Origin of the sequence: Agromyces protaetiae, from assembly GCF_030866785.1 — a bacterium.
GTDB lineage: Bacteria > Actinomycetota > Actinomycetes > Actinomycetales > Microbacteriaceae > Agromyces > Agromyces silvae.
In genome coordinates, this window is the sequence record NZ_CP133018.1 from 1,879,389 (window position 1) to 1,994,731 (window position 115,343).

Sequence of the window (115,343 nt, forward strand, 5' to 3'; positions counted from 1 at the left end):
CCGAGACGGCGCTCGCTGAGACGGCGCACGCCGATGACCTGGTCCCCGGCCTCCCGACGCCGAGCACCGGACTCCCCGCCGGAGCGCCACATGATGCCGTGCCGTCGACCGGTGATCCGCGCCGCGCCGAGCGGCCGCGATCGACGCCTCCGGTCCGCAAGCTCGCGCGCGATCTCGGTGTGGTGCTGGAGGAGGTCGTCGGCACGGGAGAGCGGGGCCTGATCACGCGCGCCGACGTGGAGGCCGCCGCGGAGCGGCGGGGCGGTGCGCCGGTGGCCGGGCGGGACGACGGCACCGACCGGGCGCGGCAGAGTCCGCCGGGCGAGACCCGCATTCCCGTGAAGGGCGTGCGCAAAGCCACGGCCGCGGCCATGGTGCGGAGCGCGTTCACGGCGCCGCACGTGACCGAGTTCCTCACGATCGATGTGACCGCGACGATGGACCTCGTGCGGGGCATCCGTGACGATCGCGCGCTGCGCGTACACCGGGTGACGCCGCTCGCGGTCGTCGCGAAGGCGGTCTGCATCGCCGCGCGCCGCACGCCCGAGGTCAACTCGCGCTGGGACGAGGACGCCGGCGAGATCGTCCGCTACGAGGGGCTCAACCTCGGCATCGCGGTCGCGACCGAGCGCGGGCTCATGGTGCCGAACGTGCGGCGTGCCGACCGGATGACGTTGCTCGACCTCGCAGACGCGATCGGGTCGCTCGCCGAGACCGCACGCGAGGGCCGCACGGCTCCGGCGGACCTCCGCGGCGGAACGTTCTCGATCACGAACATCGGGGTGTTCGGCATCGACGCGGGAACGCCGATCCTGAACCCGGGGGAGGCCGCCATCCTCGCGACCGGCGCCGTCCGGCGTCAGCCGTGGGAGCACCGGGGTGAGATCGCGCTCCGCGAGCTCATGACGCTCTCGCTGTCGTTCGATCACCGGCTGGTCGACGGCGAGCAGGGCTCACGCTTCCTCGCCGACGTCGGCGCGATCCTGCGGGACCCGGGCCGGGCGCTGCTCATGAGCTGAGTGCATGCATCTCGCGACGGGCGGTGCGAGCGGCTCGTGGTCACGCGACGAGGCTCGACCACGCCATCTGCTCGAGCACCTGCCGCACGACGGCGTCGGCCGGGCGGGAGCCGTGGCTGCGGGCACTGTGCGGGGTCGAGTTGATGAGCCCGAAGGCGGCGTGCGCCCGGATCCGCACCTCGGCCGTGGCCAGATCCGGGTGCAGCCGGCCGAGGACGCCGACCCAGAACTCGACGTACTCGCGCTGCAGGCGGCGCACCCGGTGCGCGTCGGCTTCGGGGAGGCTCGTAAGGTCACGATCCTGCACGCGGATGACGTCGGCGTTGGCGATCGCGAAGTCGACGTGGAAGGCGATGAGGGCGCGGAGCGCGCCTTCGGGGTCGGCTGCCGCGCCCACGACATCCCTGCCGCCGTCGAGCAGGCCCTCGCTCGCTTCGAGCAGCAGCGCCGCGAGCACGGCCGGCTTGCCCGAGAAGTGGCGGTACACCGCCGGCCCCGACACGCCCACGGCGGCACCGAGCTCTTCGAGCGTGACGCCCGCGTAGCCGCGTTCGGCGAACAGCCGCGCGGCTGCCACGAGCAGCGCGTCGCGGCGATCGGCCTTCGCCTGCCCGCGCACGGTCATCGTCTCGGTCACGCTCACCCCGTTCGTGTTCTGTCGTTCCTGGTTGCCGACCCAGTTAATCATGACTAACATCGTATTCGGTTAATACCGATTCACTGACGGCTTCGACGGAGAGGCACGGATGTCGATCCTGACGACGACGCTCGACGAGACGAGCGACCGCGCTCAGGCGCACGCCGAGGCGCACGCCGCGCTCGTCGCCGAACTCCGCGACAAGCTCGCCGAGGCCGCACTCGGCGGGCCGGAGAGCTCCCGCGACCGGCACGTCGCCCGCGGCAAGCTGCTCCCGCGCGACCGGGTCGACCGCCTCCTCGACGAGGGCAGCGCATTCCTCGAGCTCGCCCCGCTCGCGGCCGACGGCATGTACGGCGGCGACTCGCCGGGCGCCGGCCTCATCGCGGGCGTCGGGCTCGTGCACGGACGCCCGGTGATGGTGGTCTGCAACGACGCGACCGTCAAGGGCGGCACCTACTACCCGATGACCGTGAAGAAGCACCTGCGCGCGCAGGAGATCGCGCTCGAACAGGCGCTCCCGTGCGTGTACCTCGTCGACTCGGGCGGCGCCTTCCTGCCGCTGCAAGACGAGGTGTTCCCCGATCGCGAGCACTTCGGGCGGATCTTCTTCAACCAAGCCGCCATGTCGGCGCGAGGCATCCCGCAGCTGGCCGCCGTGCTCGGCTCGTGCACCGCGGGCGGTGCGTACGTGCCCGCGATGAGCGACGAGAACATCATCGTGCGCGACCAGGGCACGATCTTCCTCGGCGGACCTCCGCTCGTGAAGGCCGCGATCGGCGAGGTCGTCACGCCTGAAGAGCTCGGCGGCGGGGAGCTGCACTCGCGCGTCTCCGGAGTGACCGACCACCTCGCCGAAGACGATGAGCACGCCCTCGAGCTCATGCGCGACCTGATCGCGACCCTGCCGTCGCCGCCTGCGCGGGCCTGGGCGGTCCGCGAGCCGCGGGCGCCCGCCGTCGACCCGGCGACGCTCACCTCGGTCGTCCCGGTCGACGTGCAGCAGCCGTATGACGTGCACGAGGTCATCGCGCGGCTCGTCGACGCGAGCGAGTTCACCGAGTTCAAACCCGAGTACGGCGACACGCTCGTCACGGGCTTCGCGCACCTCGACGGGCACCCCGTCGGCATCGTCGCCAACAACGGCGTGCTGTTCAGCGAGTCCGCCATGAAGGGCGCGCACTTCATCGAGCTGTGCGACCAGCGCGGGATCCCGCTGATCTTCCTGCAGAACATCTCGGGGTTCATGGTGGGCCGCGACGCCGAGGCCGGCGGCATCGCCAAGCACGGCGCGAAAATGGTGACCGCGGTGGCGACCACGCGGGTGCCGAAGTTCACGGTGGTGATCGGCGGATCGTTCGGCGCGGGCAACTACTCGATGTGCGGCCGCGCGTACTCGCCGAGATTCCTCTGGATGTGGCCGAACGCCCGCATCTCGGTCATGGGCGGCGAGCAGGCGGCGTCCGTGCTGGCCACGGTGAAGCGCGACCAGCTCGCGATCCGCGGCGAGACGTGGAGCGCGGACGACGAGCAGGCCTTCCGTGCTCCGATCCGCGACCAGTACGAGACCCAGGGCGACCCCTACCACTCGACGGCGCGGCTGTGGGACGACGGCGTCATCGACCCGGCCGACACCCGCACCGTGCTCGCGCTCGCCCTCGAGCTCGCCAGCCGCACCCCGCTCGCCGAGCCCCGCTTCGGCCTCTTCCGGATGTGATCATGCTCAGCACCCAGCGCCCCGCAGAGCCCGGCCCGTCAGAGCCCCGCCCGTTCGCTCGTGTCCTCGTCGCCAACCGCGGTGAGATCGCGGTGCGTGTGATCCGAACGCTCCGGCGGCTCGGCATCCACGCGATCGCCGTGTACTCCGACGCCGATGCCGACGCACCGCACGTGCAGCTCGCCGACACCGCCGTGCGCATCGGCCCGCCGCCCGCGGCCGAGAGCTACCTCGACCCCGCGCGCATCGTGGCGGCGGCGCTCGAGACCGGCGCGCAGGCCGTGCACCCCGGCTACGGCTTCCTGTCCGAGCACGCCGGCTTCGCGCGTTCCTGCGCCGACGCCGGCCTCGTGTTCATCGGGCCGGGGGAGCAGGCGCTCGAGGTCATGGGCGACAAGATCCGGGCGAAGCGGCACGTCGAGGCCTCGGGCGTGCCGGTCGTGCCGGGCGTCGCCGACCCCGAGCTCGACGACGCGCAGCTCGTCGAGGCCGCGCGCGCGGTCGGATTCCCCGTGCTGGTGAAACCATCGGCGGGTGGCGGCGGCAAGGGCATGCAGGTCGCCCGCGACCCGGCCGAGCTCGCCGAGGCGCTGCCGGCGGCCCGGCGCATCGCCCGCGCGGCGTTCGGCGACGACACGCTGCTCATCGAACGCTTCATCGAGCGGCCACGCCACATCGAGGTCCAGGTGCTCGCCGACGCGCACGGGCACGTCGTGCACCTCGGCGAACGCGAGTGCTCGCTGCAGCGGCGGCACCAAAAGGTGATCGAGGAGGCCCCGTCGCCCTTGCTCGACAGCGCGACGCGCGAGCGGATCGGCGCCGCGGCCTGCCGCGCCGCCGAGAGCGTCGGCTACCTGGGTGCCGGCACGGTCGAGTTCCTGGTGTCGGATGCCTCGCCCGGCGAGTTCTTCTTCATCGAGATGAACACCCGGCTGCAGGTCGAACACCCCGTGACCGAGCTGGTGACCGGCATCGACCTCGTCGAGCAGCAGCTCCGGGTCGCCGCGGGGGAGCCGCTCGCGTTCGCGCAGGACGACATCGACCTCGACGGTCACGCCATCGAGGCCCGGCTGTACGCGGAGAGCCCTGAGCGCGGCTTCCTGCCCGCGACGGGCGACGTGCTCGTCTGGCGACCCCCGCACGGCGAGGGGGTGCGCGTCGACGCCGGGCTCCGCGAAGGGCAGGCCGTCACGGCCCACTACGACCCCATGCTCGGCAAGGTGATCGCGTGGGCGCCGACCCGCGCAGCGGCGCTCGACCGACTCGATCGCGCGCTCGCGGACACGGTCGTCCTCGGCGTCGACACGAACACCGGGTTCCTGCGGCGGCTGCTGGCCGACCCGGCGGTCCGCCGAGGCGACCTGCACACCGGGCTGATCGACGGCCTGGGTGATGCGGGCGGCACCGACGCAGCTTCGACGGCGACCACGGCACCGGTCGCGGCCGTCGCGGCCGAGGCGCTCGTGTCGGCCGACGCGCCCGAGCCGGGCGCCCACGCGTGGCAGGCCGCGCGCGGCTGGAGCGTCAGCGGTCCGCGAGCCGTGCACGTGCGGCTCGTGCCCGTGGCCGGGCCCGTCACCGAGCCGGTCGACGTCGAGGTGCGGCCAGGCGCCGCCGAGGCATCCGGAACCGACCGTGCGCGGGACCTGCCGGAGCGACCCGGAGCGCGCGGCGCGTCCGTCACCGCCATCGCCTCCGACGGCATCGTCTGGGCGCACGCCGACGGCGTGACCGCCGCGTTCCGGCGCGTCGACCGCGCCGACGCGCTGCGGGCCAGGCTCGCGGTCCTCGAGCGCGGCACCGCCGCCGACCCCGACCACCGGGCGCCGATGCCCGGCACCGTGACCGCCGTGCTCGTCGAGGACGGCGGCCACGTGACGACCGGCACACCGCTCGTCGCCGTCGAGGCCATGAAGATGGAGCACCGCGTGCTCGCGACGCTCGACGGCGTCGTGCGCGTCACGGTCGACGTCGGCGACCAGGTCGGCCGCGACCAGACCCTCGCGCGCATCGTCCCACACGACGGGACGCCCGCGGAACCCACGACCGAACACCCGGCCCACGAGGCACCCCACCAGGCACCGCCCAACAGAGAAGTGAGCACCGCATCATGAACTACGAGCTCAGCGCCGAAGAGCAGGCCCTGTACGACCGGGTCTGCGACTTCGCCGACACCGTCGTCGCGCCCGCCGCGTACGAGTACGACACCAAACGTCGCCTGCCGCTGGAGATCATCGCGCAGATGGGCGAGATGGGGCTGTTCGGGCTGCCGTTCCCCGAGGAGGTCGGCGGGCAGGGCAAGACCTACTTCCAGCTCTGCCTCGCGGTCGAGGCGCTGGGGCGCGTCGACCAGTCCATCGGCGTCACGCTGGAAGCCGGCGTCGGCCTCGGCATCATGCCGATCTACCGGTACGGCACGGCCGCGCAGCGCGCCGAGTTCCTGCCCGACCTTCTCGCGGGGCGCGCGCTCGCGGGCTTCGGCCTCACCGAGGCGGCGGCGGGCTCCGATGCGGGCGCGACCCGCACGACCGCGGTGCTCGACGGCGACGAGTGGGTGATCAACGGATCGAAGCAGTTCATCACCAACTCGGGCACACCCATCACGAAGCTCGTCACCATCACGGCCGTGACGGGGGAGAAGACCGCGCCCGACGGCAGTGTGAAGAAGGAGCTCTCGTGCATCATCGTGCCGAACGGCACGCCGGGCTTCACCGTCGAGCCCGGGTACGACAAGGTCGGCTGGAACACGTCGGACACCCACCCGCTCACGCTCCGCGACGTGCGCGTGCCCGCCGCCAACCTGCTGGGCGAGCGCGGCCGCGGGTACGCGAACTTCCTGCAGTCGCTCGACGAGGGCCGCATCGCGTTCGCTGCGCTGGGCACCGGCGCCGCGCAGGGCTGCCTCGAGGAGGCGCTGCGCTACGCGAAGGAGCGCGTGGTGTTCGGCACGAACATCGGCGCCAACCAGCACATCGCCTTCAAGCTCGCGCGCATGCAGGCGCGCGTGCACCAGGCACGCCTCGCCTGGCAGGACGCGGCGCGCAAGATGGACGCGGGGCGGCCCTTCAAGATGGAGGCCTCGATCGCGAAGATGGTCTGCGGCGAGGCCGCGATGGACAATGCGCGCGACGCGACGCAGATCTTCGGGGGATACGGCTTCATGAACGAGAGCCGCGTCGCCCGGCACTACCGCGACTCGAAGATCCTCGAGATCGGCGAGGGCACCACCGAGGTGCAGCTCATGATCATCACGCGGGAGCTCGGCCTCGCGGCCTGAGGACGATCGGGAGGGAACGGCCATGACGGATGCATCGATGCGAGAGGTCGTGCAGCGCGGGCTGTGGTTCGACGAGTTCGAAGAGGGCGTGCGATACGTGCATCGCCCCGGGCGCACGGTGACCGAGGCGGACAACGTGCTGTTCACGACGCTCACCATGAACCCGCAGCCGCTGCATCTCGACGCGGCGTGGTCGGCGACGCAGCCCTTCGGTGAACCCCTCGTGAACTCGCTCTTCACGCTCTCGACGCTGGTCGGGCAGTCCGTCGGCCAGCTCACGCTGGGCACGCTCGTGGCGAACCTCGGCTTCGGCGAGGTCGTGTTCCCCGCACCCGTGTTCGTCGGCGACACGCTCTACGGCGAGAGCGTCGTGCGCTCGAAACGGCTCTCGGCGTCGCGGCCCGGGCAGGGCGTGCTCGAGCTCGGTCACACGGCGCGCAATCAGGACGGAGTGGTCGTCGCGACCGCGTCCCGCACCATGCTCGTCTGGACGCGCGAGGCCGGTGAGCGCGCTGCCGCGGGCGGGGGCCCGGGTGGGGGCGGCGCCGCGGGCGGGGGGCGGGTCGCACCATGACCCGGCCGGCGATCCCCTTCGGGCCGGCACTGCTCTTCTGCCCGGCCGACCGGCCCGACCGCTACGAGAAGGCGCTCGCGCGTGCCGACGCCGTGATCCTCGATCTCGAGGACGCCGTCGCCGAGGACCGCAAGGCCGCCGCGCGCGAGGCGCTCGTCGCCAGCCCGCTCGATCCCGAGCGGGTCATCGTACGGCTGAACCCCGCAGCGAGTGCACACCGCGACGCGGATCTCGAGGCGCTCGCGGCGACCCCGTACCGGGTCGTGATGCTCGCGAAGTGCGAGGGCACTGCCGACCTCGTCGATCTCGAGGACTACGTCGCCGTGCCGCTCTGCGAGACCGCCCGCGGCGTGCTCGCGGCGGCCGAGTTGGCGGCGTTGCCGAATGTCGGCGCGCTCATGTGGGGTGCGGAAGACCTCGTGGCCTCGCTCGGCGGCAGCTCGAGCCGGCACGCCGACGGCCGCTACCGCGACCCCGCCGTGCACGCCAGAGCGACCGTGCTGCTCGCGGCTGCGGCGCACGGCGCTCTCGCGATCGACGCTGTGCACCTCGACCTCGACGACGACGCGGGGCTCCGCGCCGAGGCCGAGGATGCGGCCGCGCTGGGATTCGCCGCGACGGCGTGCGTGCATCCCGCGCAGGTGCCGATCGTGCGCGCCGCGTACCGCCCCGACGGGCCGCGGCTCGAGTGGGCGCGCGCGGTGCTCGCCGCGGCCGAGAACGCCCCGGGGGTGTTCGCGTTCCGCGGCGCGATGGTCGACGGGCCCGTGCTGCGGCAGGCCGAAGCCATTGTCCGGTTGGCGAACGGCGCCTCGACCGCGCCCTGACCCCCGTTCGGGAGGCGCATCCGCGCGCTCTGCCAACGATTCGGTAACGGTTCACGCGTCGTTTCCTGTCCGGTGTCGGTGGCCCCGGATACGCTCGGGGCAATCCCTGGGGAGGAGGGCGGGTCGTGAGCGGTCGGCACGGTGTGAGTCAGCACCGCGGTGTGAATCACGCCCACGGTGTCAACCAGCACGCTGTTGATGACCGGAGCAGCGACATCGTCGCGACGCCGACGATCGAGCGGACCGTCGCGACCGACGTTCCGAGAACGGCCGCGCGACGCGAGACGAATGCGCTGTCCGGGCCGATCACGGTTCCGCAGCGCGTGCGACTCGCCGACACCGGGTTCGAGGCGCATCCACTCGCGCTGGGCGGCAGCGTGTTCGGCTGGACGCTCGGCGTCGACGACGCCGAGGCCGTGCTCGACCGGTTCGCGGCGCTCGGCGGCACCATCGTCGACACGGCCGACAGTTACGCCTCCGGGCGCAGCGAGAGCATCGTCGGTCGCTGGATGGCCTCCCGGCGGACGCGCGACCGCATGCTGCTCACGACGAAGGTCGGCCGGCTTCCCGAACGTCGGGGACTCGATCCCGAGACCCTGCGCGCGGCCGTCGACGACTCGCTCGCGCGGCTCCGCACCGACGTGATCGATGTGCTCTACCTGCACGGCGAAGACCGCGACGTCCCGCTCGAAGAGAGTCTCGGCGCGGTCGGCGCCCTGATCGAGGCGGGCAAGGTCCGCGTGCTCGGCGCCTCCGACTTCTCGCCCGAGCGCCTCATCGAGGCGCGCGTACTCGCAGCGAATGGCCTGCCGCGGGTGCAGCTCACGACCACGAGGTACAACCTCATGGACCGTCGGCCGTTCGAGGGCGCGCCCGAGCTTGTGGCGCACGCGCAGGGGCTCGGCGTGCTGCCGTACTTCGCGCTCGCGAACGGCTTCCTCGGCGGCCAGGTGCGACGTCGTGCCGAGGTTCGGCACGACGCTCGCGGGTCGCGGCTCGCCCAGCACCTCGGCCGCCGTGGCCACCGCGTGCTCGCCGCGATCGACGAGATCGCGTTCGCGCGCGACCTGCCGCCGGCCACGATCGCGATCGCGTGGCTGCTCTCCCGCCCCACGGTCGTCGCACCGGTCGCGGGCGTCAGCCGGCCCGTGCAGGTCGAGGCGCTTCTCGCGGCCGGGTCCGTCGAGCTGCACCGCTCCGAGCTCGTCGAACTCGACCGGGCCTCGGCCTGAGCCTGCGGGGTGCTGCCGCCACGGCCGGGGCCTCCCGCTGCCGGGTCGGAGGTGTGACGTAGGCTGGTCCGGATGAACGGCGCCGTCGACCTGCCCCTCGGAACTCCCGAGCTGACCTTCGAGGCATCCGGTGACGCCACGGTCCGTCGCACGGTCCTGCCCTCGGGCGTCCGAGTGCTCTCCGAGCGGGTCCCCGGCGCGCGCAGCGCGACGATCGGCTTCTGGGTTGCGGTCGGTTCGCGCGACGAGCATCCGGCCGGGGCCGGGCACCCCGCGACCTTCGGCTCGACCCACTTCCTCGAGCACCTGCTGTTCAAAGGCACGCGCGAGCGCACGGCGCTCGACATCGCGATCTCCTTCGACGCGGTCGGCGGCGAGCACAATGCGCTCACCGCCAAGGAGTACACCTGCTACTACGCCAAGGTCCAGGACCGCGACCTGCTCATGGCGGTCGACGTGCTCGCCGACATGTTCACCTCGTCGGTGCTCGACGCCGACGAGTTCGAGAACGAGCGCGGCGTCATCCTCGAAGAGCTCTCGATGGCGGGCGACGACCCGGCCGACGTCGCCAACGAGCGGTTCTTCGAGGCCGTGCTCGGCGACCACCCGCTCGGCCGGCCCATCGGCGGCAGCCCCGACACGATCCGAGAAGCGCGACGCGACGCCGTCTGGGCGCACTACCGCGCGAACTATCGCCCCCAAGACCTCGTGGTGACCGTCGCGGGTGCGCTCGACCACGACCGGGTCGTCGCCCGGCTCGCTCGGGCGCTCGAGACCGGGGGCTGGGACCTCGACGTGACCGGCGCACCCGAACCGCGTCGTTCGACGGTGCCCGTCGCCGTCGAGGGGCGCCGCCCGACGACCATCGTCGAGCGTCCGCTCGAACAGGTCAACCTGCTGCTCGGGGTTCCCGGTCTCATCGCGACCGACCCGCGGCGGCCAACGCTCAGCGTGCTCAACACGATCTTCGGCTCCGGCATGAGCTCCCGCCTGTTCCAAGAGGTGCGCGAGCGCCGCGGGCTCGCCTACTCGGTGTACTCGTTCGGAACCGGGTACTCCGACGCGGGCGTCTTCGGCATGTACGCCGGGTGCGCGCCCGCCAAGGCGCCGACCGTCGCCGGTCTCATGCGCTCCGAACTCGAGCGCATCGCCGAGCACGGGGTCACGGGCGACGAGCTCGCGCGGGCGGCCGGCCAGCTGAGCGGCGCCTCGGCGCTCGCGCTCGAAGACTCCGACACCCGGATGTCGCGGCTGGGGCGCGCCGAGCTCACGCTCGGCGAGTTCCAAGACCTCGACGAGGCTCTGCGGCGCATCGCGCTCGTCACCGACGACGATGTGCGTGCGCTCGCGGCCGACCTCGCCGCGAGGCCCTTCTCGCTCGTCGCGGTCGGTGCGACCGATGAGACCGCCTTCCAGGGTGTCGTCGACGACGTCCCGACCACGGGCGTCGCCTGAGCGGCACCCGCCATGCCACACAAGGAATGAACCTGACGTGACCCATCACCTCTATCTCGTCCGCCACGGGGAGCAGCTCGACGCCGAGCACGGTCTCCCCGACGGCCCGCTGTCGCCACGAGGCCGGCGGCAGGCCGAGGCGCTCGCCGAACGCCTCGGCGGCATCCCGTTCGACGCGGCCTGGCACTCGCCGCTGCAGCGCGCCTCCGAGACCGCGAAGATCATCGCGGCGAAGATGCCGGCGCTCGAGCCCGAGGCGTCGCCGTTGCTATTCGACTGCATCCCCTCCGGGCCGGCGCCTGAGACGCCGTCGGCGTACGATCCGTTCTTCGGTTCGGTCACCGACGAAGAGATCGACGCCGGTCGCGCACAGATGGCCGACGCGGTCGCGGAGTTCCTGCGGTCCTCGCGCGAAGACCGGCACGAGCTGCTCATCACCCACAACTTCGTCATCGGCTGGTTCGTGCGCGAGGTGCTCGGCGCCCCCGACTGGCGCTGGGTGTCGATCAATCAGGCCAATTGCGGGCTCACCGTGCTCACCCAGAAGCCGGGCCGGCCGTGGAGCCTCGTGACCCACAACGACCTCTCGCACCTGCCGCCCGAGCTGCGCACGGGGCTGCCCGAGCCGTACATGCTGTGATCAGACCCGCTTGCCGTACCAGTTCGTCGCGTTCGGGTTGTCGTTGTACGGCGCGATCGACGTGTAACCGCTCGCGCGATACAGGCCGCCGGCGGCCTCGAGACTCGCGTTCGTGTCGAGCACGAGCTCTTGGGCGCCGAAGGCGATCGCCCGACCTTCGAGCTCGCGAAGGAGCATCCGCCCGCCGCCCGAACCACGTGCCTCGGGTCGCAACCAGAGATGCTTGATCTCGAATCGGACGAGCCCGTCGGCCGACGGCGGGATGCGGCGCACACCGCCGCAGCCGAGCGGGGCGGCGCCGGAACCCGGTTCGGATGCCTCGACGACGAGGAACACCCCAGCCGGCGGCTCGAACTGCTCGGGCGACGGGAAGGTCGGGCGATACGAGCCCTGCTCAGGCGGGAAACTTTCCGCGCGCTCGTCGAAGTAGGCGGTGAGCAGGGCATGGGCGTCCGGATCGGTCACGGCCGCCTCGCGGTAGCGCAGCATGCCGCCAGCCTAGGCCTCGGCGGGGCCACCGGCCGCCGGTTGCTAGGCTCGAACCCGTGACGATTCGGGTCGCCGTGGCCGGGGCCACGGGAAAGATGGGCACGCTGGCGCGCAACCTCATCGAGGCCGCCGGCGATCTCGAGCTGCACGCGGCGCTCGACTCCCGCTCCTCGCTCGGTGAGCTCGACGGCGCCGACGTCGTACTCGACGTGACGCACCCGGCGGTGAGCGCCGACATCGTCAGGCACGCGGTCACCTCGGGCATCCCCATCGTCGTCGGCACCTCGGGCTGGTCGGCCGACCGCATCGCCGAGATCCACCGACTGCAGCGTGATCGTGAGGACGCACGGGGCGTGCTGTTCGTGCCGAACTTCTCGGTCGGCAGCGTGCTCGGCTCGGCGTTCGCGGCCATGGCCGCGAGATTCTTCGACTCGATCGAGATCGTCGAGGCGCACCACGCGGGCAAGGTCGACTCACCCTCCGGCACCGCCGTGCGGACCGCCGAGCTCATGGCCGAGGCGCGCGGGGCCGAAGGTCCGGTCGCGGCGCCGCACGCCGACCAGCGGGCGCGCGGGCAGCTCGTCGCGGGCATCCCCGTGCACAGCCTCCGCATGACCGGCCTGCTCGCCGAGCAGCGCGTCATCCTCGGCGGGACCGGCGAGACGCTCACGATCGCGCACTCCACGGGCTCGGCCGAGGCGTACGAGGCGGGCATTCTGCTCGCGCTGCGGCGTGCAACCGAGGCGACCGGGATCGTCGTCGGGCTCGATGCCCTGCTCGATCTCGGGATGCCAGGCGTCGACGCTCCGGCCGGCGCCGGCACGCCGGGCGCTCGATGAGGGGCCGCGCCGCCGCCGTGCTCATGGCGGCGCTGCTCGCGCTCTACCTCGGTCTCGTGGGCTGGCAGGCCGTCCAGTTCATCGCGACCGGAGAGGCCGTCGCGGTCGCCATCGGCATCGGGCTCATCGTGCTCGGGCTGCTCGGCGCGTGGGCGCTCTGGCGCGAGCTCGACTTCGGCGTGCGATCGCAGCGCATCGTGCGACGCCTCGACGAGGAGGGCGGCGCCGACCTCGACCTGCCGGCGTCGCCGAGCGGGCGCGTCGACCGTGCGACGGCGGATGCCGCGTTCGACGACTACCGCCGCGAGGCCGAAGAGGCACCCGACTCGTGGCGGGCGTGGCTGCGGCTCGGACTCGCGTATGACGCGGCCGGCGACCGGAGACGGGCGCGAGGCGCCGTCCGCCGCGCGATCAGCCTGGAGCGCGCGAACCGCTGATCATCGCCGCGATCGCGGACGCCACGGTCAGGTGCGCGAACCGGAACCCGGCATCGATGAGGCGCTGGGGGCGCACCTTCTGGCTCGCGAGCAGCAGCTCGTCGGCCGCGACGCCGAGCGCGAGCTCGAGCGCACGCTCGGGCACCGCGAAGGCGTGCGGGCGATGCAGCTGCTCGGCGAGCTCGGCGGTGATCTCGCCCGCCGTGGCGGGAGTCGGGCCCGCGAGGTTCACGGGCCCCGCGAGCTGCGAGTCGAGCAGGAACTCGATGGCACGCACTTCGTCTTCGAGCGCGATCCACGGCCAGTACTGTTCGCCGGTGCCGAGTCGTCCCGCGAGGCCGAGCTTCGTGAGCGTGGCGACGCGCTGCAGTGCGCCACCGCCGTCGCCGACGACGATGCCGCTCCGGAACATGACCGTGCGGGTCGCCTCGGGTGCGAGCGCGGCCTGCCCCTCCCACCGCTCCACGACCTCGGCGAGGAATCCGGTGCCGATCGCGGAGTGCTCGGTGAGCAGCTCGGCCGGCCGATCGCCGTAGATGCCGACCGCCGACGCGCTCAGGAACACTGCAGGCGGATGCTCGGCCGAGCGCATCGCCTCGGTCAGGGTTCGCGTCGCGTCCAACCGAGACTGCAGGATCTCGTCGCGATAGCGCTTCGTCCACGGCAGGTGCGCGAGCGACGCGCCTGACAGGCTGATGACCGCGTCGACCCGGTCCATCACCGTGGCGTCGATGGTCCCGTCGGCCGGAGCCCACGACACCTCGTCATCGGCCGTCGCGCGGCGTCGCACGAGGCGGACGATCTCGTGGCCCGCTCCGCGGAGACGCTCGACGAGCGCTGAGCCAATGAAACCGGACGCCCCGGCGACGAGCACCTGCACCGCTACGCGAGCTCCGCCTCGATGGTGATGGGCACGCCCGCGAGCGCTTTCGAGATCGGGCAGTTCTGCTTGGCATCCTCCGCGAACGACTCGAAGTCCGCCTCGCTGAGGCCCGGGACGCGGGCGCTCACGAGCAGGTGGCTGCCCGTCACGCCCTTGCCGGCTTCGAACGTCACGGCGGCCGTCGTCTGGATGGACTCGGGGGTGTGCCCCGCGCCCGCGAGCGCGTGGGAGAGCGCCATCGAGAAGCACGCGGAGTGAGCGGCGCCGAGGAGCTCCTCGGGCGTGGTCGCGCCGCTGCCGCCGCCCTCGGCACGCGCCTTCCAATTGACGGGGAACGAGCCGAGCTTCGACGAATCGAGCGTGACGTCGCCCGATCCCTCGGCCAGCGTGCCGGTCCAGACGGTGGTCGCTTCACTCGTGACGGCCATAGGGTCCTCCTCTTCGAGCCGGGAGCCTCAAGCCTAGCCGCGCGGTGCGTCGGCGCAGAGGGGTTGTGTGCGGCCGCGCGGGGCACGTCCGATCACGCCGGGCGGATGACCCGAGCCCGGACGAGCACCAGATACAGCTGGCACCCGAGGCACAGCCCGAAGGCGGCGTTGAGGAACGCGGCGACGAACGCCAGGGATGCCGCGATCGGCACGGCGCCCGGAAGCCAGAACCCGAGCACCACGCCTGCGATCGTCACGGCGAAGCCGACGCCCTGCGCGAACGTCGGAGGTCGCGGATCCTCGAACTCGGCCGACGCGGCGAGGCGCGGCCGCACGAACGCGCGGAACAGCACACCGAAAGGGTGACGCTGCACGCCCGCGAACGCGCCCCAGGCGAACAGGGCCGCGAGCACGGCGAGCAGCACCCACGCGACGACCTCGGCGCCGCCGAATCCGAGCGCAGCGGTCACGAGGAGGAGCACCGCGGTGATGGCCGCGGCGAACCTCGGCCCTCGCGGGTCGATGCCCGGCCGGGCGTTCGGTGCGAGCTCGGTCATGGCGGGTCCTTCCGGTCGGCGGTCGGTGGCGGTCAGCGGGTCGTGGCGGTCAGTGCGTCGTGGCGGTCAGGTCGTCGAGGTGGTCAGTGCGTCGAGAACGGCGCGGAGCTCATGCGTGCGCGGCGGGCCCGCGATGCGCGCGACGGCCGTGCCGTGACGGTCAAGCACGAGCGTCGTCGGCGTCTGCAGCACGCGGAACCGCTCGGCGAGGGTGCGGTCGTCGGTGAGGTCGACCTCGACATGGGCGACGCCGCGATAGTCGCGCGCGAGCGCACCCAGCGTGCGGGCGGTCCCTGGGCACTGACTGCAGAACCGGGTCGAGAACTGCACCAGCGTCACGGCGTCCCCGAGCTGCTCGCTCGTGAGGCCGAGGGCATGTGTCTCACCGTGGGCGGTGTCCGACGCGGACGCCGTCGGCTGTGCGCGCACTCTGCCCGTGCGGGCACGCACGAGCAGGCCGGTGGCCGTCGCCACCGCGACGAGACCCGCGGCGGCCGCGATCGCGAGCGGCCAGTCCATGCCGCGATGCTACGACCGTCGACCGGCGTGCGGGCGTGTGTGACGAGCCGTGACGCCGTGCCCGGACCCGCCGGCCCGGCGCGGCCCGCGGTGCGACGCGATGAGACGCCGGCACCGAGGCATCCGCTCGATCAGGTCGTCGCGGGATAGCATCGAGGCGTGGAGCCAGCGATCCCGACCCCCTACCCTGTGTTGCCCATCACCTACGAGGGCCTGCTTCGCGACACGCTCGCGAACGGCACGCACAAGAGCGACCGCACCGGTACGGGCACGACGAGCGTGTTCGGGCGGCAGCTGCGATTCGATCTCTCGCAGGGCTTCCCCCTGATCACGACGAAGCGCGTGCACTTCAAATCGATCGCATATGAGCTGCTCTGGTTCCTGCGCGGTGAGTCCAACGTCGGCTGGCTGCGCGAGCACGGCGTCACGATCTGGGACGAGTGGGCGGATGCCTCGGGCGAACTCGGTCCCGTCTACGGCGTGCAGTGGCGGTCGTGGCCGACGCCGGGCGGCGAGCACATCGATCAGATCTCCCAGGTGATCGAGGACATCCGCCGGACGCCCGACTCCCGCCGGCTCATCGTGTCGGCCTGGAACCCGGCCGACATCCCCGACATGGCGCTCGCGCCGTGTCACGCGCTGTTCCAGTTCTACGTCGCCGACGGCAAGCTGTCGTGCCAGCTCTACCAGCGCAGCGCCGACCTGTTCCTCGGGGTCCCGTTCAACATCGCGTCGTACGCCCTGCTGACGCTCATGATCGCGCAGCAGGCCGGCCTCGAACCCGGCGATTTCGTCTGGACGGGTGGCGACTGCCACATCTACGACAACCACCGCGAGCAGGTCGCCGAGCAGCTGACGCGCGAGCCGTACCCGTTCCCGACGCTGCAGTTCCGGCGGAAGCCGGACTCGATCTTCGACTACGAGTACGAGGACTTCGAGGTCGTCGGCTACGAGCACCATCCCGCGATCCGCGCCGCGGTCGCGGTATGACGTCGGATTCGCACCCGACGATCGGGCTCGTCTGGGCCGAGGCGCACGGCGGCGTGATCGGTGCCGGCGGCGGCATGCCGTGGCATGTCCCGGAAGACCTCGCGCACTTCAAGGCCGTCACCATGGGCGGGCCCGTCATCATGGGCCGGAAGACCTGGGACTCGTTGCCTGAGCGGTTCCGGCCCCTTCCGGGCCGCGGCAATGTCGTCGTCACGCGCCAGGGCGACTGGTCCGCGGAGGGCGCGCGGAGTGCCGGCTCGTTGGCGGAGGCGCTCGGGGTCGCCGTCGCGAGCGACGCCGACCGTGTCTGGGTGATCGGCGGGGGAGAGCTGTTCCGGCTCGCGCTGCCCCTCGCCGACCGCATCGAGCGGACCGTACTCGACCTCGAGGTCGACGGCGACGCGTTCGCGCCGGCACTCGACGAGACCTGGCACCTCGACACCGCCGACCCGGCCGGCTCGTGGCACACCTCCCGGAGTGGCATCCGCTACCGATTCGAGCGCCTCACCCGCTGACCCTCCCACCCCACCCGCCCGCCCGTCCCGCCCGTCCCACCCGTCCCGTCCGTCCGTCCCGTCCCGTCCCGTCCAGCCGCGCGTGCGAGTCGTCGGGATGTTCGCGTGACGCGCCGATCCCAGACCCGACGCGCCGGCGTGTCGCGCAGAATTCCCGACGACTCGCATCAGCCGTCCAGCCCTCCACACCCTTGGAGTGCACGCGATCCATCCACTTTCGCGCCAGTCACCGTGCCGGGCGCGCTCGATCCGGCGAACAGTCTTCGCATGCAACCTGTTCAGATGGCGGTGGCGCGGTGCGCCGCCTTGGGCGGATTCGCCCGCACGTCACAGCTCGCCGACGCGGGGGTGAGCCGGACTACGTTGCGCCGCGCCGTCGACGCCGGCGCGATGGAACGTCTTCGCGAGGGCGTCTACGCCCACCCGGGGGTCAGCGGGGATGCGCGGGTGGCGGCGCTGCATGGCGGCATGGTCGGATGCATCTCCGCAGCACGTGCGCTCGGGCTCTGGGTCATGCCCTTCACCGGGGTGCATGTGATGCTCGCGATGCGCGGACGGGCGCATTCGCACCCGGGTTGCGAATGCGTGGCGCATCGCACGACCCGCCCGATCGTGCTCGGTGGGCGATCGGGCGTGGGTGACGCGCTGCTCTCGGTGCTCGGGTGTCAGGGGGAGGAGGCCTTCGTCACCAGTCTGGAATCGGCGCTGAGGCAACGCCGTCTGAGCGCGAACCAGCTCACCAGGCTGCGTCGTCGCATGCCGGCGGCTCGGCGTTGGCTCCTCGACTTCGCGCGCGCCGACGCGGACAGCGGGTTGGAGACGCTGCTGAGGTTCAGACTGCACGCGTACGGCGTCGAGATGCGATCGCAGGTTGCCATTCCCGGCGTCGGGCGGGTCGACTTCGTGCTCGGGGACCGGCTGATCATCGAGGTCGACGGCCGCGGGAATCATGCGGACCGGCCGCGCCGTCACAAGGATCTCGTGCGGGATGCGATCGCCGCCGGTCTCGGGTTCGAGACACTCAGATTCGACTACGCCATGATCATGCACGATTGGCCGACCGTGCGCTCGACCGTTCTCGCGAAACTCGCGGCGGGCGCACACATGTCGCCCAGAGCTGATGCGAGTCGTCGGGAATCCTCCACGACACGCCGCAGATGACGGTGGGTGGTACGGCGTGTCGTGCGATCTTCCCGACGACTCGCAGCGAGTCGTCGGAGGGAGGTGGTGGAACGGCGGCGCCGGGGCGAACCGATACTGTTGAGAGCGTGACTTCAGAGAATCCCTTCGGACAGGTGCTCGTCGCGCTCGTCACGCCGATGACGGCGGACGGCGAAGTCGATTGGCCCGGGGTCGAGAAGCACATCGACGAGGTCATCTCGGCCGGCGCCGACGGCATCGTCGTCACCGGGACGACGGGGGAGACCTCGACGCTCACCGACCCCGAGAAGATCCGCCTGGTCGAGGTGGGCAAAGACGTCGCCGCGGGGCGAGCGAAGATCATCACGGGCGGCGGGTCGAACGAGACCGCGCACGCGATCGAGCTGTATCAGCACTCCGAGCAGGCGGGCGCCGACGGCATCATGATCGTCACCCCCTACTACAACAAGCCCACGCAGGCGGGCATCCTCACCCACTTCCGCATGGTCGCCGACGCGACCGACCTGCCGGTCATCCTCTACGACATCCCCGGCCGCACGGGCGTGCCCATCAGGTACGAGACCATCCTGCGCCTCGCCAAGCACCCGAACATCCTCGCGGTGAAAGACGCCAAGGGCGACTTCTCCGAGGTCAGCCGGGTCCTGAACCAGACCGACCTGATGTACTTCTCGGGTGACGACGCCAATGTGCTCCCGCACCTCTCGATCGGGGCATCCGGCCTGATCGGGGTCACGGCCAACATCGCGCCCGCGCCGTATCGCACGATGATCGACGCCGTGAACGCGGGCGACCTCGCCACGGCGACCGCCGCGCACCGGCAGCTCGAACCGCTCGTGCGGGCCGTCATGACGCACGTGCCGGGAACGGTCGCCGCCAAGTACATCCTGCACGGCCTCGGCCGGATCGACAGCCCGCGCGTGCGGCTGCCGCTCGTCGGACCCGAGGAATGGGAGGCCGCGCTCATCGAGGACGAGATCGACCTCGTCGAGGGCGTCACCGGCGTCGACTTCCACAACTTCCGCCCCGACCGCAACGCCGCCGCAGGCGGCGCGCTGCCGAAGGTCGCCGGCACGACCCGCTGACGCAGGGCCCGAGACATCCGCGGTCGCACAGGCGCCGCAGCAACTGCACACCGAACCAAAGGAGGGCACATGCCCGATACCGTCTTCGATCCTGCCCCGCTCCAGCCCGGCACCCTGCGCATCACGCCCATCGGCGGCCTCGGCGAGGTCGGCCGCAACATGACGGCGTACGAGCTCGACGGCAAGATCCTGATCGTCGACTGCGGCGTGCTGTTCCCGGAAGAGCACCAGCCCGGCGTCGACCTGATCCTGCCCGACTTCGGCTTCCTCAGGGAGCGCCTGGACGACGTCGTCGGGGTCGTGCTCACGCACGGCCACGAGGACCACATCGGTGCGGTGCCGTATCTGCTCAAGGTGCGCGCCGACATTCCGCTGATCGGCTCGACGCTCACGCTCGCGCTCGTCGAGGCGAAGCTCAAAGAGCACCGCATCAAGCCGTACACCCTGACCGTGGCCGAAGGCCAGCATGAGACGCTCGGGCCGTTCGACCTCGAGTTCATCGCGGTGAACCACTCCATCCCCGACGCGCTCGCGGTCGCCATCAAGACCCGCGCGGGCACGGTGCTCGCGACCGGCGACTTCAAGATGGATCAGCTGCCGCTCGACGGCCGGCTCACCGACCTGCGCGAGTTCGCGCGGCTCGGCGAAGAGGGCGTCGACCTGTTCATGGTCGATTCCACGAACGCGGATGTCCCGGGCTTCACGCCGCTCGAGAAGGACATCGGTCCCGTGCTCGACCAGGTGATCTCGCGGGCGACCAAGAAGGTCGTCGTCGCGAGCTTCTCGAGCCACGTGCACCGCGTGCAGCAGGTGCTCGACGCCGCCGTCGCGAACGGACGCCGCGTGGCGCTGCTCGGGCGCAGCATGGTGCGGAACATGACGATCGCCGAGGATCTCGGCTATCTGAAGGTGCCCGAGGGCGTGCTCATCGACTTCAAGAAGGCCGGCGACATCCCCGACGACCGCATCGTCTACATGTCCACGGGCTCGCAGGGCGAGCCGATGGCGGTGCTCAGCCGCATGGCGAACCGCGACCACCAGATCGAGATCGACGAGGGCGACACCGTCATCCTCGCCTCGAGCCTGATCCCGGGCAATGAGAACGCGGTGTACCGGGTGATCGACGGGCTCACGAAGCTCGGCGCGAATGTCGTGCACAAGGGCAATGCCAAGGTGCACGTCTCGGGTCACGCCGCCGCGGGCGAGCTGCTCTACTGCTACAACATCCTGAAGCCCAAAAACGTGCTGCCGATCCACGGCGAGTACCGGCACCTCGTCGCGAACGCGAAGCTCGCGCGCGAGACCGGCATCGCCGAAGCGCGCACGTTCATCGGCGAGAACGGGACCGTGTTCGACCTGCGCGACGGTGAGATGCGCGTGGTCGGGCAGCTCGACCTCGGCTTCGTGTACGTCGACGGTTCGACGGTCGGCGCGATCACCGACGCGGATCTCAAGGACCGCCGGATCCTCGCCGAGGAGGGCTTCATCTCGGTGATCGTCGTCGTCGACGCGACGACCGGGCACGTGATCAGCGGCCCCGAGATCCACGCGCGCGGCTTCGCCGAGGACACCGCGGTGTTCGAGGACGTCAAGCCCAAGATCGCCGCGGCGCTCGCGGAGGCCGCCCAGAGCGGTGTGCGCGACTCGCACGCGCTCGCGCAGATCGTGCGCCGCACGCTCGGGACCTGGGTGAACCGCCGGCTCCGCCGCCGGCCGATGCTCGTGCCGCTCGTCATCGAGGCCTGACCTCGGTCTGATCCGAGACACTCGCGGCCGGCTGCCGGCCGGCATCGGTGGTCGGCCGTAACGTGGTTCGCATGGCTACGGGCACCCGGTCGAACAAGCGTGCTTCGGGCGCGAGCACCCGGGCGACCTCGACACGTCAGGCGACGGCGGCGACCAAGAAGCTTCCCGCTTCGCGGGCCTCAAAGCAGGCGGCGCCCGTCGACGAGCGTCCGAACGTGCTCGTGCGCGCCTGGATGGGGCTCGCGCACGTCGTCGGCGGCGGCGCTCGAGCGCTGGGGCCCGAGACGCTCGCGAAAGAAGAACGTCGCGACGGGCTGCCCTTCTTCATCGTGCTGCTCGCGGTCGCGGGTGCGGTCATCGAGTGGTTCCTCATCAACGAGCCGGTCGCGCAGACGCTCGACGCCTGGACCTTCGGCGCCCTCTTCGGTCGCGTCGCCTTCGCGCTCCCCGTGGTCATGCTGCTGTTCGCGGTGTGGCTGTTCAGGCACCCGAGCTCGGTGCACGACAACACCCGCATCGGCATCGGGCTCGCCCTGTTGCTGGTCTCCGTCTCGGCGCTCTGCCACATCTTCGGCGGCCAGCCCGCGCCGAGCGAAGGCATGCCGGTGCTCGCCCGTGCCGGCGGCATCCTCGGCTGGATGCTCGCGGAGCCGCTCGCGTTCCTGATCACGCCGATCGGTGCGACGGCGGTCGTCATCCTGCTGCTCGTGCTCGCGCTGCTGATCATGACGAAGACCCCGCCGAACCGCATCGGCGCGCGGTTCCGCGAGCTCTACGACTGGCTCTTCGGCGCGGTCGCCGAGGACGGCGACGACCCGGCCCCCGAACCCGCGCCCAAGAAGAAGCGCGGCCGGGCCGAGCGCACCGAGCAGGTCGAGCTCGACGGCGTCGACGCAGACGAGGACGCACCCTCTGGGGGCATGCTCCCGTGGTGGCGTCGCAACGACTCGAATCGCGAAGAGGACCCGGCCTTCGAGTCGGCCGGCGCCGATGGCCTCACCGAGGTGTTCGGCCCCGGCTCGGCCGATGGCAGCTTCGAGACCGCGCTCGAGGGCGAGGGCGGCCCCGATGCCTACGGCACCGAGGTGCTGAGCGACCTCGAGCGCGCCGAGTCCGCGCTGCAGCGGTTCACCGGCGAGGCGCCGCACGGCGCCACCGGCCTGCGTGCCGACGACGCAGGTGCGACGGGCGTCATCCCCGGCCTCGACCCGCTCGCCGCCGACGACGACCCCGCGCCGGCGGAGCCGGCGGCCGACGGCCTCGGCGCCGAGCCTGCCGAGCCCGAGCCCGAGCGTCCGTACCACCTGCCCTCGGCCTCGACCCTCGCCGCCGGCGCACCCGCGAAATCGCGCTCGGCCGTGAACGACGAGGTCGTACGTCAGATCACGGGCGTGCTCGAGCAGTTCGGCGTCGACGCGAAGGTCACGGGCTTCTCGCGCGGACCGACCGTGACCCAGTACGAGATCGAACTCGGCCCGGGCGTCAAGGTCGAGCGCGTCACCGCGCTCTCGAAGAACCTCTCCTACGCGGTCGCGTCGAACGAGGTGCGCATCCTCTCTCCGATCCCCGGCAAGAGTGCCATCGGCGTCGAGATCCCCAACGCCGATCGTGAGATCGTGACCCTCGGCGATGTGCTGCGTTCCGGCGCAGCCGTCGGGGCGAAGCACCCGATGACGATCGGCGTCGGCAAAGACGTCGGCGGCGGTTATGTCGTGGCGAACCTCGCGAAGATGCCGCATCTCCTCGTCGCCGGCTCGACCGGCTCCGGCAAGTCCAGCTTCGTCAACTCGATGATCACGAGCCTGCTCATGCGCGCCAAGCCGTCAGAGGTGCGCATGGTGCTGATCGACCCGAAGCGGGTCGAGCTCGCGCCGTACGCGGGCGTTCCGCACCTGATCACGCCCATCATCACGAACGCCAAGAAGGCGGCCGAGGCGCTGCAGTGGGTCGTGAAAGAGATGGACATGCGGTACGACGACCTCGCGTCGTTCGGATTCCGCCACATCGACGACTTCAACAAGGCCGTCGTCAACGACGAGATCGTGCTCCCCGCGGGCAGCGAACGCACGCTCAAGCCGTACCCGTATCTGCTCGTGGTGGTCGACGAGCTCGCGGACCTGATGATGGTCGCCCCGCGCGACGTCGAAGACTCGATCGTCCGGATCACGCAGCTCGCGCGAGCGTCGGGCATCCATCTCGTCCTCGCGACGCAGCGCCCCTCGGTCGATGTCGTCACGGGTCTGATCAAGGCGAACGTGCCGAGCCGGCTCGCCTTCGCCGTGACGAGCGTGACCGACTCGCGTGTCATCCTCGATCAGCCGGGCGCCGACAAGCTGATCGGCCAGGGCGACGGTCTGTTCCTGCCGATGGGGGCGTCGAAGCCGATTCGCGTACAGGGCGCGTGGGTCGCCGAGGGCGAGATCGAGCGCGTCGTCACGCACGTCACCCGGCAGGCCCGGCCCGAGTACCGCAACGATGTGCAGGCGGTCGTCGAGAAGAAGGAGATCGACGCGGACATCGGCGACGACCTCGAGCTGCTGCTCGCGGCGGCCGAGCTCGTGGTCTCGACGCAGTTCGGCTCGACCTCGATGCTGCAGCGCAAGCTGCGGGTCGGTTTCGCCAAAGCCGGCCGGCTCATGGACCTGCTCGAGTCGCGTGAGGTCGTCGGCCCGTCCGAGGGGTCGAAGGCGCGTGACGTGCTGGTCACCGTGGAGCAGCTTCCGGGCGTGCTGGCGAAGATGCGCGGCGAGGAGCCGGCCACACCGCCGGGCGCGACCGCCGCGCCCGCCGCACCGCCCGCCGCTCCCGCTGCTGCACCGCCCGCCGCGCCCGTCTCGGACGACGACCGCTACGACGATCCCGTCGGGCGGATCGCCGAGGACCTGCCCGAGGTCGAGGGCGACTCCGACGAGGACGCCTGGGGGCTCACCGGTCGCGACTGAGCGACGACTATCCTTGGGGGCATGACCTCCTCCGCCGGAAGCCGCGCGCGCTCGGCGAACTGGAACCTTCCGAACGCCATCACGATCGTCCGGATCCTGCTCGCGCCGGTCTGCTTCTGGCTCATCCTCGCCGATCAGGGCGACGACGTCGTGCTGCGCTGGCTCGCGACCGGACTGTTCGTGCTCGCCATCGCGACCGACGGCATCGACGGCCACATCGCACGCAGCCGGGGCCTGATCACCGACCTCGGCAAGCTGCTCGACCCCATCGCCGACAAGCTGCTCACGAGTGGCGCGCTCGTGTGCCTCTCGATCCTCGGCGAGCTCCCGTGGTGGGTCACCGCGCTCATCATCCTTCGCGAGGTCGGCATCACGGTGTGGCGGCTCGTCGAGCTCCGCCGCGGCAATGTGGTTCCCGCCGCGTCGGGCGGCAAGCTCAAGACCGTCGTCCAGGCGGTCGCGATCTCGTTCGCGCTCGCGCCGCTGCCGGCGCTGCTCGGCGACTGGGTCGACTGGCTGAACACCGCGCTCATGGCCGCGGCGCTGGTCCTCACGGTCTGGTCGGGCGCCCTGTACGTCCGCGACGCGGTGGTGCTCGGACGTGAACGCCGGCGCGCCTGAGGGCGGCGGCGTGCATGAGGCCCGCCTGAGCGGCGAGCGCGCCGCGCGGCTCGTCGCGCTCCTGGCCGAGCGTGAGCGCACCCTCGCGGTCGCCGAGTCGCTCACGGGCGGACTGGTGGTCGCGCGCATCGTGTCCGTGCCCGGGGCATCCGCCGTCCTCACCGGAGGCGTCGTCGCCTACGCGACCCAGCTCAAACACACGCTGCTCGGCGTCGACGCGGCGCTCCTCGCGGAGCGCGGCGCCGTCGACGCCGAAGTCGCGCGGCAGATGGCCGATCGGGTCCGGAACGTCTGCGCGGTGAACGGCCGCGCCGCCGATCTGGGGCTGGCGACGACGGGCGTGGCCGGGCCGGACCCGCAGGACGGGCATCCGCCGGGCACGGTCCACCTCGGCATCGCCTCAGCCCGGGGCATCCGTGCCGTGTCGCTCGAGCTGACCGGGAGCCGCGCCGAGATCCGCGCGCAGACCGTCGACGCGCTCATCGAGGAAGCGCTCGCCGAACTGGCCGAGCCGATCTCCACAGGTGCGGAATAGGGTTCGTGAACTCCCTGTTACATACACCGGGTTCACACGGAAGGTCCAGTGTGAAACGCTAGAGTCAAGGCATGGTGGCAGGGGTAATCTGACCCTCCCGCTTCTGGCTCGACCCAAGTGAAGGAGGTTCCGATGGTTCTGGTTCGACAGGAGATCGGCGACGTGCTGAGGGACTTCCGACTCCAGAAGGGTCGCACGCTCCGTCAGGTCGCGAGCAAGGCGAGCGTCGCGCTCGGCTACCTCAGCGAGGTCGAGCGCGGTCAGAAAGAGGCGTCGAGTGAGATCCTCGCCTCGGTGGCCGATGCACTCGACACGCCCATCTCCGTGATCATGCACGAGGTCGGCGACCGCATCGCGGTCCTCGAGGGCGTGACTCCGGTTCCCGACAGTCTGCCCGATGAGCTCGTCGCCGAGTTCGACGCGGACATGATGGTCCGCTGACCCACACGATTCCATACGCGCACCGGCCGGTCTTCGGACCGGCCGGTGCTGTGTTCCCCCGAGATGTGCCACGCCCGCCGGTGATTGCGAAAGTTTCATGAAGCTCAGCGAGTTCAACGTCGCGGTCGACGACGAGTTCGGCGCCGGCTACGGGCGGGTGCTCCTGCAGGACCTCACGCTCGAGGCGCTGGGTGGGCGCACGCCGCGCGAGGCGCTCGGCGCGGGCATCGCGCCGCGCGACGTCTGGCTCGCGCTCTGCGAGGCGACGGATGTCCCGGCCGCGCGCCGTCACGGCGTCGGGCAGCGCGAGCCCGGAACGCGGTGAGCGCGCGGGCGAAGACGCCTTCGACACGCGGCGTGTCACTCGAACATCTGTTCGGATCGCGGAGTAGGCTCCTGCACAGCTGAGGTCTCGATCGACGTCCTCCCCATCACACGACTCCCCGTCGGGCGATGTCGGTGGCCGGCTCTATCGTCGGAGTCGAACGGAACTTCCGCACCCGCCTTGTCGTGACGCTCGCGAAGGTCAGCCAGACCGAGTCACCGCGACAGCCTGAAGGCAGCCGAACCGAGCTTCGAAGGAGCCAGCACATGCCATCACCTGTAGACCGCGAGAAAGCGCTCGAAACCGCACTCGCCCAGATCGACCGCCAGTTCGGCAAGGGTTCGGTGATGCGCCTCGGCAGCGAAGAGCGTGCACCGGTCGAGATCATCCCCACCGGCTCCATCGCGCTCGACGTCGCGCTCGGCGTCGGCGGCCTCCCGCGCGGCCGCATCATCGAGATCTACGGTCCGGAATCGTCAGGTAAGACGACGCTGACGTTGCACGCGATCGCGAACGCCCAGCGCGCAGGCGGCATCGCCGCGTTCGTCGATGCCGAGCACGCGCTCGACCCCGAGTACGCCAAGAAGCTCGGTGTCGACATCGACTCGCTGCTGGTGTCGCAGCCCGACACCGGCGAGCAGGCGCTCGAGATCGCCGACATGCTCGTGCGGTCCGGCTCGATCGACCTCATCGTGATCGACTCGGTCGCGGCGCTCGTGCCGCGTGCCGAGATCGAGGGCGAGATGGGCGACTCGCACGTCGGGCTCCAGGCGCGCCTCATGTCGCAGGCGCTCCGCAAGCTCACCGGTGGGCTGAACCAGACCAACACCACGATGATCTTCATCAACCAGCTGCGCGAGAAGATCGGTGTGTTCTTCGGCAGCCCCGAGACCACGGCGGGTGGCAAGGCGCTGAAGTTCTACGCGTCGGTCCGGCTCGACATCCGGCGCATCGAGACGCTGAAAGACGGCACCGAGGCGGTCGGCAACCGCACGCGCGTCAAGGTCGTCAAGAACAAGATGGCGCCGCCCTTCAAGCAGGCCGAGTTCGACATCCTCTACGGGGTGGGCATCTCGCGTGAGGGCAGCCTCATCGACTACGGCGTCGACCAGGGCATCGTCAAGAAGTCCGGCGCCTGGTACACCTACGACGGCGATCAGCTCGGCCAGGGCAAAGAGAACGCACGCAACTTCCTGCTGCAGAACCCCGACATCGCCGCCGACATCGAGCGCAAGATCCTCGTGAAGCTGGGCATCGGGGCCGGTGCCGCAGCCGAGGGGCAGCACCCTGCGAACGTCGAATCCCTCGACGCGAAGCGCAAGGGCGCCTGACCGGCGACGATGCGGGCGGCTGACGCCGCACGCACGGACCGTACCGACGGCAGAGCGCGAGACCGGGGAGGGGAGCGATGCGCGACACATCACGTGGTGGCGAGACCGAGCACCTCGCCCCGGTCTCGTATCTTCCGTGGGCGATTCCGGGCGTCGACCGGGGCGGCGACGCGAGTGCGCGCCGGAGCGCGCGTCCCGCCGCCGAGGTCGACTCCGATCGCGAGGTCGATGCCGAGGTCGATGCCGAGGCCGACGCCGACCGCTGGAACGAGGCGTCAGACGACGACTCGTGCGAGCGTCTGCAACGGCAGTATCCGGCGCGGCGAGGCACGCATCCCGCTCGAACGGGTTCGGGTCGCCCGGTGGCGCATCTCGACGGGCGTGCCGAGACCGCCGACCCGGCTGAGCCGGGCGTCGAGCGCGACGCGCGCATCGACCGGTTGGTGATCGGCCGCCTCCGCAGATCGTCGCTCTCGGTCGCCGAGGTGCGCGACGTTCTGACCGAGCACGGTCTCGATGAGGCCGAGGTCGACGAGTGGATCGAGCGCTACGAGCGGCTCGGCTATCTCAACGATGTGCGGCTCGCCGAGCAACTCGTCCGCACCGGCGCCGAGCGGCGCGGGCGCGGAAGCGGTGCGATCCTCGCCGAGCTCACCCGGCGCGGCGTGAGCGCCGAGGCGACCCGGGCCGCGCTCGAGGCTCTCGATCCCGACCTCGAGCGGAACACGGCACTCGCGGTCGCCGAGCGCCGGGCCCGCCAGCTCGGTGGGCTCGACCGCCAGGTCGCCGAGCGGCGACTCACGGCATTCCTGCAGCGACGCGGCTACGACGGCGCCGTCGTGCGCGAGGCGGTTGCCGCGGCCCTCTCCACACACGGATCGTAGGCCGCGCGGATCGCTCGTAGACTGGATCGATCATGAGCACCCTCAACGAGGCCGCGCCCGCCGAGGCCGCGCCCGCCGAGACCGCGCCCGCCGAGACCGCGACGATCGCGCCGCGCACCTACGAGGTGCGCACGTTCGGCTGCCAGATGAACGTGCACGACTCCGAGCGCCTGTCGGGTTCGCTCGAGGCGGCGGGCTATGTCCCGGCCGACGGCGTCGAGCCCGACATCGTCGTCATCAACACCTGTGCCGTGCGCGAGAACGCCGACAACAAGCTCTACGGCAATCTCGGCCACCTCGCGAGCGTCAAGAAGCGCCACGCGGGCATGCAGATCGCCGTCGGCGGCTGCCTCGCGCAGAAAGACAAGAACGTCATCCTCGAGAAGGCCCCCTGGGTCGACGTCGTCTTCGGCACACACAACATGGGCGCGCTGCCGAGCCTGCTCGAACGCGCCAGGCACAACGAGGAGGCGCAGCTCGAGATCCTCGATGCGCTCGAGGTCTTCCCGTCGACGCTGCCGACCAAGCGTGACTCGAGCTACAGCGGCTGGGTCTCCATCTCCGTGGGCTGCAACAACACGTGCACGTTCTGCATCGTGCCGTCGCTTCGCGGCAAAGAGAAGGACCGCCGCCCGGGTGAGATCCTCGCCGAGATCCAGGCCCTCGTCGACGACGGCGCCATCGAGGTGACGCTCCTCGGCCAGAACGTGAACTCCTACGGGGTCGAGTTCGGCGACCGGCAGGCGTTCGGCAAGCTGCTGCGCGCGGCCGGGCAGATCGAGGGTCTCGAGCGCATCCGCTTCACGAGCCCGCACCCCGCGGCGTTCACCGACGACGTCATCGATGCGATGGCCGAGACGCCGAACGTCATGCCGCAGCTGCACATGCCGTTGCAGTCCGGTTCCGACCGGGTGCTCAAAGCGATGCGCCGGTCGTACCGATCCGAACGGTTCCTCGGCATCCTCGACCGGGTGCGCGCCCGGATCCCCGACGCGGCGATCTCGACCGACATCATCGTCGGATTCCCGGGCGAGACCGAGGAGGACTTCCAAGAGACGCTCCGCGTGGTCGAGGCGGCGCGGTTCGCATCGGCGTTCACGTTCCAGTACTCGGTGCGTCCGGGCACGCCGGCCGCGACCATGGACGACCAGATCCCGAAAACCGTCGTGCAAGAGCGGTACGAGCGGCTCACGGCCCTGCAGGATCGCATCTCGCGCGAAGAGAACGAGCGGGTGATCGGTCGCTCGGTCGAGGTGCTGGTGTCGACCGGCGAGGGCAAGAAGGATGCGGAGACGCACCGGCTCTCGGGCCGCGCCGAAGACAGCAGGCTCGTGCACTTCGAGGTCCCTGCGGGCTCCGAGCAGCCCCGCCCGGGCGATGTCGTCTCCGTGACGATCACCGAGGCGGGGTCGTTCCACCTCATCGCCGACGCGGTCGACGGCTCGCCGCTCACGATCCGGCGCACTCGAGCCGGCGACGCCTGGGATCGGCAGCAGGCCGACAGCTGCGGTGTGCCCACGACGCCGGGGGCTTCGAGCGCCGCCGCCGGGCGGGTCTCGCTCGGCCTGCCATCGCTCAGGGTGCGAGATCCGCTCGTCGCCCCGGGTGTGGGCACCATGCCGATCTACGATCCGACCGACTCACAACGCTGACGTGACTCTCATCGCGATCGTCGGCGCGACCGGCACCGGGAAATCCGGCTTCGCGCTCGACCTCGCCGACGCCCTGTCGCGCACCGGACGTGCCGCCGAGGTCGTGAACGCCGATGCCATGCAGCTGTACCGCGGCATGGACATCGGCACCGCGAAGCTCGGCCCCGGCGAACGCCGCGGCGTGCCGCATCGGCTGCTCGACGTGCTCGACGTCACCGACGAGGCATCGGCGGCCGTATATCAGGCCGCGGCGCGCAGCGAGATCGAGCGCATCGAGACGGCCGGCTCCGTCGCGCTCCTCGTCGGCGGCTCCGGTCTGTACGTGTCCGGCGTGATTCACGACTTCCGATTCCCGGGCACCGATCCGGCGATCCGGGCGCGGCTCGAGACCGAGCTCGCGACCCTCGGCGCGGGCGCGCTGCACGCCCGGCTGCGCGAGATCGACCCCGAGACCGCCGCGAGCGCCGATCCGGCGAACGGGCGTCGGCTCGTCCGGGCGCTCGAGGTCATCGAGCTGACCGGCGAGCCCAAGGCGGCACGCCTGCCCGACGAACCGGTGCCGTGGCGCCCGCACCACGTCGTCCATCTCCACAGCGATCGCCCGTCGCTCGTCGAGCGCCTCAACCGGCGAGTCGAGGCCATGTGGGCGACCGGTCTCGTGGACGAGGTCTCCGGCCTACTGCCCGCGGGTCTCGAGCGCGGCGTCACCGCGCGGAGGGCGATCGGCTACGCGCAGGCGCTCGCCCAGCTCGACGGGCGGATGACCCGATCCGAAGCGATCGCGGAGACCCAGCAGCTCACCCGGATCTACGCCCGCCGGCAGGTGAGCTGGTTCAAGCGCTACCCCAGCCAGGTCGTGCTCGACGCCACCGACCCGGCCGCTCGCGCGGGCGAGCTGCGTCGCTTGGCCGCCCTAGACTGATCCGCATGCCATTCGATCTGCGGTTCACCAAGGGGCAGGGCACCGGCAACGACTTCGTGCTGTTCGCCGACCCCGAGGGGGACACCGAGCTCACGCCGTCGCAGATCGCCGCGGTGTGCGACCGGCGGTTCGGGGTCGGCGCCGACGGACTCATTCGCGCGGTGCGGTCGCGCAATCTCGAAGCCGGCGCGTCGGCGATCGCCGAGGCCCGCGACGCGGTGTGGTTCATGGACTACTGGAACGCCGACGGCTCGGTCTCCGAGATGTGCGGCAACGGCATCCGGGTGTTCACGTCGTATCTGCTCGATCAAGGGTTCGTCGAGCTGCCCGCCGGCGGCGAGCTCGCGATCGGCACGCGCGCCGGGGTCCGCCGGGTGAGCCGGTCGGCCGACGGATTCCAGGCCGATCTCGGTGTCTGGCGGCTGTCGGGAGACGACTCGCTGGTGCGCGCCAAGAGCCTGCCGGTCGCCCGTCCCGGCCTCGGCATCGATGTCGGGAACCCGCACGTCGTGGTCGCGCTGGCCGACGACGACGAGCTCGCCGGGCTCGACCTCGGGTACGCGCCCATCCTCGAGCCCGAGCTGCCGGCCGGCGCGAACGTCGAGTTCGTGGTTCCCGCGGATCCGCTCGTCGAAGACGGCATCGGACGCATCCGCATGCGCGTGCACGAACGCGGTTCCGGCGAGACGCTGTCGTGCGGCACCGGTGCGGTGGCCGCGGCGCTCGCGGTGCGGCACTGGGCCGGCGCGGGGGCGCCGAAGGACTGGCGGGTGCAGGTGCCGGGTGGCACGCTCGGCGTTCGCATGTTCGACGCCGCCGATGGCGAGCACGTGGCGCTGTCCGGCCCGGCCGAGCTCGTGTTCGACGGTGTGCTGAGCCTGGCCTGACGACGTCGTTCCCGGCGCGACGGGCGTTCAGCCGCGACGGACCTCGAGCAGCCGGAACCCCTTCGACGTTGCGGCCCGCGTCACCTCGTAGCCATCGGCGAACTCGGTCGCGAGCCAACGCTGGAACGAGTCGGCGCCGAGGTGCTTCTGCACGACGAGCCAGGCGGCGGCGTCCGATTCGAGTCGCGGCAGCCACTCGTGCATGAGGCCGTGCAGCACGGCCTTGCCGACCCGGATCGGCGGATTCGACCAGATCGCGGCGAAGCGCACGTCCTCGGGAACATCGGCGGCCAGCACGGCGTTCACATTGGTGACGCCGAGGCGCTTGGCGTTGCGTCGCACGAGGTCGAGGGCCCGCTCGTTGACGTCGAGGGCCCAGACCGTGGCATCCGGCGACGCCATCGCCATCGTGAGCGCCATGGGGCCCCAGCCCGCGCCGAGGTCGAGCAGATGCCCCGTCGAGGGTGGCTCGGGCACGGCGTCGAGGAGCGCCTGGGTGCCGGCGTCGACGTGCTGCGGGCTGAACACGGCGGGTGCCGTCACGACCTTCAGGTCGCGGCCAGCGAGACGGACCGCGATCTCGCGAAGCGCCCCAGGCGCGGCCGGGCTCGACGAGAAGTAGTGCTCCTGGGACATAGGGGGAACCTATCGCACAGGAATCAGAAGTAGGGTGGAGACATATGAACGACGCTGAACGAAGCTCCGACGACGCCGTCGAGCGCGTCCTGCGCAGCGCTGACCAGCACGCGGGCGTGGCCCGGTTCGGCGCGAACGAGGCCACCTCGATCCAGAGCGGCGATCCGGATGCCTCGACGTGGACGGATTCCTCGTCGTCGCCGAACGGCGACGGCGAGCAGTACGACCGTGAGGCGCGCGCCGCACTGCGCCGCGTGGGCGGGCTCTCGACCGAGCTCGAGGACGTCACCGAGGTCGAGTACCGGCAGCTCCGGCTCGAGAACGTCGTGCTCATCGGCGTGTACTCCCAGGGCTCGCTCGAAGACGCCGAGAACTCGCTCCGCGAGCTCGCCGCCCTCGCTGAGACGGCGGGAGCGCGCGTGCTCGACGGCGTCCTCCAGCGTCGCCCGCACCCCGACCCGTCGACCTATCTCGGTCGCGGCAAGGTCGAGGAGCTGCGGCACATCGTCGCCGCACTCGGCGCGGACACCGTGGTCGCCGACACCGAGCTGGCACCGAGTCAGCGTCGTGCGCTCGAGGACGCGGTGAAGGTCAAGGTCATCGACCGCACCGCGGTCATCCTCGACATCTTCAGTCAGCACGCGAAGAGCCGCGAGGGCAAGGCGCAGGTCGAGCTCGCGCAGCTCGAGTACCTGCTGCCGCGACTGCGCGGCTGGGGCGAGTCGATGTCGCGGCAGGCCGGTGGTCAGGTCGGCGGCGCGGGTGCCGGCATGGGCTCCCGCGGACCGGGTGAGACGAAGATCGAGCTCGACCGGCGGCGCATCCACTCACGCATGGCGAAGTTGCGGCGTCAGATCGCGGGCATGAAGCCGGCCCGCGAGGCCAAGCGCGCCAACCGGCGACGCAACGCGGTGCCGTCTGTGGCGATCGCCGGGTACACGAACGCCGGCAAGTCGAGCCTGCTCAACCGGATCACGGGTGCCGGCGTCCTCGTCGAGAACGCCCTGTTCGCGACGCTCGATGCGACGGTCCGGCGAAACACGACGCCCGACGGTCGGATCTACACGATCGCCGACACCGTCGGCTTCGTCCGGAATCTCCCGCACCAGCTCGTCGAAGCCTTCCGGTCGACGCTCGAAGAGGTCGGCGACGCCGACCTCATCGTGCACGTCGTCGATGCGGCGCATCCCGATCCGGCGGGCCAGATCGCCACGGTGCGTGACGTGATCGGCGAGGTCGGCGCGCGGGACATCCCCGAGCTGGTCGTCTTCAACAAGGCCGACCTGGTGACGCCCGAGGACCGACTCGTGCTGCGCGGCCTCGAGCCGAACGCGGTGTTCGCGTCCGCCCGCACGGGCGAGGGCGTGCGCGAAGTGCTCGACGCGATCGCGCGGCTGCTGCCCGACCCGTCGGTCGAGGTCGACCTGCTGGTGCCGTACGACCGCGGCGACATCGTCTCGGAGCTGCACGAGACCGGCCGAGTGCTCTCCGTCGAGTACGCCGAGGAGGGCACGCGGATCCGTGCGCTCGCCTCGCCCGAGCACGCGGCACAGCTCGCCGAGTTCACGGCGGCCGACGCGCTCGCGTAGGACGCGTCGACGTCATTCACCGCAATACCCCTCCCGCTGAGCACGAACTCGGCGTATCGTCGCTCGTGATCGACGGCGGCGGGCCGGATGCCCGCCGCGTGGAGCGACCGCCGAGCCCGGCACCCGCCCGCGAGATCCACCCGACCGAGTCCGGCGGGGGAGCGCGGTGTGCCGCGCGGCCTCCGACCGACGCGGCGTGCGGCGGCAGGAGCGAGATGGCAGCGAACGACGGCACGCCCATCTCGTTCGAGCTGTTCCCGCCACGCACCGACGCCGCGGCGCTCGCGCTCGGGCGCACCATCGATCGGCTCGCCGAGGCGCACCCGGCGTTCATCTCGGTGACGTTCGGCGCCGGCGGCTCGTCGCGTGAGCGTTCGCTCACGGTGCTGCGGTACATGCTCGACCAGACCGACGTCGAGCCCATGGCGCACCTGACCTGCGTCGGTTCGTCGCACGCCGAGGCCAATCGGCTCGTTCGGGACTTCCTCGACGCCGGGGTCACGAGCTTTCTCGCGCTCCGCGGCGATCCGCCGCTCGGGGCGGAGGATGACGGCCTCGGCGACCTCGGCAGCGCGGCCGAGCTCGTGCAGCTCATCCACCGCGTGCAGGAGGAGCGAGAGCCGTTCACGCAGGCGGGCATCCCCGGGCTGCCCGGGGCCTCCGAGATCCGCGAGCGGCCCCGACCCGAGCGGGTCGCGGTCGCGGCGTTCCCGACCGGGCATCCGCGATCCCGCGGCCCGCAGCAGGACGTCGACACGCTTCTGGCGAAGGAGATCGCGGGGGCGACGCTCGCGATCACCCAGCTGTTCTGGCACGCCGACGACTACCTGGGATTCGTCGCTCGTGCGAGGTCCGCCGGGGTGAGCATCCCGATCGTGCCCGGCATCATGCCGGTCACCACGCCGAGCCGGCTCGCGCGCCTCACGCAGCTCACCGGGGTCGAACCGCCGGCGCAGCTCGCGATCGACCTCGAGATCGAGCCCGACGCCGACGCCCAGAACGAGATCGGCGTCGCGTATGCCGCACGTCTGGCGGGCGAGGTGCTCGCGGACGCCCCTGGCCTGCATCTGTACACCTTCAACCGACACGAGGCCGTGCTCGGCGTGCTGGACCGGCTCGGTCTCATGCCGTCGTCGCGACCCGCCGAAGAGAGGAATGTGACCAACACATGAGCGAGCCCATTTTCCCGACCGGGACGATCCTCGGTTACCCGCGCATCGGACCGCGCCGCGAGCTCAAGCGCGCGGTGGAGGCGTTCTGGTCGGGCGGCATCGATGCGGTCGAGCTGGAGGCACGCGCCGCCGAGCTTCGGCGTGCGACGCGGGAGCGGCTCGCCGGGCTCGGTCTCCAACGCGGCGGTTCGGCGATCCCGGAGTCGTTCTCGTACTACGACCAGGTGCTCGATGCGGCGCTCGCGGTCGGCGCGGTGCCCGAACGATTCCAGCGCCTCGTCGGCGGCGACGGCGTGGACCTCGCGGGATACTTCACGATCGCTCGCGGCGAGGCGGCCGACGCGCCGCTCGAGATGACGAAGTGGTTCGACTCGAACTACCACTATCTCGTCCCAGAGATCGGACCGCACACGGTGTTCAGCGCGCAGCCCGGGGCGCTGCTCGGCCAGTTCCGTGAGGCGCTGGCCGATGGCTACCTCACGCGTCCCGTGCTGGTCGGGCCGGTGACGCTGCTCGCGCTCGCGAAGCCGACCGAGGACGCGCCCGCGGAGTTCCAGCCGCTCGACCGGCTCGCCGACCTCGTTCCGGTGTACGCCGAGCTGCTGGCGGCGCTCGCCGAGGCGGGCGCGGAATGGGTCCAGCTCGATGAGCCCGCGCTCGTGAGCGAGACCCTCGACGCCCCGCGCGACCGGGTCCTCGAGGCGATCGGGGTCGCGTACGACGCGCTCGGAGCGGCATCGAGCCGTCCCGCGATCTTCGTCGCGGCGCCCTACGGCGGACTCGATGATGCGCTTCCGGCGCTCGCGGCGACGCCGGTCGAGGCGATCGGGTTCGACCTGGTCAGGGGCGATGCGCCCGACCGCCTCGATCCCGCGACGGAGGAGTCGCTCGCCGCCAAGACGCTCGTCGCGGGCGTCGTCGACGGGCACAACATCTGGCGTGGCGATCTCGAGGCCGCGTTCGCACGTGCCGAGGCGCTCCGCGCCTGGTCCGGCAGCGTTGCGGTGTCGAGCTCGACGTCGCTGTTCCACGTCCCGCATGACGTGGCCGACGAGACGAAGCTCGACCCCCGCCTCGTGAGCTGGCTCGCGTTCGCGGATCAGAAGGTCGAACAGGTCGCGACGCTCGCACGCGGCCTCGCCGACGGCCCCGAGGCGATCGCCGCCGAGCTCACCGTGGCTCGTGAGGCGCTCCAGGATCGCGCCGAAGCGCCGGGCGTCCGCGTACCGGCGGTCCGGGCCAGGCTCGGCGCGCTCGCCGACTCGGACTTCTCACGAGCGGGCTACGCGGACCGGGTCGAGGCGCAGTCGGCGCTCGAGCTGCCCGAGCTGCCGACCACGACGATCGGCTCGTTCCCACAGACCACCGAGATCCGCCGGGCCCGGGCACGGCTCACGAAGGGCGAGCTCGACGAGGCCGCGTACCGCGCCGAGATGCGTGCGGAGATCGAACGGGTCATCCGTCTCCAGGAGGAGCTGGGGCTCGACGTGCTCGTCCACGGCGAGCCCGAACGCAACGACATGGTGCAGTACTTCGCCGAACTGCTCGACGGCTTCGCCGTGACCGAGCACGGCTGGGTGCAGTCCTACGGCTCACGGTGTACGCGGCCGTCGATCCTCTGGGGCGACGTCGCCAGGGCGGAGCCCATGACGGTCGCCTGGTCGACGTACGCGCAATCGCTCACCGCCAAGCCGGTGAAGGGCATGCTCACCGGTCCCGTGACGATCCTCGCGTGGTCATTCGTGCGCGACGATCAGCCCCTCGCGGACACCGCGCGACAGGTCGCGCTCGCGCTGCGCGACGAGATCGCCGACCTCGAGGCGGCGGGCATCCGGATCATCCAGGTGGACGAACCCGCGCTGCGCGAGCTGCTTCCGCTGAAGCGCGCCGACCAGCCGGCGTATCTCGACTGGTCGGTCGGCGCGTTCCGGCTCGCCACGGGCGGCGCGGCGGCACCCACACAGGTGCACACGCACCTCTGCTACTCGGAGTTCGGGGTCGTCATCGACGCGATCCGCAACCTCGACGCCGACGTCACCTCGATCGAAGCCGCGCGCAGCCGGATGGAGGTCGTCGACGACCTCGCCGCGAGCGGGTTCGACCACGGCATCGGGCCGGGGGTCTACGACATCCACTCGCCCCGGGTGCCGAGCACCGACGAGGTGCGCTCGATGCTCGAGCGTGCGGTCGGCGCCATTCCGGCGAGCCGGCTCTGGGTCAATCCGGACTGCGGGCTCAAGACCCGCGGGTATGACGAGACGATCGCCTCGCTCGAGCACATCATCGCCGCGACCAAGGCCGTGCGCGCCGGGATCGCGGTCCCCGGCTGAGCGAGTCGCGTCGCGTGCGCGGCCGGGGCATCCGGCGATCGGATGTCCCGGCCGCGGTCCGCCCGCAGGACGCGGCGACCGGGCGCGGCGGTCGCGACTCACACGTGGCATGCGGTCCACTCGAAGTGACCGCCCAGGTGCGCCGCCTAGCCTGAGAGGCATGCGATTGGCCGTCACCGAGACCGGGTACGGGCCCCGCACCGCGATCCTCATCCACGGCATCATGTCGGACTCGCGGGCGTGGCACCGGGTCACCGCCGAGCTCGAGTCGCACGGCTTCCGGGTCATCGCGGTCGACCTCGCGGGCCACGGCCGGAGCCCGCGGGCCGACCGCTATTCGCCGGCCGCGTGGGCCGACGACGTGGTCGAGACGCTGACACCGCTGCTCGACGGCCCGCCCGACGTGGTCATGGGCCACTCGCTCGGCGGGCTCGTCGCGAGCCTCGTCGCCGACCGCATGGCGCCCCGCGCCGCGATCTACATCGACCCCGCGTTCTCGTTCCCCACGGGGCTGCGCGGGCTCGCGTTCAAGCTCTTCTTCGCGCTCGCCCCGCGCCCGCGCAGGTCGGCGCTCGTCAAGATGAACCCCAAGTGGCACGCCGAAGACGTCGAGATCGAGCTCGCCACGCTGCGCGACTGGGACAAGCGCACGATCCTCGGCTTCAGCGACACCCGGCGGCTCGTCCCACCGGTGTCGCTCGTGGCGCCGACCCTCGTCGTGCTGGCCGAGAAGAGCCTGCTCATCACCGAACAGATCGCCGGGCGGCTGCGGCGGCAGGGTATGACCGTGCAGACGATCGAGGGCACCGGGCACACGGTCTTCCGCGACGACCATGCCGGGTTCATGTCCGCCGTGCTCGAGTGGCTGCGCAGCGTGCCGGCGCCGTTGCAGCCGGTGTCGCTGCAGCCGGTGTCGATGCGTGCCGGGCGCACGTCGCCCGCGACGCGCAGCTGAGCCGCCGTCGCTGAGCGCGCCGGCCCGCGCTCAGACCGCCCGCAGCACCGCCACGACCTTGCCGAGCACCTCGGCCGCGTCGCCGAGGATCGGCTCGAACGCACTGTTGCGCGGCAGCAGCCAGGTGTGCCCGTCGCGCTGCCGGAACACCTTCACGGTCGCTTCGCCGTCGAGCATCGCGGCGACGATCTCGCCGTTCTCCGCGTCCTTCTGGGATCGGATGACGACCCAGTCGCCGTCGCAGATCGCGGCGTCGATCATCGAGTCGCCGACGACCTTGAGCATGAAGAGCTCACCCTTGCCGACGAGCTGGCGGGGGAGCGGGAACACCTCGTCGATCTGCTGATCCGCCATGATCGGCACGCCCGCGGCGATCCGACCGACGAGGGGGACCATCGCCGCATCGTTGATCGGGATCGGCTCGCTGGACGAGGCGCGGGTCTCGCTCCCGGGCAGCTCGATGAGCACTTCGAGCGCGCGCGGCCGGTTGGGGTCGCGGCGCAGGTACCCGGCGAGCTCGAGCTGATTGAGCTGATGCGTGACGCTCGAGAGCGAGGAGAGGCCCACGCCGTCGCCGATCTCGCGCATGCTCGGCGGGTAGCCGCGGTCGGCGACCGACTGCTGGATGACCTCGAGGATGGCGGTCTGCTTGGGCGTGAGCGCCTTGCTACGGCGCCGTCGCGAGCCGGACTCCGGCGTTCGGTCGATGTCGGTGCTCACGGTCTCGCCCCTCGTTGCGGTCGCCTCGCGACCGGATGTCGGTGGTGTCTGATCGACTGTTCTCGGACATTCGAAACTGTATCTGCCCGGCGGGCACGCATCAAACATATGTTCGAGCGTGTCGCGCCTGTTCTCGCACATTCACGGGCGCAGGCCGAGGCAGAAGAAATGGAGAGACACCTTGCGCGGGCGCTCATTCGAAGATACATTCGGAACAGAGCTTCGCATCCGCCGCTCCCGGCCGAGCGGCGGATGCGGCTCGGAATCGGAATCGGTCGCGGCAACGTCAGGAGGAACCATGAGCGAGTCGAACACGATCGACGCCCACGGCGGCTTCGGGGCGAACGTCGGCGCCGGTGCACCCGCCCCTCGGACGCGGCTGCGGATCACGCGTCGCGGCCGGGTCGTGTTGACGACGCTCGCGGCACTGCCGGTCGCCATCGTGGCCTCGGTGTCGGTGCTCGGCGCGGGCATGGCGGCCGCCGACGGAGGTGGGGTGCCGGTCGCCCCGCTCGAGGTCGTGACCGTCGGCCACGGCGACACGCTGTGGGAACTGGCGGAGTCGATCGCGCCCGATGAAGACCCCCGCGAGGTCATCGCCGACATCGTGCGCCTCAACGGGCTCGACGGCGCGGTGGTGCAGCCCGGTCAGCAGCTCGCCCTGCCCGCCGTGCGCTGAGCCGCGGGCTGCGCTGCGCACGCGTGCTGTGCACGTGAAGGCGCCTGCGCGAGGGCTGCCGTCGCCGTGGATAGCATGATCTGGTGACCAGTCTCGAGGATCTCCCCATCAGAGACGACCTCCGTGGCAAGGCACCGTACGGTGCGCCGCAGCAGGCCGTTCCCGTTGCGTTGAACGTCAACGAGAACACGCATCCGATTCCGGAGGCCGTGGCACACGACATCGTCGCGCGCGTCGCGGCGGCGATCCTCGGGTTGAACCGCTATCCCGATCGTGAGTTCACCCAGCTGCGCGCGGCACTGGCCGGGTACCTCGGTCACGGGCTCGAGCCGCGGCAGATCTGGGCCGCGAACGGGTCGAACGAGGTGCTGCAGCACATCCTGCAGGCGTTCGGCGGCCCGGGGCGCACCGCGCTGGGGTTCGCGCCGACCTACTCGATGTACGCGCTGCTCGCGGCCGGGACCGGCACCGCGTGGGTCACCGGCGGGCGCGACGCCGACTACGAGCTGAGCCCCGAGACCGCGGTCGCGGCCGTCCGCGAGCACGATCCCGACGTGGTCCTGCTGTGCGCCCCGAACAATCCGACCGGGACCCCCCTCTCGCTCGACACCGTCGAGGCCGTCGCCGACGCGGCACGCGGCATCGTGGTCGTCGACGAGGCGTATTTCGAGTTCGCCGACCCGGGCACGCCCAGTGCGCTCACGTTGCTCGAGGGCCGGCCGAGACTGCTCGTCTCACGCACGATGAGCAAGGCGTTCGCCTTCGCGGGCGCACGGGTCGGCTACCTCGCCGGAGATCCCGCCACCATCGACGCACTACGCCTGGTGCGCCTGCCGTACCACCTGTCCGCGCTCACCCAGGCGGCAGCGCTCGGTGCGCTCGCGCACGCCGACCAGATGCTCGCGATGGTCGACGAGATCCGTCTCCAGCGGGAGCGCATCTCGAACGAGCTCGAACGACTCGGATTCCGCGCCTATCGGAGCGGCTCGAACTTCGTGCTCTTCGACGGCGTCGACGACCCGCACGCGGTGTTCGAGGGACTGCTCGAACGGGGCATCCTGATTCGCGAGATCGGGCTGCCGGGCAGCCTCAGGGTGACGGCCGGCACCGAGACCGAGACAACCGCGTTCCTCGAAGCCATCGCGCCGTTCGCGCCCCGGTCGGCCCAATAGGATTGAGCGTATGACCTCCCCGAACGCAGGCCGTACCGCGCGCGTGCAGCGCGAGACGAGCGAGTCGAGCATCGACCTGTCGATCGACCTCGACGGCACCGGCACGAGCGACATCGAGACGGGCGTGCCGTTCTACGACCACCTGCTCACCGCGTTCGCCAAGCACTCGCTGAGCGACCTCACGGTCCGCGCGTCCGGGGATGTCGAGATCGACGTGCACCACACCGTGGAAGATGTCGGCATCGCGCTCGGCGCGGCGATCAAGCAGGCGCTCGGCGACAAGTCGGGCATCTCGCGGTACGGGGACGCGCTGGTCCCGCTCGACGACGCACTCGCGCAGGCCGTCGTCGACATCTCGGGGCGCCCCTACCTCGTGCACTCGGGCGAGCCGGCCGGCTTCGAGTACCACCTCATCGGCGGTCACTTCACGGGCTCCATGGTGCGCCACGTGTTCGAGGCCATCACCTTCAACGCCGCGCTCACCGTGCACCTCACCCTGCTCGGCGGCCGTGACCCGCACCACATCGCGGAGGCCGAGTTCAAGGCGTTCGCGCGCGCGTTCCGCCAGGCCAAGGCACTCGACCCGCTCGTCATCGGCGTCCCGTCGACGAAGGGTGCGCTGTGAGCGCGAGCCCTCGGGTCGTCGTGCTCGACTACGGGTCGGGCAATGTGCACTCGGCCGCCAAGGCCCTCGAGCGCGCGGGCGCCGAGGTCGAGCTGACCGCGGACCGTCGCGCGGTGCTGGAGGCCGACGGCCTGCTCGTGCCAGGGGTCGGCGCGTTCGACGCCGTGATGCGCCAGCTGCGTGCGGTCCGCGGTGATGAGCTGATCGACCGCAGGCTGGCCGGCGGCCGGCCCGTGCTCGGCATCTGCGTGGGCATGCAGATCCTCTTCGAGCGCGGCGTCGAACGCGGTGTCGACACCGAGGGGCTCGGCGAATGGCCGGGCGCCGTGACCGAGTTGCCGGCCGACGTGCTGCCGCACATGGGCTGGAACACGGTGGAGCCCGACGACGGGAGCGTGTTGTTCCGCGGGCTCGAAGACGAGCGGTTCTATTTCGTCCACTCGTTCGCCGCGCAAGAATGGACGCTCGAGACGCAGCCGCCGTTCCCGAAACCGAAGCTGACCTGGGCCGATCACGGCGGCCGGTTCCTCGCCGCGGTCGAGAACGGACCGTTGTCGGCGACGCAGTTCCACCCCGAGAAGTCGGCCGAGGCCGGCATCGCGTTGCTCGGCAATTGGCTCCGCTCGCTGCGCTGAGCCGTCACGTACAGATGGGGCACGTCGCACGTCGCTAGGATGCTGTGACTGTGCCGAACGCCGCGAACGCGGCTCCACAATTCGAGGACAGTGATGAGTGAGTTCAACAAGACCCCGCGGCTGGTGCTGCTTCCGGCCGTCGATGTCGCGGGCGGCAAAGCCGTTCGCCTGACGAAGGGCGAGGCGGGCACCGAGACGAACTACGGCGACCCGGTGGACGCCGCCGTGGACTGGGCCGATCAGGGCGCGGACTGGATCCACCTGGTCGATCTCGACGCCGCGTTCGGGCGGGGCTCGAACACCGGGATCTTGAAGAAGGTCATCCGCCAGGTCCGCGGTGTGAACGTCGAGCTCTCGGGCGGCATCCGCGACGACGCGTCGCTCGAGCACGCGCTCGCGATCGGCGCGAAGCGCATCAACCTCGGCACGGCGGCGCTCGAGAACCCCGAGTGGGCCGCATCGGTCATCGCGCAGTACGGCGAGGCGATCGCCGTCGGCCTCGACGTGCGGGGCGAGACGCTCGCCGCCCGCGGGTGGACGCAGGACGGGGGCAACCTCTGGCAGGTCATGGACCGGCTCGAGGAGGCCGGCGCGGCGCGCTATGTCGTGACCGACGTCACGAAGGACGGCACCCTCCAGGGTCCGAACCTCGACCTCCTGCGCCGGATCATGGACCGCACCCACCGGCCGGTCGTGGCCTCGGGTGGCATCTCCAGCCTCGACGACATCGCGGCGCTCCGCGAGCTGGTGCCGATGGGTCTCGAAGGCTCGATCGTCGGCAAAGCCCTCTACGCCGGTGCGTTCACGCTGGCCGAGGCGCTGGATGTCGCCGGCTACTGACCCCGGCTCGTCAGATCCCGGCCGGCCTCTCGCCGACTCCGCGGGGCAGCCCTGGGCCGGCAGGTCGTTCCAGGCCAACCCGCACGCGGCCGACGACGGCCGGATGCCGGCCGACCTCGCTGACGCTCTCGAGCGCTTCCGGGCGGGAGAGGCCGGGCAGTCCGAGGTCGTCCACGCGTTCGCGGGCGCGCGTCTGCTGATCCCGCTCGTCGCCGAGCTCGGCGCCGGCGCGGACGATGCCGGCGATGCACCGGGCGCGCACGGGCTCCGGGTGGACAAGAGCCAGGAGCTCTCGATCGTGACGGTCGCGGGACCCGACGGGCGCAAGGTCCTGCCGGTGTTCGGCTCGGTCGAGGCGATGGGCCGTTGGAACCCGCTCGCGCGGCCCGTACCGGCCGACGGCGTGCGCGTGGCGCTCGCCGCGGCCGATGACGGCACCGATCTCGTGGTGCTCGACCCCGGGTCGCCGACCGAGTTCGTGCTGCGCCGGCCGGCGGTCTGGGCCGTCGCACGGTCGCATCCGTGGCAGCCGCCGTTCGAGGCGGCCGAGGTCGCCGCCGCCTTCGAACGCTCGATCGGGTCGGAACTCGCGGTGCTCGGCGTCGAACTGCTCGCGGGCGACCCGTACGCGCGACTCGCGGGCCCCGAGCTCGTCGTGCGACTGACCCTCGTTGCGGGGCTCACCCGCACCGAGCTCGATGCGACGACCGCGCGGCTCGCTCGGCGCTGGGCTGAAGACGATCGCATCGCGACCGGGGTCGACTCGCTCGTCGTCAAGCTCGTCGGTGGAGCCGCGGCATAGCGCGGTGCGCCGCGGGACGGCCGTGCCGTCCGCCGTTGACGCGCGCCGCCAGCGGGCGGATGATCGTGTCAGCGCGCCCGGTGCGCGTGAAACGCGAGGTGCGACATGCTCGAGCAACCGCGGACCCGGGGGACGGGACCCGGAGCGGGTGGCCGGTCCGGCGACGGTGATCGGCCCGATGAGTACACCGAGGTGCTGCGCGTCGCGGCTCGGCGGGCGAGCGAGTGGCTCGGTGAGGTGCGGGAGCGGCCGATCCCGCCCCGGGCGGGCGCCGACCAGGTCGAGCAGGCGCTCGGGCGCGAGCTGCCCGAGCAGGGGATGCCGGCCGTCCAGGTGCTCGAGGAACTCGCCGAGGCCATCGAGCCGGGACTCATCGCCATCAACTCGCCGAGGTTCTACGGCTGGGTGATCGGCGGCACGCAGCCCGCGGCGCTCGGCGCCGACTGGCTGGTCTCGGCATGGGACCAGAACACGGGTCTGCGCACGATCACACCGGGCGCGGTCGCGGCCGAGGAGATCGCGGGCGAGTGGGTACTCGACCTGCTCGGCCTGCCACCCGAGAGCGCGGTCGGCTTCACGACCGGTGCGACGATGGCGCAGTTCTCGGCCATGGCGGCGGGGCGCGACGAGGTGCTGCGTCGCGCCGGGTGGGATGTGTCGGTCGAAGGACTCGCCGGCGGGCCGAAGGTGCGGTTCATCGTCGGCGCCGAGCGCCACGGCACGGTCGACCTCGCCGCCCGGTACCTCGGCCTCGGCGCGCCCATCGAGGTCGCCGTCGACCGTGAGGGCCGCATCCGCGTCGACGCGCTCGCCGAGACCCTCGACGCAGGCGAGGGTCCCGCACTCGTCCTGCTCCAGGCGGGCAACATCCATTCCGGCGCGTTCGATGCGTTCGGCGAGGCGGTCGAGGTCGCGCACCGTGCCGGTGCCTGGGTGCACGTCGACGGCGCATTCGGGCTCTGGGCGGCTGTATCACCACGGTTCGCGTCGCTCGTCGACGGGCTCGCGACCGCGGACTCGTGGTCGACCGATGCGCACAAGACCCTCAACGTGCCGTACGACTGCGGCATCGCGATCGTGCGCGACCAGCCGGCGATGCTGCGCGCGCTCAGCATGCACGCCAGTTATCTGCAGGCGACCGACGTCGGTGCCGACCCGCACGAGAAGGTTCCGGAGCTCTCCCGGCGGGCGCGTGGCGTGCCGACCTACGCCGTGCTCCGCACCCTCGGCCGCCGCGGCGTCCGCGAGCTGGTCGAACGGCTCGCCGACTCGGCGCGGACGATCGCCGACGGACTCGCCGCCATCCCCGGCGTCGAGGTGCTGAACGACGTCGCGTTCACGCAGGTCTGCATCGCGCTCGAGCACGACGAGGCGACGACCGCGCTGAGCGAGCGGCTCTGGCGTGAGGGCGAGGTGCTCGCGATGACCTCGCGCTGGCACGACCGCGTGATCGTTCGGTTCTCGGTGAGCAACTGGCGCACGGATGCCTCGGAGGCGCGCCGCACGGTCGACGTCGTCGCCCGGGCCATCGAGGAGCTGCGCGCCGGAGGGCGACCGTAGCCCCGCGCATGCGCGCGGGCAAGCCCGGGCCGGTGTCGGTGGCATCCGCTTCAATGGGACCATGACCGAGTCGCTCGCGGCGTTCTCGCCCGCGACGCGGGCGTGGTTCACCGAGTCGTTCGCCGAACCGACGACCGTCCAGACGGGCGCCTGGCAGGCGATCGCGCGCGGCGACCACGCGCTCGTCGTCGCGCCGACCGGGTCGGGCAAGACGCTCGCGGCGTTCCTCTGGGCGATCGACGGGCTGCACACCCCGGCGGGCGGGTCCGGCGGGGTGCCGGCCGAGGCATCCGTACCCGCCGATGCGCCCAGGTCGACCCGTGTCCTGTATCTGTCGCCGCTCAAGGCGCTCGGTGTCGACGTCGAACGCAACCTGCGCGCGCCGCTCGTGGGCATCGCCCGGACGGCGCAGGCGCAGGGCGTCGAGCCGCCGCAGGTGTCGGTCGGTGTGAGGTCGGGCGACACGCCGCCCGCCGAGCGGCGGCGGCTCGTGACGAATCCGCCCGACATCCTCATCACGACGCCCGAGTCGCTGTTCCTCATGCTGACCTCGGCCGCGCGCGAGACGCTGCGCGGCGTCGAGACCGTCATCGTCGACGAGATCCATGCGCTCGCCGGCACCAAGCGCGGCTCGCACCTCGCCATCTCGCTCGAGCGGCTCGACGCGCTCGTCGGGGCGCCGGTGCAGCGGGTCGGGCTCTCGGCGACCGTCCGGCCGCACGAAGAGGTCGCGCGCTTCCTCGCCGGCACCCGGCCGGTGACGATCGTGGCGCCCCCGTCGGGCAAGCGTTTCGACCTGTCGGTGCGCGTGCCCGTCGAAGACCTCTCCGACCTCGCCGGGGAGTCGGGTACCGGGTCGGTGTGGCCGCACGTCGAAGACGCGATCCTCGACGAGGTGCTGCGGCACCGGTCGACCATCGTCTTCGCGAACTCGCGGCGGCTCGCGGAACGGCTCACCGCTCGCCTGAACGAGCTGTGGGAGCAGCGGCAGGCCGAGGCAGAGCCGGCGCCGGCTGGGGCCGAAGCGGGCGAGCCGGCGGAGGAGCTCGTGGTCGCGGGCGAGCGCGCACCGGGGGAGCGCGGCACGGCCGCGCTCGCCGCAGCAGCCGGCGGCCCTCCGAGACGGTACGCGGCCGAGGCCGTGGGCGCGTCGGGCATCACCGGAGGCGCCGAGCCGATCATCGCGCGTTCGCACCACGGGTCGGTGTCCAAAGAGGAGCGTGCCCTGGTCGAGGCCGACCTGAAGTCGGGCCGCCTGCGCTGCGTGGTCGCCACCTCGAGTCTCGAGCTCGGCATCGACATGGGTGCGGTCGACCTCGTGATGCAGGTCGAGTCACCGCCGTCGGTCGCGAGCGGCCTGCAGCGCATCGGCCGGGCCGGTCACCAGGTCGGCGAGGTCTCGAAGGGCGTCATCTTCCCGAAGCACCGGGCCGACGTGCTGCACTCCGCGGTCGCAGCCGAGCGCATGTTGGCGGGTGCCATCGAGGCGCTGCGCATCCCGGCGAACCCGCTCGACGTGCTCGCGCAGCAGACGATCGCGGCCTCGGCCGTCGACGAGTGGGAGGTCGAGCAGTGGTTCGAGCTCGTCCGCCGGGCCGCACCGTTCGCCGCGCTGCCGCGCTCGGCGTTCGAGGCGACCCTCGACCTGCTCGCCGGACGGTACCCGTCCGACCGGTTCGGTGAGCTGCGCCCGCGGATCGTCTGGGACCGCGATGCCGGCACCTTCGTCGGGCGTCGCGGCGCGCAGCGGCTCGCGGTGACCAGTGGCGGCACGATCCCCGACCGGGGGATGTTCGGCGTGTTCATGATCGGCGAGGCGGGCCCGGGCCGCCGGGTCGGTGAGCTCGACGAGGAGATGGTCTACGAGTCGCGGGTCGGCGACGTCTTCGCGCTCGGCGCCACGAGCTGGCGCATCCACGAGATCACGCACGATCAGGTGCTGGTCGCGCCCGCGGCCGGCGAGCCTGGGCGGCTGCCGTTCTGGAAGGGCGACGGCATCGGCCGGCCCGCCGAGCTCGGCGCGGCGATCGGCGAGTTCATCAAGGTCCTCGCCGATGCGCCGGGCGAACCGGCCCTTGCCCGGAGCCGCGACGCCGGACTCGACGACCTCGCCGCGAAGAACCTCGTGGCGTTCATCGAAGACCAGAGACAGGCCACGACCGTCGTGCCCGACGGCGGCAACCTGGTGGTCGAGCGGTTCCGCGACGAGCTCGGCGACTGGCGCATCGTGCTGCACTCGCCGTACGGCATGCGGGTGCACGCACCCTGGGCGCTCGCCGTCGGCGCCCGCATCCAAGAGACGTCGGGGGTCGACGCCAATGCCGTCGCGAGCGACGACGGCATCGTCCTGCGCATGCCCGACACGGGCGACGAACCGCCCGGCAGCGACCTGTTCGTGTTCGAGCCCGCCGAGCTGGCCCAGCTCGTCACCGAGCACGTCGGCGGCTCGGCGCTGTTCGCCTCCCGGTTCCGCGAGTGCGCGGCGCGCGCGCTCATCCTGCCCAAGACGAATCCCGGCAAACGGTCGCCGCTCTGGCAACAGCGCCAGCGCGCATCGCAGCTGCTCGAGGTCGCGCGCGATTACCCCGACTTCCCGATCGTGCTCGAGGCCGTGCGCGAATGCCTGCAAGACGTCTACGACCTGCCGGCGCTGACCCACATCGCCGAGCGTCTCGAACGCCGAGAGCTGCGCTTCGTCGAGGTCGCCACCGAGTCGCCCAGCCCGTTCGCATCCAGCCTGCTGTTCGGCTACGTCGGCGCGTTCATGTACGAGGGCGACGCACCGCTCGCCGAACGCAGGGCGGCCGCGCTCTCGCTCGACCCGGCCCTGCTCGCCGAGCTGCTCGGCACGGTCGAGCTGCGTGAGCTCCTCGACCCCGAGATCGTCACCGACACCGAGCGCCAGCTGCAACGGCTCACCGACGACCGCGCGGCGCGCGGCAGCGAGGGCGTCGCCGACCTCCTGCGCGACCTCGGGCCGCTCGAGCCCGCCGAGGTCGCCGCACGCGTCGACGCCGAGACCGACGCCGGGGCCGCCATCGACGAGCTCGTCGCTGCGCGGCGTGCCGCGCGCGTGCGCTTCGCAGGCCGCGACTGGATCGTCACCGTCGAAGACGTGTCGCGGCTTCGGGACGCACTGGGCGTGCCGATCCCGCCGGGCCTGCCCGAGGTGTTCGAAGAGGGCGTGGTGGACCCGCTGGGCGACCTCGTGAGCCGGTACGCGCGCACCCATGGACCGTTCACCGCGGCGCAGATCGCCGAGCGGTTCGGCATCGGCACGGCGATCGCGGGCTCCGCCCTTGCGCGGCTCGCCGCGGAGCGGCGCGTGGTCGAGGGGGAGTTCCTGCCGCACGGCTCAGGGGTCGAATGGTGTGACGTCGGCGTGCTCCGCCGCATCCGCCGTCGATCGCTCGCCGTGCTCCGCAACGAGGTCGAGCCGGTCGAACCACGCGAGTTCGCCAGGTTCCTGCCCGGCTGGCAGCACATCGGCGGCCGGCTCAGGGGCGTCGACGGCGTCGCGGCGGTCATCGAGCAGCTCGAGGGCGCGCGCATCCCCGCGTCGGCCTGGGAGGCCTATGTGCTGCCGGCGCGCGTCGACGACTACCGGCCCGGCCTGCTCGACGAGCTCACCGCGTCGGGCGAGGTGCTCTGGGCCGGGCAGGGGTCGCTCGCGGGCGACGACGGCTGGATCGGGCTGCATCTCGCCGAGACCGCGCCGCTCACCATGCAAGCCCCGCCGACCGGTCCGCTCGACCCGCTCGAGACCGAGCTGCTCGCCGTGCTCGGCGGTGGGGGCGGCTACTTCTTCCGCCAGCTCGTCGAGGCCGTGGGCGCCGACGACGACGGGGCCGTGCTCGACGCGCTCTGGCGGCTCGTGTGGGCCGGGCTCGTCACGAACGACACCTTCGCGCCCGTCCGCGGCCTCCTCGCCCGCGGTGGTGCGCACAAGACGCAGGCGCCGCCGCCGCGCGCCCGGCTCCGGGGCCGGTCGCTGACCCGCCGTGCGATGGCCGCGTCGGCGCAGGGCGAGCGCGCTGCGCGGGCCGCAGCGAACCCGCCGCGGGCCGCCGGCCGGTGGTCGGTGCTGCCGCTCGCGAGCACCGCAGCGACGCCACGCGCCCACGCCCTCGGTGAGACGCTGCTCGAACGGTACGGGGTGGTCACGCGCGGTTCGGTCGTCGCCGAGGGCATCCTCGGCGGCTTCGCGCTCGCCTACCGTGCGCTCTCGGGGTTCGAAGACTCAGGGCGGGTCCGGCGCGGCTACTTCATCGAGGGGCAGGGCGGCGCGCAGTTCGCGACCGGTTCCGCCGTCGACCGGCTCCGGGCCGCGCCCAAGGGCCAGGCGATCGCGCTCGCCGCGACCGACCCGGCCAACCCGTTCGGGGCCGCGCTCGACTGGCCCGACACCGGCGAGGGCGGGCACCGGCCCGCGCGTAAGGCCGGTGCGTTCGTCGCCATCGTCGACGGCGAGGCGGTGCTCTACCTCGAGCGCGGCGGTCGCACCTCGCTGGTCTTCACCGAAGACGACGAGGTGCTCGCCGCGGCGGCCACCGCGCTGATCGACACGCTGCGGCGCGGACGCGCCGACCGGGTGCGCATCGAAGAGGTCGGCGGCCAGCCGGTGTTCGGGACGCCGTTCGGGCGGGCGCTGCGCGCCGCCGGGTTCCGCGAGACGCCGAGGGGGCTGAGGTTCGATGCGCGCGGCTGAGGGCATCCGGCGGCGTCATGCCTGAAGGAGACACCGTCTACCGGGCCGCACGCGAGCTCGACGCGGCGCTGGCGGGGCGTACGGTCGAACGGTCGGACTTCCGGGTGCCGGCGTTCGCCACGGTCGATCTGGCCGGCGCGACCGTCCACGGGGTCGCGAGCCGCGGCAAGCACCTGCTCATGCGCATCGGCGACGTCGTCGTGCACTCCCACCTGAAGATGGAGGGGGAGTGGCGCGTCTACCGGCCCGGCCGGCGCTGGGGGCGCCCCGACTTCCAGGTGCGTGCGGTCATCGAGGTCCCGGGCGCGGTCGCCGTAGGCTTCGACCTTGGGGTGCTCGAGGTGTTCCCCGCGACCGAAGAGGCCGACCGCATGGCCTACCTCGGCCCCGACCTGCTCGGCCCCGACTGGAACTTCGCCGAGGCGGTGCGCCGGCTCGAGGCGCACCCCGACGCGCCGATCGCCGTGGCCCTCGCCGAACAGCGCAACCTCGCCGGGCTCGGCAACGTGTTCGTGAACGAGGTGTGCTTCGTCCGAGGCATCCTGCCGACCCGCCCGGTCCGCGACGTCGAGCTCACGCCGGCCGTCGACGTCGCGCGGCGCATGATCGTCGCGAACCGCGACCGATCAGGTCGCACCACGACCGGCGACACCCGCCCGGGCAACCGGCTCTGGGTCTACGGTCGTGGCGGCGAGCCGTGCCGCCGCTGCGGCACGACGATCGAACACGGCCGGCTCGGTCGCAACGAGCTCGAACAGCGTGAGACGTGGTGGTGCCCGCACTGCCAGCGCTGAGCCAGGCTCCGGTATACTGTCATGCATGACCGCGCGTCGACGGCGATTCCGGATCGCGCTCGTCGCGTCCGTGTGTGCTGCGCTGCTGACGGGTGGGCTGCCCTCGGCCTGGGCGTCCGCGTCCGACGATTCTGCGCCGATCGCCGACCTCGGCACCTTCGGGTTGGGCGGCGGTCTCGACGCCGTGGTCGACCCGGCAGATGGCTCGGTCCGCTTCGGGATCTCTGCCGGCGGGCTGGCGCTCACCTGGAACTCGCGTGAGGTGGGCGTCGATCGGTTCGGGTTCGGCGGCGGGTGGAGCCTCGGCCTCGCGCGCGTCGAGACTCGTGGCGGGGTGCGCGTGTTCCCGGCGTCGGGTGGGGTGTTCGAGATGGACGCGACGCACCCGAGCGGGCTGCTCGGGTATCCATTGGCCGACGTCGCGTTCAGGCGCGCCGAGGCCGGGGCGGCGCTCGAGGGTCGCGACGGAGGACCCGCCGTGCGGTACGCGTACGTGCTCCACGAGCTCGGAGGCACGCGCACCTACTTCACGGATGCGGGCGATCCGGTCGTGCACGTGGCCGCCGACGGCGCCAGGACCGACTGGCGGTGGGTGGACGGGTTCGACCACCACCTCGGCGCGGTAGTGAACGCCGATGGCCTGGTCACCGAACTGGACTGGTCGGATCCGTCCGAGGTCGTGGTGCGTCCCGGCGCGAACGTGACGGCGGCGCCCGAGGGGTCCGGGGCCGGCGGGGTGTGGCGTGTGCGGCTCGACGGCGGTCGGCTCGATCGCGTCAGGGATCCGGTCGGCCGCGAGACGCACATCGGGTACGAGCGGGCCGGGCTGGCGTCGCGTGTGGTGACGGCGTCGGGTGCGATCACGGTGCTGACGTGGCATCCGACGACCGATGGTGTGCCGCGCGTCGCCGAGGTGCGCACACACGACGCCACCGGCAGGGAGTATCTCTCCAGGGAATGGTGGGCCGTCGGCGGGGTCGCGCCGTCGGGGTGGCCGGCGGTCGGCGACGGTGCGGGGCCAGCCGAGTACTCGACGGTCCTCACCGACGGCGAGACCCGCGTGGTGTCGACGTTCGGCGCGCAGCGCGCCATGACCGTGCGCGCGGTGGACGTCGTGAGCCCGTCAGGGCAGCTCAGGGTGCACGAGCAGTCGTTCGAGTTGCCCGAGACCGGGCCGGCGACGCCACTGGTCGCGCGCAAGCCGACCGGTGTCACGGTCACCTCGCGCGACGCGGGCGGCGGGGCGCGTTCGGTGCACGAGTCCTACGTCTACGACGATCTGGGCCGGATCGTGCAGCGCAGCGCGGCCGACGGCACCGTGACCGGGTGGGAGTACGACTCGGTCGTTCCCGAGGGTGCGTTGCTCCCCGTCGGTCTGCCGGTGCGTGAGACGACGACCGCGCCCGACGGCCTGGTCGCCTCGAGTCGGTCCGAGCTGAACGCCGAGCGCACCGCGCCGATCGTCGTCGAGGCCACGAGGGGCACCGGCGATGCCGAGCAGGTCACGGCGCGCACCGCGCTGACCTACGAGGGCGCCGTGGTGACCGAGCAGCGCGTGTATCCCGGCGGCGACCCCGCCGCGGTGCCGGTCGTCACCACGCGCACGCGCGACGTCGACCTCGACGCCGGTACGGTCACGGTCGAAGAGACCGCGGCGGCGGGTACCGACGCCGAGATGACGGTGTCCTCCGTGGCGTCGCTCGTGCACGGTGGCGCGCTGGTCGACAGGAACGCGGTCGGCGGCACCAGCTCGACGAGCTATGACGCCGCCGGTCGACCAGTGGGTGTGCAGGACGCCGCGGGTCGCGTGATGACCATCGTGTATCGGTTCGACGCCGTGCGCGGCGTCGACGCCGTTGCGACGACCGCCCCGAGCGGCGTGACCGTGACCGAGGAGCGCGATCTCCTCGGCCGCGTCGTGCGGACGTACGACAACGTGACGCCCGCGGGCGTGATCGCCGATGACCACATTCGCGTGATCGAGACGCGCGCGTATCCGTCCGGCGGCGTCGAGGAGGTGACGGATGCATGGGGTGCCACGACGCGCACCGAGCACGACGTGTTCGGGCGCCCGGTGCGCATCGCGCTGCCGAACGGTCTCGTGCAGGCGGTCGCGCATGACGACGTCGCGGGCACCGTGACGACCGGTGCGAGCCCGACCGGGTCGCTCGCGGACGCCGAGCAGACGATCACCCGGCGGTTCGACGCGGCAGGCCGGGTCACCGCCACCATCGACGTGAGCGGCGCTCGCACGACCTTCGCCTACGACGCCACCGGGCTGCTCATCCGGGGCGCCGACGGCAGCAGTTACGTCTGGGACGCGGCCAACCGGCAGGCGGCGCAGATCACCGCCGACGGCGCGCGGATCGAGACGGCCTACTGGGCCGACGGCACGCGCAAGCAACTCGCGGGGCCGTCAGGCCGGACCACCTTCTTCTGGGACGGCGACACGCTCCTCACCGAGCAGCACTCGTCGGTGCACGAGGGGCGCGGCAGCGCGTCGTACCTGCTCGGCCTGAACCGGCACGCGCGCTCGGTCGAACGCGCCGACGGCACGAGTGAGACCGCGCACTTCGGGAACGATCGCCATGGCAATGTGACCGAGCTCACCGACGCGAGCGGGCAGGTCACGGCGCGCTCCGCGTACACCGACTACGGTGTGCCGATCCTGTCGAGCGGCACTGAGGGCGCGTCCGGCGCTGCCGCGGCCGTCGGCGACCTCGAACGCAATCCGTTCGGCTACGCGGGGGAGTACACGCACGGCGACGGCAGCCAGTTCCTGCGCGTGCGCACGTACCAACCGGGCTCCATGGCCTTCTCGAGCCGCGACACCGAGCCGCTGCACACCGTGTACGGCTACGCCGACGCCAACCCGATCATGCTGGTCGACCCGTCAGGGCGCGACGCGGAGCTCGATTGGTGGGCCGTCGGTCTCGCCGCGTATTCCGTGGTCGCCGCCGGGATCGGTGTGCTCGCCCTCCTCACGGGCGGGGCGAGCCTCGGCGCATTCGGGGTCGTCGGTGCAGTGTTCGGAGCTGCTGACGCTGCGTTCGCCGGCTACGAGGCGTGGGCGGTCTGGAACGACACGCCGTTCATGCCCAGCGACGTCGCGGTCGGCGTGAGTGCGACGCTCGCCCTCATCGGTACCGTGTTCGGCGTCGGAGGTGTCGTCAAGCGGGCGCTACCGGACCGGTGGATGAGAGCCTTCGGGACCGATGCGGAAGTCGATGCGTTGAAGGTCAATGCCCAGGACAAAGCCAAGAGAGAGCACTTCGGCCGGACCGCGAAGGAACACGTCGGCAAGATCAATGTGGTCAGCCAGGGCGGGGAGCTCGTGTCGGAGCCATCGGACACGAGTCCGATCGGCAGCGTCGTGAACCAGCTCCGCTGGAGTCCGGCGCGCCCGGTTACGCTCGAGAGCAGGATCTGGGACCTCAGAACGAACATCTTCGGGGGGCGCACTCAACAGGGGGACGCACGCAAGACCGTCCTCAAGGATCTCGAAGCCGCCGAGCAAGCGGTCGCCAGAGCTCGCCGCACCATCACGACCTATCTCGACCGACTCGCAATCGCCAGGGGGTCGTACCAGAGATGGAGCAGCGACTTCGTCGATATGCACGCGTTCCGCTTGAACTACGATCTCGATCGAACTCGGGTGCACATTGCAGACGCCGTCGCATCGCTGAAGAATGCACGAGCCTCAACGGTGCTCCCACACGCCGTAGGTCCGCAGAGGCCGACGCCCGCGTTCACCCTCGACCAGCTCATCGGGGAACTGAACTATGTGGACACCGTGCTGAAGAAGCTGCCCCGCTACTGACTACCGCGACGTCGCCTCAGCTCAGACCCGTCAGGTGACCGGCCCGGTCCACTTCTCGCCCGGCCCCTGGCCGATCGCATCCGGGATGGTGCTCGCCTCGCGGAACGCGAGCTGCAGCGAACGCAGGCCGTCGCGGAGGCTCCGCGCGTGCATGTCGCTGATCTCGGGCGCACCCGCCGTGATGAGCCCGGCGAGGGCATTGATGAGCTTGCGCGCCTCGTCGAGGTCGGTCTGCTCCTCGGGGTTCTCGGCGAGTCCCACCTTCACGGCCGCGGCGCTCATGAGGTGCACGGAGGCCGTGGTGATCACCTCGACCGCGGGCACCTCGGCGATGTCGCGCGTGGCCTCTTCGACGGGTGACTCGACGGGGGACTGGGCGACCGACTCGTCGGAACTACTGCTCACTGCCAACCTCTGCTAGACTTCCTTGGGCTCCGGGGCTTGTCCCCGGTACGAAAGTGGAGAACCTCCCACCCGCGCATACCGCTTCATCAAGGTTACCGGGTCGTTTGCACTCCGCCGCCGCGCCGTGAGGCCGGGGGTAGACAGGGTGCCGCAGAAGCCGCATGGAACGCGTTCCATGGGGGCAGCATGTGTGGAACTCCGCTCTCGAACGTCGGGCGGCAACCGTCTCCCGAACGAGCGAAGCAGTTCGAATAGAGGAGACACGCATCAGCGATCCGCGTACCAACGACCGTATCCGCGTCCCCGAGGTCCGCCTCGTGGGTCCCGCAGGAGAGCAGGTCGGCGTCGTGAAGATCGAGGTGGCCCTGCGCCTGGCGCAGGAGGCCGAGCTCGATCTCGTCGAGGTCGCCCCGAACTCTCGTCCGCCGGTCGTCAAGATCATGGACTACGGCAAGTACAAGTACGAGGCTGCGCAGAAGGCGAAAGAGGCCCGGCGCAACCAGGCGAACACCATCCTCAAAGAGGTCCGGTTCCGCCTCAAGATCGACAAGCACGACTACGAGACCAAGATGAAGCGCGCCGTCGGCTTCCTGAAGTCCGGCGACAAGGTCAAGGCGATGATCCTGTTCCGCGGTCGCGAGCAGTCGCGTCCCGAGATGGGCGTCCGCCTGCTGCAGCGCTTCGCCGAAGACGTGGCCGAGTTCGGCACCGTCGAGCACAACCCGACGATCGACGGCCGCAACATGGTGATGGTCATCGCCCCTCTGAAGAACAAGTCCGAGGCCAAGGCCGAGGCGAACGAGAAGCGTGCTGCGGCGAAGGCGCGTCCCGAGGCCACGGCCTCGAGCGCGCCCGCGACGCAGACGGCCGAGTCCACCGAGGACCAGGCCTAGCACCCCCTCCGCCACCCCGCGGTGGCGGCAGATCCAAGGAGAACAACGAGATGCCGAAGCAGAAGACCCACTCCGGGTCCAAGAAGCGCTTCAAGATCACCGGCAGCGGCAAGATCAAGAAGCAGCAGGCCGGAATGCGCCACAACCTCGAGGTCAAGGCCTCGAAGCGCAAGGCCCGTCTGAACCAGGACAAGGTCGTGTCGGCCCCCGACGCCAAGGTCATCAAGAAGCTTCTCGGCCACTGAGCCGGCAGCGTACATAGGCATCTAGGCCGGATAGGAACGAAGAGTCATGGCAAGAGTGAAGCGGGCGGTCAACGCCCACAAGAAGCGTCGGGTCATCCTTGAGCGCGCCGAGGGCTACCGCGGTCAGCGGTCGCGCCTCTACCGCAAGGCGAAGGAGCAGGTCACCCACTCGCTCGTCTACGCGTACAACGACCGCCGCGCCAAGAAGGGCGACTTCCGTCGTCTCTGGATCCAGCGCATCAACGCGGCCTCGCGTGCGAACGGCCTCACCTACAACCGCCTCATCCAGGGTCTGAACCTGGCCGGCGTCGAGGTCGACCGTCGCATCCTCGCCGAGCTCGCGGTGCACGAGCCCGCGACCTTCGCCGCGCTCGTCGAGACCGCCAAGCAGGCGCTCCCGGCCGACACCTCGGCCCCGAAGAACGCCGCGTAAGCAGCTTCGGACGCGAAACAGCCCGGCACCCATGGGGTGCCGGGCTGTGCTGTGTTCGCGCAGCGTGCTGGTTCGCGCAGCGTGCTGGTTCGCGCAGCGTGCGCTCCGCGCCCGTTCTGCGGCGTCGCGCCAGCACTACGGGCGCGGACCTGCAGAGGTGGCGCGACGGCGGGGGCGGCTCGGGCGGATACCTCGGCCTGCACGGATGCCTCGGGGCGGCGTCGCGCGCGGCCCGGCAGCATGCGGCGCTCCGCGCGGCATCCGCGGCGAGGCATCCGTCGTCCCTAGACTGAATGCATGCTCGAGAACCCCCGTTCACCGCGCGTGCGTGCCGTCGCGAAGCTCGCGAAGAAGGCCGCGCGCGCCGAGAGCGGACTCTTCCTGCTCGAGGGCCCGCAGGCCGTCGCCGAGGCGCTCACGTTCCGGCCGCAGCTGGTCGTCGAGCTGTACGCCACGCCGAGCGCGCTCGACCGGTACACCGACATCGCCGAGACGGCCGTCGACGCCGGCGTCGACGTGGAGTTCGTCACCGAAGAGGTGCTCGACACCATGGCCGACACCGTCACGCCGCAAGGGTTCGTCGCGGTCTGCCACCAGTTCCCGACCGCGGTCAAAGACGTGTTCGCCGCGCAGCCGAAGCTCGTCGCGATCCTCGAAGAGGTGCGCGACCCCGGCAACGCCGGCACCATCGTCCGCGCCGCCGACGCGGCGGGCGCCGACGCCGTCATCTTCTCCGGCCGGGCCGTCGACCTCTACAACCCGAAGGTCGTCCGCTCGTCGACCGGGTCGATCTTCCATCTGCCCGTCGCGGTCGGCGCGAACCTCGAAGACGTGCTCGAACGGGCCCGCGCCGCGGGGCTGAACGTGCTCGCCGCCGACGTCAAGGGTGACAGCCTGCTCGACGCGCGCACCGACGGCGTGCTCGCGAAGCCGACCGCCTGGCTGTTCGGCAACGAGGCGCGCGGCCTCCCCGACGAGCAGCTCGACCTGGCCGATCGCGTGGTCACCGTGCCGATCTACGGGCACGCGGAGTCGATGAACCTCGCCACGGCCGCGTCGGTCTGCCTCTACGAGAGCGCCTTCGCCCAGCGAGCGGCCGAACCGGCTCCGGGGGCGCCGGGTTACGAATAGGTAACCGCGTCAGCGAGCCGGTGGCGGGTTTCCCCCGAGACTCCCTAGTTTGGGGGGTATGCCCGATTTCTCAGAGGCCGCACCGGCGACGTCCAACATCTCGGTCCGCCGGGGCGAACCGCTCGTCGTCGTCGACCACGTCGACAAGCACTTCGGCGAGCTGCACGTGCTCAACGACATCACCACGGTCGTGAACCGCGGCGAGGTCGTCGTGGTGATCGGGCCGTCGGGCTCCGGCAAGTCGACGCTGTGCCGTGCGATCAACCGGCTCGAGACCATCGACTCGGGCACCATCACCATCGACGGCGAACGGCTCCCCGAAGAGGGCGCCGGGCTCGCGAAGCTGCGCGCCGACGTCGGCATGGTCTTCCAGTCCTTCAATCTCTTCGCGCACAAGACGGTGCTCGAGAACGTCACGCTCGCGCCCATCAGGGTCAAGCGGATGCCCCGCAAGGAGGCCGAGGCGAAGGCCATGGAGCTGCTCGAGCGCGTGGGCGTGGCGAACCAGGCGAAGAAACTTCCCGCCCAGCTGTCGGGCGGCCAGCAGCAGCGCGTGGCCATCGCGAGATCGCTCGCCATGAACCCCAAGCTCATCCTCATGGACGAGCCCACGAGCGCGCTCGACCCCGAGATGATCAACGAGGTCCTCGACGTCATGGTCGGGCTCGCCGAGCAGGGCATGACCATGATCGTGGTCACCCACGAGATGGGATTCGCGCGGAAGGCCGCCGACCGGGTCCTGTTCATGGCCGACGGCCGCATCGTCGAAGAGGCGCCGCCGGCGCAGTTCTTCGACCACCCCGAGTCCGACCGCGCGAAGGACTTCCTCTCCAAGATCCTCGAGCACTGACGAAGACCCCCGGCTTCGCCGTCACGAGCGGCGACGACCACCCCCACACCGAGCCCACCAACAAGAAAGAGGCAGGGACATGACACGCAGCAGAATCGGCTTGCTCGCGGCAACGGCCGCGGCAGCACTCGTACTCGCCGGCTGTGCGGGCGGCGGCGACAGCGCCGAGCCGACCGTCGAGGAGACGCCCGAGTTCGAGGCCGGCTCGACGATGGCCGAGCTCAGCGAGGCAGGCTCCATCACGATCGGCACGAAGTTCGACCAGCCGCTGTTCGGCCTCGTCGGACCGTCGGGCGACCCCGAGGGCTTCGACGTCGAGATCGGCAAGATCATCGCCGGCAAGCTCGGCATCGCACCCGAGAACATCGAATGGGTCGAGACCGTGTCGGCGAACCGCGAGCCGTTCATCGAGAACGGCCAGGTCGACATCGTGATCGCCACGTACACGATCAACGACACCCGCAAAGAGGTCGTCTCGTTCGCCGGGCCGTACTACATGGCCGGCCAGTCGATCCTGACCCTCGCGGACAACGACGACATCGAGAGCGAAGAGGACCTCGTCGGCCAGCCGGTCTGCTCGGTCACGGGCTCGACGCCCGCCGCGAACCTGAAGGAGCTCGGCGCCCAGGTGCTCGAGACGGACACCTACTCGAACTGCCTCGAGCCGCTGCGCAACGGGCAGGTCGTCGCCGTCTCGACCGACAACGTCATCCTCGCCGGGCTCGCCGCGCAGAACGAGGGCGAGTTCAAGGTCGTCGGCGAGCCGTTCACGGAGGAGCCGTACGGCATCGGCCTCGCCCTCGACGACACCGACTTCCGCATGTGGATCAACGACGTGCTCGAGGAGTCGTACGAGGACGGCACCTACGAGGAGGCCTGGGACAAGACCGCGGGGACGATCCTGCCCTTCGTCGAGCCGCCGGCCGTCGACCGCTACTGATCGAAGGTCGGTCCGGGCCTCGGCAACGGGGCCCGGACCGCCCGCTCCACCCGATCCGGTCGAACGTCTGACCCGGTCGAACATCCATTGAGAGGATCCGCGTGGACGTCGTCATTGCGAATCTGCCGCTCTATCTCGAGGGCTTCGGCGTGACGCTGCTGCTCCTGGGCGTCGGCGGCCTCGGCGCGCTCGTGCTCGGCATCATCGTCGCCGCGATGCGCATCTCGCCGATCGCGACCCTTCGCGGCATCGCCACGGTGTACACCGAGATCATCCGGAACACGCCGCTCACGCTCGTCGTGCTCTTCTCCGTCGTGATCGTGCCGCTGCTCGGCGTGCGCGTGCCCTTCATCCTCTCCGGCTTCATCGCGCTCGCGGTGTACACGTCGCCGTTCGTCGCCGAGGCCCTGCGTTCCGGCATCAACGGCGTGCCCATCGGGCAGGCTGAGGCCGCACGAAGCCTCGGACTCGGCTTCGGCGCCACGATCTCGCTGATCGTCTTCCCGCAGGCGTTCCGGATGACCATCCCGCCGCTCATCAACGTCTTCATCGCCCTCGCGAAGAACACCTCGGTCGTCGGTGGCGTCGGCTTCGTCGCCGAGTTGTTCGGCGTCGGGCGCACCCTGGCGAACGCGAACGGCAACGCCGTGATCGCGATCCTCATCGGGGTCGCGATCTTCTACCTCATCGTGACGGTGCCGCTCGGCTTCCTCGCGACCCAGCTCGAGCGGAAGTGGGTGGTGCAGCGATGAGCGGCGCCGGTGTGCTCTTCGACGCGCCCGGTCCCCGCGCGCGCCGCCTCTCTGCGATCCTGTCGTGGATCAGCGGGGTGGTCCTCGTCGGCCTCGTCGGCTGGGGCATCGTCATCCTCAACACGCCGCGCGAATCCGGCGGCATCACGCTTCCTGGCATGTTCGACCCCAGCCGGTGGGACATCCTCGCGGACTCCGAGTTCTGGTCGTTCGTGATCTTCACTGGCGTGTGGAACACCCTCCGCGCCGCGCTGGTCGCGGCCGTGCTGGCGATCGCGCTCGGCGTCGTGCTCGCGCTCCTGCGCAGCTCCGCGATCGGCTGGATCCGGATCCCGACCGCGGTCCTGATCGAGTTCTTCCGCGGCATGCCGGTGCTGCTCATGATGCTCTTCATCCTGCTCGTCGCCGGCACCGGCCAGTACTGGGCGGTCGTCGCCGCACTCGCCGTCTACAACGGCGCGCTCATCGGCGAGGCGCTGCGCGCTGGCCTCGCGTCGCTGCCGCGCGGCCAGCGCGAGGCCGCGCTGAGCGTCGGCATGCGGCCGCTGCAGTCCAAGATGCTCGTCGAGTTCCCCCAGGCGTTCCGGCAGATGCTGCCGATCATCGTCGCGCAGCTCGTCGTCCTGCTCAAGGACACGTCACTCGGCTACATCGTCGGCTACCAGGAGCTGCTCCGTGTCACGCTGAACAACCTCGGCAGCTTCTACGGCAACCGGTACCTGTTCACGCTGTGGTGCGTGGCCTTCGTGCTGTACCTGATCATGAACCTCGCGCTGTCCTGGTTCGCACGCTGGCTCGCGAAGCGCGGCGACCGGCGGTTCCACCCCGGTAAGGCGACGGCGGCGGACGACCCGAGCCAGGCGATCCTGCTGGCCGATGCCACGGCCGAGGCTCAGGGCGAAGCGCGGCGCCGGTAGACTCCTTCTTCGTGCCAGAAGACACCCAGATCACCGAGTCCGCGGTCGATGCGGCCGTCGGGGCGGCGCTCGCCGCCATCGCCGCGGCTGACGACTCCGCCGCGCTCAAGACGGTCCGCACCGAGCACACGGGCGAGAAGTCGGCGCTCGCGCAGCTGAACGCCCAGCTGCGCAACGTGCCGAACGAGCAGAAGGCCGCGCTCGGCAAGCTCGTCGGCGGCGCCCGTGGCCGTGTCAACCAGGCGTTCGCGGCACGCGAGGCCGAGATCGTCGAGGCCGAGGCCGAGGCGCGGCTCGCCGCCGAGGCGGTCGACGTGACCGCACTGCCGTCGCGGGTCACGACGGGGGCGAGGCATCCGCTCAGCCTCTTGCAGGACCGGGTCTCCGAGGTGTTCACCGGCATGGGCTGGGAGATCGCCGAAGGGCCCGAGGTCGAGAGCGAGTGGTTCAACTTCGACGCGCTGAACTTCGACGCCGACCACCCCGCCCGTGCGATGCAGGACACGTTCTTCATCGACCCGCCCGAGGCGCACCTCGTGCTTCGAACGCACACGAGTCCCGTGCAGGTGCGCTCGATGCTCGACCGCGAGGTGCCGATCTACGTGCTCGCGCCCGGCCGCGTGTATCGCACCGACGAGTTCGATGCGACGCACCTGCCGGTGTTCATGCAGTTCGAGGGCCTGGCCGTCGACAAGGGCCTCACCATGGCCCACCTCAAGGGCACGCTCGACCACTTCGTGAAGGCGATCTTCGGCGACGAGGCGCAGGTGCGCCTGCGCCCGAGCTTCTTCCCGTTCACCGAGCCCAGCGCCGAGCTCGATTTCTGGCACCCCACGTTCAAGGGCGGCGCGCGCTGGATCGAATGGGGCGGCTGCGGCATGGTGCACCCCAACGTGCTCCGCTCGGCCGGCATCGATCCCGAGGTCTACTCGGGCTTCGCGTTCGGCATGGGCATCGAGCGCGGGTTGATGCTCCGCAACGACGTGCAGGACATGCGCGACATGGCCGAGGGCGATGTGCGCTTCTCGCAGCAGTTCGGAATGGTGGTCTAAGTCATGCGAGTACCTCTCAGCTGGCTCGCTGAATACGTCGAACTCGTTCCCGGCACGACGCCCGAAGACGTGCACGCCGCCCTCGTGAAGGTCGGCCTCGAAGAAGAAGACGTGCACACGTTCGAGCTGTCGGGCCCGATCGTCGTGGGCGAGGTGCTCGACTTCGTCGAGGAGCCGCAGTCCAACGGCAAGACGATCCGCTGGTGCCAGGTCCGCGTCGCGCCCGACGGCGAACAGGCGGCCGACGGCGGCGACGCCGTGCACGGCATCGTGTGCGGGGCGCGCAACTTCTTCGTGGGCGACCAGGTCGTCGTGACGCTGCCGGGCGCGGTGCTGCCCGGCCCTTTCCCGATCGCCGCGCGCAAGACGTACGGCCACGTCTCCGACGGCATGATCGCGTCGGCGCGTGAGCTCGGGCTGGGCGACGACCACGATGGCATCCTGCGGTTGTCGACGCTCGGCGTCGAGGCGCCGGTCGGCACCGACGCGATCGAGCTGCTCGGACTGAACGACGCGGCCGTCGAGATCAACGTGACGCCCGACCGTGGGTACGCGTTCTCGATCCGCGGGGTGGCCCGCGAATACGCGCACGCCACGGGCGCCGCGTTCCGCGACCCCGTCGCGCAGGCGGCGCCGGCCGAGACATCCGCCGACGCGTTCCCCGTGGCCATCGCCGACGACGCGCCCATCCGCGGCCGTGCCGGCTCGTCGGTCTTCGCGACGCGCGTCGTCCGCGGCGTCGACCCGTCGCGGCCCACGCCGCCGTGGATGGTCTCGCGCCTGAAGCTCGCCGGCATCCGCTCGCTGTCGCTGCTGGTCGACATCACCAACTACGTCATGCTCGAGACCGGTCAGCCGATCCACGGCTACGACCTCGACCGGCTGCGCGGCGGCATCGTCGTGCGCCGCGCACACGAGGGCGAGCGGCTCACCACGCTCGACGGCAAGGACCGCGCGCTCTCGACCGAGGACCTGCTGATCACCGACGACCGGGGCGGCATCGGCCTTGCGGGCGTCATGGGCGGCGCCGAGACCGAGATGAGCGGCGAGACCCGCAACGTGCTCATCGAGGCCGCGAACTTCGACCCCGTCTCGATCGCCCGCACCGCGCGCCGGCACAAGCTGCCGAGCGAGGCCTCGAAGCGGTACGAGCGCGGCGTCGACCCCGGCATCGCACCCGCGGCCGCTGCTCGCGTCGCCCAGCTCATGGCCGACCTCGCGGGCGGCACGCCCGACGACGGCGGCTCCCTCATCGCCGACGCAGCCGAGCGCGCCGCGATCCTGCTGCCGCACGGCTACGCGTCGCAGCTCATCGGCATCGAGTACACCGAGACCGAGGTGCACGACGCCCTCGCCGAGATCGGCGGGCACGTCACCCGCACCGAGGCCGGGTTCGAGGTCGTGCCGCCGAGCTGGCGACCGGACCTCACCGGCAAGGCCGAGCTCGTCGAAGAGGTCGCGCGGCTCGTCGGCTACCACCGCATCCCGTCGGTGCTGCCCGTCGCGCCTCCCGGCCGCGGGCTCACCCGGTCGCAGCGGCTCAGGAAGCAGACCGCCGACGTGCTCGCCGCCGCCGGCGCGACCGAGATTCTCGCGTTCCCGTTCGTCAGCGACGAGGCGAACCAGCGGTACGGCAGCGTCGACGGCTCGCCCGTCGCGCAGATCAGGGTCGCGAACGCGATGGATGCCTCGGCGCCCTTCCTGCGCCGAACGCTGCTGCCCGGGCTCGTCGAGGTGGCGCGCCGCAACCTGTCCCGCGGATTCACCGACCTCGACCTGTTCGAGGTGGGGCTCGTGTTCCTGCCTGAGCGCGATCGCGACTACGGCTCGCCCGTGCTGCCGGCCGGTGGCGCGCTGCCCACCGCCGACGAGCTCGCGGCGCTGCAGGCCGGCATCCCGCCGCAGCCGCGACACGCGGGCGTGCTGCTGCTCGGCAACGCCGTGCCCAAGGCCCCCGGGCAGGCGCCCGTCGCGGTCGGGCTCGCCGACGCGCTCGATCGGGTGCGTCAGATCGCGCTCGCGACGGGCGTCGAGATCGAGGTCGTGCAGGGGCGCCATGCCGCGCTGCACCCGGGCCGCACCGCCGAGCTGCGGGTCGGCGGTCGGGCCGTCGGGTTCGCGGGCGAGCTGCATCCGGCGATCGCCGAGGCGGCGGATCTGCCGCGTGTCGTCGCGATCGCCGAGCTCGACCTCGACGCCGTCATCGTCGCGGGCGACCGGCCCGTCGAGGCGCACGCGATCGCGACGTATCCCGCGGCCACGCAGGACCTGTCGCTCGTGGTGCCGCGGGAGACGCCCGCCGGCGAGGTCCGTGCGGCCGTGGCCGAGGGTGCCGGCGAACTGCTCGAGCACATCCAGCTGGTCGACGACTACCGCGGTCAGGGGGTGCCGACCGAGTCGAAGAGCCTGACCTTCGCGCTGCGCTTCCGCGCGCCCGACCGCACGCTCACGGCGGCCGAGGCATCCGAGGCCAAGCTCGCGGGCGCCGCAGTCGCGGCCGAACGGTTCGGCGCCGCCATCCGCGACTAGCCGTACCCACCCACCCCGCCCGCCCCGCCCCCCCGCCCCGCCCCACCCCGATCGCCGAGTGATGACGATTCGTGCCGCGAGTGCCGCCAGATCGTCATCACTCGGCGCAGATCGTCATCACTCGGCGGGGGAACGTGAGGGTGGGACGGGTCGGGGTGGGACGGGTCGGGTGGGACGGGTCGGGTGGGACGGGTCGGGTGGGACGGGTCGGGGTGGGACGGGTCAGGGTGAGGCGGGCGGGGGTGTCGGGCGGTCGGTCGAGGCGAGTACGCTCGGGCGCATGAGCGACGTCAAGACGCATCCCACCGGGGAATCGGTGGCCGAGTTCCTGGCGAGGGCCGAACCCGCGGGGCGACGCGAAGACGGATTCGTGCTGCGCGAGCTCTTCGACCGGGTCACGGGGACCGACGCCGTCATGTGGGGCCCGACGATGGTCGGCTACGGGCTCGAGCACTACCGCTATGAGTCCGGTCGCGAGGGCGACACGATGATCGTCGGCTTCTCGCCGCGCAAGGCCTCGATGTCGATCTACGGGCTGCAACTGCCCGGCGTGCCCGAGTCGGCCGAGCTCATCGACCGACTCGGCAAGGTCAAAGTCGGCGTCTCCTGCATCTGGGTCGGCCGGCTCTCGACCATCGATCTCGGCACGCTCGAGTCGCTCGTCGACCTCGCGTGGGTGCACGCGCGCGGCTGAGGCATCCGCTGCCCGTGTCGATGACGTGCGGGCACGCCCCGCGGTCGCCGCCGGTTTGCGACCGAGCCGGGCGCGCCGATACAGTGCCACACATGACCGCTGTCCGGGACGCCCGCCACGCACGCGACTCGCGTGCCGGTGTCGCGCGCGCCCGACGGCGTGGCGAGCGCCGAATCCAGGCGACCCCGCACGCTGCGTGAGCAGCGCGATACGGGCGTCGCCGGTTCCGACCACTCGTCCGCATCGTCCTAAGGTTGAAGCATGACCTACTCCGTCGCCGTCTCCGGCGCTTCCGGCTACGCCGGTGGAGAGATCCTCAGACTCATCGCCGACCACCCCGAGTTCGAGGTGCGCACCGTCACGGCGCACTCGAACGCCGGTCAACCGCTGATCGCGGTGCAGCCGCATCTGCGCACGTACACGCACTTGACCCTCCGCGAGACCACGCCGGAGGTGCTCGCCGGGCATGACCTCGTGTTCCTCGCGCTGCCGCACGGCGCCTCCGGCGCGGTCGCGGCCGAGCTGTCCGAGGACACACTCGTGATCGACTGCGGCGCCGACCACCGGCTCGAAGACCCGGCCGACTGGGCGGCCTTCTACGGCGCCGGCCACCACGGCGCCTGGGCCTACGGCGTACCCGAGCTGCCGCGACTGTCCGGCACGCAACGCGACCGGCTCGCGAAGACGCGTCGCATCGCCGCCCCCGGCTGCAACGCCTCGACCGTCGCGCTCTCGCTCGCTCCGGGCATCCGCGCGGGCGTCATCGAGGAGCAAGACCTGGTCTCGGTGCTCGCGGTCGGCCCCTCCGGCGCCGGCAAGAGCCTGAAGGCGCACCTCCTGGCCTCCGAGATCCTCGGTTCCGCGAACCCGTACTCGGTCGGCGGCATGCACCGGCACATCCCCGAGATCCAGCAAGCGCTGCGGTGGGCGGGGGCCGACCGGCCCACGATCTCGTTCACGCCCGTGATCGTGCCCATGTCGCGCGGGATCCTCGCGACGTCGACGGCACGCATCGTGCCGGGTACGGATGCCTCGGCGGTCCGCGCGGCCTGGGAAGACGCCTACGCGGGGGAGCGCTTCGTGCAGCTGCTTCCCGATGGGCAGTTCCCGCGCACGGCCGACGTGCTCGGTGCCAACACCGCGCTCATGGGCCTCGCCGTCGACGAGCGCGCCGGCCGGGTCGTCGTGGTCACCGCCGTCGACAACCTCGTGAAGGGCACCGCGGGTGCGGCCATCCAGTCCGCCAACATCGCCCTCGGCCTCACCGAATCGACGGGTCTGCCCGTGAATGGAGTCGCCCCGTGACCGTCACCGCCCCAGCCGGCTTCGACGCGGCCGGCATCGCCGCGGGCCTGAAGCGCTCCGGCGCGCTCGACCTCGCGGTCGTCGTGAACCGTGGACCGTTGCTCGCGGCCGCCGCGGTGTTCACCAAGAACCGTGCGATGGCGAACCCGATCATCTGGTCGAAGCAGGCGATCCTCGACGGCGTCGTGAGCGCGGTCGTGCTGAACTCGGGGGGCGCGAACTGCTTCACCGGGCCCGAGGGGTTCCAGGTCACGCATCGCACGGCCGAGGCCGCGGCCTCGGCACTCGGCACCTCGGCGGGCGACGTGCTCGTCTGCTCGACGGGGCTCATCGGCGACCAGCTCGACGGCGAGATCCTCGAGGAGGGCGTGCTCTCGGCCGTGAACCGGCTGTCCGCCGGCGGCGGCGAAGACGCAGCACGCGCGATCATGACCACCGACACCACGCCGAAGACCGTGATCGTCGACGGTGCCGGGTGGCGCATCGGCGGCATGGCCAAAGGTGCGGGCATGCTCGCCCCCGGACTCGCGACCATGCTCGTCGTGCTCACGACCGACGCCGAGCTCGGTGCGGCGGAGCTCGACGCGGCGCTGCGCGAGGCGACCCGGATGACGTTCGACCGGCTCGACTCCGACGGCTGCATGTCGACGAACGACCAGGTCACATTGCTCGCCAGCGGCGCCTCGGGTCTGCGTCCTACGGCCGAGGCGTTCACCGCGGCGCTGATCCGCGCGTGCGACGACCTCGCCGCGCAGCTGCAGGCCGACGCCGAGGGCGCGAGCCACGACATCAGCATCGAGGTCGTGGGCGCGGTCACCGAAGACGACGCAGTCGAGGTCGGCCGCTCCGTCGCTCGGAACAACCTGTTCAAGGCCGCGATCTTCGGCAACGACCCCAACTGGGGCCGCGTCCTCGCCGCCATCGGCACCACCGCGGCCGAGTTCGATCCCTACCTCGTCGACGTGAGCATGAACGGCGTCCGCGTGTGTCACGCGGGACGGCCCGACCGGCCGAGGGACGAGGTGGACCTCTCGCCGCGCGAGACGACGGTCCGCATCGAGCTGCATGCCGGCGAGGCATCCGCCACGATCCGCACCAACGATCTCACGCACGACTACGTGCACGAGAACAGCGCCTACGCGAGCTGAGCGAGATGACCGACGAGACGAAGCCCGACGCGATGAATCCCGACGCGGCCGATCCCGACGCGGCCGAGAAGGCCCGTACGCTCATCGAGTCCCTGCCATGGCTGAAGCGCTACCACGGTGAGACGATCGTGGTGAAGTTCGGCGGCAACGCCATGGTCAGCCCCGAGTTGCAGCGCGCCTTCGCCGAAGACATGGTGTACCTCCGGTACGCCGGGATCAAGCCTGTCGTCGTCCACGGCGGCGGACCGCAGATCTCCGCCATGCTCGAGCGCCTGGGCATCCCGAGCGAGTTCCGCGGCGGCTACCGCGTCACGACGCCCGAAGCCATGGACGTCGTGCGCATGGTGCTCACCGGGCAGGTCAATCGTGAGCTCGTGAGCCTCATCAACGAGCACGGGCCGATCGCCAGCGGCGTCTCCGGAGAGGACGCGGGGCTGTTCGCAGGCCGGCGTCGCGGCGCCGTCGTCGACGGCGAAGAGGTCGACCTCGGGCTCGTGGGCGACGTCGTCGCGGTCGACCCCTCGGCCGTGATCGCGCACCTCGCCGCCGGTCGCATCCCCGTGGTCTCCTCGATCGCGCCGGACCTCGACGAGGTCGGCCAATCGCTGAACGTCAACGCCGACTCGGCCGCCGCCTCTCTGGCGATCGCCCTCGGCGCGGCGAAGCTCGTCATCCTCACCGACGTCGCCGGCCTCTACAAGGACTGGCCGAACCGGGACTCGCTGGTCTCCGAGATCGCGGTGCCCGACCTCGTTGAGCTGCTGCCGTCGCTCGAGTCGGGCATGATCCCGAAGATGACGGCGTGCCTCGACGCGGTGCAGGGCGGGGTGCCGAAGGCCGCGATCATCGACGGCCGAGAGCCGCATTCGATCCTGCTCGAGGTGTTCACACAGCAAGGGTCGGGCACCGAAGTCGTGCCCGCCGGAACGGGGGAGCAGGCGTGAGCGCCGCAGAGTCCACGACCACGCAACCGGGCACGCACACCGCCGAGTGGCGAGCACGGTTCGACCGGCACATGATGCGCTCGCTCGGCACGCCGCTCGCGAAGCTGGAGCGCGGCCAGGGGGCCCGCGTCTGGGACGACCAGGGGCGCGAGTATCTCGACTTCCTGGCGGGCATCGCGGTCAACTCGCTCGGCCACGCGCACCCCGTCTTCGTCGAGGCGGTCTCGCGTCAGGCGGCGACGCTCGCGCACGTCTCCAACTACTTCATGACCGAGCCCGTGCTCGAGCTCGCCGACCGGCTCACGCGCCTCGCGGGAGCGGGCGACGGCGGCCGCGTCTGGTTCGGCAACTCGGGCGCCGAGGCGAACGAGGCGGCGTTCAAGCTCGCCCGGCTGAACAACTCCGGCGGGGCGCGCACGCGTGTCATCGCGCTCGTCGACGCGTTCCACGGGCGCACGATGGGATCGCTCGCGCTCACCGGCAAACCGCACATGCGACAGGCCTTCGAGCCGCTGCCCGGCGGCGTCGAGCACATCCCCGCGACCATCGAGGCGCTCGAGGCCGCGGTCGACGACGCCGTCGCCGCGGTCATCCTCGAGCCGATCCAGGGCGAGGCGGGCGTCGTCGAACTGCCCGCCGGGTTCCTCGAGGCCGCGCGCGAGGTCACGCGACGGCACGGGGCGCTGCTCATCGTCGACGAGATCCAGACCGGGGCCGGCCGCACCGGCGCCTGGTTCGGCTTCCAGCACGCGGGCATCACGCCCGACGCGATCACGGTCGCGAAGGGCATCGGCGGCGGCTTCCCGATCGGCGCGCTGATCACGTTCGGTCGCGCCTCCGAGCTGTACCAGCGAGGCATGCACGGTTCGACGTTCGGCGGCAACCCGCTCGCCACCGCCGTCTCGAACGCCGTGCTCGGCGAGATCGAGCGCGCGGGCCTCGTCGAGAACGCGGCGCGGCGCGGTGCCCAGCTCCGCGAGCGCATCCTCGGGCTCGGTTCGCCGGCGATCGCCGGGGTCCGCGGCCGTGGACTGTTGCTCGGCGTCGCGTTCGCCGAGCCGATCGCGACGCGTGTCGCGCACGCGGCACTCGAGTCGGGGCTCATCGTCAATGCGGCCAATGACTCGACGCTGCGGATCGCGCCGCCGCTCACGATCGGCGACGCCGAGCTCGACGAGTTCGACCGACGGTTCGCGCGTGCCCTCGAGCTCGCCGAACGCCCGACCGACCACTGACCCACCCCGAACGGACCGACACGCGCATGACCCGCCATTTCCTCCGCGACGACGACCTGAGTCCCGCCGAGCAGTCCGAGGTGCTCGACCTCGCGCTGCGACTGAAGTCCGACCGCTACGCCGAGCGCCCGCTCGACGGGCCGGGCACCGTGGCCGTGATCTTCGACAAGACCTCGACGCGGACGCGCGTGTCGTTCTCGGTCGGCATCGCCGACCTCGGCGGCGTGCCGCTCGTGATCTCGACCTCCGAGAGCCAGCTCGGCGGCAAGGAGTCGGTGGCCGACACCGCGCGTGTCCTCGAGCGCATGGTCGAGGCCATCGTCTGGCGCACGTTCGACCAGGCGGGTCTCGAAGAGATGGCCGACGGCACCCGGGTCCCGGTGGTGAACGCCCTCTCCGACGACTTCCACCCCTGCCAGCTGCTCGCCGACCTGCTCACCGTGCGTGAGCGGTTCGGCTCGCTCGCCGGCCGCACGCTCGCCTACGTGGGCGACGGCGCGAACAACATGGCCCACTCGTACCTGCTCGCGGGCGCCACCGCCGGCATGCACGTGCGCATCGGCTCGCCCGCCGACTACGCTCCCCGGGCCGACATCGTCGACGACGCCCGCCGCATCGCGGCGCAGACGGGCGGATCTGTGCTGGTCACGACCGATCCGCGCGAGGCCGTCCGCGACGCCGACGTGGTCACCACCGACACCTGGGTGTCCATGGGCCAAGAGGACGAGAAGGCCGCACGCATCGCGGTGTTCGGCGACTACGGCGTCGACGAGGAGCTCATGGCCGAGGCATCCGGCGACGCGATCTTCCTGCACTGCCTGCCCGCGTACCGCGGGTACGAGGTCGAGGCCGCCGTCATCGACGGTCCGCAGTCGGTCGTCTGGGACGAGGCCGAGAACCGACTGCACGCCCAGAAGGCGTTGCTCGTCTGGCTGCTCGCCCGGCGGCACGACGCGGCGGCGCACGGCGGCGCCCGAGAGGGGAACGCACGATGACCGATCAGGGCACGACCAACGCGGGCTCGCTGTGGGGGGCGCGTTTCGCGGGCGGCCCGTCCGCGGAGCTCGCGAGGCTCTCGAAGTCGACGCACTTCGACTGGCAGCTCGCCCCATACGATCTCGCGGGCTCGCGCGCGCACGCGCGCGCCCTCGCGGCCGCCGGCTACCTGACGGGCGAGGAGCTCGCCGGCATGCTCGCCGGGCTCGACGCGCTCGAGACGCGGTACCGGTCTGGCGAGCTCGTCGCCGCCGACACCGACGAAGACGTGCACGGTGCGCTCGAGGCCGCACTCATCGCCGAGGTCGGCGCCGAACTCGGCGGCAAGCTCCGGGCCGGGCGGAGCCGCAACGACCAGATCGCGACCCTGGTGCGGCTCTACCTGAAGGACCACGCCGCGGTCATCGGCCGCGACCTCGTCCACCTCATCGACGCGCTCGCGGCGCAGGCCGACGCGCATCGCACCGCGATCATGCCCGGCCGCACCCACCTGCAGCATGCGCAGCCCGTGCTGCTCGCGCACCACCTGCTCGCCTACGGGTGGGCGCTGTCACGCGACCTCGAGCGGCTCGTCGACTGGCTGAAGCGCGCGGACGTCTCGCCGTACGGCGGCGGCGCGCTCGCCGGTTCGACCCTCGGGCTCGACGCGGCATCGGTGGCCCTGGACCTCGGGCTCGCCGCGCCCGCCGAGAACTCGCTCGACGGCACGGCCAGCCGCGACGTCGTCGCGGAGTTCGCGTTCATCACGGCCATGATCGGCATCGACGTGTCGCGGCTCGCCGAAGACGTCATCCTCTGGAACACGCGCGAGTTCGGGTTCGTCACCCTCGACGACGCCTACTCCACCGGGTCGTCGATCATGCCGCAGAAGAAGAACCCCGACATCGCCGAGCTCGCGCGAGGCAAGTCGGGCCGGCTGATCGGCAACCTCTCGGGCCTGCTCGCGACACTGAAGGCGCTGCCGCTCGCCTACAACCGCGACCTGCAGGAGGACAAGGAGCCGGTCTTCGACTCGGTCGAGACGCTCGAGGTGCTGCTGCCCGCCTTCACGGGCATGATCGCAACGCTCACGTTCCACACCGACCGCATGGCCGAGCTCGCGCCAGCCGGGTTCTCGCTCGCCACGGACGTCGCCGAATGGCTCGTGAAGCGGCACGTGCCGTTCCGTGACGCCCACGAGATCACCGGGGCGCTCGTGCGCCACGCCGAGGCGCACGGGCTCGAACTCGACGAGATCGAGGACGACGCACTCGCGACGATCTCGGTCCACCTGACGCCGGAGGTACGCGAGGTGCTGAGCGTCGAGGGTTCCGTGGCGAGCCGGGGCGGCGCGGGCGGCACGGCGCCCGAGCGCGTCGCCGAGCAGTTCGCACGGCTCACGGACCGGGTGCGGCACCTCATCGCCGGGCTGCCGGAGCCGCGCTGAACGCGGCCGGGTCGCACGACCAGCTCCTCCCGCCTCCCCGGGACGGGCTGATTCCGGCTGAACGCGCCGCGCTGGCCGTCGACGCGATCGAGCTCGCTCCCCGGCTGCTCGGCGCGGTGCTCTCGCACGACACCGACGAGGGCCGGGTGTCGATCCGGCTGTCCGAGGTCGAGGCGTACGGTGGCGTCGGCGTCGACCCCGGCTCGCACGCCTTCCGCGGCGAGACACGGCGCACGGCCGTCATGTTCGGTGAGGCCGGGCATCTCTACGCGTACTTCACGTACGGCATGCACGTCTGCCTGAACATCGTGGCGGCGCATCCGGGCCGCGCCGCCGCCGTGCTGCTGCGCGGGGCGACCGTCGTCGAGGGGCTCGACCTCGCGCGCGCCCGACGGGCGCGCGCCGCCGACCGCGATCTCGCGCGAGGCCCCGCGCGTCTCGGGCTCGCGCTCGGCGTCCCGTTGTCGGCCGATGGCGACGACCTGCTGTCGGCGCCGTATGCGTTGCATCTGCCGGTCACTCCGCTGCCCCACGAATCGGGCCCGCGCACGGGCGTGAGCGGCGACGGCGGGGGAGCGGCGTTCCCCTGGCGGTTCTGGGTGCCGGGCGACCCCGGCGTCTCGCCGTATCGCCGCCACCAGCGCGCGACGGGCTGAGATCAGCGGATCGCGAGGTGCACGGCGAGCCCGGCGGCGCAGGCCCAGATGAGGCTCGCCAGCGTGCCGATGATGAAACGTTCGCGTGCCTCGGGTGCCTCGAGCTCCGTGAACCGGCCGACGCCCTTGACCGCCACCACGATCGCGAGCCCCTCGGGGAAGCCCGCGACGATGGTGCCGGCCGCAGCGAGTCGCTCGAGGACGCCGATCGTCGTCCCGCCTCGGAGCACCTCGCGCCGCGCCGGAAGCGCCCCCGGTGGGGTGTCGCGCGCCGAATCGGCGACGAGGATGCCGCCGTGCGCGCCCGGGACGGCGCTGCGGCCCATCGCCAGCTCGAGCGCGGTCGTGGCGGCCGGGCCGCCACCGAACACGGCCGCGACGAGCGCGAGCATCGTGACGAGTCCGGTGAGCAGGGGTGGCAGACCTTCGCTCGCGAGCGAGGCGAGGGCGACCGCGGCCGCCAGCGCACCGGCCGCGAACCAGCTCATCAGGCGCTGCCGCGGTCTGACGAAGGCGATGACCGAGAGCGTGGCTGCGGCGGCGAGGGCGAGCAGCAGCAGCGGCCAGACGATGACGGTCAAGTGGATCATGCGACTCCTCGTACGGCGGCTGCGTCGACCTGCTCGAGCACGTGGGCCAGCGCGGGAAGCGCGTCCAGCTCCGCTCTGATGTTCGCATGCTTGGCCCGTGAGCTCACGGCGGGCGCGCTGATGCCGAGCTGATGGGCGATCTCGGCCTGCGTGGCGCCGGCGACCATGCGGTCGTAGACCTCCCAGCCCTGCTCGGTGCGACGTTCGCGGATGAGCAGCGCCAGGACGATGAGCGCCTCGGCGTCGGACGGGTCGGCTCCCGTGGCGTCCGTGGCGAACCGCGGACGTGCCCGCTTGGCCCGTTCCACCGCGCTGCGCGCGGTGAAGAACGCGTCGCCGCTCGCTTCCCGGATGTCGGCGGGCAATGGATCCCGGACGGCGCCGCATCCGAGCCCGACGCTCCAGTCGTCGTGACGCGTCAGCTCGAATACGAGGCGGACCGCGGTATGGGGGTCCTCGGTGAGCATCTGGATCTCGTCGCCGGCGTTGCGACCGGGCGGCAACCGGAGGTGCTCGCCGTGCTCGAGCGCGATGCGTTCGAGTTCCGCACCGGCGAGATCCGGGCGATGACGGCTGTCCACCTGGTCTGCAGTGATGACGAACATACGCCCTCGTTTCTGGCTGACGGTTGACCTGCGAGTGAATTAAGTCTACATGCTTATGTAAAGGAGACATAGAACTGTAGCCTGAATTCATCACTGGTACTCTTGCTGGCGTGTCAGACCCCGAGATCCTCGCGACTCAGCAGAACGATCCCACATTCGCGGACATCTGGGAGGAGCTCAACTGGCGCGGTCTCGTGCACGTCTCGACCGATCAGACCGCTCTGCAGCAGCTGCTCGCCGGCGAGCCGGCCACGTACTACTGCGGCTTCGACCCCACGGCGCCGAGTCTGCACCTCGGCAATCTCGTGCAGTTGCTCGTCATGCGTCGCCTTCAACTCGCCGGCCACCGGCCACTCGGCCTCGTCGGGGGCTCGACGGGCCTCATCGGCGACCCGCGGCCGACCGCCGAGCGCACGCTCAACACGAAAGACACCGTGGCCGAGTGGGTGGGCCGATTGCAGGGGCAGGTGAGCCGGTTCCTCTCGGCCGAGGGCGACAACGGGGTTCGCCTGGTGAACAACCTCGATTGGACCGCGGGGCTGTCGGCCATCGACTTCCTGCGCGACATCGGCAAGCACTACCGCGTTGGCACCATGCTGAAGAAGGACGCCGTCGCATCGCGGCTGAACTCCGACGCCGGCATCAGCTACACCGAGTTCAGCTACCAGATCCTGCAGGGCTTCGACTACCTCGAGCTCTACCGCCAGTACGGCTGCGTCCTGCAGACCGGCGGCAGCGATCAGTGGGGCAATCTCACGAGCGGCACCGACCTCATCCATCGCGTCGAGGGCGTGAGCGTGCACGCGATCGGCACACCGCTGATCACGAACAGCGACGGCACCAAGTTCGGCAAGAGCGAGGGCAACGCCATCTGGCTGGACGCGGCGATGTGCAGCCCGTACCGCTTCTACCAGTTCTGGCTCAACACCGACGACGCCGACGTGATCGCACGCCTGAAGGTCTTCACCTTCCTCAGCCGCGCGCGCATCGAGGAGCTCGCCGAACTCGTCGAGCGCGAGCCGTTCCGCCGCGAGGCGCAACGCGTGCTGGCCACCGAGGTCACGACGCTCGTGCACGGTGCCGACGCAACGGCCGCGGTGGTCGCGGCCTCGCAGGCCCTCTTCGGGCAGGGCGAGCTGCGCTCGCTCGACCGCGCGACGCTCACGGCGGCGCTCGAGGAATTGCCCAACACCACGGCGACGACGGATGCCTCCATCGCGCAGTTGCTCGTCGACACCGGGCTCGTCGCGAGCCTCGGCGAGGCACGGCGCGCGATCAAGCAGGGCGGCGTCTCGCTCGACAACGAACGCATCGACGACGACGCCGCGACCCTCGCCGGACGCGTCGGCTCGGGCGGGCTCGCGGTGCTGCGGCGCGGCAAGAAGACGCTCGCCGGTGTGTTCGTGGAGTAGACGACGAACGTGACCGGGTCCGCCGAGCAGATCGTCCACCGCGTGTGGGCAGAGCTCGGACGCGATTCGGCCGAGCTCGCCGCGCTCGACGTGCTGCCCGTGGTGCCGCTGCCGGCCAGGCTCGACGTGTCGGGCCTGGCGGCCGGCGCGGTCGCTGCGGCCTCGCTCGCCGCCGCATCGTTCGCCGGGGCGGCCGCGACGATGCGCGACGGGCAGATGATCCGGCTGGACGGCGACCGGATCGCGACGGCGTTCACGAGCGAGCGATGGTTCCGCCTCGGTGGGAAGCAGCCCGAGGTGTGGGCTCCGCTCTCGGGGTTCCGCCGCGCAGCCGACGGATGGGTGCGCACGCACGCGAACTACCCGCATCACGCGGCGGCGCTCCGGCGCGGGTTGGGTCTCGCCGCGGATGCCGACACCGGGGTGGTCGACGCGGTCATCGCCTCGCGCACCGCAGAGGACGTCGAGGCCGCGGTGGTCGGCGCCGGAGGGGTGTGCGCAGTCGTGCGCCGCGAGACGCCCGCAGACGACGTCGCTCTTCGGCGGACGCCGCTCGTCGAACTGGGGGCCTCCGCGTCGGGCGACCGCTCGCCGCGGGTCCCCGACGGGCGTGTGGATCCGGAGTATCCGCTGCGGGGGATGCGTGTGCTCGATCTGACGAGAGTGATCGCCGGGCCGGTCGGCACCAGAACGCTCGGGCTCCTGGGCGCCGACGTCCTGCGCATCGATTCGCCGCGCCTGCCCGAACCGGAGTGGCAGCACCTCGACACCGGGGCCGCGAAGCGCACCACGCTGCTCGATCTCACCGCGCGCGGCGACCGGGAGCGGTTCGACGAGCTGCTCGCGCGCGCCGATGCCGTGGTCCTCGGGTACCGTCCACGCGGAATGCAGGCGCTCGGGCTGGATCCCGTTGAGCTGACCGCACGCCGCCCCGGGCTCGTCGTGGGTCAGCTCGCAGCGTGGGGGTACGACGAGGCGGACGCCGAGCGACGCGGCTTCGACAGCATCGTGCAGGCAGCGACGGGGATCGCGTGGGTCGAGGGCGAGCGCCAGGGCGAACGCGACGCCGGGGGCGATGGCTCGGGGGCGAGCTCCGACGTGGAAGGTCGTCCGGGCGCGTTGCCCGCCCAGGCGCTCGATCACGCGTCCGGCTATCTGCTCGCGGCCGCGGTCATCTCCATGCTCGCCGGCCACGCCGGCGAGGCCCGGATCGCGCGAGTCTCCCTGCGTCGCACCGCGGCCGAGCTGCTCGGCCTGCCGCGCACCACGTCCGCATCGCCCGCCGACCGGCTCACCGATGAGCGCGCTGCGCCGCACCTGGTCTCCTTCGACACGGACGGCCTGGAGGTGCGCTCGACCGGGCCGGCGATCTCGGCTGTCGCCGGGCCTCACGCGTGGCCGAGCGGGCCGCGACCGTGGGGGCGCGATGAGCCGGTGTGGCCGGAATGACGGGCGACACGCCCGGGATGCGATGCTGACTTGCACGCGCCCCCGGTCGTACGTAAAGTATTCATCTGTTGCCCCAAAGGCGCGGGAGAGCGAGAAGCTCACCGGCCCTCAAGCGGAACGATTCCAGAAGCTCGACCGATTCGGTCAGATTGCTTCTGACGCATTCGGATGCGTCCTGAACTGGATGACCGAGTGGAGACGAAATGCCTCGAGTGAGGTGGCCCGCTGGGCCGCCGAAGCGAGAGCGTCCGTTTCTTGAGAACTCAACAGCGTGCACTATGTTCAATGCCAATTTTTGAACCCTGGCCCTGTCTTTGGATGGGGTGGGATTCCTTTGGATTGATGGACAGTCAGCAATGATTGTTTCTCAGTCAGAGATCAAATTTCTGATGCCTGCTTTGGTGGGTGTTGGAGCCATTTTTTTTGGAGAGTTTGATCCTGGCTCAGGACGAACGCTGGCGGCGTGCTTAACACATGCAAGTCGAACGATGAACTCCCAGCTTGCTGGGGGGGATTAGTGGCGAACGGGTGAGTAACACGTGAGTAACCTGCCCTGGACTCTGGGATAACTCCGAGAAATCGGTGCTAATACCGGATAGGACCTTTCCTCGCATGAGGTTTGGTGGAAAGTTTTTCGGTTTGGGATGGACTCGCGGCCTATCAGCTTGTTGGTGAGGTAATGGCTCACCAAGGCGTCGACGGGTAGCCGGCCTGAGAGGGTGACCGGCCACACTGGGACTGAGACACGGCCCAGACTCCTACGGGAGGCAGCAGTGGGGAATATTGCACAATGGGCGCAAGCCTGATGCAGCAACGCCGCGTGCGGGATGACGGCCTTCGGGTTGTAAACCGCTTTTAGTAAGGAAGAAGCCTTCGGGTGACGGTACTTGCAGAAAAAGGACCGGCTAACTACGTGCCAGCAGCCGCGGTAATACGTAGGGTCCGAGCGTTGTCCGGAATTATTGGGCGTAAAGAGCTCGTAGGCGGTTTGTCGCGTCTGCTGTGAAATCTAGAGGCTCAACCTCTAGCGTGCAGTGGGTACGGGCAGACTTGAGTGCGGTAGGGGAGAATGGAATTCCTGGTGTAGCGGTGGAATGCGCAGATATCAGGAGGAACACCGATGGCGAAGGCAGTTCTCTGGGCCGTAACTGACGCTGAGGAGCGAAAGCGTGGGGAGCGAACAGGATTAGATACCCTGGTAGTCCACGCCGTAAACGTTGGGCGCTAGATGTGGGGACCTTTCCACGGTTTCCGTGTCGTAGCTAACGCATTAAGCGCCCCGCCTGGGGAGTACGGCCGCAAGGCTAAAACTCAAAGGAATTGACGGGGGCCCGCACAAGCGGCGGAGCATGCGGATTAATTCGATGCAACGCGAAGAACCTTACCAAGGCTTGACATGACCGAGAACGCCCTAGAGATAGGGAACTCTTTGGACACTCGGTTACAGGTGGTGCATGGTTGTCGTCAGCTCGTGTCGTGAGATGTTGGGTTAAGTCCCGCAACGAGCGCAACCCTCGTCGCATGTTGCCAGCACGTAATGGTGGGGACTCATGTGAGACTGCCGGGGTCAACTCGGAGGAAGGTGGGGATGACGTCAAATCATCATGCCCCTTATGTCTTGGGCTTCACGCATGCTACAATGGCCGGTACAAAGGGCTGCGATGTCGTAAGGCGGAGCGAATCCCAAAAAGCCGGTCTCAGTTCGGATTGAGGTCTGCAACTCGACCTCATGAAGTCGGAGTCGCTAGTAATCGCAGATCAGCAACGCTGCGGTGAATACGTTCCCGGGCCTTGTACACACCGCCCGTCAAGTCATGAAAGTCGGTAACACCCGAAGCCGGTGGCCTAACCCTTGTGGAGGGAGCCGTCGAAGGTGGGATCGGTGATTAGGACTAAGTCGTAACAAGGTAGCCGTACCGGAAGGTGCGGCTGGATCACCTCCTTTCTAAGGAGCACTGGACCAGCTTGCTGGTTCCAGGAGTCCCAGATCGAAGACGTTCGTTCTTCGCTGGGTGCTCATGGGTGGAACATTGAACTAGGTGCTCATCGCAAGGGTTCTTGCTTAGTACGCTGCTTCGTGTTGTTTCGACAACGGGAGTGGTTGGAACGGTCGGGGCCGGCGGGATGGGCACATGCACGCTGTTGGGTCCTGAGGGACCGGGCGCTACTGCCTTCGGGTGGTGTGTGTTGGACTTCTGACAGGCCGTCAGGTCGTACCGGGTGTTTCCGGGTGCGGTTTGGGGGCACTGTTCGTCTGTTGAGAACTACATAGTGGACGCGAGCATCTTAGAAACAACACTTGTGTTGTTTCACAATAGGTGAAACGCATTGGTGGCATCCTTTGGGGTGTTGCTGGTGTGTTCACTGGTCAATTTCTGACCGGTACTTCGGTGCCGGGACGATTGAACTCATGTGATTTCAAGTTTCTAAGAGCAAACGGTGGATGCCTTGGCATCTGGAGCCGAAGAAGGACGTCGTAATCTGCGATAAGCCTCGGGGAGTTGATAAACGAGCTGTGATCCGAGGATTTCCGAATGGGGAAACCCCGCCAGGCCCTTTGGGTGACCTGGTGACTCCCGCCTGAATGTATAGGGCGGGTAGAGGGAACGTGGGGAAGTGAAACATCTCAGTACCCACAGGAAGAGAAAACAACCGTGATTCCGTGAGTAGTGGCGAGCGAAAGCGGAAGAGGCCAAACCGGTCATGTGTGATACCCGGCAGGGGTTGCATGGTCGGGGTAGTGGGACCTTTCGGGCTGTTCTGCCGGACAGTCGCGGTGACTGCGTGTGTGATAGACGAATCGGATTGAAAGCCGAACCGGAGTGGGTGTGAGTCCCGTAGTCGAAATTGCATGCCGGCCGGAAGGGGATCCCAAGTAGCACGGGGCCCGAGAAATCCCGTGTGAATCTGCCAGGACCACCTGGTAAGCCTAAATACTTCCAGATGACCGATAGCGGACAAGTACCGTGAGGGAAAGGTGAAAAGTACCCCGGGAGGGGAGTGAAATAGTACCTGAAACCGTTTGCTTACAAACCGTTGGAGCCTCCTTGTTGGGGTGACAGCGTGCCTTTTGAAGAATGAGCCTGCGAGTTAGTGATCTGTGGCGAGGTTAACCCGTGTGGGGTAGCCGTAGCGAAAGCGAGTCTGAATAGGGCGATTCAGTCGCAGGTCCTAGACCCGAAGCGAAGTGATCTATCCATGGCCAGGTTGAAGCGACGGTAAGACGTCGTGGAGGACCGAACCCACTTCAGTTGAAAATGGAGGGGATGAGCTGTGGATAGGGGTGAAAGGCCAATCAAACTTCGTGATAGCTGGTTCTCTCCGAAATGCATTTAGGTGCAGCGTTGCGTGTTTCTTGCCGGAGGTAGAGCTACTGGATGGCCGATGGGCCTCAACAGGTTACTGACGTCAGCCAAACTCCGAATGCCGGTAAGTGAGAGCGCAGCAGTGAGACGGTGGGGGATAAGCTTCATCGTCGAGAGGGAAACAACCCAGACCACCGACTAAGGTCCCTAAGCGCGTGCTAAGTGGGAAAGGATGTGGAGTTGCACAGACAACCAGGAGGTTGGCTTAGAAGCAGCCACCCTTGAAAGAGTGCGTAATAGCTCACTGGTCAAGTGATTCCGCGCCGACAATGTAACGGGGCTCAAGCACGCCACCGAAGTCGTGGCATTCATACAATCGATAGGCCTTCGTGGTCCAGTCGTGTGGATGGGTAGGAGAGCGTCGTGTGCTGGGTGAAGCGGCGGAGTGATCCAGCCGTGGACGGCACACGAGTGAGAATGCAGGCATGAGTAGCGAAAGACGGGTGAGAAACCCGTCCTCCGGAAGACCAAGGGTTCCAGGGTCAAGCTAATCTGCCCTGGGTAAGTCGGGACCTAAGGCGAGGCCGACAGGCGTAGTCGATGGACAACGGGTTGATATTCCCGTACCGGCGAAGAACCGCCCACACAAAATCAGAAGTGCTAAGCATCCCAAGACCGGGTGATCCCTTCGGGGTGAGGCCGGTGGCGGCATGCGACCCCGTCTGGTGGCGTGAGCGTATTAACAGGTGTGACGCAGGAAGGTAGCCCAACCCGGGCGATGGTTGACCCGGGGCAAGCGTGTAGGCCGAGTCGTAGGCAAATCCGCGACTCATTACGGCTGAGACGCGATGCGGATGAAAAGTGGGTGATCCTATGCTGCCGAGAAAAGCATCGACGCGAGGTTCTAGCCGCCCGTACCCCAAACCGACTCAGGTGGTCAGGTAGAGAATACCGAGGAGATCGAGAGAATCGTGGTTAAGGAACTCGGCAAAATGCCCCCGTAACTTCGGGAGAAGGGGGGCCTGAAGCGTGAACCCACTTGCTGGGGGAAGCGTGGATGGCCGCAGAGACCAGTGGGAAGCGACTGTTTACTAAAAACACAGGTCCGTGCCAAGTCGCAAGACGATGTATACGGACTGACGCCTGCCCGGTGCTGGAAGGTTAAGCGGAACGGTTAGCACTTCGGTGCGAAGCTGAGAAGTTAAGCCCCAGTAAACGGCGGTGGTAACTATAACCATCCTAAGGTAGCGAAATTCCTTGTCGGGTAAGTTCCGACCTGCACGAATGGCGTAACGACTTCCCAGCTGTCTCAACCGCGAACTCGGCGAAATTGCATTACGAGTAAAGATGCTCGTTACGCGCAGCAGGACGGAAAGACCCCGTGACCTTTACTACAGCTTGGTATTGGTGTTCGGTGTGGCTTGTGTAGGATAGGTGGGAGACTATGAAGCTGGCACGCTAGTGTCGGTGGAGTCATTGTTGAAATACCACTCTGGTCACTCTGGATATCTAACTTCGAACCGTGATCCGGTTCAGGGACAGTGCCTGGTGGGTAGTTTAACTGGGGCGGTTGCCTCCCAAAAAGTAACGGAGGCGCCCAAAGGTTCCCTCAACCTGGTTGGCAATCAGGTGGCGAGTGTAAGTGCACAAGGGAGCTTGACTGTGAGACTGACAGGTCGAGCAGGGACGAAAGTCGGGACTAGTGATCCGGCAGTGGCTTGTGGAAGCGCTGTCGCTCAACGGATAAAAGGTACCTCGGGGATAACAGGCTGATCTTGCCCAAGAGTCCATATCGACGGCATGGTTTGGCACCTCGATGTCGGCTCGTCGCATCCTGGGGCTGGAGTAGGTCCCAAGGGTTGGGCTGTTCGCCCATTAAAGCGGTACGCGAGCTGGGTTTAGAACGTCGTGAGACAGTTCGGTCCCTATCCGCTGCGCGCGTAGGAAATTTGAGAGGATCTGACCCTAGTACGAGAGGACCGGGTTGGACGAACCTCTGGTGTGCCAGTTGTTCCGCCAGGAGCACCGCTGGTTAGCTACGTTCGGGATGGATAACCGCTGAAAGCATCTAAGCGGGAAGCCGGCCTCGAGATGAGATTTCCATCCCTTCGGGGGAGAGGCTCCCAGTAGACGACTGGGTTGATAGGCCGGATGTGGAAGCACGAACTAACGACGTGTGAAGCTGACCGGTACTAATAAGCCGATAACTTGACAATCACTACACCCAACACCGTTTTCAAAGGCTGGTGTGGGTGGCCCATACAGATTGCTCGCGTCCACTCTGTGGTTCTGGACAGACGAACCAACAACTCAACACTTGAACACCCCAACTCCCTGACACCCGCACACGGTGCCACCGGGTTGGGCCACGAGACCACACACCCCAACCCGCACCCAAAGGTGCGACCCGCGGGTGTGGCCAGAGTTTCGGCGGCCATAGCGCGAGGGAAACGCCCGGACACATTCCGAACCCGGAAGCTAAGACTCGCAGCGCCGATGGTACTGCAGGGGGGACCCTGTGGGAGAGTAGGACACCGCCGGACACACATTACGAGAGGTGGGCACCCACCGCGTTCAACGACGAGCGCAGGCGGGTGCCCATTTTTCGTTTAAGCAGCTTCGTGCCAGGAGCTCGCACTAGCGTTGCACACACACCCCATAGCGACAGGACGACCACGTGACGGATTCGAGTCAGCACGACAAGGACGAGAACCGTCCCCAGCGCAACCGGCCGCGATCGGACGGCGGGCAGCACCGTGACGGTGCGCCCCGCCGTGACGGTGAGCGCTCGTACGGACCTCGTCGTGATGGTGCCGGTGATCGTGGATCGTCCGGCGGCGCCCGTCGCGATGGCGACCGCGCCGGGTATGGCGGGCAGCGTCGTGATGGCGCGCCGCGCCGTGAGGGTGGTGACCGCGGCGGTTCCTCTGGCGGGCAGCGTCGCGACGGTGATCGTGCTGGGTACGGTGGGCAGCGTCGCGACGGTGCGCCTCGCCGTGACGGCGAGCAACGGTCGTTCGGCCCGCGCCGCGATGGCAGCGACCGGGGTTCGTACGGTGGGCAGCGTCGCGACGGTGCGCCTCGCCGTGACGGTGAGCGCTCGTACGGACCTCGTCGTGATGGCGCCGGTGATCGTGGATCGTCCGGCGGCGCCCGTCGCGATGGCGACCGCGCCGGGTATGGCGGACAGCGTCGCGATGGCGCGCAGCGTCGTGACGGTGATCGTGCCGGGTACGGTGGGCAGCGTCGTGAGGGTGATCGTGCCGGGTACGGCGGGCAGCGCCGCGATGGTGACCGCGCCGGGTATGGCGGACAGCGTCGTGATGGCGCGCCGCGTCGTGACGGTGATCGTGCTGGGTACGGCGGGCAGCGCCGTGAGGGTGATCGTGCTGGGTACGGCGGACAGCGTCGTGACGGTGATCGTGCCGGGTACGGTGGGCAGCGTCGTGATGGCGCGCCCCGGCGTGACGGCGAGCAGCGGTCGTTCGGCCCGCGCCGCGATGGCAGCGACCGGGGCTCGCATGGCGGGCCCCGTCGCGAAGGCGCGCCCCGCCGCGATGGCGAGCGCCGGTCGCCCGGCCGGTTCGAGCGCGACCGGCGTGCGCCCGGAGCCTCTCGGCCGCACACGGAACGCACCGGTGCGCCGGAGTACTCGGATCGTCCGCGCCACGACGACCCGTTGGTGCCCGACGAGTTCGAGCCCCGGATGCTCGATCGCGGGGCGCGCGCGCAGCTGAAGACGCTCACCAAGGAGAACGCAGACTGGGTGGCCCGTCACCTCGTCGCCGCGTCAGAGTACCTCGAGACCGATCCCGCGCTCGCCCACCGGCATGCGCTCGCGGCGTCGCGCCGGGCCGGCCGCATCGCGGTCGTCCGCGAGACCGTCGCGATCACGGCGTACGAGACCGGCGACTTCGCCCTCGCGCTTCGCGAGCTGCGGACGTACCGGCGGATCTCGGGCAGCAACGACCAGCTGCCGCTCATGGTCGACAGCGAACGCGGCGTCGGCCGCCCCGACCGCGCACTCGAACTCGGGCGCTCGGTCGACCGCGAGTCGCTTGCGCCCGCAGTCCAGGTCGGCCTCGCGATCGCGATGTCCGGGGCGCGGCTCGACCTCGGGCAGTCTGAGATGGCGCTCTCGGAGCTCGAGATCCCGCAGCTCGACCCCGACCGCGCGTTCAGCTACAGTCCGGCGCTGTTCTCGGCCTACGCCGAGGTCCTCGAGGACCTCGGGCGGCACACCGACGCGGCCGCCTGGCGGGCTCGCGCGATCCGGGCCGAGGAGGCGCTCGGCGGTCCGGCGGAAACCGAGGTCTTCGAGGTCTACGAGCTTGAGGAGACGGTCGAGGCGGATGCCTCGGACAAGCCGGAGTCCGCTGACCGGACCTTCGAGGCCGACGCCGAAGCCGAAGCCGAAGCCGACGCTGACACTGACACAGTCGCGGTGAGCACCGACGACGTCGCCGGCTCCGTCGAGGTCGCCAGCGTCGAAGACGTGGTGGGGGCCCGCGCGGTCGCGAGCGTCGAGGATGTGCTCGGCTCCTCCCAGGTCGCACGTGTCGAGGACATCGTGGGCGCCGCCGAGGTCGCTCCGGTCGAGGCGGTCGTGGCCGCCGCCGACCTGCGCGAGGAGGGTGACCCCGCGGACGCCCTCGAACCCGAGGTCGCCGCCCTCCTCGCGGAGACCGACCCCGAGCTGGACACCCACACTCACCCGGACCCGGACCTGGACCCGCACACGTCCGCCGCCGACACTGCGGCCGAAGAGGAGACCGCCGATGGCGCTGTTCCGGACGAGACGTGAGGGTGCGGCGCCGCTCGACGGCGCCGACGCGGTGCTCGCGGACCTCGACGGCGTGGTCTATCAGGGCGCGCACGCGATCCCGCACGCGGTCGAGAGCCTGAACCTCGCGAAGCGCGACCGTGCGGTCGGATACATCACGAACAATGCGTCGCGCAGCGATGTGAGCGTCGCCGGTCATCTGGCCGATCTCGGGCTCGACGTCGTGCCGGCCGATGTGGTCACGTCGCCGCAGGCGGCCATGCACCTGCTCGCCGAGCGGGTCCCCGACGGCTCGCTCGTGCTCGTCGTCGGCGGCGAAGGGATCGTCACCGAGCTCGAACGGCGCGGGTATCGCGTCACGCGGTCCGCCGATGACAGCCCGGCGGCGGTCGTGCAGGGGTTCGCGCCCGAGGTCGGCTGGACGCAGCTCGCCGAGGCCGCCTTCGCGCTGAACGCCGCGGGGTTCGCGAACGAGCAGGGCATCCCGTGGGTCGCCACGAACATGGACTGGACGATCCCGGTCGCGCGCGGCATCGCGCCGGGCAACGGCACCCTGGTCTCGGCCGTGCACACCGCGGTCGGCCGGTTCCCGGTCGTCGCGGGCAAGCCCGAGACGCCGATCTTCGACGAGGCGAGGCGGCGCTTCGGTGCGGAGCATCCGCTGTTCGTGGGCGACCGGCTCGACACCGACATCCTCGGTGCGCGACGCGCGGGCATGACGTCGGCGCTCGTGCTGACGGGCATCGACCGGGCGAAGCAGGTCCTCGCCGCGCCCGAGCAGAGCCGACCGGACTTCATCCTCCGCGACCTTCGTGGCCTGCACGAGCCGTACCCGCGCGTCGAACGCTCCGCGGGTGCGGTGCGCGTCGGTCGTGCGAAGGTCCGGATCGACGGGGCACGGGTCGTGATCGCGGCCGAGGGCGACGACGAGCTCGACCTCCTGCGCGCCGCGTGCGCCGCGATCTGGGACTCGGGTCGCGCCATCCACTCGCTCCAGGTTCCCGAGCGGCTCTACGCGTGACCGACGACACGGCTCCGGATGCCTCGGGGTCGGCGGCAACGGGTAGCGTTGACGCCATGCACGAGGCATCCGACGCCGAGGTCCCTGCGGAAGTCACGGCGCACGAGGCGGTCGACCCGGCCGGCATCGAGGCGCTGCCGCTCGTCGAGCGCGCGCCACGCTATCAAGCGGTCGCCGACCGCCTGCGTGGTGAGCTCGAACAGTCCGACCCCTCGCGCGGCGACGCCTGAGATGGCCGATCAGCGGCTCGACGCCGCGGTGGCGGCGCTCGGCCTCGCGCGCTCCCGCACACATGCGGCGGCGCTCATCGCCTCCGGGGCTGTGAGCGTCGCCGGCCGTCCGGTCGTGAAGCCGTCCCACAGGGTGACGCCCGGCGAGCAGATCGTGGTCGCCGAGGCTGATCAGTACGTGAGCCGGGCCGCGCACAAGCTCATCGCCGCGCTCGACGCGTTCGCTGTCGATCCCGCAGGCCGGGTGGCGCTCGACGCGGGTGCGTCGACCGGCGGGTTCAGCCAGGTGCTGCTCGAGCGCGGCGCGCGCACCGTGCTCGCCGTCGATGTCGGCCACGATCAGCTGGCCGCCGAGCTGCGCGGCGCGCCCGGGCTCATCGTGGTCGAAGGGTGCAACGTGCGCCACCTCGACGCCGCCGAGCTGGCACGGCTGACGGGCGTCGACGAGCGGCCCACCCTGGTCACGGCCGATCTGTCGTTCATCTCGCTCACGACCGTGCTGCCGGCGCTCACGGCGACCGCGGCCCCCGACGCCGACCTGGTGCTGCTCGTGAAGCCGCAGTTCGAGGTCGGTCGCGGCGGCGTCCGCGAGGGCGTCGTCCGCGATCCGGCGGCGCGCGCCGACGCGGTCATGGGCGTGCTCTGGGCGGCATTCGACCTGGGACTCGGCGTCCTCGGCGTGGAGTCCTCGCCGATCGCCGGGGCCCACGGCAACCGCGAGGTTCTGACGCACCTTCGCGCCCGAGCCGGGTCGGATCCGTCAGAATGGACGGGACGAGTCGATCAGCTGACCGGAGGAGGGCCCGCGTGACCGAAGGCCGGCACTTCCTCGTCGTCGCGCACACCGGTCGGCAGACCGCCCTCGAAGCCACCGGCAAGGTGTGCGCGCAACTGCTCGCGGCGGGCGCGATCCCCGTCATCGCCATGGAGCACTGGGATGACGTGCACGACCACGTGCCCGAGCTGAACGGCAGGGTGCGGCGGTTCGAAGACATCGACGCGTCGCGCATCGAGCTCGTCATCGTGCTCGGTGGCGACGGCACGATCTTGCGCGCCGCCGAACTCGTGCGTGAGCAGTCGGTGCCGCTGCTCGGCGTCAACCTCGGGCACGTCGGCTTCCTCGCCGAGAGTGAACGCGACGACCTCGACTACACCGTGCGCCGTGCGCTCTCCCGCGAGTACACCGTCGAGGAGCGAATGACGCTCTCGGTGCGGGTGAAGTCCGGCGAGGACATCGTGTACGAGAGCTGGGCGCTGAACGAGGCCACGGTCGAGAAGGCCGAGCGCGAACGCATGCTCGAGGTGGTCGTCGAGGTCGACCGGCGACCGTTGTCGTCCTTCGGCTGCGACGGCATCGTGATGTCGACCCCGACGGGCTCGACCGCCTACTCGTTCTCGGCCGGCGGCCCCGTCGTCTGGCCGAGCCTCGAAGCGCTGCTGCTCGTGCCGCTGAGCGCGCACGCCCTGTTCGCGAGGCCGCTCGTCGTCGGACCCGACTCGTCACTCGCGATCGAGGTGCTGCACCGAACCGAGGCGGCCGCCGTGCTGTGGTGCGACGGCCGGCGCATGTTCGACCTTCCGCCGGGCGCTCGGGTCATCGTACGGAAGTCTCCGGTGCCCGTGCGCCTCGCCCGGCTGCACGAGGCGCCGTTCACGGACCGGCTCGTGAACAAGTTCAACCTGCCCGTCGCCGGCTGGAGAGGCCCGGTGGGGCGTGACTAGGGCGGCGCAGCATCGCGAGCAGCACCGCATCGAGGGCGAAGCATGATCGAAGAGCTCGGCATCCGCGACCTGGGCGTCATCGCCGAGGCGACCCTGCCCATCGGCCCTGGATTCACGGCGGTCACCGGCGAGACCGGCGCCGGCAAGACGATGGTGGTCACCGCGCTCGGCCTCCTGCTCGGCGCGCGCGCCGACGCGGGCGCGGTCCGCGCCGGCGCGAAGCAGGCGTGGGTCGAGGGCCGCTGGTACGTGCCCGGCCAGCCGGTCATCGAGGAGCGCGTCGCCGACGCCGGCGGCGAGATCGAGGCGGGTGAGCTCTTGCTCGGCCGCTCGGTCTCCGCCGAGGGCCGCAGCCGCGCCGTGGTCGGCGGCCGCAGCGCACCCGTCGGCCTGCTCGGCGAGCTCGCCGATGAGCTCGTCGTCGTCCACGGCCAGGCCGATCAGCAGCGGCTGCGCTCCGCGGTCGCCCAGCGCGCCGCGCTCGACCGATTCGCTGGGCGTGAGTTGCACGATGTGCTCGCGGCATACCGCACGGCGTTCGAGTCCTGGCGCGCCGACGCGCACGAGCTCGAGCGACTCCGCGACGCGCACGAGTCGCGACGGCGCGAGGCCGATGAGCTGCGCGAGGCCCTCGACGAGGTGGAGGGCGCCGACCCGCAGCCCGGCGAGGACGTCGAACTGCAGGAGCGCTCGGACCGTCTGACGAACCTCGAAGACCTGCGGCTCGCGGCCGCCCAGGCGCATGAGCTCATCTCCGCGGAGAGTCCGGTCGACGACGCCCCCGACGCGGTCGTCCTCGTCGAGAACGCGCGACGGCACCTCGAGCGTGTGGCGTCGCACGACCCCGCACTGGGGCCCGTCGTCGACGCGCTCGCGAACGCGGGCTTCCTGCTCGCGGACGCCGCGGCGGAGCTGTCGAGCTACGTCGCCGGTCTCGACGCCGACGGCGCGCGCGAGCTCGAGCTCGTGCAGGAGCGGCGGGCGGTGCTCGCCTCGCTCATCCGGCGGCACGGCTCCACGCTCGACGACGTGCTGGAGTTCCGGGCGCAGGGCGGGCTGCGGCTGCTCGAGCTCGACGGCGACGATGAGCGCATCGGTCAGCTCGAGGCATCCGTCGCGGAGGCCGAGCGCGAGGTCGACCGCCTGGGTACGCGCCTCACCGAGCTGCGCACCGAGGCCGCGTCGCGGCTCGCGAGCGCGGTGACCGCGGAGCTCGCGGCGCTCGCCATGCCCGACGCCGAGCTGCAGGTCGCGGTCGAGCCGGCCGAGGCCGCGGCCCACGGCCGCGATCACGTGTCGATCCTGCTGCGCCCGCATCCGGGCGCCGAGCCGCGCTCCGTGGGCCGGGGCGCCTCGGGTGGCGAGCTGTCGCGTGTCATGCTCGCGATCGAGGTCGTGATCGCGGGCACCGATCCGGTGCCGACCTTCGTGTTCGACGAGGTCGATGCGGGCGTCGGCGGTGCAGCGGCGATCGAGATCGGCCGGCGTCTCGCCCGGCTCGCCGAACGTTCGCAGGTCATCGTGGTGACACACCTTGCGCAGGTCGCGGCCTTCGCGACCAACCACCTGACCGTGGTCAAGGGGACCGACGGTCAGGTCACGGCCTCGAGCGTCAGACAGCTCGAAGGCCCCGAACGCGAGGCCGAGATGGCCCGGCTGCTCTCGGGGCTCACCGACTCGGACATCGGGCTCGCGCACGCGCGCGAGCTGCTCGAGATCGCGGCGGACCGCGCCGCATGACACGTGGGGAGTCCGTATGGGGCATGTCGGGGCCGACGCACAGGATCGTGGCTTAGACTTGAAGCCCGTGGTGAATGAACGCGGCGCAGACCTCTCGAACACCGAGCTTGCCAACGGTGTGACCAAGCACATCTTCGTGACCGGGGGAGTCGTCTCCTCACTGGGCAAAGGCCTCACGGCCGCGAGCCTCGGCAATCTGCTGACCGCCCGCGGTCTGCGGGTCGTCATGCAGAAGCTCGATCCGTATCTGAACGTCGACCCTGGCACGATGAACCCGTTCCAGCACGGCGAGGTGTTCGTCACCGACGACGGCGCCGAGACCGACCTCGACATCGGGCACTACGAGCGCTTCCTCGACATCAACCTCTCGCAGGCCGCGAACGTCACCACGGGCCAGATCTACTCGACGGTCATCGCGAAGGAGCGCCGCGGCGAGTACCTCGGCGACACCGTGCAGGTCATCCCGCACATCACCGACGAGATCAAGCGCCGCATGCGGCTGCAGGCCTCCGAGTCGCCGAAGCCCGACGTGATCATCACCGAGATCGGCGGCACGGTGGGCGACATCGAGTCGCAGCCGTTCATCGAGTCGGCCCGCCAGGTGCGTCACGAGCTCGGCCGCAAGAACGTGTTCTTCGTGCACGTCTCGCTCGTGCCGTTCATGGGCGCGTCGGGCGAGCAGAAGACCAAGCCCACGCAGCACTCGGTCGCCGCACTGCGGTCGATCGGCATCCAGCCCGACGCGCTCGTGCTGCGCAGCGACCGGCCGGTCACCGAGTCCAACAAGCGCAAGATCGCACTCATGTGCGACGTTGACGAGGCGGCCGTGGTGAACGCGGTCGACGTGCCGTCGATCTACGACATCCCGACGATGCTGCACGACCAGGGCCTCGACGCGTACCTCATCGACGCCCTCGGTCTCGACGAGCAGGCCGCCGACGTCGACTGGTCGGGCTGGAGCGACCTGCTGCGGGTCGTGCACGAACCCAAGCACGAGGTCACCATCGGCCTCGTCGGCAAGTACATCGACCTGCCCGACGCGTACCTGTCGGTCACCGAGGCGCTCCGAGCGGGCGGCTTCGCGAACGACGCGAAGGTCAAGATCGAGTGGATCCCGTCCGACGAGTGCCGCACGCCCGAGGGCGCGGCGAAGCACCTCGCCCACCTCGACGGCATCTGCGTGCCCGGCGGGTTCGGCGTCCGCGGCATCGAGGGCAAGCTCGGGGCGCTGCGGTTCGCGCGCGAGAACGGCATCCCCGCGCTCGGTCTCTGCCTCGGCCTGCAGTGCATGGTGATCGAGGCGGCGCGAAATCTCGCCGGCCTCGAAGGGGCGTCGTCGAGCGAGTTCGACCCCGACACGCAGTTCCCGGTCATCGCGACCATGGAGGAGCAGGTCGAGATCATCGCGGGCGGCGACCTCGGCGGCACCATGCGCCTCGGCCTGTACCCGGCGAGGCTGCAGGAGGGCTCGCTCGCCGCGAGCCTCTACGAGGCGACGGATGTCTCGGAGCGGCACCGGCACCGGTACGAGGTGAACAACGGCTTCCGCGAGCAGATCGCCGATGCCGGCCTCGTGTTCTCGGGGCTGTCACCCGACCGAAACCTGGTCGAGTTCGTCGAGCTGCCCCGCGACGTGCACCCGTTCTACATCGGTACGCAGGCGCACCCCGAGCTGCGCAGCCGCCCGAACGACGCGCACCCGCTGTTCCGCGGACTGGTCGGCGCTGCGATCGAGCGCCAGCGCGCGAGCCTGCTGTTCGACGACGTCGCGAACGCATGATGACGCGCCCTGAACCCGGCTCCGCGCTGGCCGACGACCCGGCGCCGGTCGAGGTCCTCGAGAGCGAGCGGGTCTTCGAGGGGCGGGTCTGGGATGTGCGCAGCGACACGTTCATCTACGGCGACGAACGCATCACCCGCGACTACGTCGACCACCCGGGTGCGGTCGGCGTCTTCGCGATCGACGACGACGACCGGGTGTTCCTGATCCAGCAGTACCGGCACCCGATCGGCTTCCGCGATTGGGAGATCCCGGCGGGTCTGCTCGACGTCGACGGCGAGAGCCCGCTCGATGCGGCCAAGCGCGAGCTTGCCGAGGAGGCCGACCTCGTCGCTGCCGACTGGGCCGTGCTCACCGAGTTCTGGACCTCTCCCGGCGGCAGCGACGAGTCGATCCGGGTGTACCTCGCGCGCGGGCTCAGCGCCGCGCCCGAGGCGTTCACGCGCGAGGCCGAGGAGGCCGACATGCAGACGGCGTGGGTGCCGCTCGACGAGCTCGTCGACGCGGTGCTGACCCGGCGTCTTGCGAACTCGCCGCTACTGATCGCCACCCTCACGGCACACGCCGCGCGCGAGCGCGGCTGGCAGACGCTCGGCGCCGCCGACGCCCCGTGGCCGACCAGGAGCCCCGGTCGCGGCGGCACCCGCGCCGGCGCGGAGTGAGCGCGGCGGGCCCGGCGTGAGCGAGGGGGCGGATGCCGCGGCCACCGAGGCGGAGCGCTCCCGCGCCTCCGCGGCGCCCGACCCGGACGTCGACGGCTACCTCAGGCACCTGGCCGTCGAACGCGGGCTCGCGAAGAACACCGTCGCCTCGTACACGCGCGACCTCGCCATCTACCGCGAGTGGCTGACCGTGCGCGGCATCCGCGGCGCGGCCGCGGTCACCGAGGCGCAGGCCGAGGGCTTCCTGCGCTTCCTGACGGCGGAGCGTGAGCCGCGTCTCGCGACCTCGTCGGTCGCGCGCGTGCTGTCCGCGGTGCGCGGGCTGCACCGGTTCCTCGTCGAGGAGGGCCGGGCCGAGACGGATGCCACGCGCGAGCTGAAACCGCCGAAGCTGCCGCTCAGGCTGCCGAAGGCGATCCCCGTCGAAGACGTCGAGGCGCTCCTCGCGGCGGTCGTGGGCGACGACCCCGCCGCGCTCCGCGACACGGCCCTGCTCGAGCTCATGTACGCGACCGGTGCACGGGTCTCCGAGGCGATCGGCCTCAATGTCGACGATCTCGTGGACGCCGAGGTCGTCCGGCTCTTCGGCAAGGGCGGCAAACAGCGCATCGTGCCGGTCGGCAGCTACGCCCGGACCGCGCTCGACGCGTATCTCGTGCGGGCGCGACCCGAGCTGTCGAAGCGCGGTCGTGCGACGCCCGCGCTGTTCCTCGGCGCGCGCGGCGGCCGGCTCAGCCGACAGGCGGCGTGGGAGACCATCACGCGGGCGGCCGAGCGCGCCGGGCTCGAGGCATCCGTCTCGCCCCACACGCTCCGGCACTCGTTCGCGACCCACCTGCTGGCCGGCGGGGCCGACGTCCGCGTCGTCCAGGAGCTGCTCGGGCACGCGTCCGTCGCGACCACGCAGATCTACACGCTCGTCACAGCTGACACACTCCGGGAGATGTACACGCACGCACACCCGCGTGCTCGCTAGAATCGAGCGAGCCGGCGGTCAAGCGCCGGCGCCTGAAGGAGATGACCCGCACGTGACCGATCGACTGCAGGACGTCAGCGAACGCACCGGCGAGACCGCTGCTCCGCTCGGTCCGACCGGTCGGCCGCTGCGCGAGTTCGCCGTGCCCGAGCCGCTCGCGACCCACGGGCCCGCGCGCATCATCGCGCTGTGCAACCAGAAGGGCGGCGTCGGCAAGACGACGACCACGATCAACCTGGGTGCCGCCCTCGCCGAGTACGGCCGCAAGGTGCTCGCGATCGACTTCGACCCGCAGGGCGCGCTCTCGGCGGGCCTCGGTGTGCAGACCCACGACGTGCCGACGATCTACGACCTGCTGCTCTCGAAGCAGCACGACCCGGCCGACGCGATCCAGCACACGAGCGTCGAGGGCCTCGACGTGATCCCGGCGAACATCGACCTGTCGGCCGCCGAGGTGCACCTGGTGACCGAGGTCGCACGCGAGCAGATCCTCGCGAGCGTGCTGCGACGGGTCTCGGCCGACTACGACGTGATCCTGGTCGACTGCCAGCCCTCGCTCGGCCTGCTCACGGTGAACGCGCTCACGGCCAGCCACGGCGTGATCATCCCGCTGGAGTGCGAGTTCTTCGCGCTGCGCGGCGTCGCGCTGCTCATCGAGACCATCGACAAGGTGCGCGACCGGCTGAACCCCGCGATCGAGCTCGACGGCATCCTGGCGACCATGTACGACTCGCGCACGCTGCACTCCCGTGAGGTGCTCGAGCGGGTGGTCGACGCATTCGGCGACGAGGTGCTGGAGACGGTCATCACGCGCACGGTGAAGTTCCCCGACGCGACCGTCGCGGCGACGCCGATCACGAGCTTCGCGCCCGAGCACCAGGCGTCCAAGGCGTACCGGCAGCTGGCCAGGGAGCTGGTCTTCCGTGGCGCCGTCGCCTGACGCGGTCGACGCCACGCAGACGGATGCTCCGGGGTCGGCCGGCGATCCGGCGTTCCGGGTCGCGCTGACGAACTTCGAGGGCCCGTTCGATCTGTTGCTCTCGCTCATCGCCAAGCACGAACTCGACATCACCGAGGTGTCGCTGTCGAAGGTGACCGACGAGTTCATCTCCTACCTGCGCGGGCTGGACTCCGAGGAGGAGCTCGACCAGGCCTCCGAGTTCCTGGTCGTCGCCGCGACGCTGCTCGACCTCAAGGTCGCGGGTCTGCTGCCCCAGGGCGAGCTCGTCGACGCCGAAGACGTGGCGCTGCTCGAGGCGCGCGACCTGCTGTTCGCGCGCCTGCTGCAGTACCGCGCCTTCAAGGAGGTGGCGCGGTGGTTCGCGGGCGAGTTCGAGGCCGAGGGGCGGCGCCACGCGCGCAGCGTCCGGCTCGAGGACCGGTTCCGGCAGCGCGCACCCGAGCTGCGCTGGACGCTCAGCGCCGACGACTTCGCCGCGCTCGCCACGCTCGCGCTCACGCCGCGCGAGATCCCCGTGGTGGGGCTCGACCATCTGCACGCCCCCGTGGTCTCGATCCGCGAGCAGGCGGCGCAGGTCGTCGCGGTGCTGCGCCGTGGCGAGCCCGTGACGTTCCGGCAGCTCATCGCCGGGGTCGAGCTGAAGGGCGTGGTGGTCGCGCGCTTCATCGCGGTGCTCGAGCTGTACCGGCACGCGGCCATCGGGTTCGAGCAGCTCGAGCCGCTCGGTGAGCTCACGCTGCGCTGGGCCGCCGACCACTGGGACGACAACCGACTGGACAGCCTGGGAGCCGACTATGACGAGTGAGCACGACACGGGGGAGCAGGTGGATCAGGTGCAGTCGGATGCGCCGGGCGGGACGGATGCGCCGGCCGGGACGGATGCGGCGGCCGGGACGGATGCGGCGGCCGAGACGGATGCGCCGGCCGGGACGGATGCGGCGGGCGAGACGCCCGAGCTGTCGGTCGCGACCCCGCTCGATGTGCCGGGTCAGCCCAGACTCGATTTGGACCGCGCGCTCGAGGCGATCCTGTTCGTCGCCGACGAACCGCTCGGCGTGGTGTCGCTCGCGGCGGCCGTCGCCCGGCCCGTGGCCGAGGTGAAGGCCGCGATCGCGCGGCTCGTCGCCGACTACGACGGCACCGGCACGTCGGGGGAGCCGCGCACCGACGAGGCCGGCGAGGAGCCGTCCGCGCGCCCGGTGCGGCGCGGGTTCGAGCTGCGCGAGGTCGGCGGCGGCTGGCGGTTCTACGTGCGCGGCGACTACGACGCGCTCGTCGCCGGGTTCGTGCTCACGCAGACCTCGACCCGGCTGTCGCAGGCCGCGCTCGAGACCCTCGCCGTGATCGCCTACAAGCAGCCGATCTCGCGGTCGCAGGTCGCCTCGATCCGTGCGGTCAACGTGGACTCGGTCGTGCGCACCCTGCTGGGTCGCGGTCTCGTCACCGAGATCGACACCGACGCCGAGACCGGTGCCATCCGGTACGGCACCACCGACCTGCTGCTCACGAACCTCGGCCTGAACTCGCTCGACGAACTGCCGCACATCTCGCCGCTCCTCGAGGACGGCCAGGAAGGATTCGACCTTGACCGCGCATGACACGCCGCCCTCCGCGGGGAACCCGGACGACGCCGGACGCGAACGGCTCCAGAAGGTGCTCGCGGCCGCGGGCGTCGCGTCCCGCCGCGTCGTCGAGCAGATGATCGTCGAGGGCCGCATCGAGGTCAACGGGCGGATCGTCACCGAGCTCGGCTCGCGGGTCGACGCCGCGAGCGATCAGGTGAGCGTCGACGGCGTCGCCGTGCAGCTCGACACCGACAAGCGCTACTACAAGCTGAACAAGCCGCGCGGCGTGGTGTCGACCATGCGCGACGAGCAGGGCCGGCCCGATCTCACGCGGTTCACCGACGAGCTCGAGGACCGGGTGTACAACGTCGGCCGGCTCGACCAGGACACGAGCGGCCTGCTGCTGCTCACCAACGACGGCGAGCTCGCGCACGTGCTCGCGCACCCGTCGTTCGGGGTCGAGAAGACCTACATCGCCAAGGTGAAGGGCGCGTTCGAGCCGCGCACGCTGCAGCGGCTGAAGTCGGGCGTCGAGCTCGACGACGGGCCGATCTCGATCGACCGTGGCAAGATCCTCAGATCGGGCAGCGACGAGCGCCACACGCTCGTCGAGGTGACCCTGCACTCGGGACGCAATCGGATCGTGCGGCGCATGTTCGATGCGGTCGGGCACCCGGTCGTCGAGCTCGTACGGCGCCAGTTCGGCCCGTTGCACCTCGGCACCCTGCGCTCGGGCGAGCTGCGGGAGCTGACGAAGTCGGAACGCGGCCTGCTGCTCACGCTCGCGCGTGACGCGGACGCCGAGCGGAAGGGACAGGCCTGACATGGTGGAGGCACGCCTCACCGGCCCCGTCCGCGTGGTCGGCGCCGGGCTGCTCGGCACGAGCGTCGCCCTCGGGCTGCGTTCGCGCGGCATCGACGTCGTCCTCGACGACGCATCGCCGACGCACGTCGCGATCGCGGTGGATCTCGGCGCCGGCCGTGCGGCCGAACCGGGTGACGCGCCCGAGCTCGTCGTGGTCGCCGTCCCGCCGGATGTCACGGCACGCGTGGTCGCCGCCGAGCTCGCCGCGTTCCCGGACGCGATCGTCACCGACGTCGCGAGCGTGAAGGCCGGCATCCTCGCCGAACTCGAGGCCGCGGGCGCCGACGTGTCCAGGTACATCGGGTCGCATCCGCTCGCCGGACGCGAGCGGGGCGGGCCGCTGCAGGCACGCGCCGACCTGTTCGCGGGCCGGCCGTGGGTGGTCGCGGCGCACGACGCGATCAGCTACCAGCGCGCGAGCGCGGTCGACGACCTCATCCTCGACCTCGGCGCCACGCTCGTCGAGATGACGCCCGACGAGCACGACCGCGGCGTCGCGCTCATCTCGCACGTGCCGCAGGTGGTCTCGAGCCTCATGGCCCGGCGATTCCTCGACGCCCCGAACGCCGCGCTCGGGCTCGCCGGGCAGGGCGTCCGCGACGTCACCCGCATCGCGGCGAGCGACCCCGACCTCTGGGTGCAGATCCTCGGCGCGAACGCCGAGCCCGTCCGAGACATCCTGATCGCCTACCGCGACGACCTGGACCGGTTCATCGACGCGCTCGCAGCGCCCGCCGCACCGGGTGCACGCCGGCGGGTCGCGGAGGAGCTGACCGGTGGCAACACGGGCGTCGAGCGACTGCCGGGCAAACACGGCACCGACAAGCGGTTCACGACCGTCGTGGTCATGGTCGACGACCGGCCGGGGCAGCTCGCGCGACTGCTCGCCGAGATCGGCGAGATCGGCGTGAACCTCGAAGACCTCCGGCTCGAGCACTCGCCTGGCCGGCAGGTGGGGCTCGCCGAGATCCAGGTGCTGCCCGAGGCGGCCGAACGACTGACCAACGAGCTGGCCGACCGTGGCTGGCGGATCGCAGGATGATGAGCATGGAGTCGCCCGTGGTGTTCCCCTTCGTGGTGGCCGTCGACGGACCCGCCGGGAGCGGCAAGTCGAGCGTGTCGAAGGCCGTCGCCCGCCGTCTCGACTGGGGCTTCCTCGACACGGGCGCCGCGTACCGCGCGTTCGCCTGGCACGTCGAGGCATCGGGCGTCGGGGTCGACGACGAGGCATCCGTCATCTCGTGTCTCGAGAGCTTCGCGTACCGCATCGGCACCGATCCCGCCGGGTACCACGTGCGCGTCGGCGAGACCGACGTCACCCACGCGATCCGCGAGCCGCACATCTCGGGCATCGTGAGCCGCGTCGCACGAGTCCCCGAGGTGCGCCGGCACCTCATCGAACTCTTCCGCGCGATCATGGCCGCCGAGCTGCGACCGGGCATCGTCGTCGAGGGGCGCGACATCACCACGGTGGTCGCGCCGGACGCGCCGGTACGGATCCTGCTCACGGCGAGCGAGACGGTGCGGATGTCCCGTCGCGCCGCCGAGCTCGACGATCAGGACGCCGTGGCGACCGGCGAGCAGCTGCGTGCCCGCGACCGGGCCGACTCGAAGGTCGTCGACTTCATGACGGCCGCCGAGGGCGTCACCACCGTGGACTCGACCGACCTCGACTTCGACGCGACCGTCGACGCGGTCATCGCCGTGATCGACGCGGTGCACGCGATCGGGCACACGACCGCGGACTGAGCACGGCAGCCTGGCGTCCGCCGGGGCATCCGCGTGTCCGGGGCATCCGTGTGTCCGGGGCATCCGTGTGTCCGGGGCATCCGCGCGCCCACCGACCGCAGCGACTCCTTGCTCAGGAACGACGCGGTGACACGCCGCGCCAAGCATGGCGACACGCCGGCCGTCGCGGAGATCATCCTGAGCAAGGGATGCGGACGGCGGGAGGTGGGCCGGGGCATCCGCCCTTGCGCCCGTATCGGGTCGCTCGACGCACTACCCGTCCGCCGCATCGTTGCTCAGGAACGATGCGGCGACACGCCGCCCCGGCGCGGGCGACACGCGGCGCTGCGCGCGGACATTCCTGAGCACGCGCGCCGCGAGCGGTGACCGACGCCTGATTGAATAGACCCGGCGTGTGCGCCGCGGCCCTGACCGCGCGCCCGCCTTCGGATTGAGGAGACACGATGACCGACCGCGACGAGACCGTCCGCGACGACGACGCCGCCGAATACGAGACCGACGGCGATCAGCTCGCCGAGCGGCTCGCCGACGTCGACGACGAACTCGCCGAGCAGCGGGCCGCCGCGCTCCGCAGCGGACTCGAGGACTACGAGCTCGACGACGAGGACCTCGGCCTGCTCGAGCTCTCGGAGGAGGGCGAGGAGGGCATCACCTATCTGCCCGCGCTGCCTGTCATCGCGATCGTCGGCCGGCCGAACGTGGGCAAGTCCGCGCTCGTGAACCGGATCCTCGGCCGCCGCGAGGCGGTCGTCGAGGACACCCCGGGCGTCACCCGCGACCGGGTGTCGTACAAGGGCGAGTGGCTGGATCGCCGCTTCACGCTCGTCGACACGGGCGGGTGGGAGCCCGACGCGAGAGGCATCGACGCATCGGTGGCCGCGCAGGCCGAGGTCGCGATCGACCTGTCCGACGTGGTGCTCTTCGTCGTGGACGCCACGGTCGGCGCGACGTCGACCGACGAGCACGTCGTGCGGCTGCTCCGCAAGACGAAGAAGCCCGTGTTCCTCGTCGCGAACAAGGTCGACGACGCGCGCCAGGAGCCCGAGGCGGCCGCGCTGTGGAACCTCGGCCTGGGCGAGCCGCACCCCGTCTCGGCGCTGCACGGCCGCGGCGTGGCCGATCTGCTCGACGAGGTGTTCAAGGTGCTGCCCGAGGTCTCGGCGGTGGCCAAGCAGGAGATCGGCGGACCGCGCCGCGTGGCCATTCTCGGGCGCCCGAACGTCGGCAAGAGCTCGCTGCTGAACAAGGCGGCCCGCGAGGAGCGCGTGGTCGTCAACGAGCTCGCGGGAACCACGCGCGACCCCGTGGACGAGCAGATCGAGCTCGGCGGCCGGGTGTGGCGCTTCGTGGACACCGCGGGCATCCGGCGGCGCGTGCACCTGCAGCACGGCGCCGACTTCTACGCGACCCTGCGCACGCAGGCCGCGCTCGAGAAGGCCGAGGTCGCGGTCGTGATCATCGACGTGACCGAGCCGATCTCCGAACAGGACGTGCGGATCATCGACCTCGTGCTCGAGTCCGGCCGTGCGCTCGTCATCGCCTACAACAAGTGGGACCTGCTCGACGACGAACGCCGCAGGTATCTCGAGCGCGAGATCGAGCAGGACCTGCACCATGTGGCGTGGGCGCCGCGGGTGAACATCTCCGCGCGCACCGGCCGGCACCTCGAGAAGCTCGTGCCCGCACTCGAGACCGCGCTGGACTCGTGGGACACGCGCATTCCGACGGGCAAGTTCAACGCGTTCCTCACGGAGCTCACGCAGGAGCATCCGCACCCGGTCCGCGGTGGCAAGCAGCCGCGCATCCTGTTCGGCACCCAGGCCTCGACCCGACCGCCGACGTTCGTGCTGTTCACGACCGGGTTCCTCGACCCGGGCTACCGCCGGTTCATCCAGCGGCGGCTCCGCGAGATCTACGGGTTCGCGGGCAGCCCGATCGTGCTGAACATGCGGGTGAGGGAGCGCCGGCAGCGGCGCTGATCACGAGATCCGGGCGCCCAGGGGGCTCTCGATGATGTCCTGCATTCGGATCGGCCGCGCGCGGGTCATCGGCCGTTCGGCGCGGCGGGCGAGCAGGTAGCCCGCCGGCACGTCGGCTTCGTGCGGGGCGACCAGGTAGCGGCCGCTCGCGGTCGTGACGATGCAGCCCGGCGGGTATGCCGGTGAGAACGTGGTGGACATCTTCGGCCATCCGATCTGGAGCAGTGCTGGTGCGTCGGAGGGGTGGCCTCGTTGGCAGCTGACCCATAAAGTATATCAGTATGCGTGCGGCTGACGAAGCGCGTGTTGCATGACGACGCGGCTCGGCGTCGGCCGGGCGATCTCGGTGAAGCCGGCGGCCGCGAACATGGCGATGGTGCCGTGATAGAGCTCGGCGGCGCTGACGTGACGGCGGGCGGCGGCGTCGACCGCGTAGGCCTCCACGACTCGCGCGCCATGCTGCGCTGCGAAGCCGACCGCGGCGTGCGCGAGCTCGGTCGCGATGCCGCGGCCCCGGTGCTCGGGCGGGATGACGAAGCAGGAGAGCGCCCATACCGCTTCGTCGTCGAGGTCGGGCTGCTCGGTGCCGGTCGTGACGATGCTGCTGCGGCGCAGTCGGGTGAGGCCGGGGCGCGGCTCGATCGCACACCAGCCGGCCGGGGTGTCGTCGTCGTAGGCGAGGAGTCCCGGGCCGGGGGCGGGAGCGGCGAGCTGGCCGGCGAGCCGATCGTGCAGCGCATCCTCGTCGACGCCCCGCCAATCGCGCGCCGGGATCTTGAACCACTGACACCAGCAGTGCGCCGCGTCGCCCCGCGTGCCGAACACCGTCTCGACGTCGGCGAGCGGCGCGTCGCTCGCCGGGACGATGCGCAGGGTGTGTGACATGACGACAGCGTAGGCGCGTACCCGTGTTCTCGCGTTCCGTGTTCTCGTGTTCTCGCGTTCCCGCGTTCCCGCCTCCTCGGGTTCCCGCGTATCCCCGCCGAGTGATGACGAAACGGGCGAAGACGCGGGGCAGAACGTCCTCACTCGAGGCGTTTCGACATCACTCGGCGAACTCGATGGGCGTGGGTGGGCTCGGGCGGGCGTGGGTGGGCTTGGGTGGGGATCGGGTGGGACTGGGTGGGCGTGGATGGGACTGGGTGGCACCGGGTGGGCCTGGGTGGGCCCGGGTGGGCCTGGGTGGGCCTGGGTGGGCCTGGGTGGGCCCGGGTGGGCCCCGGCGGCTCGGGTGCGGGCGGCGGAACGGTGAGATCGTGAACGCTGTTCACAATGTTGTATGCTCACGATATGGATGTCACGGTGCTGGACCGGTTGCTGCAGATCGGCGAGCTGTTCGAGCGCGACATGGCGACGCACTTCGCAGGCTCGCCGCTGACGCCCCAACGCGTGCAGGTGCTCTGGGAACTCGCGCGCGGCGGGTCGTGCGCGCAGCACGAGCTCGCGGCGCGCCTCGGCGTGAGCCCGCGCCATGTCACCACGCTCGTGGACGTGCTCGAAGCGGGCGGGTATGTGCGGCGTTCGCCGCACCCCACCGATCGCCGGTCGATCTTCGTCGCGCTCACCGCCACGGCCGAGGACACCATGCACGAGATGCAGCTCGACCACGAGGAGCTCTCGGCCACGCTGCTCGAGGCCGTCGCACCCGAGGACCGGGCCGCGGTCGAGCGGGGGGTCACCGCGATCGCCGAGCGGCTCGCCGAACTCGTCGCCGCCGACGAGGCACGCCGGCGCGAGGAAGCGCGCGCGGACTCATGACCGGGGCGGCGGTGGGCGCGCAGCGCGAGGCATCCGTCTGGGCTCGTGTGCGGAGCTTCGCGAAGCGCGCACTGCTCGTGGAGCTGCGCATCTATGCGAGCATCGGGCGACTCGTCGCCCGCCGGCCGGCGCTCCCGGCCGGCGCCACAGGGTTTTCGTACCACAAGCCGGTGCTGACCATCCTCGTGATCTTCATCGTGCTCTCTGCCGTCGAGATCCCGATCATCGACCTGATCGTGCATCAGTGGCCGTTCGTGCGCATCCCGCTGCTCGTGCTCGGCATCTGGGGACTCACCTGGATGGTGGGCCTCCTGGCCGCGTATCTGGTGCGACCGCACACGGTCGGGCCCGACGGCATGCGGGTGCGTGAGGGGCTCGAGCTCGACGTGCCGCTGGCGTGGGAGGACATCGCATCGGTCGCGATCGACCGGCGGGTCGATGAACCGAAGTCGCCGCGGATCACCGAGACGGATGCCTCGCGGACGCTGTCGCTGCGCATGCAGGATGAGACCAACATCGAGATCGAGCTGGAGCGACCGACGGCCGTGCGCCTGCCCGGACTGCCGCCGAAGGGCGGCGTCCACGAGGTCACGCACGTGCGGCTCTGGACCGACGACCCGAAGGGGCTCATGGCGGCGGTGCGCGAGCAGATCTGAGCCCGAGGGTGGATCTCGGGGGAGGACGTGCGCGAGAGTGATCTCATCGCCGCGTCAACGCGGCGTCCTCGGGGAGGGGCCCTCGCATGACCACAGATGCCGCCGCATCCGCCGCATCCGCCTCAGCCGCCGGATCGACCGGTCCGAACGCCGTCGCCCGGTCGTCGTGGGTCCCGATGATCGGGCTGTTCCTCGCGCAGATCCTCATGTCGTACAACGTGTCGGCGCTGCCCGTCTCGCTCGGCGGCATGGTCGAGACCTTCGGCGTGCCGCCGACCGACGTCAGCACCGCGATCGTCACCTACGGGCTCGTGGTCGCGGCGCTCGTGATGGTCGGCGCGAAGATCGGGCAGCGGGTCGGCTGGGTCATCGTGTTCCGCGTCGTGGTCGCACTGTTCGCCGCGTCGGCGCTGCTCATGATCTTCGCGCCCGGCGTCGGCTGGGTGATCCTCGCGCAGGCGCTGGCCGGAGCATCCGCCGCCATCATCGTGCCATCGCTCGTCGCGCTCATCGCGGAGAACTATCGCGGCGGGCAGCAGGAGACGGCGATCGGATCCCTGGGCTCGGCCCGCGCCCTCGCGGGCGTGAGCGCCTTCCTGATCGGCGGCACCCTCGCGACGCTCGTCGGGTGGCGGCAGGTGTTCATCGTCGTGCTCGTGCTCGCCGTCGCGGTGTTCGTCTTGAGCTTCAAGCTGCGGGGCTTGCCGGGGAATCCCGCGGTCAAGATCGATGTGGTCGCCGCGGTGCTCATCGGGCTCGGTATCGTCTCGCTGACGCTCGGCGTCAACAACCTGAACGCCTGGGGGATCGTCGCCGCGCGGGCCGACGCGCCGTTCGACGTTCTCGGGCTGTCGCCCGCGCCGCTGCTGATCGTCATCGGGCTCATCCTGGTGCAGCTGTTCTTCCTGTGGACCCGGCGCCGCACGAAGGCGGGCCGGGTACCGCTCGTGAGCCTGTCGGTGTTCGGATCGTCGCGGGAGCGGGCCGCCGTGTACGCGATGTTCGTGGTCGTCGCGCTCGAGGCGGCGCTCAACTTCACGATCCCGCTGTACATCCAGATCGTGCAGGGCCGCACGCCGTTCGACACGTCGCTCGCGATGCTGCCGTTCAACCTCACCGTGTTCTTCACCGCGATGATCGTCGTGCGCTTCTACCGGCGGTTCTCACCACGCACCATCGGCATGTTCTCGTTCGGTCTCACGACGATCGCGCTGATCTGGCTCGCGTTCGTCGTCACGAACAACTGGGAGACGCTGCCGACGATCCTCGGCCTGTTCGTGTTCGGGGTGGGCCAGGGTGCGCTGGTGACGCTCGTCTTCAACGTGCTCGTGACCGCGTCGCCGAAGCAGCTCGCGGGTGATGTGGGTTCGGTGCGGGGGACGACCCAGAACCTCGCCTCAGCGGTAGGCACCGCGGTCGCGGGCGCGCTGCTCGTCGGCATCCTGGGCGTCAACGTCGCCTCGTCGCTCGTGGAACACCCCGAGTTGCCGCCCGAGCTCGTCTCGCAGGTCGATCTCGACAGCGTGAACTTCGTGAGCAACGACCGGTTGGAAGAGGTGCTGTCGGAGACCGATGCGACGCCGGCTCAGGTCGACGCGGCCGTCGCGCTCAACGAGGAAGCCCGCCTCGGCGCGCTGAAGCTCGGGCTGTTCATCCTCGCGGGCGTGAGCGCGCTCGCGGTCGTGCCCGCGAGCCGGCTGCCGCGGTTCCGGCCCGGTGAGGTCCCCGAGAGTGTGGCGACGGGGGAGGCGACGACCGGCTCGAAGGCCTGAGCCAGGCGGCGAACCGCCGCGCGGCCGGCGGCCGCGCGGCACGGTGCGTCCGCGCCGCACGGTGCGGCCGCGCCGCACGGTCGAGGTGCCGCGCGGCCGGCGGCCGCGCCGCTCCGTCAGAGCCCGGGCAGGTGCCGGATGTTCGAGCGCGCCATCGCGACCGCTTCGGCGCCGCCGCCGGTCAGCACGATCTTCGACATCGCGAGCGCGAACCCCTTGACCTGCTCGCCGGTGATCGCCGGCGGCAGCGAGAGCGCACGCGAGTCCGTGACGATGTCCACGAGCGCGGGGCCGTCGTGCGCGAGGGCGTTCGCGACCGACGCTTGCAGCAGTTTCGGATCCTCGACCCGCACGGCATGGAAGCCGATCGCCGTCGCGATGCCCGCGTAGTCGACGCCGGGCACGTCGACCCCGAAGTCGGGGAAGCCGTTCACGAGCATCTCGAGCTTCACGAGCCCGAGCGTCGAGTTGTTGAAGACGAACACCTTGACGGGCAACCGGTACGCCGCCGCCGTGATGAGCTCGCCGAGCAGCATGGACAGCCCGCCGTCGCCCGCGATCGCGACGACCTGCCGGCCGGGGTAGGCGACTTGTGCGCCGATCGCGTGGGGGAGCGCGTTGGCCATCGAGCCGTGGATGAACGATCCGATGATGCGCCGGTCGGGCCCGGGCGTCACGTAGCGGGCCTGCCACACATTGCCCATGCCGGTGTCCGCGGTGAAGATCGCATCGGCCGCGGTCGCATCGTCGATGACCGAGATCGCATACTCGGGATGGATCGGCTTCACGGTGTCGACGTCGGTGTACGTGCCGACCACGGAGCCGAGGAGCTTCTCGTGCTTCTTCAGCATGCGGTCGAGGAAGGTGCGGCTCTTCTTCGGCTTCACGAGCCCGGTGAGCATCAGGAGCGTCGCACGCACGTCGCCGTGCACGGGATGCGCGACGCTGACGCGACGGCCGAGGTGCGAGGCATCCGTGTCGATCTGGCCGATGACGACCTTGCCCGCGTCGGGCAGGAACTGCTCGTAGGGGAAGTCGGTGCCGAGCAGGAGCAGCAGGTCGGCGTCGTGGATGCCCGCGTGCGCCGCACCGTAGCCGAGCAGGCCCGTCATGCCGATGTCGTACGGGTTGTCGTACTGGATCCACTGCTTGCCGCGCAGCGAGTGACCGATGGGGGCTTTCACGTGCTCGGCGAACGCGATCACGGCGTCGTGCGCGCCTTCCACGCCGGCGCCGGCGAAGATCGCGACGTTCTTGGCGGCGTTGATCGCGTCGGCGAGGGCGCGCACGTCGGTCTCGGCGGGCACGAGCGTGGGCGTCGCGGTCGGCACGTACGCGGGGAATCCGTCGGTCGCATCGAACTCGGCGATGTCGCCCGAGATGACGACGACCGAGACGCCGGGGCCGGTGGTCGCGTGCCGGATCGCCGAGTTCACGACGCGCGGGGACTGCGTCGCGGTCGCGATCTGCTCGCAGTAGTTCGAGCACTCGACGAACAGGCGCTCGGGATGCGTCTCCTGGAAGTAGCCCGACCCGATCTCGGCGCTCGGGATGTGGCTCGCGATCGCGAGCACCGGGGCCTTCGACCGGTGCGCGTCGAACAGGCCGTTGATGAGGTGCAGGTTGCCGGGCCCGCAGCTGCCCGCGCACACCGCGAGCTTGCCCGTGAGCTGCGCCTCGGCGGCGGCCATGAACGCCGCCGCCTCCTCGTGCCTGACATGGATCCAGTCGATGCCGCCGTTGGCCTTGCCGCCGCTGCGGCGGACCGCGTCGACGATCGGGTTCAGCGAGTCCCCGACGATTCCGTAGATGTGATCGACGCCCGCGTCGATGAGCTGGGCGACGAGCTGGTCGGCGATGGTGCGGGCCACGGTTCCCCCTTGCGTTGGCATGCGGATGGCTCGTGCGTTGGCATGCGGATCGCCCCAGTCTCGCGCGGATGGGCGGCGCGGTCGAGGGGTGGCGGTGAGCGCGGGCGGATGCTTCGGGGTGCGGATGCCTCGGGCGCGCGTGTGCACGAGCACGCTTCCGGATGCCGCTATGATGGTCAAGTTGTCTTCGACGGGTTCCGTCTGAGGCATCGGGCTGTGGCGCAGCTTGGTAGCGCACTTGACTGGGGGTCAAGGGGTCGCAGGTTCAAATCCTGTCAGCCCGACATTTGCCCAGGTGAGAGAAGGCTTCTCACCTGGGCACTGTCGTATTCAGCGGGTGTACCTCGAATTCGAGTGCTTCTCGAAGACCAGCACGGGACGTCCTCGTACTCCGCCTTCCTCGATGAGCCGATGGGCTTCGGCGACGTGCTCGGGCGGGAAGGTCCCGGCTACACGGGGAGTGAGCACACCGAACTCAGCGAGGTCGCGCAGTCGGGTGAGGGCCGCGGTGTTTCGCATCTGGTCGTAGACGAAGACGGGGACCCAGCGTACGCCGCGGGCGGTGTCACCGGTGAAGCCCTTCACGGCCGAGATCGATCCACCATCGCGCACTGCTGCAGCGACGGCGTCGCCGACGGATCCGGCATCGATGGCACCGGCCACGCCATCGGGGTACAGCTCGCGCACGCCGGCAGCGAACCCGCCTCCTCGAGGGAGAACGATGTCCGGGCCGAAGCTCGCGACGAGGTCGCGGTCCTTGTCTTCCGCGTCGGCGATAACCGTCAGCCCGGCTGCCTTGGCGAGCTGGATGGCGTACCCGCCGATCCCGCCAGCAGAGCCGGTCACCGCGACCGTCGCGCCCGGGGAGAGAGCCAGCGCATCCACGGCCATCCGCGCAGTGAGAGACGCCATCAGCAGGGTCGAGGCCGTCGTCAGGTCGATGCCCTTCGGCGCGGGCACCACGGACTCTGCGGGAACCAGAACGTACTCCGCCTGCCCGCCGAGGTTCTTGATGGGCTCGGTGATCGCGACCACCTCGGTTCCAACAGTGAGCTCGGGGCGGACTCCCTCGCCGATCTCGTCGATCGTGCCGGCCACTTCCCACCCCACGACGTAGACGTCAGAGACGGGGTTGGTCTCGGGGCTGTACTTCGCGGAGATCCCCGAGCGGATGTTGATGTCGGCGGGGTGGACGGGCGCTGCGGCGACCTTGATGCGCACCTCCCCAGCGCTGGCGTGTGGTTCGGGCAGCTCCAGCACCCGCATGACCTCGCGGCCTCCGTGCTCGGTGAACCCTACGGCTTTCACAGCGCGCCGTCGCCCTCGACGATCGGGAGTCTCCAGTCCTGTCGCGCCGCCCACTGTTTCATGGTTGTCGTGGTCAGTCCGTAGCGGTCGGCGTGGTAAGGGCGCGCCGGGTAGCCGACAACGTCGTCCCAGTGTCGACCGTCTGCATAGGGTGTCCCGGTGACCTGCTCCCATTCCTCAGGAGCGCGGAAGACGGCCGTGATCTTCCGGTTCGCGGCTGCGGAGATTGTCTCGGCGATCTCGCGAAACGTGAGCACGTCGCCGGCGAACTCGATCTCGGCTTCGTGGAACGTGTCGGGGTCGACGACCGCAGCCGCGACGGCGGCACCTAGGTCTTCCGCGTTGATCAGAGCCATCGCGGTCTGCGGACCCGTGGCCGTCACGAGCTGTCCCTCGGGAAGGTCGGGGAACATGTCGGGACGCTTTCCGGGGAGCACGTTGTCCATGTACCAGGCCGGCTTGAAGATCGTCCAGCGGTCGACGCCCGACTGGCGCACCGCATCCTCCGCCGCCTCCTTGTTGTCCCAGTACGCCCGGAACAGATCGGCTTGCTCGTAACCCGGGTAGCGGCTACGCCACCCGGTGCCCGACACGGACGTGTGGATGAGCTGGGTCACGCCGGCGCGTTTGGCTGCCGTCGCGACGTTCCGGGCCTGTCGCTGCTCGGAGTCAAAGTCTGCTGGGTCGGCGAGGAACAGCTGGACGGAGAACACCGCGTCATGCCCCGCGCTGGCCGTTTCCAAGGAAGCCAGGTCTTCCAGGTTTCCGGTCGCCAATTCGACGCCCTGCTGTGCGAGCGCCCGGGCGGGCGCTGATTCGGGAGTGCGCACGAACCCCGTCACGGAGTGGCCCCGGCGCAGGAGCGCCTGAACAACGGCACCACCCTGCATTCCCGTAGCCCCGGTCACCAGCACCTTCTTGGTTTCAGTCATTGCTTTCTTCTCTCATCGTGAATGAACGGGCACTCGCCCCGATTGGTCGGTGCCGGTGTCGCCTTACGGTCTGCTGGGCGCTAGTCGATCGAGGCGTGGAAGCGTTCGCAGGGCAGGACCGTGTTGGTGGTCGTATCAAGGAGCGAATCGAGGTTGGCCTGCATCGACTCGGCGGTCAGCTCGCGATCAACGAACCCCTCGTTCTTCCCGAAGGTCATGAGCTCCACTCTCCCCGCCGCGACGACGAGGTTGCTGCCGTTGAGGGTGCTTTCCGACCGTGCCGTAGAAATGACGCCTCGACCTGCTCCCGTCACAATCGCGACGCGGTTGTCGAAGCTCAACATGGTTTCTCCTTCATCAGTGCGCGCACATCGGACGTGCGCGATCGGTTGGGGCCTCGCCTCGCGCTGTGCGTCGCTCTCGCTGTGCCACACCTCAGGACCGATTGGAACTATACCGTATCGAAACGGAGTAGTATCGAAACGGGGAGAGTTTCTCCACACCCTCACCCCCGGACGCCTGCCCGCCCCCCCGCTACTCTGGAGACACCATGACTGCTGATCCCACGACACCGCTGCGCCAGCGCCCTGCAGGCACCGTGGGGCGCACACGTGACCTCGGGCGCGACACGAAGATTCTCGACGCCACCCTCGACCTGATCAGCGAGCAGGGTCCCCGAGCGATCAGCATGGAAGCGATCGCCGCTCGCGCGGGCGTCGGCAAATCCACCGTGTACCGGCGGTGGGGAAACCTCCCCGATCTGCTCGCCGATGCAGTCGACACGATCACCTTCGCCAGCGCCCCAGCCACCACAGGCAACGAGCGCCACGACCTCATCGAGGGCATCATTGCGGCCTCGGGCTGCATGGACCCACGCCGTCAGCGCGTCATCAGCGCTCTTCTCGGCAGCGGCCTCGATCAGACCGAGCTCGTCGACGCGCTACGTACCCGCTTCATCGACGCGACCGCTGCAGCGATGAGGACAGCCGTGCACGAACCGGCCGACTCAGACTGGCCGACAGCATCGATCGACCTCGCAGTCGTCGTCGGACTCCTGACCAGCCTGCCGCAGATTACAGGCCACCCCATCGACCGCGCCGACTTCGAACGAATCGTCGACGAAGCGGTGCTTCCGCTCCTGGAACGCCGCTCCCGCTAGGGGTTTTCGGCACCGAGCTGCCGGATCGTGGTCAAGATCGAAAGCATATGTCTCACTCCTTCGTGAGCCAGACGCTGGTGTCAGGCGCGATGAGGCCGTCTTCCAAGGGAACGCTGGAGAGAATCGGGGTGTAGTCAGAGGGGATGGCGATGGCGGCGGTACTGGAGAGATTGAGGACGCACCGGAATCGGGTGCCGCGTTCGAAGATAAGGACGTCGGGTGCGTCGGGTGCGCCGGGAGTTGTGTCGATGCCAGTCCAGCGCAGTTCTGCGCCTGTCGCATCGAGGTGCTGCTTGCGCAGCTGAATCGCTGTGCGGTACAGCGAGAGCGTGGAGTCGGGAGCGGCGCGTTGCTCGCTCACGCTGAGGGACGCCCAGGACGCGGGGATGGGGAGCCACGGCTCGCCCGTGGTGAAGCCGAAGCCGGGCGCGTCCGGCCGCCATGGGAGAGGCACGCGGCATCCATCGCGTCCGCGCACCGCGTGGCCGGTGCGGGTCCACATCGGGTCTTGGAGGCGATCATCGGGAAGATCTTCGACCTCGGGCAGTCCGAGCTCGTCGCCTTGATAGATGTAGCAGCTGCCGGGAAGCGCGAGGATGAGTAGAGCGGCTGCCCGTGCGCGGCGCAGTCCCTGCTGCAGGTCTGTGCCGGTACCGCTCGGGTCGAGGCCTCGATGCGCCCAGTGGCTCTCGTGACCGAGTCGGGTGACGACGCGGGGGACATCGTGGCTGCCGAGCACCCAGGTGGCCGGTGCTCCCACCATTTCGACGAGAGCAAGGTGGTCGGTGATGCGACGGCGGATGTCATCAACGCTCCAGGAGAGTCCGAGGAAGTCGAGGTTGAAGGCGGTGTGGAGTTCATCGGAAACGAGGTACCGGGACAGGCCGTTCGGTCGCAGGCGCCAGGCTTCTGCGACGAAGATGCGCTGGCCCGCCGGCGGGTAGGAGTCCGCGATGGCACGCCAGCGCTGGAAGATCCCGTGCGACTCGTCACGGTCCCAGTGGGGATGCCGAGCGGTGATTGCCGCCCCCGAGACTTCGAGCGGGTCCAAGGCGCTCTCGTGGCGCCCTGCACTGGACTCGATGTCGGGGAGCTCAGGGTTCTTGGTGATGCCGTGGGCGACGTCAATTCGGAATCCATCCACGCCTGTGTCGAACCAGAAGCGAAGGATCTCGTCGAACTCGGATCGGACGTTGTCGTTGGTCCAGTTGAGGTCGGGTTGCTCGGGGGCGAACAGGTGCAGGTACCACTCGTCGTCGGTGCCGCCTGCGTCGGTGACCCGCGACCAGGCCGGTCCGCCGAAGACCGAACGCCAGTTGTTCGGCGGCAGCTCGCCTTCCATGCCGCGCCCAGGCCGGAACCAGTACCGGTCGCGTTCTGGCGCGCCGGGAGCGGCCCCCAGTGCCTGCTGAAACCAGGGGTGGCGCGTGGAGGTGTGGTTCGGGACAAGGTCGATGATGACCCGCAGCGAATGTCGATGCGCTTCGTCGATGAATGTGACGGCGTCCTCGAGTGTTCCGAATGCCTCGGCGATAGCCGTGAAGTCTGAGACGTCGTAGCCGCCATCGACCATCGGCGAGGCGTACCACGGCGTCACCCAGACCGCGTCGACACCGAGTTCGCGAAGATAGGGCAGCTGCATCGTCATCCCGGGGATGTCGCCAACGCCGTCGCCGTTGCTGTCGCGAAAGCTGCGCGGGTAGATCTCGTAGATGACGGCGTTGCGCCACCAGTCCTCTTGACGCTCGCCGCCGCTCATTGTCGGACCTCCGCGTCAACGGCGAGGACGGTGCGGCCGCCGTCCACCGGGATCGTCGCGCCCGTAATGAAGCTGGACTCATCGGACAGTAAGAAGCGCACCACGTCGGCGACTTCGGCTGCGCGTCCGACGCGGTGCAAAGCGTGGGCGGCGTCATTGGCGGCGCGGGCGCGGGCGGCATCGGCGCTCGGCAGAGAGTCGAGGTAGGCGGTGTACCTTTCCGTGACGATCGAGCCCGGGGCGACGGCGTTCACGCGAATCCCGGCGGGACCTTGGTCGACGGCCATGGCACGCGTGAAGCCTTCGATCGCCGCTTTGGCGGTGACATATCCGGCCGCTCCGGGAACAGCCCGGGCTGCTTGATGCGAAGAGAGATTGACGATCGTCCCTGGTCGGTGGATGGCCCTGAACTCGGTGATCGCGCTCCGGCAGCCCACGACTACCGGGCGGACGTTGGCGTCCACGGAGCGCAGGAAGCTGTCCGCGTCGGCGTCCTGCAGCTGCACGTCGGCGAAGACCGCGGCGTTGTTGACCCAGCCGCTCAGTCCGCCGTGTTCGCGCGACACCTCGATCGCGTGGGAGGCGATGGCCTCGTCGCTGGCCGACCCGGTGATGATGCTTGCGTGCGCCGGATCGAGTTCCCTTCGCAGCCTCGATGCCGCTGCCTCATTGAACTCGATGAGGACAAGGTGTGCGGAATCCGCGAGCAGGCGTTGGACGATCGCCCGCCCGATGCCGTGCCCGCCTCCGGTCACGACCACGGCTCCCGCGGATGAAGCGGTGCTGTGCATGAGTGTCCAATCTGCGCTGAGCGCGGTGCCGAAGCTGAGGCCGAGGCCAGTGTCAGATGAGGATGTCGGTGTATGCAAGAATCCGGTGAAACCTGTTTCAAGCGAGGTGGAGAGTGGCGACTATCTACGATGTGGCGCGCGCGGCAGGTGTGAGCCCCGCTTCGGTGTCGCGTGTCCTGAACCGGCCGACGACGGTCTCCGAGGCACTGAGGCAGAAGGTCCTCGCTGCGATAGATGAACTCGACTTCTCGCCACGAGCGGAAGCCGTCGCTCGGGCGCGTCTCGGAATCAAGACGATCGCGGTGGTGGCGCCGTTCTCATCCCACGCCGCTGCCTCTCGTCGCGTTGCGGGAATTGTGAGCGCCGCCCAACGTGAGAACGTCGAAGTCCTTCTCTACGACCACCCCTCTGCAACGATCTCCGGAGACGCCGTACTCTCGACAATCCCAGTGCGTGGACGGGTCGACGGCGTCGTCGTGGTCAGCCTTCCGCTCGACGCACCCACCGCAGCGCGGCTTCTTGCCCGCCATCTCCCGACCGTGCTCCTCGATACGAGCCACCCACAGTTCCCCTCCATCTCCACGGACGATGAGGTCGGCGGCCGACTGGCCGCGGAGCACTTTCTTGAAATGGGACACACCTTTCTCGGATTTCTCGGTGAGTCCACGGTCCAAGCAACTTCGCCATCTTCGCGTCGCTGGAGAGGGTTCTCCTCCGCGTTTGAGAGCAAGGGAATCGACGTCCAGGCTCAGGTCTTGCGTGTCGATAGCGGTCCCGACGACGCCGCGCGAGTCGCAGTCTCGATGCTGACGAGACCGGAAGCACCAACCGCGATCTTCGCCTCGGATGACGATCGAGCGGCAGCTGTCCTGCAGGCCGCGGCGACGCTGGGGATCGAAGTTCCCAGAGAGCTTGCGGTCATCGGCTTTGATGACAGCCCGGTTGCCCGCATCCTCGGCCTCGGAACGGTGCGACAACCTCTCGAACAGTCTGGCGAGTTCGCGGCAAGGATGCTCCTGCGCCTACTCGAGAACAAGCCGATACCGCAGATCCCCACGCTTCGCGTGGAACTCATCAGCAGGCGAAGCTCGGGCGCTTCGCGCCACGCGGTCCAGGGAGATCGAGCCGATTCGCGTGATGACGAGCGACCTGAGCGACAAGAGACGCTCATGTTCGGCATGCGCGAGTGTCGTCGATGTCTCGACACATCCGCGATGTCGTCGATGTCCCGACACAGCTGTCGTCGATGTCCTGAAAACAGACCTCGTTAGCCCGACCGAGAAACGCTGGTGAGAAGATGTTTCTCATCAGGGTTTCGTCGTCACCGAGGGTCGTTTCTCGTGGTCCCGCTCGTTACGCTGGAGGTCATGTGTGCGGACGTCATCCTTCTGACCGGCTCGCCGGGGTCGGGGAAGACAACGACCGCGCGGAGCCTGGCGGCTGGGTATCCGTTGTCTGCTCATCTGCACACCGATGACTTCTGGCACGTGATCGTTTCCGGCGGCATCGCTCCCTATCTGCCGGAGGCCGATGCGCAGAACGAGATGGTGATGGCTGCGATCCAGCGGACAGCCTGGACATATGCAGTGGGCGGCTTCACGACCGTCGTCGATGGGATCATCGGACCGTGGATGCTTCCGCACTTTCAGCTGGGCGACGCCTATGAGGAGTCGGTGAGGCCACGGCTGCACTACGTTGTCTTGCGTCCCAGCCGCGAAGAAGCCTTGCGGCGTGCGCAAGCGCGAACTGCACCTGACGCGCTGGTCGACGAGGGGCAGGTGACTGGATTGTGGGATCAGTTCGCCGACTTGGGTGCGCTTGAGCGGCACGTCATCAACACGACCACGCAGCAGTCGGACGAAACTCTCGCCGCAGTTCAGCACGCCGTCGCCAGCGAACAGTTCTTGCTCACGCATTCGTGAGGTTTCGACCCCGTTAGGGGTCGTGGGGGTCTGCTGCGCCGATGGGTGACAGTTCGTAGTCACGCGGGACGGCCGCGCCCGTTGAAGCGCTATATACCTATGAGGTACATTACGGGTGTGCGATTCCTCATCCTCGGCGTCCTTCTTGAGGGCGCGCTGTCGCTCTACGACGTGCACAAGCGGTTCACCGGCGGCATCTCGCTGTTCTACGCCGCCAGCTTCGGCAGCATCCAGCGTGCACTCGAGCAGCTCGAATCCCTCGGCTGGGCGACGAGTGCCGCCGAAGAGGGGTCGGCTCGACGCAAGCGGCTGTACACGGTCACCTCTACAGGGCGCGACGCGTGGCGCGAATGGATGCTGGCGCCACTGACTGGCTCCGATCCGGAGCCGACGATGCTCGCCAGGGTGTATCTGCTGGGCAGCCTGCCCCAGGTGGATCGCGCAGGATGTATCGCAGAGTTGCGGCGTCGGATCGACACCGACGCGGCGGCGCTCGAAGACCTCGCGGCCCGGCTCAGCGAGACGCACGTGCCGGAGTCGCTGGATGAGATCGCGCGCTATCGCCGCGCGACGCTGGACTACGGCATCCGCTCCCATGCACTGGCGGCGGCGTGGCTCGCTGAGCTCGCCGCCACGCCCGAGTCTCTGCATTCGCCGAAGGTCTGAATCGCTGGTCCCGCGAGTGCGCACCCACTCACGCCGAAGGAGTCCCTCATGGTTTTGATCGCCGTCATCGTCTCGATCGTGCTGCTCGCCGCCCTCTCGGTGCTCCAGCTGATGGTCGCCGCGGGCCTGCCATACGGTCGCCTCGTGTGGGGCGGCGGGCACCGAGTCCTGCCGCGTGGACTCCGCGTGGGCAGCGCGATCTC

104 protein-coding genes, 1 tRNA gene and 3 rRNA genes (2 of these 108 cut by a window edge) are annotated in these 115,343 nt (G+C 70.3%); 88 read left to right on the forward strand and 20 right to left on the reverse strand.

Annotation, left to right across the window (positions count from 1 at the left end):
* Positions 1-1,019, forward strand: the 3' portion of a protein-coding gene (locus QU602_RS08655; RefSeq protein ID WP_308799872.1) for a dihydrolipoamide acetyltransferase family protein. The gene continues 484 nt to the left of window position 1, outside the view; the window shows 1,019 of its 1,503 coding nt (coding positions 485-1,503); its start codon lies off the left edge, out of view; it ends in the stop codon at positions 1,017-1,019.
* 40 nt (positions 1,020-1,059) lie between these two features.
* Here QU602_RS08655 and QU602_RS08660 read toward each other — a convergent pair whose 3' ends face one another.
* Positions 1,060-1,644, reverse strand: coding sequence for an SACE_7040 family transcriptional regulator (locus tag QU602_RS08660; protein ID WP_308800129.1), 585 nt, complete (start codon positions 1,642-1,644; stop codon positions 1,060-1,062).
* Between the two features lie 121 nt (positions 1,645-1,765).
* Here QU602_RS08660 and QU602_RS08665 point away from each other — a divergent pair, with 121 nt between their 5' ends.
* The 8 genes from QU602_RS08665 (at position 1,766) to QU602_RS08700 (ending at position 11,378) form a co-directional block, all read left to right on the forward strand.
* Positions 1,766-3,373, forward strand: coding sequence for a carboxyl transferase domain-containing protein (locus QU602_RS08665; protein ID WP_308799874.1), 1,608 nt, complete (start codon positions 1,766-1,768; stop codon positions 3,371-3,373).
* Positions 3,374-3,375: 2 nt separating this feature from the next.
* Positions 3,376-5,487 (forward strand): acetyl/propionyl/methylcrotonyl-CoA carboxylase subunit alpha, encoded by a 2,112-nt coding sequence (locus QU602_RS08670; protein ID WP_308799876.1) that lies wholly within the window; start codon positions 3,376-3,378, stop codon positions 5,485-5,487.
* Complete coding sequence (locus QU602_RS08675; RefSeq protein ID WP_308799877.1) at positions 5,484-6,650, forward strand: acyl-CoA dehydrogenase family protein; 1,167 nt, start codon at positions 5,484-5,486, stop codon at positions 6,648-6,650. Before QU602_RS08670 ends, QU602_RS08675 begins: the two co-directional genes overlap by 4 nt.
* A gap of 22 nt (positions 6,651-6,672) precedes the next feature.
* Positions 6,673-7,224, forward strand: coding sequence for a MaoC family dehydratase (locus QU602_RS08680; RefSeq protein WP_308799878.1), 552 nt, complete (start codon positions 6,673-6,675; stop codon positions 7,222-7,224).
* Positions 7,221-8,051 (forward strand): HpcH/HpaI aldolase/citrate lyase family protein, encoded by an 831-nt coding sequence (locus QU602_RS08685; RefSeq protein WP_308799879.1) that lies wholly within the window; start codon positions 7,221-7,223, stop codon positions 8,049-8,051. The genes QU602_RS08680 and QU602_RS08685 overlap by 4 nt, the downstream gene beginning before the upstream one ends.
* 125 nt (positions 8,052-8,176) lie before the next feature.
* On the forward strand, positions 8,177-9,283 hold the full coding sequence (locus QU602_RS08690) for an aldo/keto reductase (RefSeq protein ID WP_308799880.1): 1,107 nt from the start codon (positions 8,177-8,179) through the stop codon (positions 9,281-9,283).
* A 72-nt stretch (positions 9,284-9,355) separates the two neighbouring features.
* Complete coding sequence (locus QU602_RS08695; protein ID WP_308799881.1) at positions 9,356-10,738, forward strand: M16 family metallopeptidase; 1,383 nt, start codon at positions 9,356-9,358, stop codon at positions 10,736-10,738.
* 37 nt (positions 10,739-10,775) lie between these two features.
* On the forward strand, positions 10,776-11,378 hold the full coding sequence (locus QU602_RS08700; protein WP_308799882.1) for a histidine phosphatase family protein: 603 nt from the start codon (positions 10,776-10,778) through the stop codon (positions 11,376-11,378).
* Here the strand turns inward: QU602_RS08700 and QU602_RS08705 are convergent, their stop codons facing one another.
* On the reverse strand, positions 11,379-11,867 hold the full coding sequence (locus QU602_RS08705; RefSeq protein WP_308799883.1) for a GNAT family N-acetyltransferase: 489 nt from the start codon (positions 11,865-11,867) through the stop codon (positions 11,379-11,381).
* Between the two features lie 56 nt (positions 11,868-11,923).
* On the opposite strand from QU602_RS08705, the gene dapB reads away from it, so the two are divergent.
* Both dapB and QU602_RS08715 read left to right on the forward strand, forming a co-directional pair.
* Complete coding sequence (dapB, locus tag QU602_RS08710) at positions 11,924-12,706, forward strand: 4-hydroxy-tetrahydrodipicolinate reductase (RefSeq protein WP_308799885.1); 783 nt, start codon at positions 11,924-11,926, stop codon at positions 12,704-12,706.
* Positions 12,703-13,143, forward strand: coding sequence for a hypothetical protein (locus tag QU602_RS08715; RefSeq protein WP_308799886.1), 441 nt, complete (start codon positions 12,703-12,705; stop codon positions 13,141-13,143). Before dapB ends, QU602_RS08715 begins: the two co-directional genes overlap by 4 nt.
* On the opposite strand, the gene QU602_RS08720 is transcribed toward QU602_RS08715, so the two are convergent.
* The 4 genes from QU602_RS08720 to QU602_RS08735 form a co-directional block, all read right to left on the reverse strand.
* A complete protein-coding gene (locus tag QU602_RS08720) occupies positions 13,118-14,023 on the reverse strand; it encodes a TIGR01777 family oxidoreductase (protein ID WP_308799887.1) in 906 nt (301 codons plus the stop codon). The two genes, QU602_RS08715 and QU602_RS08720, sit on opposite strands and share 26 nt — an antisense overlap.
* A gap of 2 nt (positions 14,024-14,025) precedes the next feature.
* A complete protein-coding gene (locus QU602_RS08725; RefSeq protein ID WP_308799888.1) occupies positions 14,026-14,454 on the reverse strand; it encodes an OsmC family peroxiredoxin in 429 nt (142 codons plus the stop codon).
* A gap of 92 nt (positions 14,455-14,546) precedes the next feature.
* A complete protein-coding gene (locus QU602_RS08730) occupies positions 14,547-15,011 on the reverse strand; it encodes a DUF4395 domain-containing protein (RefSeq protein WP_308799889.1) in 465 nt (154 codons plus the stop codon).
* Positions 15,012-15,077: 66 nt separating this feature from the next.
* Entirely contained in the window at positions 15,078-15,530 is a 453-nt protein-coding gene (locus QU602_RS08735; RefSeq protein WP_308799890.1) for a TlpA family protein disulfide reductase, read from the reverse strand.
* 159 nt (positions 15,531-15,689) lie between these two features.
* Here QU602_RS08735 and QU602_RS08740 point away from each other — a divergent pair, with 159 nt between their 5' ends.
* The 15 genes from QU602_RS08740 to dapF all read left to right on the forward strand — a co-directional run bounded on the left by QU602_RS08740 (position 15,690) and on the right by dapF (position 31,564).
* The gene (locus QU602_RS08740) at positions 15,690-16,520 is read left to right on the forward strand and encodes a thymidylate synthase (protein ID WP_308799891.1); all 831 of its coding nucleotides are present in this window, start codon (positions 15,690-15,692) and stop codon (positions 16,518-16,520) included.
* Positions 16,517-17,035 carry a dihydrofolate reductase gene (locus tag QU602_RS08745; protein WP_308799892.1) on the forward strand — a complete coding sequence of 173 codons (519 nt, stop codon included), beginning with the start codon at positions 16,517-16,519 and terminating at the stop codon, positions 17,033-17,035. The genes QU602_RS08740 and QU602_RS08745 overlap by 4 nt, the downstream gene beginning before the upstream one ends.
* Positions 17,036-17,140: 105 nt before the next feature.
* Entirely contained in the window at positions 17,141-18,196 is a 1,056-nt protein-coding gene (locus tag QU602_RS08750; RefSeq protein WP_308799893.1) for a type IV toxin-antitoxin system AbiEi family antitoxin domain-containing protein, read from the forward strand.
* Positions 18,197-18,354: 158 nt separating this feature from the next.
* Positions 18,355-19,278, forward strand: coding sequence for a 4-hydroxy-tetrahydrodipicolinate synthase (gene dapA, locus QU602_RS08755; RefSeq protein ID WP_373692923.1), 924 nt, complete (start codon positions 18,355-18,357; stop codon positions 19,276-19,278).
* Between the two features lie 69 nt (positions 19,279-19,347).
* Entirely contained in the window at positions 19,348-21,024 is a 1,677-nt protein-coding gene (locus tag QU602_RS08760) for a ribonuclease J (protein ID WP_308799895.1), read from the forward strand.
* Positions 21,025-21,095: 71 nt separating this feature from the next.
* On the forward strand, positions 21,096-23,966 hold the full coding sequence (locus QU602_RS08765) for an FtsK/SpoIIIE family DNA translocase (RefSeq protein ID WP_308799896.1): 2,871 nt from the start codon (positions 21,096-21,098) through the stop codon (positions 23,964-23,966).
* Positions 23,967-23,987: 21 nt separating this feature from the next.
* On the forward strand, positions 23,988-24,587 hold the full coding sequence (gene pgsA / locus QU602_RS08770) for a CDP-diacylglycerol--glycerol-3-phosphate 3-phosphatidyltransferase (protein ID WP_308799897.1): 600 nt from the start codon (positions 23,988-23,990) through the stop codon (positions 24,585-24,587).
* A 10-nt stretch (positions 24,588-24,597) separates the two neighbouring features.
* Entirely contained in the window at positions 24,598-25,122 is a 525-nt protein-coding gene (locus QU602_RS08775) for a CinA family protein (protein ID WP_308799898.1), read from the forward strand.
* 132 nt (positions 25,123-25,254) lie between these two features.
* Positions 25,255-25,563: a helix-turn-helix domain-containing protein gene (locus QU602_RS08780; RefSeq protein WP_308799899.1), complete on the forward strand. Its 309-nt coding sequence runs from the start codon at positions 25,255-25,257 to the stop codon at positions 25,561-25,563.
* Positions 25,564-25,660: 97 nt separating this feature from the next.
* The gene (locus QU602_RS08785) at positions 25,661-25,888 is read left to right on the forward strand and encodes a DUF3046 domain-containing protein (RefSeq protein WP_308799900.1); all 228 of its coding nucleotides are present in this window, start codon (positions 25,661-25,663) and stop codon (positions 25,886-25,888) included.
* A 266-nt stretch (positions 25,889-26,154) separates the two neighbouring features.
* On the forward strand, positions 26,155-27,219 hold the full coding sequence (recA, locus tag QU602_RS08790; protein ID WP_308799901.1) for a recombinase RecA: 1,065 nt from the start codon (positions 26,155-26,157) through the stop codon (positions 27,217-27,219).
* Between the two features lie 77 nt (positions 27,220-27,296).
* Positions 27,297-28,103, forward strand: coding sequence for a regulatory protein RecX (locus QU602_RS08795; RefSeq protein ID WP_308799902.1), 807 nt, complete (start codon positions 27,297-27,299; stop codon positions 28,101-28,103).
* A gap of 32 nt (positions 28,104-28,135) precedes the next feature.
* On the forward strand, positions 28,136-29,755 hold the full coding sequence (miaB, locus tag QU602_RS08800; RefSeq protein ID WP_308799903.1) for a tRNA (N6-isopentenyl adenosine(37)-C2)-methylthiotransferase MiaB: 1,620 nt from the start codon (positions 28,136-28,138) through the stop codon (positions 29,753-29,755).
* 1 nt (position 29,756) lies between these two features.
* On the forward strand, positions 29,757-30,677 hold the full coding sequence (gene miaA, locus QU602_RS08805; RefSeq protein WP_308799904.1) for a tRNA (adenosine(37)-N6)-dimethylallyltransferase MiaA: 921 nt from the start codon (positions 29,757-29,759) through the stop codon (positions 30,675-30,677).
* A 5-nt stretch (positions 30,678-30,682) separates the two neighbouring features.
* Positions 30,683-31,564 carry a diaminopimelate epimerase gene (gene dapF / locus QU602_RS08810; RefSeq protein WP_308799905.1) on the forward strand — a complete coding sequence of 294 codons (882 nt, stop codon included), beginning with the start codon at positions 30,683-30,685 and terminating at the stop codon, positions 31,562-31,564.
* 27 nt (positions 31,565-31,591) lie between these two features.
* Here the strand turns inward: dapF and QU602_RS08815 are convergent, their stop codons facing one another.
* On the reverse strand, positions 31,592-32,200 hold the full coding sequence (locus tag QU602_RS08815; protein WP_308799906.1) for a class I SAM-dependent methyltransferase: 609 nt from the start codon (positions 32,198-32,200) through the stop codon (positions 31,592-31,594).
* 44 nt (positions 32,201-32,244) lie between these two features.
* On the opposite strand from QU602_RS08815, the gene hflX reads away from it, so the two are divergent.
* The 4 genes from hflX (at position 32,245) to QU602_RS08835 (ending at position 38,246) form a co-directional block, all read left to right on the forward strand.
* Complete coding sequence (hflX, locus tag QU602_RS08820; RefSeq protein WP_308799907.1) at positions 32,245-33,789, forward strand: GTPase HflX; 1,545 nt, start codon at positions 32,245-32,247, stop codon at positions 33,787-33,789.
* 215 nt (positions 33,790-34,004) lie between these two features.
* Positions 34,005-34,961, forward strand: a complete 957-nt coding sequence (locus QU602_RS08825; RefSeq protein WP_308799908.1) for a methylenetetrahydrofolate reductase — start codon at positions 34,005-34,007, stop codon at positions 34,959-34,961.
* Positions 34,958-37,291, forward strand: coding sequence for a 5-methyltetrahydropteroyltriglutamate--homocysteine S-methyltransferase (gene metE / locus QU602_RS08830; protein WP_308799909.1), 2,334 nt, complete (start codon positions 34,958-34,960; stop codon positions 37,289-37,291). Before QU602_RS08825 ends, metE begins: the two co-directional genes overlap by 4 nt.
* Before the next feature lie 160 nt (positions 37,292-37,451).
* Positions 37,452-38,246: an alpha/beta fold hydrolase gene (locus QU602_RS08835; RefSeq protein WP_308799911.1), complete on the forward strand. Its 795-nt coding sequence runs from the start codon at positions 37,452-37,454 to the stop codon at positions 38,244-38,246.
* 30 nt (positions 38,247-38,276) lie between these two features.
* On the opposite strand, the gene lexA is transcribed toward QU602_RS08835, so the two are convergent.
* The gene (gene lexA, locus QU602_RS08840; protein ID WP_308800130.1) at positions 38,277-38,954 is read right to left on the reverse strand and encodes a transcriptional repressor LexA; all 678 of its coding nucleotides are present in this window, start codon (positions 38,952-38,954) and stop codon (positions 38,277-38,279) included.
* Between the two features lie 310 nt (positions 38,955-39,264).
* On the opposite strand from lexA, the gene QU602_RS08845 reads away from it, so the two are divergent.
* The 10 genes from QU602_RS08845 (at position 39,265) to QU602_RS08890 (ending at position 54,601) form a co-directional block, all read left to right on the forward strand.
* Entirely contained in the window at positions 39,265-39,645 is a 381-nt protein-coding gene (locus tag QU602_RS08845; RefSeq protein ID WP_308799912.1) for a LysM peptidoglycan-binding domain-containing protein, read from the forward strand.
* Between the two features lie 83 nt (positions 39,646-39,728).
* Positions 39,729-40,817 carry a histidinol-phosphate transaminase gene (locus QU602_RS08850; protein ID WP_308799913.1) on the forward strand — a complete coding sequence of 363 codons (1,089 nt, stop codon included), beginning with the start codon at positions 39,729-39,731 and terminating at the stop codon, positions 40,815-40,817.
* Between the two features lie 10 nt (positions 40,818-40,827).
* Positions 40,828-41,442: an imidazoleglycerol-phosphate dehydratase HisB gene (gene hisB, locus QU602_RS08855; RefSeq protein ID WP_308799914.1), complete on the forward strand. Its 615-nt coding sequence runs from the start codon at positions 40,828-40,830 to the stop codon at positions 41,440-41,442.
* The gene (hisH, locus tag QU602_RS08860) at positions 41,439-42,077 is read left to right on the forward strand and encodes an imidazole glycerol phosphate synthase subunit HisH (protein ID WP_308799915.1); all 639 of its coding nucleotides are present in this window, start codon (positions 41,439-41,441) and stop codon (positions 42,075-42,077) included. The genes hisB and hisH overlap by 4 nt, the downstream gene beginning before the upstream one ends.
* Positions 42,078-42,170: 93 nt before the next feature.
* On the forward strand, positions 42,171-42,917 hold the full coding sequence (priA, locus tag QU602_RS08865) for a bifunctional 1-(5-phosphoribosyl)-5-((5-phosphoribosylamino)methylideneamino)imidazole-4-carboxamide isomerase/phosphoribosylanthranilate isomerase PriA (RefSeq protein WP_308799916.1): 747 nt from the start codon (positions 42,171-42,173) through the stop codon (positions 42,915-42,917).
* Positions 42,901-43,719: an SseB family protein gene (locus QU602_RS08870; RefSeq protein ID WP_308799917.1), complete on the forward strand. Its 819-nt coding sequence runs from the start codon at positions 42,901-42,903 to the stop codon at positions 43,717-43,719. Before priA ends, QU602_RS08870 begins: the two co-directional genes overlap by 17 nt.
* Before the next feature lie 105 nt (positions 43,720-43,824).
* Positions 43,825-45,279 carry a pyridoxal phosphate-dependent decarboxylase family protein gene (locus QU602_RS08875; protein ID WP_308799918.1) on the forward strand — a complete coding sequence of 485 codons (1,455 nt, stop codon included), beginning with the start codon at positions 43,825-43,827 and terminating at the stop codon, positions 45,277-45,279.
* A gap of 61 nt (positions 45,280-45,340) precedes the next feature.
* Complete coding sequence (locus QU602_RS08880; RefSeq protein ID WP_308799920.1) at positions 45,341-49,987, forward strand: ATP-dependent helicase; 4,647 nt, start codon at positions 45,341-45,343, stop codon at positions 49,985-49,987.
* 17 nt (positions 49,988-50,004) lie between these two features.
* Positions 50,005-50,781, forward strand: coding sequence for a DNA-formamidopyrimidine glycosylase family protein (locus tag QU602_RS08885; RefSeq protein WP_308799921.1), 777 nt, complete (start codon positions 50,005-50,007; stop codon positions 50,779-50,781).
* 25 nt (positions 50,782-50,806) lie between these two features.
* On the forward strand, positions 50,807-54,601 hold the full coding sequence (locus tag QU602_RS08890) for an RHS repeat domain-containing protein (RefSeq protein ID WP_308799922.1): 3,795 nt from the start codon (positions 50,807-50,809) through the stop codon (positions 54,599-54,601).
* Positions 54,602-54,631: 30 nt separating this feature from the next.
* Here the strand turns inward: QU602_RS08890 and QU602_RS08895 are convergent, their stop codons facing one another.
* Positions 54,632-55,006, reverse strand: a complete 375-nt coding sequence (locus QU602_RS08895) for a DUF1844 domain-containing protein (RefSeq protein ID WP_308799924.1) — start codon at positions 55,004-55,006, stop codon at positions 54,632-54,634.
* Positions 55,007-55,257: 251 nt separating this feature from the next.
* Here QU602_RS08895 and infC point away from each other — a divergent pair, with 251 nt between their 5' ends.
* The 18 genes from infC to QU602_RS08985 all read left to right on the forward strand — a co-directional run bounded on the left by infC (position 55,258) and on the right by QU602_RS08985 (position 73,152).
* Positions 55,258-55,899, forward strand: a complete 642-nt coding sequence (infC, locus tag QU602_RS08900; RefSeq protein ID WP_308800131.1) for a translation initiation factor IF-3 — start codon at positions 55,258-55,260, stop codon at positions 55,897-55,899.
* 50 nt (positions 55,900-55,949) lie between these two features.
* The gene (gene rpmI, locus QU602_RS08905; protein ID WP_092968518.1) at positions 55,950-56,144 is read left to right on the forward strand and encodes a 50S ribosomal protein L35; all 195 of its coding nucleotides are present in this window, start codon (positions 55,950-55,952) and stop codon (positions 56,142-56,144) included.
* 46 nt (positions 56,145-56,190) lie between these two features.
* Entirely contained in the window at positions 56,191-56,577 is a 387-nt protein-coding gene (rplT, locus tag QU602_RS08910; RefSeq protein WP_308799925.1) for a 50S ribosomal protein L20, read from the forward strand.
* A 297-nt stretch (positions 56,578-56,874) separates the two neighbouring features.
* Positions 56,875-57,708 (forward strand): TrmH family RNA methyltransferase, encoded by an 834-nt coding sequence (locus QU602_RS08915; protein ID WP_308799926.1) that lies wholly within the window; start codon positions 56,875-56,877, stop codon positions 57,706-57,708.
* A gap of 58 nt (positions 57,709-57,766) precedes the next feature.
* Positions 57,767-58,558 (forward strand): amino acid ABC transporter ATP-binding protein, encoded by a 792-nt coding sequence (locus QU602_RS08920; RefSeq protein ID WP_308799927.1) that lies wholly within the window; start codon positions 57,767-57,769, stop codon positions 58,556-58,558.
* A 79-nt stretch (positions 58,559-58,637) separates the two neighbouring features.
* The gene (locus QU602_RS08925) at positions 58,638-59,498 is read left to right on the forward strand and encodes a glutamate ABC transporter substrate-binding protein (protein ID WP_308799928.1); all 861 of its coding nucleotides are present in this window, start codon (positions 58,638-58,640) and stop codon (positions 59,496-59,498) included.
* 101 nt (positions 59,499-59,599) lie between these two features.
* Positions 59,600-60,250 carry an amino acid ABC transporter permease gene (locus QU602_RS08930; protein ID WP_308799929.1) on the forward strand — a complete coding sequence of 217 codons (651 nt, stop codon included), beginning with the start codon at positions 59,600-59,602 and terminating at the stop codon, positions 60,248-60,250.
* A complete protein-coding gene (locus QU602_RS08935; protein WP_308799931.1) occupies positions 60,247-61,167 on the forward strand; it encodes an amino acid ABC transporter permease in 921 nt (306 codons plus the stop codon). The genes QU602_RS08930 and QU602_RS08935 overlap by 4 nt, the downstream gene beginning before the upstream one ends.
* Before the next feature lie 11 nt (positions 61,168-61,178).
* The gene (pheS, locus tag QU602_RS08940; RefSeq protein WP_308799933.1) at positions 61,179-62,219 is read left to right on the forward strand and encodes a phenylalanine--tRNA ligase subunit alpha; all 1,041 of its coding nucleotides are present in this window, start codon (positions 61,179-61,181) and stop codon (positions 62,217-62,219) included.
* A gap of 3 nt (positions 62,220-62,222) precedes the next feature.
* Positions 62,223-64,748, forward strand: coding sequence for a phenylalanine--tRNA ligase subunit beta (gene pheT, locus QU602_RS08945; protein WP_308799934.1), 2,526 nt, complete (start codon positions 62,223-62,225; stop codon positions 64,746-64,748).
* A gap of 280 nt (positions 64,749-65,028) precedes the next feature.
* Positions 65,029-65,442: a DUF1801 domain-containing protein gene (locus QU602_RS08950; RefSeq protein WP_308799936.1), complete on the forward strand. Its 414-nt coding sequence runs from the start codon at positions 65,029-65,031 to the stop codon at positions 65,440-65,442.
* 261 nt (positions 65,443-65,703) lie between these two features.
* Complete coding sequence (gene argC / locus QU602_RS08955; protein ID WP_308799937.1) at positions 65,704-66,747, forward strand: N-acetyl-gamma-glutamyl-phosphate reductase; 1,044 nt, start codon at positions 65,704-65,706, stop codon at positions 66,745-66,747.
* Positions 66,744-67,895 (forward strand): bifunctional glutamate N-acetyltransferase/amino-acid acetyltransferase ArgJ, encoded by a 1,152-nt coding sequence (gene argJ / locus QU602_RS08960; protein WP_308799938.1) that lies wholly within the window; start codon positions 66,744-66,746, stop codon positions 67,893-67,895. The genes argC and argJ overlap by 4 nt, the downstream gene beginning before the upstream one ends.
* Before the next feature lie 32 nt (positions 67,896-67,927).
* Positions 67,928-68,839 carry an acetylglutamate kinase gene (gene argB / locus QU602_RS08965; protein ID WP_308800133.1) on the forward strand — a complete coding sequence of 304 codons (912 nt, stop codon included), beginning with the start codon at positions 67,928-67,930 and terminating at the stop codon, positions 68,837-68,839.
* Between the two features lie 71 nt (positions 68,840-68,910).
* Entirely contained in the window at positions 68,911-70,074 is a 1,164-nt protein-coding gene (locus tag QU602_RS08970) for an acetylornithine transaminase (RefSeq protein ID WP_373692924.1), read from the forward strand.
* Positions 70,075-70,100: 26 nt separating this feature from the next.
* Positions 70,101-71,069: an ornithine carbamoyltransferase gene (gene argF, locus QU602_RS08975; RefSeq protein ID WP_308799940.1), complete on the forward strand. Its 969-nt coding sequence runs from the start codon at positions 70,101-70,103 to the stop codon at positions 71,067-71,069.
* Positions 71,066-72,496, forward strand: coding sequence for an argininosuccinate lyase (gene argH / locus QU602_RS08980; protein WP_308799942.1), 1,431 nt, complete (start codon positions 71,066-71,068; stop codon positions 72,494-72,496). Before argF ends, argH begins: the two co-directional genes overlap by 4 nt.
* Positions 72,497-72,612: 116 nt before the next feature.
* Positions 72,613-73,152 (forward strand): DNA-3-methyladenine glycosylase, encoded by a 540-nt coding sequence (locus QU602_RS08985; RefSeq protein WP_373692907.1) that lies wholly within the window; start codon positions 72,613-72,615, stop codon positions 73,150-73,152.
* A 2-nt stretch (positions 73,153-73,154) separates the two neighbouring features.
* Here QU602_RS08985 and QU602_RS08990 read toward each other — a convergent pair whose 3' ends face one another.
* Complete coding sequence (locus QU602_RS08990) at positions 73,155-73,742, reverse strand: hypothetical protein (RefSeq protein WP_308799943.1); 588 nt, start codon at positions 73,740-73,742, stop codon at positions 73,155-73,157.
* On the reverse strand, positions 73,739-74,347 hold the full coding sequence (locus tag QU602_RS08995; protein WP_308799944.1) for a DNA-binding protein: 609 nt from the start codon (positions 74,345-74,347) through the stop codon (positions 73,739-73,741). The genes QU602_RS08990 and QU602_RS08995 overlap by 4 nt, the downstream gene beginning before the upstream one ends.
* A gap of 125 nt (positions 74,348-74,472) precedes the next feature.
* On the opposite strand from QU602_RS08995, the gene tyrS reads away from it, so the two are divergent.
* From tyrS to rrf, 5 genes are all read left to right on the forward strand, one after another.
* On the forward strand, positions 74,473-75,759 hold the full coding sequence (gene tyrS / locus QU602_RS09000) for a tyrosine--tRNA ligase (RefSeq protein WP_373692925.1): 1,287 nt from the start codon (positions 74,473-74,475) through the stop codon (positions 75,757-75,759).
* A gap of 9 nt (positions 75,760-75,768) precedes the next feature.
* Positions 75,769-77,208, forward strand: coding sequence for a CoA transferase (locus QU602_RS09005; RefSeq protein WP_308799946.1), 1,440 nt, complete (start codon positions 75,769-75,771; stop codon positions 77,206-77,208).
* A 420-nt stretch (positions 77,209-77,628) separates the two neighbouring features.
* Positions 77,629-79,153 (forward strand): 16S ribosomal RNA (locus tag QU602_RS09010).
* A gap of 471 nt (positions 79,154-79,624) precedes the next feature.
* Positions 79,625-82,729: ribosomal RNA gene (locus QU602_RS09015) — 23S ribosomal RNA — on the forward strand.
* Between the two features lie 210 nt (positions 82,730-82,939).
* A 5S ribosomal RNA gene (gene rrf / locus QU602_RS09020) occupies positions 82,940-83,056 on the forward strand.
* Together the 16S, 23S and 5S rRNA genes form the textbook arrangement of a ribosomal RNA operon.
* Positions 83,057-83,061: 5 nt before the next feature.
* Here rrf and QU602_RS09025 read toward each other — a convergent pair.
* Positions 83,062-84,183, reverse strand: coding sequence for a serine/threonine-protein kinase (locus tag QU602_RS09025; RefSeq protein ID WP_308799947.1), 1,122 nt, complete (start codon positions 84,181-84,183; stop codon positions 83,062-83,064).
* A gap of 12 nt (positions 84,184-84,195) precedes the next feature.
* Between QU602_RS09025 and QU602_RS09030 the strand changes: the two genes are divergently transcribed.
* The 16 genes from QU602_RS09030 (at position 84,196) to der (ending at position 100,546) form a co-directional block, all read left to right on the forward strand.
* A complete protein-coding gene (locus QU602_RS09030) occupies positions 84,196-85,317 on the forward strand; it encodes a hypothetical protein (RefSeq protein WP_308799948.1) in 1,122 nt (373 codons plus the stop codon).
* Positions 85,292-86,317 carry an HAD-IIA family hydrolase gene (locus QU602_RS09035; RefSeq protein ID WP_308799949.1) on the forward strand — a complete coding sequence of 342 codons (1,026 nt, stop codon included), beginning with the start codon at positions 85,292-85,294 and terminating at the stop codon, positions 86,315-86,317. The genes QU602_RS09030 and QU602_RS09035 overlap by 26 nt, the downstream gene beginning before the upstream one ends.
* Positions 86,314-86,547, forward strand: coding sequence for a hypothetical protein (locus tag QU602_RS09040; RefSeq protein WP_308799950.1), 234 nt, complete (start codon positions 86,314-86,316; stop codon positions 86,545-86,547). The genes QU602_RS09035 and QU602_RS09040 overlap by 4 nt, the downstream gene beginning before the upstream one ends.
* Position 86,548: 1 nt before the next feature.
* Complete coding sequence (locus QU602_RS09045; protein ID WP_308799951.1) at positions 86,549-87,358, forward strand: TlyA family RNA methyltransferase; 810 nt, start codon at positions 86,549-86,551, stop codon at positions 87,356-87,358.
* Positions 87,355-88,269 (forward strand): NAD kinase, encoded by a 915-nt coding sequence (locus tag QU602_RS09050; RefSeq protein ID WP_308799953.1) that lies wholly within the window; start codon positions 87,355-87,357, stop codon positions 88,267-88,269. The genes QU602_RS09045 and QU602_RS09050 overlap by 4 nt, the downstream gene beginning before the upstream one ends.
* 42 nt (positions 88,270-88,311) lie before the next feature.
* Positions 88,312-90,009, forward strand: a complete 1,698-nt coding sequence (recN, locus tag QU602_RS09055; protein WP_308799955.1) for a DNA repair protein RecN — start codon at positions 88,312-88,314, stop codon at positions 90,007-90,009.
* A gap of 160 nt (positions 90,010-90,169) precedes the next feature.
* Positions 90,170-91,789, forward strand: a complete 1,620-nt coding sequence (locus tag QU602_RS09060) for a CTP synthase (RefSeq protein ID WP_373692926.1) — start codon at positions 90,170-90,172, stop codon at positions 91,787-91,789.
* Positions 91,789-92,451, forward strand: a complete 663-nt coding sequence (locus QU602_RS09065) for an NUDIX hydrolase (RefSeq protein ID WP_308799956.1) — start codon at positions 91,789-91,791, stop codon at positions 92,449-92,451. Before QU602_RS09060 ends, QU602_RS09065 begins: the two co-directional genes overlap by 1 nt.
* A 16-nt stretch (positions 92,452-92,467) precedes the next feature.
* The gene (gene xerD, locus QU602_RS09070; protein WP_308799957.1) at positions 92,468-93,427 is read left to right on the forward strand and encodes a site-specific tyrosine recombinase XerD; all 960 of its coding nucleotides are present in this window, start codon (positions 92,468-92,470) and stop codon (positions 93,425-93,427) included.
* A gap of 52 nt (positions 93,428-93,479) precedes the next feature.
* Positions 93,480-94,367 (forward strand): ParA family protein, encoded by an 888-nt coding sequence (locus QU602_RS09075; RefSeq protein ID WP_308799958.1) that lies wholly within the window; start codon positions 93,480-93,482, stop codon positions 94,365-94,367.
* The gene (locus QU602_RS09080; RefSeq protein ID WP_308799959.1) at positions 94,351-95,193 is read left to right on the forward strand and encodes a segregation and condensation protein A; all 843 of its coding nucleotides are present in this window, start codon (positions 94,351-94,353) and stop codon (positions 95,191-95,193) included. Before QU602_RS09075 ends, QU602_RS09080 begins: the two co-directional genes overlap by 17 nt.
* A complete protein-coding gene (scpB, locus tag QU602_RS09085; RefSeq protein ID WP_308799960.1) occupies positions 95,183-95,986 on the forward strand; it encodes an SMC-Scp complex subunit ScpB in 804 nt (267 codons plus the stop codon). Before QU602_RS09080 ends, scpB begins: the two co-directional genes overlap by 11 nt.
* A complete protein-coding gene (locus QU602_RS09090; RefSeq protein ID WP_308799961.1) occupies positions 95,973-96,776 on the forward strand; it encodes a pseudouridine synthase in 804 nt (267 codons plus the stop codon). Before scpB ends, QU602_RS09090 begins: the two co-directional genes overlap by 14 nt.
* A 1-nt stretch (position 96,777) precedes the next feature.
* Entirely contained in the window at positions 96,778-97,860 is a 1,083-nt protein-coding gene (locus QU602_RS09095) for a prephenate dehydrogenase (protein ID WP_308799962.1), read from the forward strand.
* 5 nt (positions 97,861-97,865) lie between these two features.
* Positions 97,866-98,567, forward strand: coding sequence for a (d)CMP kinase (gene cmk, locus QU602_RS09100; protein ID WP_308799963.1), 702 nt, complete (start codon positions 97,866-97,868; stop codon positions 98,565-98,567).
* 443 nt (positions 98,568-99,010) lie between these two features.
* On the forward strand, positions 99,011-100,546 hold the full coding sequence (gene der, locus QU602_RS09105; protein ID WP_308799965.1) for a ribosome biogenesis GTPase Der: 1,536 nt from the start codon (positions 99,011-99,013) through the stop codon (positions 100,544-100,546).
* Here the strand turns inward: der and QU602_RS09110 are convergent, their stop codons facing one another.
* Both QU602_RS09110 and QU602_RS09115 read right to left on the reverse strand, forming a co-directional pair.
* Positions 100,547-100,747 (reverse strand): hypothetical protein, encoded by a 201-nt coding sequence (locus QU602_RS09110; RefSeq protein WP_308799967.1) that lies wholly within the window; start codon positions 100,745-100,747, stop codon positions 100,547-100,549.
* 75 nt (positions 100,748-100,822) lie between these two features.
* Positions 100,823-101,431 carry a GNAT family N-acetyltransferase gene (locus QU602_RS09115; protein WP_308799968.1) on the reverse strand — a complete coding sequence of 203 codons (609 nt, stop codon included), beginning with the start codon at positions 101,429-101,431 and terminating at the stop codon, positions 100,823-100,825.
* 405 nt (positions 101,432-101,836) lie between these two features.
* Between QU602_RS09115 and QU602_RS09120 the strand changes: the two genes are divergently transcribed.
* The 3 genes from QU602_RS09120 to QU602_RS09130 all read left to right on the forward strand — a co-directional run bounded on the left by QU602_RS09120 (position 101,837) and on the right by QU602_RS09130 (position 104,732).
* A complete protein-coding gene (locus QU602_RS09120; protein ID WP_308799969.1) occupies positions 101,837-102,304 on the forward strand; it encodes a MarR family winged helix-turn-helix transcriptional regulator in 468 nt (155 codons plus the stop codon).
* Positions 102,301-102,960: a hypothetical protein gene (locus QU602_RS09125; RefSeq protein ID WP_308799970.1), complete on the forward strand. Its 660-nt coding sequence runs from the start codon at positions 102,301-102,303 to the stop codon at positions 102,958-102,960. Before QU602_RS09120 ends, QU602_RS09125 begins: the two co-directional genes overlap by 4 nt.
* 86 nt (positions 102,961-103,046) lie before the next feature.
* Positions 103,047-104,732 carry an MFS transporter gene (locus QU602_RS09130; RefSeq protein ID WP_308799971.1) on the forward strand — a complete coding sequence of 562 codons (1,686 nt, stop codon included), beginning with the start codon at positions 103,047-103,049 and terminating at the stop codon, positions 104,730-104,732.
* Between the two features lie 116 nt (positions 104,733-104,848).
* On the opposite strand, the gene QU602_RS09135 is transcribed toward QU602_RS09130, so the two are convergent.
* Positions 104,849-106,603 carry a pyruvate dehydrogenase gene (locus QU602_RS09135; protein WP_308799972.1) on the reverse strand — a complete coding sequence of 585 codons (1,755 nt, stop codon included), beginning with the start codon at positions 106,601-106,603 and terminating at the stop codon, positions 104,849-104,851.
* A gap of 210 nt (positions 106,604-106,813) precedes the next feature.
* On the opposite strand from QU602_RS09135, the gene QU602_RS09140 reads away from it, so the two are divergent.
* Positions 106,814-106,887, forward strand: a tRNA-Pro gene (locus QU602_RS09140).
* Positions 106,888-106,933: 46 nt separating this feature from the next.
* On the opposite strand, the gene QU602_RS09145 is transcribed toward QU602_RS09140, so the two are convergent.
* From QU602_RS09145 to QU602_RS09155, 3 genes are all read right to left on the reverse strand, one after another.
* A complete protein-coding gene (locus QU602_RS09145) occupies positions 106,934-107,869 on the reverse strand; it encodes an NADP-dependent oxidoreductase (RefSeq protein WP_308799973.1) in 936 nt (311 codons plus the stop codon).
* Positions 107,870-107,907: 38 nt separating this feature from the next.
* A complete protein-coding gene (locus QU602_RS09150) occupies positions 107,908-108,843 on the reverse strand; it encodes an NmrA/HSCARG family protein (RefSeq protein ID WP_308799974.1) in 936 nt (311 codons plus the stop codon).
* Positions 108,844-108,923: 80 nt separating this feature from the next.
* Positions 108,924-109,187 (reverse strand): hypothetical protein, encoded by a 264-nt coding sequence (locus QU602_RS09155; RefSeq protein WP_308799975.1) that lies wholly within the window; start codon positions 109,185-109,187, stop codon positions 108,924-108,926.
* Between the two features lie 344 nt (positions 109,188-109,531).
* Here QU602_RS09155 and QU602_RS09160 point away from each other — a divergent pair, with 344 nt between their 5' ends.
* Positions 109,532-110,002: a TetR/AcrR family transcriptional regulator C-terminal ligand-binding domain-containing protein gene (locus QU602_RS09160; protein ID WP_373692909.1), complete on the forward strand. Its 471-nt coding sequence runs from the start codon at positions 109,532-109,534 to the stop codon at positions 110,000-110,002.
* A 52-nt stretch (positions 110,003-110,054) separates the two neighbouring features.
* Here the strand turns inward: QU602_RS09160 and QU602_RS09165 are convergent, their stop codons facing one another.
* Together QU602_RS09165 and QU602_RS09170 are read right to left on the reverse strand one after the other, a co-directional pair.
* Positions 110,055-111,761 (reverse strand): glycoside hydrolase family 13 protein, encoded by a 1,707-nt coding sequence (locus tag QU602_RS09165; RefSeq protein WP_308799977.1) that lies wholly within the window; start codon positions 111,759-111,761, stop codon positions 110,055-110,057.
* Entirely contained in the window at positions 111,758-112,552 is a 795-nt protein-coding gene (locus tag QU602_RS09170) for an SDR family NAD(P)-dependent oxidoreductase (RefSeq protein ID WP_308799978.1), read from the reverse strand. Before QU602_RS09170 ends, QU602_RS09165 begins: the two co-directional genes overlap by 4 nt.
* 113 nt (positions 112,553-112,665) lie before the next feature.
* On the opposite strand from QU602_RS09170, the gene QU602_RS09175 reads away from it, so the two are divergent.
* The 4 genes from QU602_RS09175 to QU602_RS09190 all read left to right on the forward strand — a co-directional run.
* Positions 112,666-113,823: a LacI family DNA-binding transcriptional regulator gene (locus QU602_RS09175; protein ID WP_308799980.1), complete on the forward strand. Its 1,158-nt coding sequence runs from the start codon at positions 112,666-112,668 to the stop codon at positions 113,821-113,823.
* Between the two features lie 96 nt (positions 113,824-113,919).
* Positions 113,920-114,474, forward strand: coding sequence for an AAA family ATPase (locus QU602_RS09180; RefSeq protein WP_308799981.1), 555 nt, complete (start codon positions 113,920-113,922; stop codon positions 114,472-114,474).
* Between the two features lie 117 nt (positions 114,475-114,591).
* Positions 114,592-115,140: a PadR family transcriptional regulator gene (locus QU602_RS09185; RefSeq protein ID WP_308799982.1), complete on the forward strand. Its 549-nt coding sequence runs from the start codon at positions 114,592-114,594 to the stop codon at positions 115,138-115,140.
* 48 nt (positions 115,141-115,188) lie between these two features.
* Positions 115,189-115,343: the 5' end (the start) of a hypothetical protein gene (locus QU602_RS09190; RefSeq protein ID WP_308799984.1), read on the forward strand. 223 nt of this gene lie beyond the right edge of the window; the window shows 155 of its 378 coding nt (coding positions 1-155); its start codon is at positions 115,189-115,191; its stop codon lies beyond the right edge, outside the window.

Coding starts and splice junctions, on each gene's coding strand:
- argC (WP_308799937.1), top strand. CDS start 65,704: ATGACCTACTCCGTCGCCGTCTCCGGCGCTTCCGGCTACGCCGGTGGA.
- QU602_RS08705 (WP_308799883.1), bottom strand. CDS start 11,867: ATGCTGCGCTACCGCGAGGCGGCCGTGACCGATCCGGACGCCCATGCC.
- QU602_RS09160 (WP_373692909.1), top strand. CDS start 109,532: ATGGAAGCGATCGCCGCTCGCGCGGGCGTCGGCAAATCCACCGTGTAC.
- QU602_RS08715 (WP_308799886.1), top strand. CDS start 12,703: ATGAGGGGCCGCGCCGCCGCCGTGCTCATGGCGGCGCTGCTCGCGCTC.
- QU602_RS08695 (WP_308799881.1), top strand. CDS start 9,356: ATGAACGGCGCCGTCGACCTGCCCCTCGGAACTCCCGAGCTGACCTTC.
- QU602_RS08970 (WP_373692924.1), top strand. CDS start 68,911: ATGATGCGCTCGCTCGGCACGCCGCTCGCGAAGCTGGAGCGCGGCCAG.
- QU602_RS09095 (WP_308799962.1), top strand. CDS start 96,778: ATGGTGGAGGCACGCCTCACCGGCCCCGTCCGCGTGGTCGGCGCCGGG.
- QU602_RS09120 (WP_308799969.1), top strand. CDS start 101,837: ATGGATGTCACGGTGCTGGACCGGTTGCTGCAGATCGGCGAGCTGTTC.
- QU602_RS09130 (WP_308799971.1), top strand. CDS start 103,047: ATGACCACAGATGCCGCCGCATCCGCCGCATCCGCCTCAGCCGCCGGA.
- hisB (WP_308799914.1), top strand. CDS start 40,828: ATGACCTCCCCGAACGCAGGCCGTACCGCGCGCGTGCAGCGCGAGACG.
- rpmI (WP_092968518.1), top strand. CDS start 55,950: ATGCCGAAGCAGAAGACCCACTCCGGGTCCAAGAAGCGCTTCAAGATC.
- dapF (WP_308799905.1), top strand. CDS start 30,683: ATGCCATTCGATCTGCGGTTCACCAAGGGGCAGGGCACCGGCAACGAC.
- QU602_RS09170 (WP_308799978.1), bottom strand. CDS start 112,552: ATGCACAGCACCGCTTCATCCGCGGGAGCCGTGGTCGTGACCGGAGGC.
- QU602_RS09155 (WP_308799975.1), bottom strand. CDS start 109,187: ATGTTGAGCTTCGACAACCGCGTCGCGATTGTGACGGGAGCAGGTCGA.
- der (WP_308799965.1), top strand. CDS start 99,011: ATGACCGACCGCGACGAGACCGTCCGCGACGACGACGCCGCCGAATAC.
- cmk (WP_308799963.1), top strand. CDS start 97,866: ATGGAGTCGCCCGTGGTGTTCCCCTTCGTGGTGGCCGTCGACGGACCC.
- QU602_RS08675 (WP_308799877.1), top strand. CDS start 5,484: ATGAACTACGAGCTCAGCGCCGAAGAGCAGGCCCTGTACGACCGGGTC.
- QU602_RS08730 (WP_308799889.1), bottom strand. CDS start 15,011: ATGACCGAGCTCGCACCGAACGCCCGGCCGGGCATCGACCCGCGAGGG.
- QU602_RS09115 (WP_308799968.1), bottom strand. CDS start 101,431: ATGTCACACACCCTGCGCATCGTCCCGGCGAGCGACGCGCCGCTCGCC.
- QU602_RS08680 (WP_308799878.1), top strand. CDS start 6,673: ATGACGGATGCATCGATGCGAGAGGTCGTGCAGCGCGGGCTGTGGTTC.
- QU602_RS09150 (WP_308799974.1), bottom strand. CDS start 108,843: ATGACTGAAACCAAGAAGGTGCTGGTGACCGGGGCTACGGGAATGCAG.
- QU602_RS08915 (WP_308799926.1), top strand. CDS start 56,875: ATGCTCGAGAACCCCCGTTCACCGCGCGTGCGTGCCGTCGCGAAGCTC.
- QU602_RS08760 (WP_308799895.1), top strand. CDS start 19,348: ATGCCCGATACCGTCTTCGATCCTGCCCCGCTCCAGCCCGGCACCCTG.
- QU602_RS08660 (WP_308800129.1), bottom strand. CDS start 1,644: ATGACCGTGCGCGGGCAGGCGAAGGCCGATCGCCGCGACGCGCTGCTC.
- QU602_RS08685 (WP_308799879.1), top strand. CDS start 7,221: ATGACCCGGCCGGCGATCCCCTTCGGGCCGGCACTGCTCTTCTGCCCG.
- pheT (WP_308799934.1), top strand. CDS start 62,223: ATGCGAGTACCTCTCAGCTGGCTCGCTGAATACGTCGAACTCGTTCCC.
- QU602_RS08825 (WP_308799908.1), top strand. CDS start 34,005: ATGGCAGCGAACGACGGCACGCCCATCTCGTTCGAGCTGTTCCCGCCA.
- argH (WP_308799942.1), top strand. CDS start 71,066: ATGACCGATCAGGGCACGACCAACGCGGGCTCGCTGTGGGGGGCGCGT.
- miaB (WP_308799903.1), top strand. CDS start 28,136: ATGAGCACCCTCAACGAGGCCGCGCCCGCCGAGGCCGCGCCCGCCGAG.
- QU602_RS08815 (WP_308799906.1), bottom strand. CDS start 32,200: ATGTCCCAGGAGCACTACTTCTCGTCGAGCCCGGCCGCGCCTGGGGCG.
- QU602_RS09145 (WP_308799973.1), bottom strand. CDS start 107,869: ATGCGGGTGCTGGAGCTGCCCGAACCACACGCCAGCGCTGGGGAGGTG.
- QU602_RS08745 (WP_308799892.1), top strand. CDS start 16,517: ATGACGTCGGATTCGCACCCGACGATCGGGCTCGTCTGGGCCGAGGCG.
- QU602_RS09065 (WP_308799956.1), top strand. CDS start 91,789: ATGACGCGCCCTGAACCCGGCTCCGCGCTGGCCGACGACCCGGCGCCG.
- QU602_RS08875 (WP_308799918.1), top strand. CDS start 43,825: ATGCTCGAGCAACCGCGGACCCGGGGGACGGGACCCGGAGCGGGTGGC.
- QU602_RS08665 (WP_308799874.1), top strand. CDS start 1,766: ATGTCGATCCTGACGACGACGCTCGACGAGACGAGCGACCGCGCTCAG.
- argB (WP_308800133.1), top strand. CDS start 67,928: ATGAATCCCGACGCGGCCGATCCCGACGCGGCCGAGAAGGCCCGTACG.
- QU602_RS08845 (WP_308799912.1), top strand. CDS start 39,265: ATGAGCGAGTCGAACACGATCGACGCCCACGGCGGCTTCGGGGCGAAC.
- QU602_RS08835 (WP_308799911.1), top strand. CDS start 37,452: ATGCGATTGGCCGTCACCGAGACCGGGTACGGGCCCCGCACCGCGATC.
- priA (WP_308799916.1), top strand. CDS start 42,171: ATGAGTGAGTTCAACAAGACCCCGCGGCTGGTGCTGCTTCCGGCCGTC.
- QU602_RS08725 (WP_308799888.1), bottom strand. CDS start 14,454: ATGGCCGTCACGAGTGAAGCGACCACCGTCTGGACCGGCACGCTGGCC.
- recN (WP_308799955.1), top strand. CDS start 88,312: ATGATCGAAGAGCTCGGCATCCGCGACCTGGGCGTCATCGCCGAGGCG.
- argF (WP_308799940.1), top strand. CDS start 70,101: ATGACCCGCCATTTCCTCCGCGACGACGACCTGAGTCCCGCCGAGCAG.
- QU602_RS08920 (WP_308799927.1), top strand. CDS start 57,767: ATGCCCGATTTCTCAGAGGCCGCACCGGCGACGTCCAACATCTCGGTC.
- QU602_RS09180 (WP_308799981.1), top strand. CDS start 113,920: ATGTGTGCGGACGTCATCCTTCTGACCGGCTCGCCGGGGTCGGGGAAG.
- QU602_RS08885 (WP_308799921.1), top strand. CDS start 50,005: ATGCCTGAAGGAGACACCGTCTACCGGGCCGCACGCGAGCTCGACGCG.
- QU602_RS08890 (WP_308799922.1), top strand. CDS start 50,807: ATGACCGCGCGTCGACGGCGATTCCGGATCGCGCTCGTCGCGTCCGTG.
- QU602_RS08785 (WP_308799900.1), top strand. CDS start 25,661: ATGAAGCTCAGCGAGTTCAACGTCGCGGTCGACGACGAGTTCGGCGCC.
- pgsA (WP_308799897.1), top strand. CDS start 23,988: ATGACCTCCTCCGCCGGAAGCCGCGCGCGCTCGGCGAACTGGAACCTT.
- QU602_RS09045 (WP_308799951.1), top strand. CDS start 86,549: ATGGCCGATCAGCGGCTCGACGCCGCGGTGGCGGCGCTCGGCCTCGCG.
- recA (WP_308799901.1), top strand. CDS start 26,155: ATGCCATCACCTGTAGACCGCGAGAAAGCGCTCGAAACCGCACTCGCC.
- QU602_RS08925 (WP_308799928.1), top strand. CDS start 58,638: ATGACACGCAGCAGAATCGGCTTGCTCGCGGCAACGGCCGCGGCAGCA.
- QU602_RS08795 (WP_308799902.1), top strand. CDS start 27,297: ATGCGCGACACATCACGTGGTGGCGAGACCGAGCACCTCGCCCCGGTC.
- dapA (WP_373692923.1), top strand. CDS start 18,355: ATGACGGCGGACGGCGAAGTCGATTGGCCCGGGGTCGAGAAGCACATC.
- QU602_RS09125 (WP_308799970.1), top strand. CDS start 102,301: ATGACCGGGGCGGCGGTGGGCGCGCAGCGCGAGGCATCCGTCTGGGCT.
- QU602_RS08990 (WP_308799943.1), bottom strand. CDS start 73,742: ATGATCCACTTGACCGTCATCGTCTGGCCGCTGCTGCTGCTCGCCCTC.
- hflX (WP_308799907.1), top strand. CDS start 32,245: ATGAACGACGCTGAACGAAGCTCCGACGACGCCGTCGAGCGCGTCCTG.
- QU602_RS09035 (WP_308799949.1), top strand. CDS start 85,292: ATGGCGCTGTTCCGGACGAGACGTGAGGGTGCGGCGCCGCTCGACGGC.
- QU602_RS08880 (WP_308799920.1), top strand. CDS start 45,341: ATGACCGAGTCGCTCGCGGCGTTCTCGCCCGCGACGCGGGCGTGGTTC.
- QU602_RS08995 (WP_308799944.1), bottom strand. CDS start 74,347: ATGTTCGTCATCACTGCAGACCAGGTGGACAGCCGTCATCGCCCGGAT.
- QU602_RS08670 (WP_308799876.1), top strand. CDS start 3,376: ATGCTCAGCACCCAGCGCCCCGCAGAGCCCGGCCCGTCAGAGCCCCGC.
- QU602_RS08765 (WP_308799896.1), top strand. CDS start 21,096: ATGGCTACGGGCACCCGGTCGAACAAGCGTGCTTCGGGCGCGAGCACC.
- QU602_RS08950 (WP_308799936.1), top strand. CDS start 65,029: ATGAGCGACGTCAAGACGCATCCCACCGGGGAATCGGTGGCCGAGTTC.
- QU602_RS08735 (WP_308799890.1), bottom strand. CDS start 15,530: ATGGACTGGCCGCTCGCGATCGCGGCCGCCGCGGGTCTCGTCGCGGTG.
- QU602_RS09110 (WP_308799967.1), bottom strand. CDS start 100,747: ATGTCCACCACGTTCTCACCGGCATACCCGCCGGGCTGCATCGTCACG.
- QU602_RS08870 (WP_308799917.1), top strand. CDS start 42,901: ATGTCGCCGGCTACTGACCCCGGCTCGTCAGATCCCGGCCGGCCTCTC.
- QU602_RS08935 (WP_308799931.1), top strand. CDS start 60,247: ATGAGCGGCGCCGGTGTGCTCTTCGACGCGCCCGGTCCCCGCGCGCGC.
- QU602_RS09165 (WP_308799977.1), bottom strand. CDS start 111,761: ATGAGCGGCGGCGAGCGTCAAGAGGACTGGTGGCGCAACGCCGTCATC.
- metE (WP_308799909.1), top strand. CDS start 34,958: ATGAGCGAGCCCATTTTCCCGACCGGGACGATCCTCGGTTACCCGCGC.
- scpB (WP_308799960.1), top strand. CDS start 95,183: ATGACGAGTGAGCACGACACGGGGGAGCAGGTGGATCAGGTGCAGTCG.
- rplT (WP_308799925.1), top strand. CDS start 56,191: ATGGCAAGAGTGAAGCGGGCGGTCAACGCCCACAAGAAGCGTCGGGTC.
- QU602_RS08780 (WP_308799899.1), top strand. CDS start 25,255: ATGGTTCTGGTTCGACAGGAGATCGGCGACGTGCTGAGGGACTTCCGA.